The following is a 103,669-nucleotide window of genomic DNA, read 5'->3' on the forward strand; positions in this document are numbered from 1 at the left end:
GCGCGGGGGGCGGCTGCTCGGCGCGGGGGGGGGGGGGGCCCTGCGTCCCGGGGCGGGGGGGGGGGGGCCGCCCGGGTGGGGGCCCCCGCCGGGGCGCGGGATTCCACCACGCCGATCCCGCCTCCGCGTGCGGGCCGCGACGCCCCCCATCGCCGCGGCCCGCACGGCACAGCACACTTGGCTCACGCGTACTGGACGCGGATCCTCGCCCCGTCCCCGGCCACCCCGTCCCGCACGTCGACGTACGCGCACACCTGCCGGGTGAACCACAGCCCCTGCCCGGGACCCGGCTCCCCGCCCCGTGGCGGCACGAACCCGGCGAGCGGATCCGCCACGGCCCGGCACAACCGCAGCTCGCAGACGCACGACGGGGCCTCGCCCCAGGCGACGAAGTCGACGACCGGCCCGTGGGCGGCGGCCGCCGCCACGACCGCCCGCGCGAACAGTTCCGCGTCCGCGGCCGCCAGCCCCTGCTCGGCCGACCAGGCGCGCACCGACTCCGCGGCCGCCAGCCGGGTGACCGCGCGCGGCGGCGGCGACAGCGGTACCGCGTCCAGCTCACGCACCAGCACCGGTGGCTGCTCGTACACCCCGGTACCCGGGTGGGCACGGCGGGCGGCGTCCACGACGGCCGGGCCCGCCGTCCGGGTGTCGTACGCGCACAGGGCCGTGGTGGCGAACGGTGCGAAGAGGAGGTTGGCGAGGCACTCGTAGCGGATCCACTCCACGCTCTCCCGCGCCGAGCGCCCGGCCCGGCCCGCCCAGTCGGGCTCCATGAGGAGGTGGACACGGCCGCCGGGTCCCGTGTGCGCGGCGAGGTAACCGGCGCCCTGGGCGACGGCGTTGGCGGCGGTCCCGGTGTACCAGTCGGCGTGGTCGATGAAGCCGACCTCCTTGGCGTCGGCGCCGAGCCCGTCCCGCAGGGCGGCCAGCAGACCGGGGGCGGCGATCGCGACCGGCGGGGGCTCACCGGCGGCGGCGAGCCCCTCGGCGAGGAAGGGCAGCGCGGTCGCGACGAACCCGTCGTCCGAGCCGAACACGGCCATCCGGTGGTCGAAGCGCCCCTGGGCCGCGCCGGTGCGCGCGCTCGTGCTCGTGCTCATCGGGTCTCCTGTGCGTCAGCGCCGGGCGGTCACCCGGACGGTGAGCCTGGTCCTGCCGACGCTGCCGGGCCGGTGAGCGGGACCGGCGGGGCCCTGTCCGTCCGTCCACCGTCTCCCGCCGGACCGGTGAGACGCACGCGGGCGTCACGCGGGTGGGCGTACTTCGGTAGGGGCCGCCTCTGGTTGCGGGTAAAGGCGTAGACTGCGCGGCCTTTTCGCACGGCCGGTCCCCGCGGCCGGTTTTACCGTCTTGACCTGTTCATGCCATTCCTTGGACGATGAGCGACACCCGCACGGCCCCCGCACCACGCACACCCAGGCACGTCGCAGTGAACCACCCCCACCTCCCCAGGAGACTTCATGCGACTTCGCATTCGCGGCTCCGGCTCCCGCGGCCGGACCGCCGCGCTCGGCGCCCTGCTGGCCCTCGCCCTCGCGGCCCCCGTGTCGGCGACGGCCACCCACGCGTCCGCCGACAGCGCCCGCCCGGCGCCGCCCTCGGCCGACGACGTCCGGCAGTACGAGATCCACCAGAGCACCACGCCCGTGACCCGCGCGGCCATCCAGCAGACCGGCGTCACCGTGGACGAGGCCGACGAGGAGTCGGTGGTCGTCTCCGGGCGGGCCCCGCAGATCGCCGCGCTGAAACGCCTCGGTTACGACGTCACGCCCCTCGGCGCGGCCCCCGACCGGAGCACCGCGGCCGACGGGCTGCGCCTGTTCGACTTCCCGACGGCCGACTCGAAGTACCACAACTACGCCGAGGCGAACGCCGAGATCGACCAGCGGCTCGCCGCCTACCCCGCCATCATGAGCAAACGGGTGATCGGCAAGTCCTACGAGGGCCGGGACGTCGTCGCCGTCAAGGTGAGCGACAACGTGGCGACGGACGAGAACGAACCCGAGGTCCTCCTCACCTTCCACCAGCACGCGCGCGAGCACCTCACCGTGGAGATGGCGCTGTACCTGCTGCGGGAGCTGGGCGCGGGATACGGCTCCGACTCCCGGGTCACCAACCTCGTCAACAGCCGGGAGATCTGGATCGTGCCGGACCTCAACCCGGACGGCGGCGAGTACGACATCGCCACCGGCTCGTACCGGTCGTGGCGCAAGAACCGGCAGCCCAACTCCGGCTCCTCGTACGTCGGTACGGACCTGAACCGGAACTGGGACTACCGTTGGGGCTGCTGCGGCGGTTCCTCGGGCACCAAGTCCTCGGAGACCTACCGGGGCGCGTCCGCCGAGTCCGCGCCCGAGGTGAAGGTCGTCGCCGACTTCGTGCGCGGCCGGGTCGTCGGCGGGAAGCAGCAGATCAAGGCCGGCATCGACTTCCACACGTACAGCGAACTGGTGCTGTGGCCGTTCGGCTACACGACGGCCGACACCGCCACCGGGATGACCGCGGACGACGCGGCCGCGTTCAAGGCCGTGGGGCAGAAGATGGCGGCCAGCAACGGCTACACGCCGGAGCAGTCCAGCGATCTGTACATCACGGACGGGTCGATCGACGACTATCTGTGGGGCACACAGAAAATCTTCGACTTCACGTTCGAGATGTACCCGACGTCCAGTTCCGGGGGTGGGTTCTATCCGCCCGACGAGGTGATCGAACGGGAGACCTCCCGGAACCGGGACGCGGTGTTCCAGCTGCTGGAGAACGCGGACTGCATGTACCGGTCGATCGGGAAGGAAGCGCAGTACTGCGGCTAGGACCTGTCGTTCGGATCAGGCCGCAGGACAGCGACGGTGCTGATCGGCGCCGCAGGCGTGCGGGCCAGACCCCGCGCGTCTGCGGCATGAGCCACACGACAGGCCCCGGGCGACCACGGTACCGGGGCCGCCCGCCCGTGCCGGGCTACTTCTCGTCGCGGGCCTTGTCCTCGGTGCCGGTCCCGGCCTTCACCTCGGTCTTGTCCTCGGTGCCGGTCCCTGCCCCGGCCTCGGTCCTGTCCTCGGTCTCCGGGGCGTGGTCGGCTTCCTCGCCGTCCTCGAAGTACGCGTCCAGGACCGCGTCCAGGTCGTCCTCCCACTCCTTGAAGCGGGAGCGGGAGGCCGCCTCGATCTCGATGGGGTACCAGCGGCGCTCCGGGGTGTGGACGGTGATCGTGAACCGCTTCCCGAAGCGCGGTGCCTCGGTTTCGATCGCGCCGATCTCGTCCCAGCGGAACTCGCACTTCTCCTCGTCGAGGCTGAGGCGCACGCCCTGGCGGTCGGCCTCTATCCGGGCGCGCCGGTCGGAGGCCTCGAAGCGGGGACCGTCGGTGGTCTCCGCGCCGTCGGCCTCCGCCGCCACGGCCTCGTCATCGCTCGCGGCCTCGGTCACGGACGCCGGTTCGACCGTGTCCTCGACGGCCTCGGCCTCCTCCGCCTCGGCGGCCTTCGCCTCCGTGTCCGCCGGCTCGGCGGGCACGGGCGAGGTGAGCCCGGGGATGAAGGCCGGGTCGAATCCGGCGCCTTCCAGGGGCTGGCTGTTGGCTCCTATGCGCTGCTCCACAGCGGGCAGTATGGTCCAAGAACCTGTGCCGGAGACAGCCAGCCCCGACTTCGTTATCAGACGCCTACACGAAGACGCTGAGCACGGCCGCCACCGCGAAGCCGGCCACCGACAGCACCGTCTCCAGGACGGTCCAGGTCCTCAGCGTGTCCCGCTCGCTGATGCCGAAGTACTTGGCGACCATCCAGAAGCCGCCGTCGTTGACGTGCGAGGCGAAGATGGAGCCGGCCGAGACGGCCATGATGACGAGGGCGACGAAGGCCTGCGAGTGGTGACCCTCGCTCAGCAGCGGGGCGACGATGCCGGCCGTCGTCACGATCGCCACCGTCGCCGAGCCCTGCGCGACCCGCAGCACCACGGAGATCAGGTAGGAGAGGACGATCACCGGGAGGCCCACGCCGTTGAAGGTGTCGGACAGGGCCTGGGCGACCCCGCTCGCCTTCAGCACCGCGCCGAAGATCCCGCCCGCGCCGACCACCAGCAGGATGTTGCCGACCGGCTTGAGGGACGCGGTCGACACCGTCTCCAGGGACTTGCGGGACCAGCCGCGCCGGATGCCCAGCAGGTAGTAGGCGAGCACCAGGGCGAGGGTGAGGGCGACCATCGGCGTGCCGAAGAACTCGATCACCGAGCGGCCGGTGGAGGGGTCCAGGGCGATGGAGGAGAAGGTCGCGGCGAGGATCAGGACCAGCGGCGTACCGATGATGGCGAGGACCGTGCCGAGCGCGACGGGCTTCTCCTGCGGCTCGACGCCGGACGCCCGCTGCTCGGCGAGCACCGCCTGCTTGGCCTCGTCGGCGGCCTCGACCATGTCCTGCGGTACGGCGACGAAGATGCGCCTGCCGATCCAGGCCGAGTACGCCCACGCGGCCAGCACCGCCGGGATGCCGCAGACGACGCCCATGAGGATGACCCAGCCGAGGTCGACGTGGAGCAGGGCGGCGGCGGCCACCGGGCCGGGGTGCGGGGGCAGGAAGGCGTGGGTCATGGACAGACCGGCGAGCAGCGGAAGGCAGTAGAGCAGGATCGACTTGCCGCCGCGCTTGGCCGCCGCGTAGACGAGCGGGGCCAGCACGAAGATGCCGACGTCGAAGAAGACCGGGATACCGAAGATGAGTCCGGTGAGGCCCATGGCGAGCGGGGCGCGCTTCTCGCCGAAGAGGTTGAGCAGCCGGGAGGCCAGTACCTCTGCCCCGCCGCTGACTTCGAGAATCGCGCCGAGCATGGTGCCGAGGCCGATGATGATCGCGACATGGCCGAGGATGCCGCCCATGCCGGACTCGACGGTGGAGACGGCGTCCGACCGCTGGACGGTGCCGAAGAGTTCGGTGACCGACAGACCCGCCAGCAGGCCGACGGCTATGGAGACGGCGAGCAGGGCGACGAAGGGCTGCAGCCGCGCCTTGATGATCAGGAACAGGAGAAGGGCGATGCCGATGGCGGCGACGGTCAGCAGGCCGGCGGTGCCGTCGAGGAGGAGGAGCAGTCCTCCGGTGTGGGGCGGGGTGGCGGGGGCGGGGGCGGCGAGCGGTAGGGACATATGGGGGTCCTCTGCGTAAGATCATGGTGCTTTCGGGCAGGGGGGATCGCGGCACGGCACCCGGTGCGGGCGCCGTGCCGTGACAGACGTACGGCGTGCGGGTTTTGACCGCCTGTCAGCCGAGGACGGCGAGGGCGTCGATCTCGATGAGGAGGCCGGCGGGCAGACCGACGTAGACGGTCGTGCGGGCGGCGGGCGGGGCGGTGAGACCCTGCTCCTCGAAGTAGGTGTTGTAGATGCCGTTCATCTCGGCGAAGTGGTCCACGTCCGTCAGGTAGACGCGGATCATCATCACGTCGTCCCAGCAGGCGCCGCCCTCCTCCAGGATCGCCTTGACGTTGGCGAGGGTCTGGAGGGTCTGCTCGCGCAGGGCCGGACCGGCCGGGGTCGGGGGCTTGCCCTCCTCGGCGGGCAGGAAGCCGACCTGGCCGGCGACCTGGAGGATGTTGCCCTTCCGCACGCCGTGGGAGAACTTGGCGGGCGGGGTGGTGTGGGTCCGGGGGGTGAGCGCGATCTTCTCGGTCATCAGGGGGGTTCCTTAGGGGGCTTCCTTGATCGGGGTTCTGCCGGAGTACTCGCCGCTGATCGCGTCCGCCGTACGGCGCACCTGCGGGAGCAGGGTGAGGAGTTCGTCGGCGGTGACGACGACGTTGGGCGCGGAGACCGACATCGCCGCGACGACCCGGCCGTCGGCGCCGCGGATGGGGGCCGCGACGCAGTTGATGGACTCCTCGTGGCCACCGAGGTCGGTGGCCCAGCCCTGTTCGCGCACCTTGGCCAGTTCCTTGCGGAAGGCCTCCGCGTGCGGTGTCGAACGGGCCGTGTACATGGGGTAGTCGAGCTTGTCGGTGAGGGCGCGCCGCTCGGGTTCGGGCAGGTCGGCGAGGAGCAGTTTGGCGACGGCGGCGACGGTGATGGCCACCGGCTTGCCGATCCGCGAGTACATGCGCACCGGGTAGCGGCTCTCGACCTTGTCGATGTAGAGGACCTCGCCCTCCTCGAACACGGCCAGGTGCACGGTGTGCCCGCAGGACTCGTTGAGCCGGGCCAGGTGGGGGTGGGCGATCTCGCGGATGTCGAGGTTCTCCATCGCCTCCTGGGCGAGCGCGAAGAGCCGGGCGCCCAGGCGGTAGCGCTGGTCGGACTGGCGGTAGACGAGCCCGTGTTCGTGGAGGGTGCGCAGCAGCCGCAGCGCGGTCGACTTGTGCACGCCGAGGCGCTCGGCGACCCGGCCGAGGTCGGCGGGGCCCTCGGCGAGCAACGGCAGGATGCTGAGCGCCCGGTCGACGGTCTGGCTCATGGGGTGCGTACCTCCTCTTCGGCCGTGTCGGCTTCGGTCCAGCCGGGGCCGAGTCGAAGTCTCTCCCACGCGCCGGCGTCCAGGTCGGTCAGCCGGTCGGCGGTGTCGCGGGCGGGGGGCCGGGCGAGGTCGGCGGGCGTGGTCAGGACGGCGGCGGCGTAGAGGTGGCCGAGCCGCAGCGTCCGCCGCAGGGGCAGGCCCCGCAGGGTCCCGGAGAGGAACCCGGCGGCGAAGGCGTCCCCGGCGCCGACGGGGGCGACGACGTCGACGACGGGGGCGGGTTCGAAGGCGGAGGCCGGGGCGGGGGGTTCGCTCACCGGCGCCGGCAGCGCGCCCGCGCCCGACACGAAGGCCGTGGCCCCCGCCGCCCCCTGCTTCACCACCAGCACACCGGGCTCGGGCAGCAGTTCGGCAACGGCCTCCGGCCCGCCCGTCACCCCCCACGCCTCCTCCGCCTCGTCCTCTCCCACGAACACGATGTCGGCCCGGCGCGCCAGCTCCAGCAGCACATCCGGCCCGCTCCCCGAACTCCACAGTCCACGGCGGTAGTTGACGTCGAAGGACACCACCGGGCGCCCCTCGGCGGGAGCGGTCAGCTCTCGCAGCAGGTCCAGGCAGCCGCCGGACAGCGCGGCCGTGATCCCCGACAGGTGCAGGACGCGCCCCGCCCGCACCGCCGCCAGATCCACCGTCCGTGCCGACATCGCGGATGCCGCCGACCCCGCCCGGTAGTACGCGACCTCATGGGCATCCGTCGCCCGGTCCCCCGCGGTGCGGAAGTACACCCCCGTCGGACGCACCGGATCACGGTCCACACACCCGACGTCGACGCCGTAGGAGGCCACCGTCTCGACCAGGTGATCGCCGAACCCGTCCGCACCGGCCCGGCTGACCCACCGCACGGCGTGGCCGGCGGCGGCCAGCGCACACGCCACGTTGGACTCCGCGCCGCCGATCCCACGGTCGAAGGACGGCACGTCCGCGAGACGCCCCGGCCGGCTGGGCAGGAACGTCACCATGGACTCGCCGAGCGCGACGACGTCCACGGCGTGTGCGGCGTCGGCGGCGTCCGTGGCCTTCACGATGGTCGTGGCTCCTCGTCTCGGTCGCTGCGGGCTCCATTGACCCGGCGTTGGCGTGGATGTTAGACAGCGGTAAGCGATATACGCAATGGACGTTGCAGAGAATGCAACCGACTGGATCAGGGAGGCTCCGTGTCCTTCGACACCGGCACCGACGCACTCGCCCGACTCGCCGAGGAACGCGTCGACCACCGCTTCAAGGGCCTCCCGCCGGACGCCGACGGCCTGACGGTCGGCGAGCTGACCGCCCAGCGCCGCAACCTCTTCTCCGACGGCTTCGCCACGCCCGTGCTGACCCTGTCCGCAGAGCGCCTGGAGCACAATCTCGCGCTGATGGAGACGTACACCGCACGGCACGGCCTCGCCTTCGCCCCGCACGGCAAGACCTCCATGGCCCCTCAGCTCTTCCGGCGCCAGACCGAGCACGGTGCGTGGGGCATCACGCTCGCGGTCCCGCACCAGGTACGGGTGGCCCGTGCCTTCGGCACCCGGCGGATCTTCCTCGCGAACGAGCTCGTGGACGCCCCGGCGCTGCGCTGGATCGCCGCCGAGCTGGACCGCGACGCGGAGTTCCGGTTCGTCTGTTACGTCGACTCCGTACGCGGGGTGGAGCTGATGGACGCGGCGCTGAAGGGCAACGGCTCCCGTCCGGTCGACGTCGTCGTGGAGCTGGCCGCCGGGGAGGGCGCCCGGACCGGCGTCCGCGGCGAGGCCGAGTGCGCGGCGGTCGCGGACGCGGTGGCAGCCTCCGGCACGCTGCGGCTGGTCGGGGTCGCCGGGTACGAGGGCGAGGTCCCGCGGGCGGACCCCGAGCGGGTGCACGCCTATCTGCGCCGGCTCGTCGCGCTCGCCGTCGGCTTCGACGAGGCGGGACGGTTCGCCGGCACCGACGAGATCATCGTCAGCGCGGGCGGCAGCGCCTGGTTCGACGCGGTCGCCGACGTCTTCGCCGGCATCCCCGGACTCTCCCTCCCCGTACTGAAGCTGCTGCGGTCCGGTGCCTACGTCTCGCACGACGACGGCCGCTACCGGGAGGTCACCCCCTTCAACCGCGTCCCCGAGGAGGGCGCGCTGGAGCCGGCCCTCCGGCTGTGGGCGCAGATCGTCTCCCGCCCCTCCGCCGGGCAGGCCTTCGCCAACGCGGGCAAGCGGGACGCGGCCTACGACCTGGACCTCCCGTCCGCGCAGGCGATCCGCCGGGACGGCACCGAGCGACCGGCGACCGGAGTGTCGGTCACCGGCCTGTCCGACCAGCACGCCTGGCTCGCCACCGCCCCGGAGGCGGACGTCCAGGTCGGGGACTGGGTGGGCCTCGGCCTCTCGCACCCGTGCACGTCGTTCGACAAGTGGCAGCTGATCCCCGTCGTCGAGGCGGACGGCACCGTCGTCGACTACGTCCGCACGTTCTTCTAGGAGGGGTCATGGAGGATCTGGTCATCCGGGACGCCGATGTCGTCGACGGCAGCGGCGCGCCCTCCTACCGCGCGGACGTGGTCGTCGACGACGGCCGGATCACCGCCGTCGTCAAGGAGGCCGCGGCGGCGGGCTGCCAGCGCCCGCGCGCGACGCGCGAGCTGGACGCCGAGGGCCTGGTCCTCTCCCCCGGCTTCATCGACATGCACGCCCACAGCGACCTGGCCCTGCTCCGCGACCCGGACCACAGCGCCAAGGCCGCGCAGGGGGTCACCCTGGAGGTCCTGGGCCAGGACGGGCTGTCGTACGCCCCGGTCGACGACCGCACCCTCGCCGAGGTGCGCCGGGCCGTCGCCGGCTGGAACGGCCACGGCGACGACATCGACTTCGACTGGCGCTCGGTCGGCGAGTACCTGGACCGGCTGGACCGGGGCGTCGCCGTCAACGCGGCCTATCTGATCCCCCAGGGCACGGTCCGCGCGCTGGCCGTCGGCTGGGAGGACCGCGAGGCGACCCCGGCCGAGCTGGACCGGATGCGCCGGCTGGTGGCGGAGGGCATGGAACAGGGCGCGGTCGGCATGTCCTCCGGCCTCACCTACACCCCCGGCATGTACGCCGCGGACGCCGAACTGACCGAGCTGTGCCGGGTGGTGGCGTCCTACGGCGGCTACTACTGCCCGCACCACCGCTCCTACGGGGCGGGCGCCCTGGAGGCGTACGAGGAGATGGTGGCGCTGTCCGGGGAGGCGGGCTGCCCCCTGCACCTGGCCCACGCCACCATGAACTTCGGCGTGAACAAGGGGCGGGCGCCCGAGCTGCTGTCCCTGCTGGACAGGGCCCTCGCGGACGGCGCCGACATCACGCTCGACACCTACCCCTACACCCCCGGCTGCACGACCCTCGCGGCGATGCTGCCGAGCTGGGCGAACGAGGGCGGCCCGGACGCGGTCCTGGCCCGGCTGGCGGACGACGAGACGTCCGAACGCATCCGGCACCACATGGAGTCGCTCGGCTCCGACGGCTGCCACGGCGTCCCCATCGAGTGGGAGACGATCGAGATCTCCGGGGTGTCCGACCCGGCGCTGGCGGACTTCGTCGGCCGTACGGTCGAGGAGTCGGCGCGGCTGCGCGGCGAGGCCCCGTGGACGACGGCCCGCGGGCTGCTGCTGGCGGACCGGCTCGCCCCCTCGATCCTCCAGCACGTCGGCCACGAGGAGAACGTCCGCGCGATCATGCGCCACCGGATCCACACCGGCGGCTCGGACGGCATCCTCCAGGGCAGCAAGCCCCACCCCCGCGCGTACGGCACCTTCCCGCACTACCTCGGCCACTACGTACGGGAGTTGGGGGTGCTCTCCCTGGAGGAGTGCGTCGCCCACCTCACCGCCCGCCCCGCGGCCCGGCTGCGCCTGCCGGACCGCGGACTCGTCCGCGAGGGCTACCGGGCCGACCTCGTGCTCTTCGACCCGGAGACGGTCGCCGCGGGCTCGACGTTCGAGCACCCGCGCCGCCTCCCGACGGGCATCCCGCACGTCCTGATCGACGGCCGCTTCGTGATGGAGGACGGTCGGAGAACCGACGAACTCGCGGGACGTTCCGTCCGACGTGCACCCCGTTGCCTTTAGGGGCGCGGGGAACTGCGCGACCAGCCCCCGCACCCGGCACCGGCGCCCGCCACCCCTACGGCTTGGGCAGCGTGCACGCGCTCGCGCTCAGGTTCAGCACGTTCCCCGTCGTGAAGCACGCCGGGATGATGTACGTCTCCTCCGCGTAGTTGATGCCCTGCCGCACCGTGACGTTCCCGTTCGCGTCCACCTCGCACGGGTTGTCGACGGTGCACCGCCCCCCGTCCTCGTTGCCGGTGTTGTTGACGGCGACGACCTGCCCCGTGGTGGTGTCGATCACCGGCGAGCCCGAGGTCCCGCCGATCGTGTTGCACGCGGAGGTGTAACGGACCGAGTCCTTCCAGGTCCAGTCGCCCTCCTTCAGCCGGTACACGAACCCGTCGATGCTGCAGCTGTAGATCGTCTTCCAGTACCCGGAGACGACCTTGATGGCGGTGCCGGCCACGGGGTGCGTCCCGCTGACGGTCAGCGGGCTGATGCCGTAGGAGCTCCTGATCGCCGCGTACGTCGTGGTGGTGCGGTAGATCGTGACGTCCGTGTCGGTCATCGTCGAGTAGACGACCTGGTTGGCGCGGAGCGTGGCGACCTTGGTGCCGGCGGAGTTCAGCAGGCCGAAGGTACGGCTGGAGGACTGGCCGGTGATGACCTCGCCGGGCTCGGGGAAACCGGTCTCCAGGCAGTGTCCGTTGGTCAGCACCAGCGCCGGGTCGGAGTCCGCGGAGTTCGGGAAGCGGATGACCGAGCCGGAGCAGTTGCTGAGCGAGACGGTGCCGGCGAAGTTGACGGTCACCGCGGCGGCCGCCTTCGGCTGCGCGTCGGCCCTGGCCGCGGGGGCGGCGACCGCCGGGACCACGCCCATCCCGGTGATGGCCAGGGAGGCGAGCGCGGCGACGAGAGGCTTGTTCATGTGGGGGTCCCCTCTGGACGACGGGGTGACCGGAGATCTTCCGGTCACCCGCATTCTTGTCATGCACATTTTCGGCACATCAAGATGCGGGGACAACACGCAGTTTCCGGCCGGACCTGTTGGGGCCTGCTGACCGGGATGACGGTGAACCACTGCTTCTGGTCGGCTCGTCGGGCCGATCGCGCGGCGAGCGGGACGTGGCCGGAAAACGGTCCGCCGCTCAGCGGTGGTGGCCGCCGCCCCCGCCGTGCCCGTGCCCCGGCCGCCAGGTCCAGGTGCCCCGGGCCGACGGCGTGGGGGGCGCGGTCGCCGACGGCGTGACGACGCCGCCGCGGGAGACGGCGGGCGACGGCGGGGCGCTCGTGGGCGTGGGCACGCCGGCGGACGGCGAGTCGCTCACCGGCGCGACGGTCCGGGCGGCCGTCGCCCCGTCCACGACCGGGGCCGCCGGCGTCGTGGCCGCCGCGGCCGGGGCACCGCTCGGGCCCGCCCCGTCCGGCTCCCCCACCGGCGTCCCGTCCGCCGTGCGCTCGGCATCGCTCCGGTCGTCCCGCGCGCCGTCCGACGACGAGGAGGGAGCGGGTGAGGAGGCGGGGAGGACGGCGAGACCGGCGATCAGGGCGGCCACGGAAGCGGCACCCAGCGCACCCACGGCGACGGCGACCCGCTTCGAACGCCGGCCCGGCGTGTCGCGGGCGGCCCGCCGCCGGTCCGCCCGGCCCGGCCCGGGTCCTTCGGGTGCGGCGGGGGCGATCCTGGGCAGCTCGCTCGTCTCGTCGTAGGCGTTGAGCCAGCCGTGCGCGGACGCCGGATCCCTGAACTCCTCGTACGCGGGAGCCGGTTCACCCTCGGGGCGGTAGAGGTGGGAGGGCCCGGTCTCTTCGTCGGCAGGTCTCGGCATGGACGCGGATTCTAGGAGGGAAGAGGCCGATGAGACAGCTACCGGCGATAACAGGCCAAACCGTCGGCACCCGCCACGCGACTCTCCGTGTCCCACGTGGTGGAAAACACTACGCGACGAGGATTACCGCACCGTAAGCTCACCGGCATGCAGGTGATCCAGTCGACCAAGCTCGCCAACGTCTGTTACGAGATCCGGGGCCCGGTTCTCGAGGAGGCGATGCGGCTGGAGGCCGCGGGCCACCGCATCCTCAAGCTCAACACCGGCAACCCCGCCGCCTTCGGCTTCGACTGCCCGCCGGAGATCCTTGAGGACATCCTCCGCAACGTCTCCACGGCGCACGGCTACGGCGACGCGAAGGGCCTGCTGGCCGCCCGGCGCGCGGTCGTCATGCACAACCAGACCATCGGCATCGAGACCGACGTCGAGCACGTCTTCATCGGCAACGGCGTCTCCGAACTGATCGTGATGGCGATGCAGGGCCTGCTGGACGACGGCGACGAGGTCCTCGTACCGGCCCCGGACTACCCGCTGTGGACGGCGGCCGTCTCCCTCTCCGGCGGCACCGCGGTCCACTACCGCTGCGACGAGCAGTCCGACTGGATGCCCGACCTCGCCGACGTCGAACGCAAGGTCAGCGACCGCACCAAGGCCATCGTCATCATCAACCCGAACAACCCGACGGGCGCGGTGTACGACGAGGCGATGCTGCGCGGGCTGACCGACATCGCCCGCCGCCACAACCTCCTGGTCTGCTCGGACGAGATCTACGACAAGATCCTCTACGACGGCGCCACGCACACCCCGACCGCCGCGATCGCCCCGGACCTGCTCACGCTGACCTTCAACGGCATGTCCAAGGCCTACCGGGTGGCCGGTTACCGGGTCGGCTGGATGGCCGTCTCCGGCCCCCGCGCGCACGCCGACTCCTACATCGAGGGCCTGACGATCCTGGCGAACATGCGGCTGTGCGCGAACATGCCCGGCCAGCACGGGGTCGTCGCCGCGCTCAGCGGACGCCAGACGATCAACGACCTGGTACTGCCGGGCGGCCGCCTGAAGGAGCAGGTGGACACGGCGTACGAGCTGCTCACCCGGATCCCCGGCGTGACCTGCGTCCGGCCCAAGGGCGCCCTCTACCTCTTCCCGCGCCTCGACCCCCAGGTCTTCAAGATCAAGGACGACCGGCAGATGGTCCTGGACCTGCTGCGGCAGGAGAAGATCATGGTCGTCCAGGGCACCGGCTTCAACTGGCCGGAGCCGGACCACTTCCGGGTGGTGACCCTGCCGTCGGTGGGTGACCTGCGGGACGCGATCACCCGGATCGGCCGCTTCCTGGACGGCTACGGGCAGCCGTAGCCGGACCACGGACCGTGAACCGGGTCAACTTTAGACCAGATCCAAGGTAGGATGGCTTCCTGACAGCACAGGAGGCCATCTCCCATGTACGAACCGATCCGCACCAAGTCGGTGCACAGCACGATGGCCGGCCCACCCTCCGACTTCCCCCACCGGACGCGCGAGGAGGAGCTGGACATCCAGCTCGCCGGACATCTCGCGGCGCTGCTCGCCGTCACGGACGAACTGAGCGGCCTCACGCCCTCCACCGACCTCGACGCCGCCGCGACCCGGCTGGCGGAGCAGGTGACCCGGCTGCGGGGCGGACGTAAGCCGGTCCGCGCGTCGCCGGCCACCACGGGCCGGCCGGCACTCCTGCACCAGCGCGCGCACGCGCTGGCCGGCCGCGCGCTGGTGGTCGCCGCGTCCCGGGCGGACACCGCGGCCGCGATCCTCGCGGCGGAGCGCATGGACGCGCACGCGGCGGCGACCCGCCTCGCCACGACGGCCTGACCCCACCCCCCGGGACGGCCCCGGTCCGCGCGCCCCCTGAACCCCGCGCGGACCGGGTTGCCACATCTCCCCGTCCCGCCCCGCCCTTCCCGCACCTCTGATCGGCTCTCGTCCCCCCGTTGTAATCCGGGACGTCCGATTCACCCCTCGTTCACCCCCGTCGCCCAGGAACGTGGGGTTCCGCGAGCACGCTCCCCCGCGTGAGACGTATCGCGGGAATCGTCCTGGCGGTGCTGCTGATCGGTGGCGTGGTGGCTGCCGTCGTCGCAGGCCGGCAAGGGGGCGACAAGGGCACGGCAACGAAGACCGTGCGTGGTGTGATCGGTTCGGAGAAGTCGGACTTCTTCGCCGATCCCGATGTGGTGAAGGCCCTCGCCGCCAGGGGCTACACCGTGAAGACGGAGGCGTCGGGGTCCTGGGCCATGGACGGCCTGGACCTGAAGGGCTATGACTTCGCGTTCCCGTCCAGTTCGGCACCCGCCGACCAGCTGGCCGCGAAGTACCATGCCCGCCAGCCCCTCCCCAGGCCCTTCTACTCGCCCCTCGTGGTGGTGGCCCACCGCAGCGCCGCCGAGGTACTGACGGCGAACGGCCTCGCCGTGCTCGACGGCAAGGGCAGGGGCACCCTGAAGATGGCCGCCTACCTGGCCGCCGCCCGCCGCGACCGGACCTGGCAGCAGCTCAAGGGGGCCACGGCGCACGGCGAGCTGACCGGGACGCTGTACATCACCAGCACCGATCCGGAGACCTCCAACTCCGGCGCCCTCTACCTCGCCGCCACCTCCTACGTCGCCAACGGCGGCCGGGTGGTGGCCGGTGACGCCGACGTCGCGAGGACGGCACCGCTGCTGCGCAGGCTGGTCAGCGTGCAGGGCGCCCAGCAGCCCAGCAGCGACGCGGTCTTCCGGGACTTCATCAGCGGTGCCGGCAACCCGCTGGTGTGCCTGTACGAGTCACAGGTCGTCTCGCTGCTCGCCGAACAGCACGGCGCCGACGACCTGGTGGTCCTCTACCCGGACACCACGGTCAACAGCGACCACACGATCGTGCCGATGGACGACACCGGCCGGCGGCTCGGCGAACTCCTCAGCACCGATCCGACCCTGCGCAAGCTCGCCGTGAAGCACGGCTTCCGGCCCCAGGGCGACTCCGCCGAGTTCGTCACGGCCACCGCCGACCGGGCCGCGTACCTCAACCAGACACTGACCGGCGTCCGGCAGGCGCCCGTGCCCACCTCCGCGGTGCTGCACGAGATGGCCCGCCGGGCGCGCGGCTGACGGGGGGATCCTGTGAGCAACTTCGACAAGATGACGCCGAACGGCGGCCAGCACCCGCCCACGCTGAGCGGTGAGGACGTCTTCACCCTCACCCCGCCCGAGGCGGTCGCGCCGGTGCCGCGGGAGAAGGCCGGCGGACTCGTGCCCGTCGACGAGAGTGTCCGTACCGACATGGCGCACAAGGCCTCCGTGTACGTCCGGGACCTCGCCGCCCTGGACGCGCGGTCACCCGAGTTCGCCGGCAAGGTCGGCGAGATCACCGCGCTCGGCGCCGGCGAGATGCGCAGCGCCGCCTCGCAGTCCAACCGGATGCTGGAGCGGGCCGTGCGCAGCCTTCCCGGCAGGGACGGCGACGCCCAGGCCAAGGTGGCCGGTTCGCTGGTGGAACTGCGCCGGGTCGTCGAGGACCTGGACCCGCGCGACCTGCCCGCTGGCGGGGGCCGCAGGTTCCTGTCCCGGCTGCCCGGCGGCAACAAGCTCCGCGACCACGTCGCCAAGTACGCCTCCGCGCAGGGGACGTTGAACAAGATCGTGGGATCGCTGCGCGGCGGACAGGACGAACTCCGCCGCGACAACGCCGCGTTGCAGACCGAGCGGGTACGGCTCTGGGAGACCATGGGAAAGCTCCAGGAGTACGTCGTGCTCACCCAGGCCCTGGACAACGCCGTGGAGCAGCACATCGGCCGGCACCCGGACCTTCAGGAGGCCGACGCGCTCCGCGCGGACGTGCTCTTCCCGGTCCGGCAGAAGCACCAGGACCTCCTCGCCCAGCTCGCGGTGTCCGCGCAGGGCTACCTCGCGATGGACGTCGTACGGCGCAACAACGACGAGCTGATCAAGGGCGTCGAACGCGCCGCCACCACCACCGTGTCGGCGCTGCGCATCTCGGTGATGCTGGCCTCCGCGCTGGACAACCAGAAGAAGGTCATCGAACAGGTCAACGCGTTGCGCGGGACGACCGAGGACCTCATCAGGGGCAACGCCGAGATGCTGGCGGGCCAGAGCGGGGAGATCCAGCGGATCGCCGCCGACCCGGCGGTCGGCGCCGAGACGCTGCGCGCCGCCTTCCAGCAGATCTACCGCACCCTCGACGCCATCGACACCTACAAGGTGCAGGCGACCGAGGTGATGGCGAACACCGTGCAGTCCCTCACCGACGAACTCCAGTCGGCCAGTGCCTATCTGGAGCGCAGCCGCGCCAAGGGCGCGCTGGAGGGCGGCCCGGCATGAACAGACGACCTCTGCTGACCCTGCTCGCCACCGCCGCCCTGCTGACCGGGTGCACCTCCGAAGGCCACCAGGACGACGGCGCCACGGCTCCGAGACCCGGCACCCTGCGCGTCCTCGCCTCCTCCGAACTCAGCGACATGACGGCCGTCTTCGACCGGGTCAGCAAGGACACCGGGGTGACGGTCCGCCCCACCTACATGGGCACCCTGGACGCCGTCGACCTGGTCGCGAAGGGCAGCGCGGACGGGACGTACGACGCCCTGTGGCTGTCCTCCGACGACTATCTGCGGCTGCGCCCGGAGGCGGCGGAGAAGGTGGTCTCGGAGACCTCGGTCATGTCCAGCCCGGTCGCGATCGGCGTGAAGACGGCCACCGTCGCCTCCCTCGGCTGGAAGCCGGCCGACGTCACCTGGTCCCAGGTCGAACAGGCCGTGGAAACCGGCCGGCTGACCTACGGCATGACCGATCCGGCCCGTTCCAACTCCGGTTTCTCCACCCTGGTCTCGGTGGCCTCCGCGCTCTCCGGCGCCCAGTCGGCGCTCACCGACACCGACGTGGCCAAGGCTACCCCGCGGCTGAAGAGGTTCTTCCAGGGCCAGAGCCTGACGTCGGGCTCCTCCGGCTGGCTGGCCTCCGCCTACCGGCGGCGCGGCGACGTCGACGCCCTGCTCAACTACGAGTCCGTCCTCAAGGGCATCCCGGGCCTCACCGTGATCCGCCCCAGCGACGGCGTGCTCACCGCGGACTACCCGCTCTCCTCGCTCGCCGCCTCCTCGGCCGACACCCGTGAGGACGTCCGCAGGGTCTCCGAGGACCTGCGGACGACGGCCGTGCAGAAGCTCATCACGGACACCACCCACCGCCGCCCGGTGGTCGCCTCGGTGCCCCCGGCCGCCGGTCTCGACACCTCGCGCCGCCGTGAACTCCCGTTCCCGGGCAGCAGGTCGGTGGCCGACGGGCTGATCTCCGCGTACGAGAACGAACTGCGCCGGCCGTCCCGCACGGTCTACGTCCTGGACACCTCGGGCTCGATGGAGGGTGACCGTCTCGCCCGCCTGAAGAGGGCCCTCACCGACCTCACGGGCGACTTCCGCGACCGTGAGGAGGTCACCCTGATGCCGTTCGGCTCGAACGTGAAGAACGTCAGCACGCACATCGTCGACCCGGCCGACCCGGACACCGGCCTGAACGCGATCCGCGAGGACACCGACGCGCTGCGGGCCGACGGCAACACCGCCATCTACACCTCACTGGAGACGGCGTACGACAGGCTGCGCACCGGCCGGGACGCCTTCACCTCGATCGTGCTGATGACGGACGGCGAGAACACCACGGGTGCCAAGGCCGGCGCGTTCGACGACTTCTACCGCGGGCTGTCCACCGCCCGGCGGAACATCCCCGTCTTCCCGATCCTGTTCGGGGACTCCTCCCGCGCCGAACTGCAGCACGTCGCCGACCTGACCGGCGGCCGTCTCTTCGACGCCCAGCAGGGCTCCCTGGACGGCGCCTTCGAGGAGATCCGTGGCTACCAGTAGGTTCCTCGGCTACCTGGAGTCCCGCAAGAACCTCACCGGGTCGGCGGGCGGCCTCCTCGGCCTGGTCCTCACCTTCACCGGCGTGGCGGGCCCCTACTGGCCGGTGGTGGTGGCGGGCCTGTACGGCGCGGGCGCGCTGATCGCACCGCCGGAGCGGCCGCCGCTGCCGGACTTCCCGACGCCGTCCGCGCAACTGGAGGGGGTGCGGGCCGACTTCGGGAAGCTGGAGACCTATCTGTCGGAGGTCGGCCTGCCCGCTTCGGCCCAGGCCCGGCTCGGCGAACTCACCGGCCTGCTGGTCGCGTTGCTGGACCCGGGCCGGGCCGCCGAGCTGCTGGCCCAGGACCCGGAGGGCGTCCACGTGCTGTCCCGGACGGTACGGCAGGACATCCCGGAGGCGGTCGACAGCTTCGTCCGGACGAGATGGTGGACCCGCCTGACCCCGGGCCAGGAGCCCCCGGAACAGCACTTGGAGCGTCAGCTGACCGTGTTGACGGAGGAGGCCGAAGGCCTGGCAGCGGGGCTGAGGGACGCGGAAGCCAGACGCCAGGAAACGCATACCCGCTACTTGGAGGGCAGGGGCAGCTGAAAGGCCCTTGAAGGGGCGCGGGGAACCGCGCGAGCAACCCGCCCACCTGCACGCGACAACGCACCCCCCTCAGGCGAAGGCCCGCCGCCCCCGCCCCCGTCGGGGCGGACGGGAAGTGACGGGAACGGCGGGCCCAGGGCCGCACACGCCGTTGTGCGCGGCCTCGCCGGTCCACACCGCGGCCGGCCGTGACGATCGCTGGTCAGGGCACATCCCGAACCGGCCGCGGAGTCTTCAGGGGGCGGGACTCAGCCCAGGCGCTCCACCAGCGCCCGGTACTCGTCCCAGAGCTCCTTCGGCGTGTGCTCGCCGAAGGTGTTCAGGTGGTCGGGGACCAGCGCGGCCTCCTCGCGCCAGATCTCCTTGTCGACGGTGAGCAGGACGTCGAGGTCGCCGTCGGCCAGGTCGAGCCCGTTGGTGTCGAGGGACTCACGCGTGGGCAGCACGCCGATCGGCGTCTCCACCCCCTCCGCCTTGCCCTCCAGCCGCTCCACGATCCACTTCAGGACCCGGGAGTTCTCGCCGAAGCCGGGCCAGACGAACGTGCCCCGGTCGTTCTTGCGGAACCAGTTGACGTAGTAGATCTTCGGGAGCTTCGCCTGGTCCTTGTCCTTGGCGACGTCGATCCAGTGCGCCATGTAGTCGCCCATGTTGTAGCCGCAGAACGGGAGCATCGCGAACGGGTCGCGGCGCAGCTCCCCGACCTTGCCCTCGGCCGCGGCGGTCTTCTCGGAGGCCACGTTGGCGCCCAGGAACACGCCGTGGTTCCAGTCGAAGGACTCGGTCACCAGCGGGACGGCGGTGGCGCGGCGGCCACCGAAGAGGATCGCCGAGATCGGCACGCCCCGCGGGTCCTCCCACTCCGGCGCGATGATCGGGCACTGGGCGGCGGGCACGGTGAAGCGGGCGTTGGGGTGGGCGGCCGGCGTCTCGGAGGCCGGCGTCCACTCGTTGCCCTTCCAGTCCGTGAGGTGGGCCGGGAGCTCCTCCGTCATTCCCTCCCACCAGATGTCGTTGTCGTCGGTGAGCGCCACGTTGGTGAAGACCGCGTTGCCCCACAGCGTCTTCATCGCGTTGGCGTTGGTGTGCTCACCGGTGCCGGGTGCGACGCCGAAGAAGCCGGCCTCGGGGTTGATCGCGTAGAGCCGGCCGTCCTCGCCGAACCGCATCCAGGCGATGTCGTCGCCGATGGTCTCGACGCTCCAGCCGGAGACGGTGGGTTCCAGCATGGCGAGGTTGGTCTTGCCGCAGGCGCTCGGGAAGGCCGCGGCGACGTACTTGGACTCGCCCTGCGGAGGAGTGAGCTTGAGGATCAGCATGTGCTCGGCGAGCCAGCCCTCGTCCCGCGCCATCACGGAGGCGATGCGCAGGGCGTAGCACTTCTTGCCGAGCAGGGCGTTGCCGCCGTAGCCGGAGCCGTAGGACCAGATCTCGCGGGACTCGGGGAAGTGCGAGATGTACTTGGTCCGGTTGCAGGGCCAGGGGACGTCCGCCTGGCCGGGCTCCAGCGGGGCGCCGAGGGTGTGCACGGCCTTCACGAAGAAGCCCTCGTCACCGAGTTCGTCGAGGACGGCCTGGCCCATGCGCGTCATCGTGCGCATCGAGGCGGCGACGTACGCGGAATCGGTGATCTCCACGCCGAGCGCGGAGAGCGGGGAGCCGAGGGGGCCCATGCAGAACGGGACGACGTACATCGTCCGGCCCTTCATCGCGCCGCGGAACAGGCCCTTCTCGCCGGAGAAGATCTCGCGCATCTCGGCGGGAGCCTTCCAATGGTTGGTCGGGCCGGCGTCCTTCTCCTCCTCGGAGCAGATGAAGGTGCGGTCCTCGACCCGGGCGACATCGGTCGGGTCGGAGGCGGCGTAGTAGGAGTGGGGGCGCTTGACCGGGTCGAGCTTCTTGAAGGTGCCCTTCGCCACGAGCTCTTCGCACAGTCGCTCGTACTCGGCCTCGGATCCGTCACACCAGACCACACTGTCCGGCTGCGTCAGTTCGGCGATCTCGTTGACCCACGAGATCAGTTCCTGGTGCTTGGTGGGGATGCCGGTGGGAGCCGCGATGTCGCGCGCCACGATTGCTCCTAAATGAGGGATTTTTGATCTTTGTGGTCCGCTGGGGACCTTGTCGCCCCGTGGGGGCTGCGACCCGGATGCTTCGCGGTCATCGACCGTCTGGCGCTCATCCGGTGCCGACCGCACTCATTTGATCCTCCGACTCGATCACCCATCTGTCCAGAGGGAGTCACAGATGAGCGACGTGAGGAAGGCCACGGTCTCGGCGCCCACCTGCGCTTCTTTGCGTCCACATTGAGTTCGCCGCAAGGTCTTTTTGCTCGGCGACCGGAACCGGCCAGGGGGGCCGTGAGACGATGGCCACTCCTGGCCCGTCATCGGCCGAGACTGATCCGTGACTTACGGTTCCGTAGGTACGATGCGGTGCATGACTGCGCCCGTCCCCGACGCGCCCACGGACACGGCGGCCGCCGGCCGCGGCTCCACCGCGCTCTCCTCCCTGTCGCACCAGGTCAAGCCCAAGTTGCGTGGCTGGCTGCATCTGGGCATGTTCCCGGCCGTACTCATCTCGGGCCTCGTTCTCACCGCCCTCGCCGACTCACCCCGCGGCCGTGTCGCCTGCGGGATCTACGCCCTGACGGCATGTCTGCTGTTCGGCGTGAGCGCGCTGTACCACCGGGGCAACTGGAGCCCACGCATGGACGGCGTGCTGCGCAGACTCGACCACGCCAACATCTTCCTGATCATCGCGGGCACCTACACCCCCCTGACACTGCTGCTCCTGCCGGCGTCGAAGGGGCAGTGGCTGCTGTGGGGCGTCTGGGCCGCGGCGGCCGCCGGCATCGCCTTCCGGGTCTTCTGGGTCGGCGCCCCTCGCTGGCTGTACACGCCCTGCTACATAGCGATGGGCTGGGCCGCGGTCTTCTACCTGCCCGACTTCATGCGCACCGGCGGCATCGCCGTGCTGGTCCTGGTGGTCGTCGGCGGTCTTCTCTACAGCGCGGGCGGTGTGATCTACGGCATCAAGCGCCCGAACCCGTCACCGCGCTACTTCGGCTTCCACGAGGTCTTCCACTCCTTCACGCTGGCCGCGTTCGTCGTCCACTACGTGGGAATCTCCCTGGTGGCCTACCAGCACGCGTAGTCCCACCCGCCCCCTTCGAGCGGCCACGGCTCCCCAGCCGTGGCCGCTTTTCTCATGCCCCGACATCGACTCCTGATTGACAGACAATAGCTTTTGAGAGCTACTCTCATTTCATGGTTACTGTCACTCAGCTGGAAGAGACCCACCGGGATCCCCGCCGCTGGTGGGCTCTGGGCGCCCTGGTCGCGAGCATGCTGGTGCTCGGCTTCGACACGACGATCCTCAACGTGGCGCTCCCGACCATGGCCGGGGAGCTCGGCGCCACCACCAGCCGGCAGCAGTGGATGGCGGACGCCTACGTCGTCGTCTTCGCCTCGCTGATGCTCCCGGCGGGACTCCTCGGCGACCGCTTCGGCCGCCGCCGGATGCTCGTCACCGGCCTGGTGATCTTCCTCGCCGGGTCCCTGGCGGGTTCCCTCGCCGACGACGTGAGCTGGGTGATCGCCGCCCGCACGGTGATGGGCGTCGGCGCGGCACTGGTGATGCCGCTCGCCATGTCCGTGCTGCCCTCGCTGTTCGGACCGCAGGAGCGCACCAGGGCCGTCGGCATCGTCTCCGCCGCCTCGGCACTCGGCCTGCCGCTGGGCCCGGTCATCGGCGGCTTCCTGCTCAACCACTTCTGGTGGGGCTCGGTCTTCCTGATCAACGTCCCGATGGCCGCCATCGGCGTCGCCGCCTGCGTCTTCCTGCTCCCCGAGACCAGCGACCCCGCCTCCCCCAAGGTCGACGTCCTGTCCACCGCGCTCACCGCGACCGGCCTCGGCGCCCTGATCTACGCCATCATCGAGGCCCCCGACCGCGGCTGGGGCGACCCGCTGGTCCTGGCCCTGCTGACGGCCTCCGTCGCCCTCGTCGCGGGCCTGGTGGTGCGGGAACGCAGGGTCGAGCGCCCCATGCTCGACATGACCCTCCTCACCCACCGCGGCTTCCTGCTCAACACCCTCGCCGCGACTCTGGTGATGTTCGTGCTGTCCGGCCTGCTGTTCGTGCTGCCGCCCTACCTCCAGGCGGTCCTCGGCAACGACGCCTTGGGCACCGGCCTGAGGCTGCTGCCCATGATGGGCGGGCTGCTGGTCGCCGCACGGGGCGCCGAAGCGATGGTCGCCCGCTTCGGATCACGCGCCGTGATCGCCACCGGCCTGGTCGTCCTCGCCTTCGCCGCGATCCTCGGCAGCCGTACGACCGTGGACTCCGGCTACGGCTACACCGCGCTGTGGCTGTCGGTCGCGGGCCTCGGCTTCGGCTTCTCGGTGGTCCCCTCCATGGACGGCGCCCTCGCCGCCCTGCCCGCCGACCGGGCCGGCAGCGGCTCCGGACTGCTGATGACCACCCGCCAGGTCGGCGGTGCCATCGGCATCGCCCTGCTCGGCAGCCTGCTCGCGAGCACCTTCCGCGACCGTCTGAGCGTGACCGGCCTGCCCGCCGCACTCGGCCACACCGCCGGCGAGTCCGTGGTCGCCGCGCACCTGGTCGCGCGGAAGACCGGCTCGGCCCGGCTCGCCGCCTCCGCGGACGCCGCCTACGTCCACGGCATGGGCCTGGTCCTGCTGGTGTGCGGCATCGCCGCGCTGGCCACCTCGCTGCTGGCGGCCGCGTTCCTGCCCCACACCCCGCCCGACCGGCCCACCGACCAGGAAGGGAACGAGGGCACGGCCGTGGCCCCGGTCACCGCCGATGCCGGACAATGACCAGCATGACGGCACCGCACCCCTCCCTCTCCCCGGCCGACAACCCCCGGCTCGGCCTGCGCGAACGGAAGAAGATCAAGACCCGCGAGGCGATCCGCGAGGCGATGTACGCGCTGGTCGAGGACCAGGGGTACGAGGCCACGACGATCGAGCAGATCGCCGAGCGGGCCGAGGTGTCGCCGTCGACCGTCTTCCGGTACTTCCCGACCAAGGAGGACATCGTCCTCACGGACGAGTACGACCCGCTGATCCTGGAGGAACTCCGCGCCCGGCCCGCCGACGAGCCGTGGCCGGAGTCCCTGCGCCACGTGATGCACCGGGCGGTCGCCCTCGGCATGCAGGACGCCCACTCGGTCTCCCGGCTGCGCACCCGCCTGATGGTCGAGGTGCCGGCGGTGCGCTCCCGGATGATGGAGAGCATGTCGGAGACCGGCCGGCTGCTCTGCCAGGCCATCGGCGAGCGCACCGGGCGCGACCCGAAGAGCCTGGAGGTGCGGGTCTACGCGATGTCCATCGTCGGCGGGCTGATGGAGACCTCCATGTACTGGGCGGAGCAGGACCACGAGCCCGAGTTCAAGGATCTCGTCGACCGCGCCCTGAACGTCATCGAACACGGTCTGCCGCCGGAAAAACCCTGAGGTCCCAGGCGCCCGCCGTGCCATCCTGACCGGGTGAACACCGCCGAGATCCGTGTCGAAGTCGCCCCCGAGCTGGCTCTGTTCGTCCCGCACGCCCGCCGCACCGGCGCGCATCCGCTCGCCGTCGACGGCGTCTCCACCCTCGGCCATGTGATCGAGTCCCTGGGCGTCCCCCTCACCGAGGTCGGCGCACTGGAGGTGGACGGCCGGCCGGTCCCGGCCGCGCACGTCCCGGCGGCCGGCGAGTCGGTGGCCGTGCGCGCGGTCCGGCGCCCGCAGGAGGTCCCGGGCGCCCCGCTCCGCTTCCTCCTCGACGTCCACCTCGGCACCCTCGCCCGCCGGCTGCGCCTGCTGGGCGTGGATGCCGCGTACGAGTCGACGGACATCGGCGACCCGGCGCTCTCCGCTCGCTCGGCGGCCGAGAAACGGGTGCTGCTCAGCCGGGACCGGGGCCTGCTGCGCCGCCGCGAGCTGTGGGCCGGCGCCTACGTCTACAGCACCAGCCCCGACGAGCAACTCCACGACGTCCTCGACCGTTTCGCCCCCGAGCTGCGCCCCTGGACCCGCTGCACGGCCTGCAACGGCCTGCTGCGGAAGGCGACGAAGGAAGAGGTCGCGGACCAGCTGAAGGGCGGCACGCAGAAGTCGTACGACGTCTTCGCCCAGTGCGCTCGGTGCGGCCGCGCCTACTGGAAGGGCGCGCACCACCAGCAGCTGGAAGCCATCGTGGAGCGCGCCCTCGCCGAGTTCGCCTGAACCCGGCCCGGAAGAGGGTCAGTTGCGGCCCAGCGCCCGGTACTCCCAGCCGGCCGCCCGCCACTCGGCGGGATCCAGGGCGTGCCGGCCGTCCACCACCCGGCGCCGGTTCACCACGGAACCCATGACCTCCGGGTCGATCTCCCGGAACTGCGCCCATTCGGTCAGCAGCACCACCACGTCGGCGCCCGCGGCGGCCTGCAGCGCATCGGTGCCGTACGTCAGCTCCGGGTGGGCTCGGCGGGCGTTGTCCATCGCCACCGGGTCGTAGACGGTCACCTCGGCGCCGGCCCGGTGCAGCGTGGCGGCGACGTCCAGGGCCGGGGCGTCGCGGATGTCGTCCGAGTTGGGCTTGAAGGCCGCCCCGAGCGCGGCCACCTTCGTCCCCGCCAGTTCGCCGCCGACCAGCTCACGGACCAGGTCCACGGTACGGGCGCGGCGGCGCTGGTTGATCCCGTCCACCTCGCGCAGGAACGCCACCGCCTGGGCGACGTCCAGCTCCTCGGCGCGGTGGATGAACGCCCTGATGTCCTTGGGCAGGCAGCCGCCGCCGAAGCCCAGGCCCGGCTTGAGGAAGCGGCCCCCGATCCGGTCGTCGTAGGCCAGCGCCTCCGCCAGCCGGTGCACGTCGGCGCCGGTGGCCTCGCAGACCTCCGCCATGGCGTTGATGTACGAGATCTTCGTGGCCAGGAAGGAGTTGGCGGCGACCTTGACCAGTTCGGCCGTCGGCAGGTCGGCCACCACCACCGGGGTGCCCTGGGCGATGACCGGGGCGAACGCGGCGCGCAGCCGCTCCTCCGCCCACGCGGACTCGGTGCCGAACACCAGCCGGTCGGGGTGCAGGGTGTCCTCCACGGCGAAGCCCTCCCGGAGGAACTCCGGGTTCCAGGCGAGTTCGACCTCGTCGCCGGCCGGAGCGGTCGCGCGGACCAGCTCCGCCAGCCGGGCAGCGGTGCCCACCGGCACCGTGGACTTGCCGACCACCAGGGCCCGCCGGCGCAGATGCCGGGCCAGCTCGGTGACCGCGCCCTCCACATAGCTCAGGTCGGCGGCGTAGGAGCCGGGCTGCTGCGGGGTGCCCACGCAGACGAAGTGGATGTCGCCGAACTCGGCGGCCTCCGCGAGGCTGGTGGTGAAGTGCAGCCGGCCGGACTCCTGTGCCTTGACGAGGAGTTCGGGCAGTCCTGGCTCGAAGAACGGCACCTCCCCGGCTCTCAGCAGTTCGATCTTGCCGGGGTCCACGTCGACGCCGAGCACTTCGTAGCCGAGTGCCGCCATGCACACGGCGTGCGTGGCGCCCAGGTAACCGGTGCCGATGACCGTGAGGCGGGGAGCGTCGGTGCCGTCGAGAAGAGTGTCCATGATGCCTCCGAGAGGGATTCCCGAGCAGCGGGTGCGCATGCCGGGGACGCGCGTGGGTGAAAGGGGGAGACGGGGGCCTGCGCCGGCGTACGGGGCCCGGGTGCGGACCGGGCCCCTCGCCGTCAGGAGGAGCAGGCGGTGTTGGCGAGGCCCTTCGCCGCGTCGCTGACCTTGTTGTCGCAGGCGACCTTGTTGTTCTCGACGGGCGCGAGATGGAAGCCGTAGCCGGGGCCGTCGACCTGCGCGGTGTTGCCCTTGAACACGTTTCCGGTGCCCCAGCCGTCGAGGATCCGGTGGGTCTGGAAGCCGTCCTCCCGGGCGTGACGGCCGACGTTCCCCCTGATCAGCCAGTTGTTTCCCTTGACGTCGACCCAGGAGTCGTTGTGTCCCCCGCTGAGCTGGGCGCCGTCGAAGGTGTTGTCGAGGAGGGCGCCGCCGGTGGTGCCCTCCTTGATGTCGACGGACTCGGCGGTGGTGGCGCTGACGTGGTTGCCCATGATGACGTTGTCGTCGCTCTTGTCGGGCTTGCAGTCGGTGACCGTGCACCAGTTGGACTCGGCCGAGCCGACGTAGATGCCCTCGCCGAAGGTCTCCTTGCGCCTGCCGGTGTCACGGACGGTGTTGCCCGTCACCACGTTGCCGGAGCTGAAGTCGCGGAGATGGATGCCCTCGTCCCCGATGTTCTCGACGGTCAGGCCCTGGATGACGGTGCTGCGGACGTGGTCGGCCATGACCCCCTTCTGGCCGTTGCGGACCGTGAAGCCGATCAGCCGCCAGTGGCTGGCGCCGTCCAGGTGGAAGGCGTAGCCGCCGTCGACGTCACCGGCGTCGATCACCGCGCCGGGGCCGCCGCACAGGAAGATCGGCCGGCTTCCGGTGCCGGGGTTGGCGGCGGTGAACCGGTCGTCGTACACCCCGTCCCGCATCTGGATGACGTCGCCGGGCTGCGCCTCGTCCAGGGCCTGGGCGAGGGACTCGGCGTCCCCCACGGTGACCGTGGGGGCCGGGCACTTCGTCCCTCCGGTCACGGCCGGCGCGGCGGAGCCGGACGCGGTGGGCTCGGCCGTCCCCGCGTCGGACGCCGTGCCGCTCGGTTCCGGGGCGGAGGAGGCGGCACCGGCGTCGTCGGTGTCGCCGTCGTCATCGCCGGGGGTGGCCACCGGAATGGTGGGTCCCGCGTCGGGCCCGGCCCCGTACACCACGGGCGAGCCGTCGCCGACGGAGGCCGCCACGATCAGCGCCACCACCGCGACCAGCAGGGCGGCCGAGGCCACCCACAGCGGCAGGCCGCCGGAGAGCCAGATCCGGCGCACCCGCTCCGCCACCGTGGGCTGTGTTTCCGGGACTCCCGTCCCCTCGGGGGTTTCCTCGCTCATTCGCTCATCACCGGCACCTTGCGACGGCCCGCGACGTCGATCTCGTCCGGCGGCGGGGCCGGCAGCGGTGCCTTGTCGGAGTACGGGTGGACGATCCGGCCGATCCGCCCGTGCCCGCGCCGCCTGCGCCGGCCCATCACCGCCGAGAACAGGATCAGCAGCAGGATGCCGGTCCACAGCAGGGTCATCGGGCTCGCGTAGTGCTTGACCTTGACCCAGAAGGAACTGGTGTCGTACCAGGCGAAGGTCTGGTTCTCCCTGATGTCGGCGCCGCCGTGCGAGCGGCCGGCGTCCAGCGCGCTGGGGCCGACCCCGCCGATCACGTTGAAGGAGACCGTCGTGCCGTCCACGCCGCCGACCAGGCTCACTCCGTGGTTGGTCGCGTCCTGGACGGTGTTGCCGCGTATCTCGGCGGCCGAGTCACGGACGTACACGCCGGTCTCCGGGCCGTCGATGATGTTGCCGGTGACCGTGGCGTCGCTGACGCCGTCCCGTACCGAGATGCCCTGCCGGTTCTGGCCGGTGAGGCGGTTGCCGGTGATGGACACCTTGTCCGCCTCCAGGCGGGCCACGATCCCCATGTCACCGCCCTCGATGCGGTTGTTCTGCACTCCGACGTCGAACCCGCCCAGCACCTCGACGCCGTAGCGGCCGTTGTCCTTCGCCACGCTGTTGGCGACCGAGTTGGAGCCGTAGCTGTCGACGGCCTGCCCGGAGGCGGAGGGGCCGTCGGCCAGCGGCTTGCCGCTGAGGGTGTAGCCGTTGCCGCCGTTGCCCTCGGCGGTGGAGCCGCTGATCCGCACCTGCTGGGTGGCGCGGGAGAGGATGAAGCCGTCGCCGCCGTTGTCCTTGGCGACCGTGCGCTGCACCAGCGAGCTGGAGACGAAGCGGTGCAGCACCACACCGTCCTCCAGGCTGTCCCGCACGGTCGTGTCACTGATCTCGATCCCCGTGGCGCTGGAGATGAAGATCCCGAAGGCGTTGCCGGTGATGGTCGAGTGGGTGATCGACCCGGAGACGTAGGAGAGTCCGCCGGTGGAGAACCGGGCGTCGGGAGTGGTCAGTTCACCGGAGGGCATGGCGGTGACGTCTCCGCTGCTCGAGCCGTCGTCCTGGGCGTCCCCCTCCTCCCGGGCCCGCTCGCGCGCGGTCTTGCCGTGGATCTGGCCGGTTTCCTCCAGCGAGCCGGTGTTCGGCCGGTCGGTGCCGGTGAGGCTGAGCCCGCCGGTGCGGCCGCTCCAGAAGCCGAGGTCCGAGAGTTTGGTGTGGGTCATCTGGAACTGGCCGCCGATGGTGCGGACATAGGCGCGGCCGTCCCGGACGTCGGTGTCGGCCTTGTTGCCCTGCGGGTCCCAGCTGGTGATCTTCAGCGGCGCCTGGGCGGTGCCCTGGAGCGCCAGTTCGCCGCCGAAGGAGACGATGGAGACGAAGCCGGTGCGGTTGCTGGCCATCCGCAGCGTGAGGCCGCCCGGGTTGGACAGCTTCAGCTTGGCGCCGACGTTGAGGTAGATGTTCTCGGTCAGCAGGTACGAGCCGTCCTTGCGCCGTACGAAGGTCTGCGGGGCCAGCTTGAGCAGGTCGGCGATGGTGTAGGCGTTGCTGCGCTCGGTGAGCACCAGGGTGTAGCCGTTGTCGGTGTCCAGCCGGTAGGGCACGGTCCACTTGGTGCTCTGCAGGGGTGCCACCGAGGTGAACGCCCGTACCTGGTTGAGCCGGTGGTCCTCGTCGGCGACCAGCGCGGCCTGGGTCTCCGCGTCCTCGGCGGCCAGTGTCTGCTTCCTGTCGCCGTCCCCGTCGGCGTGCGCCGCGGTGGACGTGCCCAGCAGCAGCGTCGCCGCCACCGCGAAGGCGCCCACCAGCGCCGCCGCTCTGGCACCCGCCCGGCGCGGCGGGATGCCGGGGCCCGGTCTCGTGGGGGTCATGAGTCGCGCTGACATGAGGTCAGATCACCTCCGGCTGGAGAGCGGAGTGGTTCTGACCGCCGCCGGAGAGGGTCGAGGCGCTCTGGCCCTCGCCTCCGATGCTGGTGGAGCCGCGGGTGAGCCAGCCCTGCTTGTTCATGGTGACGAAGGCGTACAGCTTGATCGGCAGCGAGATCATGATGACCACGAGTGCCGTCAGCGGCAGCAGCAGGATCTCCTGCGGGTGCCTGCGCAGATGCGAGTAGCCGCGGACCGCACGGCCCAGCATCAGCCAGATCAGGGTGAGGACGATGCCGCGCGGGCTGAGGTCGAGCCGGCTCAGCAGCAGATAGCCGAGGGCCATGCCCATGGTCACCGGAGTGAGCAGGATCTGCAGCACGGTGATCTTGGTGACCAGCGGGGCCCGCCACAGCCAGCCCTTGTACAGCGCGGTCAGGTAGCACCGGTAGGAGTTGCGGCTCCACCGGACGCGCTGCTTCACGAACGCCCGGAACGACGAGGGGAACATGGAGACGGCCCGGGCCGAGGACTGGTGCACGGTCCTGTAGCCGGAGGCGAGCACCAGCCAGGTCAGCCGGCCGTCGTCGCCCGCCACGCAGCGGCGGCCGAGGAAGAACTCGTTCTCCAGGTTCTCCAGGACCGGCAGGACCGCGGCCCGCCGGTAGGCGGCCGTACGGCCCGACAGACAGGCCACGGCTCCGGCCCGGCCCATGGCCGGGACGTAGTCGTAGTAGCGGAGGTTGACCAGCCAGTCGGCTATGCGGCGCCAGACGCTGGTGGTGCGCTGGTAGACGTTCTGCTGGGTACCGACGCCACCGACCGCGGGGTCCGCGAAGGGCATCTGCACGGCGTCCAGCAGCCCCGGCTCCCAGCGGGTGTCGGAGTCCACCAGGACGAGGAGCTCGCCGGTGGCCGCGCGTATGCCGACCCCCAAGGCGGAGCGTTTGCCCCGGTGTTCGAAGGCGAGCACCCGGACCCGGGGGTCCTCCACCAGCGACAGCCGGCGCAGCACCTCGTGGTCCTCGACGTCGGGGACGATGATGATCTCGGCCGGATCCTGGGCGAGCCAGGTCTCCAGGCACTCCAGCAGGATGTCAGGGTCTTCCCGGTACGCCGGGACCACCACGGAGACACTGGTGCGGAAGTTGTTGACGACCGGCTTGGCGAACCGGGAGAGCACCGCTCGGTACAGCCAGAGCGCCCAGACGAAGAGTCCGGCCAGCCCCAGCGGCATCAGCTCTCGCCACGAAGTTTCCCCCACAGCCTCGACGATCCACGACCAGACCTGGTCGAAGAACTCGGACAATGTTTCGCTCTCCCCCCACATGACACGGCTGCCTCGGTCCGAAAAGCGACAGAACCGGGCACTGCTTCAGCGATGCTAGGAGTTCTCGGGTGAACGGGAGTCACACAAAGCACTAACTTCGCTCACGAAATCTTCACACACCACTCGTCATGGTCATGACGAGGCTGCCGGAGGGCAGGTGTGCAGGACCCCCAGTTCCCCATGTACTCCCCGACCGTGACAGCGCGTCACACACGTCACGGCGCGAGGGGGATCATATGAGGGTGATGTGAAGAGGACGAACTCTTCCGATAAATGGCATGTTTCGACGGGACGAGCGGAAAGCGCGTGCCACGGCACCGCGAGACCCGCCGGTGACGACGTCAGCCCTGCAGCGCGGCCTTCAGCAGCTCCGGGTCGGTGGTCGGGGCGTCACAGGTGAAGTGCCGGCAGACGTAGGCGGCCGGCCGGTCCCCGACGAGCGGGCGGCCGGCGAGGAGCGGGAACTCCTCGCTCCCCGGGGTTCCCACGGCCACGACCGCGCCGGGGGCCACGCCCAGCAGCGCGGCGCGGTGCAGGGCGGCCGTACGGCCGTCCCCCTGGCCGGGTCCCACGATCGCGACCTCGCGCGGGCCGTCGAGCAGCGCCTCGGCGACCGCGAGCCCCCACCCGATGAAGCGCGGCACCCGTGGCCCGAGCGTCCTGACGACGCCCAGCGCCCGTTCCGCCGCCGCGCGATGAGGCTCCGACCCGGTGTGGGCCGCGTAGCCGAGCAGCGCACCGGCGGCCGCCGTCCAGCCGGAGGGCGTGGCGTTGTCGGTCGGGTCCTGCGGCCGGCGGATGAGCTTCTCGGCGTCCGAGGCGGTGTCGTAGAGGGCACCGGTCTCCGCGTCGGCGAAGCGGTCCAGGACGTGGCCGAGCAGCAGGCCGGCGAACTCCAGCCAGACCCCCTCGCCGGTCACGGACGCGAGCGCCAGGAAGCCCTCGGCGACGTCGCCGTAGTCCTCCAGCACACCCGCGTTGGCGCCGGCCTGGCCGTCCCGGCTGGTGCGGGCGATCCGCGCGTGGTCGTCGAGATGCACCCGTACGAGGAGATCCGCGGCGCCGACGGCGGCCTCGACCAGGTCGGGCCGGTCGAAGAAGGCGCCGGTCTCGGCGAGCGCTGCGACGGCGAGCCCGTTCCAGGCGGCGACCACCTTGTCGTCCCGGCCCGGCGCCGGGCGTTCCGCGCGCTTGGCGAGCAGCCGCCGTTTGACCGACTCGACCTTCTCGGCGTCGAACACCACGTCCTGCTGCGGGAGTTGCAGCACGGACTGACCGTGCTCGAAGGTGCCCGCCTCGGTGACACCGAAGTACCGGACGGCGAGATCCGCGTCCGCGCCGAGGACGTCGTCGAGCTGCGCGGGTGTCCACACGTAGTACGCGCCCTCGACGTGCCTGCCGGTCCCGTCGTCGCTGTCGGCGTCCAGGGCGGAGGCGAAACCGCCCTCGCCGGTGCCGAGTTCACGGACCATGAAGTCGGCGGTCTCCAGCGCGACCCGGCGGGCCAGCTCGGACCCCGTCGCCCGCCACAGGTGCGCGTAGACCCGGCAGAGCAGGGCGTTGTCGTACAGCATCTTCTCGAAGTGCGGCACGACCCAGTCGCGGTCGACGGAGTACCGGGCGAAGCCGCCGCCCAGCTGGTCGTAGAGGCCGCCGCGGGCCATCCGCTCGCAGGTGTCCGCGGCCATCTGCAGGGCGCCTTCGGAACCGGTCCGGGCGTGGTGGCGCAGCAGGAACTCGACGGTCATGGACGGCGGGAACTTGGGGGCACCGCCGAACCCGCCGCGCTGCGCGTCGTACTCGCGGGTGAGCCCGAGCAGGGCCTGGCCGAGCTCCTGCTCACCGGGCGGCCGGTCGCCCTGGTGGCTGATCTCCCGCTCGGCGAGATCGTGGACGATCTTCCCGGCGACCTCGGCGACCTCGTCGCGCCGGTCCGCCCAGGCGCCCCGGACCCCCTCCAGGACCTGCCGGAAGGAGGGCATCCCGTGCCGCGGGGCGGGCGGGAAGTAGGTGCCGAAGTAGAACGGCTCGGCGTCGGGCGTGAGGAACACGGTCATGGGCCAGCCACCCTGCCCGGTGGCGGCCTGCACGGCCTCCATGTACACGGCGTCGATGTCCGGCCGCTCCTCGCGGTCCACCTTGACGGCGACGAAGTGCTCGTTCAGGAAGTCGGCGGTGGCCTGGTCCTCGAAGGACTCATGGGCCATCACATGGCACCAGTGGCACGCCGAATAGCCGACGGACAGCAGGACGGGTACGTCACGCCGTCGCGCCTCCTCGAAGGCGGCCGGCTCCCAGGGCCACCAGTCGACCGGATTGTCAGCGTGCTGAAGCAGATAAGGCGAGGTCACACCAGCCAGCCGGTTCATGCGCCCCAGCCTCTCACAGCGCCCCGCCCCACCGGCGGGTCCTGCGCGGGCGCCGTCCCGCCCGGCCTCACGGTCCGGACGGCTCGCCCTCCCGTTCCCCGACGGGGTCGGGGGCCGCGTAGAAGCGCAGGTCGACCCGGCGCGCGCCCTCGGGAACGGCGTCGTCCGGGTGGCCGTAGCGGTCGAGCAGTTCCTGGTAGGCGCGGACGAAGGCGTGCAGGTCGTCCTTGGTCATCCAGGTTCCGGTGCGCTGCACCTGGGACCAGCCCTGCGGACCCCGGTACTCCTCGTGGGCGCGGCGGTACAGCCTGCTGTCGACCTCGATCTTGAGCAGGGCGAGGTGCTCGGCCGCCGCGTACTCCTCGCCCGTCATCGTGGCCGGGTCGGGTGTGGTGTGGCGGAACGGCAGGCTCCGCCACCACCGCTCCCGCCCTCCCGACCTCTCCGGGATCTCCTCGATGAGCTTCTGCTCGGCGAGCTTGCGCAGGTGGTAGCTGGTGGTGCCGGAACTCTCGCCGAGTTCGCGGGCGAGCACGGTGGAGTTGGCCTCGCCGTGCCGGCCGAGGTAGTCGAGGATCCGGCGGCGCAGCGGATTGCCCAGTGACTTGTAGAGGGCGGTGCGTTCGAGGCCGGTCAGCTCGGCGTGTGCGCCGGGGTCGGGCGCGGCGGGCGTCCTGGGCGTGCCGTCGGTCATGCGATCACCGTAGCCCTGAGAACCCTGAGACGTCCCTGATGTCTGCCGATTTTCCTTTGCAGAACTTTCTCTGCGCTCTACGGTGGGGCATGGCGGAGCTCCCGCGAGGTCCACCCTGGGGGGCCATCGGGTCCACGGCTTCCGCCGGGCCGGAACAAGGTGAGGGGGCCGAGGTGTTGGAGGGGTCGACGGCGAGGAAGGCGCGGAGGATGAAGCGGACGAGGCGGCTGAAGAGGTGGGCACTGATCCTTCTCGGGTCGTCCGCCGTGCTGCTCGTGCCGTGGACGGTGGTGCTGGCGCTGACGCTGCCCACCAGGACCGAGGTGCACAACTGGTCGCTGGCCTGGATCGGGCTGGACGTCCTGATGGCGGCGGGCTGCGCGGCCACGGCCGTGCTGGGGTTGCGGGGTGACGCCCGGGTCCGCCTGACGGCTTCGGCGACGGCGTCGGTCGCGATCCTGGACGCATGGTTCGACGTCACGACGTCGGCGGTCGGCACGGCGCTGCTGGAGGCGCTCGGCAGCGCGGTCGCGGAGGCGGGGCTGGCCGCGGCATGCGTCTTCCTGGCGCTGTCGAAGGGCCGGCAGGGCGAACCCGCGCCCCGGTAGCCGGACGCTTCTCTCCGAGATCCGCTCTTCGGTGATCCGGCCCTCTCGCAACTTCGCCCTCTCCCAAGGACACTCATAGGCCAAGGAGTTACCGCTGGAGGGGGACGGGACATGCGGGACGCCCATCGGGCGGAAGCCGACCGGCTGCTGGTCCAGGCCGTGGAGGAGGAGGTCCGCCGCTCCGGCGGCCGCGTCGACGGACAGCTGCTGCTGTCACGGGCCCGCGGCGGCCTGGAGGCGATGGCCCAGAGCGCCGCGGAGGAGTACGACACCTACACCCACGCTCTCGACGAACGGGAGGCCGGCCGGCAGAGCTTCGGCCAGCGCTACGCCCGCGACGGCGCGGGAACTCCGCTGCTGGTGGCGGCCGTCGCCGCGGTCGCCGCCACCGTCGCCGACCTCTCCTTCGGCACCGGCGCCGGTACGGCACTCGGCGCGGGCGCGGCCGCCGGAGTGATCGGCGCGGCGGCCACGGTCGTCAAGGTCGCCGGCGCCCATCTCCCCGCCGCGCACCACCAGGCCGGCGAGGCAGGTCAGCCCGGCGGCCCCGAACAGCTGCGGCTGCAGTGGCTGACCGCGCTGGAGGTACGCGGCATCCGTCCGTTCCTCGATCAGCAGCGGGTGCTCAGCGCGTCCACGGGGCCGAAGAAGCAGGGGCCGGGGCTGCGCGGCGCGGACAAGAGCGCGGCGGCCCGCAGGCGTACGGTGCTCCAGCAGTCGTTCGGCCAGCTCCCCGACCGGGACGGCCCGTTCGCCGGCCGCCAGCCTGAGCTGGCGCGGATCCGGCAGTGGGCGCAGGCGGCGCGGGCGGCCACGGAGACCCGTCCGACGGTGGTCGTCCTGCACGGGGAGCCCGGCTCCGGGCGGACGACGCTCGCGATCCGGGCCACCCACGAGCTGAAGGACTTCTTCCGGGGTGCGGTCGTGGTGGATCTGCGCGGTGGAACCCGCGGTGAGCCGCCGCTGCCCACCCGGGACGCGCTGCTGCACCTGCTCAACCGGCTGGGCGCGCCGCGTGAACAGCTGCTGTTCCGTGAACGTTCCTCACCCGACCAGCAGGTCAAGCGGCTCAGCGAGCTGTACCACCAGCACCTGACGGGTCTGCCGGTGACCATCGTGCTGGACGACGCCTCGGACGCCGAGCAGGTGCGCACCCTGATCCCGGAGCGGTCGGACAGCCTGGTCCTGGTGACCGCCCGGGAACAGCTCGACCTGCCCGCGGACCTGCCGGCCTGGGTGCACCAGCTTCCGGTGACGGCGCTGGACGCGGCGGGTGCGGAGGAGCTGCTGGACGCGGCGGCGCAGGACACGTCGGGGCCGTACGACGCGCAGTCCGCGGAGCGGATAAGGGAGCTGTGCGGCGGCCTGCCGCTGGCCCTGCGGGTGGCGGGCTCCTCGCTGGGTTCGCGCTCACCGCTCCAGCTGGCGACGGATCTCGGCGCGTACGGCCCGGTCGAACCGGTGGAGCGGGTGCTGTGGCTGCGCTACACCGACCAGTCGGACATCGGCCGCCGCCTGTTGCGACGGCTGGCGCTGGCGGGCCGGGCCTCGCTCGGCGCGGCGGCCGCGGCCGCACTGCTGGCCACGGACGAGGCGGAGGCGACCCGTCAGCTGCTCGCGCTCGCGCGGGCCGGTCTGATCGACCATGTCCGGGGCAGCCGCTACCGGCTGCACGACCTGGTCCGGGCCTTCGCCCAGGCCCGCCTCGCCGACGAGGAGGCACCGGCCGACCGTACGGCGGCGCAGGAGCGGCTGATCGTGAACTACGGGGAACTGGCCGACTCCGTGCTGCGGCTGGTGGACGGCAACATGTCCACCCGCTCGGACCGGTTCAGCCCGCACGGCTTCACCTCGCTCGACGAGGCGCTGCGCTGGCTGGACGACGAGTCGAGCTTCATCACGGCGGCGCTGCGGCACGCCGAGGGCGTCGACCAGGCGGCCGTGCAGAGTCTGCTGGGCGCCCTGTGCGACTACTGCCTGCTGCGCGGCGACCTGTACCGGCTCGGTGAGATCAGCGAGCTGGCGCAGGCGGTGGACCAGGGACTGCTGGTGCGTTCGGTGCAGTGGCGGACCGGTATCGCGGCTCGGCACCTGGGCGAACTGGACAAGGCGCGCACCACCCTCACCTCGGTGGTGGACCTCTACATGGAGGCGCACCACGACGCCGGCGCGGCCCGTGCCCTGTGCTCCCTCGGGATCACCCTGCACCACCAGGGCAACCTCACCGAGGCGGCGGCCAAGCTCCAGGAGGCGCTGGATCTGCAGGCGGCCCCCCAGCTGGCGACCGACCGGGCCTGGACGATGCACGCGCTCGCGGCGGTGCAGCGCGACCGCGCCCGGCTGCCGGAGGCGTTGGACCTGCTCACCCGCTCGCTCGTGCTGCACCGGGAGGGCGGTTCGGTGCACGGCGAGGCCTGGGCGCACTTCCAGCTCGGTCAGCTGGCGCTGCGGATGGGCGACGTACCGCGTGCGGAGCGCGAGTTGGGGGCGGCGCTGGAGCGCTACGGCCGTACCCGCGACGCCCGCGGCGAGGCCTGGGCACTGACCCAGCTGGCGCGCACCCGGCTGGTGGACGGTGACGCGTCCCCGGCGGTGGACGCACTGCGGCAGGCGGCGGCCCGGCACCGGGAGAACGAGGACGCGCGCGGCGAGGCCTGGACGGTCTACTACCTGGGCCAGGCGCTGGAGGAGACCGGCACGCTGGACCTGGCGGTCCGTGAGCTGGAGCGCTCGCGCACGATGTTCTCCCGGATGCGGGACGTCTACGGACTGGCCTGCGCCCGCCACCACTCGGCCCGGGTCACCCGCGACCAGCGCGCGGCCCAGACCGGCTCGCTGCGCAACTCGGGTTTCGCCCGCCAGCTGCTGGTCGACGCCCGCGCCGACTTCCAGCGCATCGGCGTCGTCCACGGCGAGGCCTGGACCTGTCTGGAGCTGGCCGTCGTCGACGCCGGCAACAGCCGCACCCAGCAGGCCCTGGCCCTGTGCGACGAGGCGGTCACCCTGTTCTCGTCGTACGGCGACCGCCGCGGCGAGGACTGGGCCCGCTTCCTGCGCTGCACCCTGCTCCCCTACGCCGCACCGGGCGGTGCGGAGGTGGGCACGGCGGTCGCGCAGGAGGAACTCGCCCAGCTCTCCCGCGCCGTCCATCCGCTGCGCGACGAGAAACTGACCGAGTACGTCACCGCGTACGGCCTGCTGCTGGACCGCGGGATCACCCTGGAGTCCGGCTGGCAGGCCTGGCGCCTGGGCATGGTGCCCAGCCGGCACGCCCGTGAGGTGATGGGGGTGCCGGTGCCGGGCGGGGAGTGACCGGGTCAGCCCTTGGAGTCGGCCACCGCGGTCCCCGGGTCCGCCTTGGCGTCCGGGGCCTCCTTGAAGTCGACCTTCTGCATGTGCCTGCTCATGGACTTCATCAGGCCCCAGACCGCCAGGGCCATCACCGCGAAGACGATGAAGCCGAGGACCCCGGGGGTGACCTTGTTCTCGTCCACCTCCTTGGCGAGGGGGACGAGGTGCGTCAGTGCCAGGTTTGCGCTTGCGCTCATGTCAGGCATTGTCGCGGATGCCCGCAAAGAGGTCGTCCTCGGGGAGGGAGGTATCGACGAGCGACTTCGCGAGCTCGTACTCCTCGGTCGGCCAGACCTCCTTCTGGAGGTCCATCGGGACCTTGAACCAGCCGCCGTCGGGGTCGATCTGCGTGGCGTGCGCGATCAGTGCCTTGTCGCGGATCTCGAAGAAGTCCGCGCACGGGATGTGCGTGGTCAGGGTGCGCTCGGTGCGCTCCGTCTCGCTCCACCGCTTCAGCCAGTCCCCGTACGGCGACTCCATGCCGCGCGCCAGCAGCGCGTTGTGCAGCGCCTCGGTGCGCGGGCGGTTGAAGCCCTGGTTGTAGTAGAGCTTCTGCGCCTGGTGGACCGGGCCGAACTCGCCCTCGGGGTACTTCTCCGGGTCGGCCGCGCCCTCGAAGGCCACCATCGAGATCTTGTGGGTCATGATGTGGTCGGGGTGCGGGTAGCCGCCGTTCTCGTCGTAGGTGGTGATCACCTGCGGACGGAACGCGCGGATCCGCCGGACGAGCTCACCGGCGGCCTTGTCGACGTCCTCCAGGGCGAAGCAGCCGTCGGGAAGCGGCGGCAGCGGGTCGCCCTCGGGCAGGCCCGAGTCGACGAAGCCCAGCCAGTCCTGCTTGACGCCGAGGATCTCCCGGGCCTCGTCCATCTCCTTCTTGCGTACCTCGTGGATGTGCTCCTCGATGTACTTGTCGCCCTGCAGCTTGGGGTTGAGGATGGAGCCGCGCTCCCCGCCCGTGCAGGTCACGACCAGCACGTCCACCCCCTCGGACACGTACTTCGCCATGGTGGCCGCGCCCTTGCTCGACTCGTCGTCGGGGTGGGCGTGGACGGCCATCAGTCGCAGCTGGTCAGTCAAGACTCAATCCTCAGTAAGTCGGCGCCCCGGTGTCTTCGGGTGCGATCGGCGCTTCTATAGTGACCGAATCGGGGGGCGAATAATTCCGGGGTCCGGGTCCGGCCGGCCCCGGAAGGGTTCCTGCAGGAGGACGATCATGAGTACCGCGAGTACGCGGCTGCCCGAGGGTCGCTACGGCCGCTCCTCGGACGAGGCCGCCGACCGCAAACTCAAGATCACCGGCGCCGTCCTGGGCGCCCTGCTCCTCGCCCTGGTCGGTTATTTCGCCTACCACTATGTCGTGAAGAGCGAGATCAGCGCCCAGGTGGTCACCTTCGACGCCTCGGACAGCGCGGTCAAGGTGCATCTGGAGGTCCACAAGGACGCCGGCGCCTCCGGGTACTGCACCCTGCGTTCCCAGGCCGCGGACGGCTCCGAGGTGGGCCGGGCGGACTTCCGCTTCACCGGTTCCGCCACCGAGATCGACCGCGTGGTCACCCTGCGTACGACGGCTCGCGGCACCACGGCGGAGCTGCTCGGCTGCCACACCGGCTGACACCGGCCATGAATACGTAGAGCCTCACCTGCGTTGATGCGATTCTGATGGCTTATGTCCTCCCCCTTACGCCGTTGAATTGTTAGGCTCGTGGTTTCGCCCTTCCGTGGAGGAACATGCTTCTGGGTAGGGCGATGCTTTGTATTCCCAGTACCTACGAGGAGCACCTGTGACCCAGACCAGCGAGAACGTCACCTGGCTGACCCAGGAGGCGTACAACCAGCTCAAGGCCGAGCTGGAGTACCTGTCTGGTCCTGCGCGCACGGAGATCGCCGCCAAGATCGCGGCTGCGCGCGAGGAGGGCGACCTGCGCGAGAACGGCGGGTACCACGCGGCCAAGGAGGAGCAGGGCAAGCAGGAGCTCCGTGTGCGCCAGCTGACCCAGCTTCTGGAGAACGCGAAGGTCGGCGAGGCTCCGGCCTCCGCGGACGGCGCTGTCGCGCCCGGCATGGTGGTGACCATCGCCTTCGACGGCGACGAGGACGACACGATGACGTTCCTCCTCGCCTCGCGCGAGTACGCCAGCGCCGACGTCGAGACCTACTCGCCGCAGTCCCCGCTGGGCACCGGTGTCATCGGACACAAGGTCGGCGAGGACGCCGAGTACGAACTGCCGAACGGCAAGAAGGCCTCGGTGAAGATCCTCAAGGCCGAGCCCTACTCCGGCTGACCTCAACAGACACCTGCCCCCGGCGTCCACGGGACGCCGGGGGCCTTGTCATGGGCCGGGTCAGGCGGTGGCCGAGCGGTACTTGCGGACCGCGAGCGTCCGGAAGACCAGGATGATCGCGACCGACCAGATCAGCGAGGCCACGACCGGGTGCTGCATGGGCCAGGCGCCGGACGCGTTGAAGCCCGGCGGCAGATTGCCGAACAGCTCACGGCTGGCCTGGACGGTGGCGCTGAACGGGTTCCACTCCGCGATGTGACGCAGGAAGTCCGGCAGGTGGCCGGCGTCCACGAACGCGTTCGAGATGAACGTCAGCGGGAACAGCCAGATCAGACCGCCCGAGGTCGCCGCCTCGGGGGTGCGCACGGACAGGCCGATGAGCGCGCCGATCCAGGAGAACGCGTACCCGAGCAGCAGGAGCAGACCGAATCCGGCGAGCACCTTGCCGAGGTTCTCGTGGGTGCGCCAGCCGACGATCAGGGCGACGACCGCCAGCACGACGAGGGTGAGCGCCGTCTGCACCAGGTCCGCGATGGTCCGGCCGGTCAGCACCGCGCCGCGTGCCATGGGCAGCGACCGGAAGCGGTCGATGAGGCCCTTGTGCATGTCGTCGGCGATGCCCGCGCCCGCGCCCGCGGTGGCGAAGGTCACCGTCTGCGCGAAGATGCCCGCCATCAGGAACTCGCGGTAGGCCTGGGTGGAGGTGGACGAGCCGACCTGGATCGAGCCGCCGAACACGTAGGTGAACAGCACCACGAACATGATGGGCTGGATGAGCCCGAAGATCAGCATCTCGGGGATCCGGGACATCCGGATCAGGTTGCGTTTCGCGATCACCATCGAGTCGCGGAAGGACTGACTGACGGCGTTGCCCGGGGCGGCTACCCGCACGGTGTCGCTGACGGCGCTCACTTCACGGTCTCCTTGCGGCTGTCCTTGCGGGTGTTCTGCCGGCCCTGGTCACCGGTGTCCTCGGTCTTCTCCTCGGCCGTGTGTCCGGTCAGGGACAGGAAGACGTCGTCGAGGGTCGGGCGGCGCAGCGCGATGTCGTCGATCTCGATGCCCCGGGAGTCCAGCTCACGGATGACCTCCGCGAGCAGCTTGGCGCCGCCGGTGACGGGGACCGTGAGCTTGCGGGTGTGCTCCTCGACGGTGGTCTCGCCCTTGCCGAAGCCGCGCAGCACCTCGCCGGCGGTCTGGATGTGCTCGCGCTCGTGGACGACGACCTCGACGCGCTCGCCGCCGGTGCGGGCCTTGAGCTGGTCCGAGGTGCCCTGGGCGATGACCCGTCCGTGGTCGACGACCGCGATGTCGTGGGCGAGGTGGTCGGCCTCCTCCAGGTACTGCGTGGTCAGCAGCAGCGTCGTGCCGCCGGAGACGAGCTGCTTGATGACCTCCCACAGCTGCTGGCGGTTGCGCGGGTCGAGGCCGGTGGTGGGTTCGTCCATGAACATCACCGGCGGCGAGACGACCAGTGCGGCCGCCAGGTCGAGGCGGCGGCGCATGCCTCCGGAGTAGGTCTTGGCGGGGCGGTCCGCGGCGTCGGTGAGGTGGAACTGCTCCAGCAGCTCGACCGCGCGGGCCTTGGCCTGCTTCGCGCCCATCTGGTACAGACGGCCGACCATCTGCAGGTTCTCGCGGCCGGTCAGGTATTCGTCGACCGCCGCGAACTGTCCGGACAGGCCGATGGAGCGGCGCACCGCGTCCGGTTGCCCGACCACGTCCAGGCCCGCGACGACCGCCTTGCCGCTGTCGGGGCGCAGCAGGGTGGTCAGACAGCGGACGGTCGTCGTCTTGCCGGCGCCGTTCGGCCCGAGCAGTCCGAGGACGGTGCCTTCGGGGACATCGAGATCGACGCCGTCCAAAGCCCTTACGTCACCGAAGGTCTTCACCAGGCCTTCGGCATAGATGGCGCCTGGCATATGAGTCTCCACGTCGTCGAGGATTCTTCGAGAAAGGCTAGGTATGCGCGCTTCGGTCCGCCTATGGTTTTCGCCGACGCGACGACAGGCGGGCGCGACCGTGGCCACGCGACACACCATAACGCGATGTATCGCGTTCGTCGACAGGTTTTCTCGAACGAGTGAATGAACAGGTCCTGACCTCGCCTTCGCCCTCGGAAGCGGCCGGAGACGCGGCCCGGAGCCGCCGGAAGCAGTCCGGAGCCGTCCGGGAGCCGTCGGGAGCCGTCGGGAGCGCGGCCGTTTCTCTCAGTCGATGACCGTGTAGCCGGCCTCGCGCAGTGCCTGCCCGACCTCCGCGCAGTGCACCGGCCCCTTGGTCTCCAGCTGGAGTTCGACCTCCGCCTCCGAGAGCCCGAGCCGGGGGTCGGTCCTGACGTGGCTGATGTCCAGGACGTTGGCGTCGGCCCCCGACAGCACCCCGAGGAGCGTGGCCAGGGCGCCCGGCCGGTCGGTCAGCCGCAGCCGTACGGCCAGGTAGCGGCCCTGCGCGGACATGCCGTGCCGCAGCACCCGCTGCATCAGCACCGGATCGACGTTGCCACCGGAGAGCACCGCGACGACCGGTCCGGCGAAGGCGCCGGGCTCGGCGAGCAGGGCGGCCACCGGAGCGGCACCGGCCGGTTCCACGACCAGCTTGGCCCGCTCCAGGCAGAGCAGCAGGGCGGCGGAGAGCCGGTCCTCGCCGACCGTGCGGACCTCGTCGACCAGCTCCTCGACCAACGCGAACGGCACGTCGCCGGGCCGTCCGACCTTGATCCCGTCGGCCATCGTCACCGGGTTGTGCACCGAGACCGGCCGTCCGGCGGCCAGCGAGGGCGGATACGCGGCCGCACCCTCCGCCTGGACGCCGACGATCCGCACGTCCGGCCTGATCGCCTTCACCGCGACCGCGATCCCGGCGGCGAGCCCGCCGCCCCCGACACCGACGACGATCGTGCCGACCTCCGGGCACTGGTCCAGGATCTCCAGCCCGACCGTGCCCTGACCGGCGATGACGTCGGGGTGGTCGAAGGGGTGGATGAACACCGCGCCGGTCTCGGCCGCGTACTCCTGGGCGGCGGCCAGCGTCTCGTCGACCACCTGACCGTGCAGCCGGACCTCGGCGCCGTACTCGCGGGTCGCGCTGATCTTGGGCAGCGGGGCGCCGACGGGCATGAACACCGTGGCGTGCACACCGAGCAGCGCGGAGGCCAGGGCCACGCCCTGGGCGTGGTTGCCGGCGCTGGCCGCCACCACCCCGGCGGCGCGCTCCTCGGGCAGCAGCCCGGCGATCCGCACGTAGGCTCCGCGCAGCTTGAACGAACCGGTCCGCTGGAGGTTCTCGCACTTGAGGTGCACCGGCGAGCCGACCAGCTGGGACAGGTGACGGCTGCCCTCCATCGCGGTCACCCGCGCCACGCCCGTGAGCATCTTCTGAGCGCCGCGTACGTCGTCGAGGGTGACGGGGCGCAGGGAGTCAGCCGTGCTGTAGCTCATGACTCAAGTCTCGCAGTTCACAGGCCAGAGCCTCGGGTGTGACCAAGCTCCGAGACCGGTTTGCGCAGCGCCGGTACGGCTCGACCCCGGTCCGCGTACTCTGTCCCCCACACCAGCACTCTTCATGAAGTGAGCCCCCGGCCATGCCCACAACACCTGAAATGTCGATGGACATGACGACCGTCGGTGACACCGGCCTCCTCGACACGCTGCAGCACGAGGTGGCGGTGTTCGCCCGCCGTGCCGAACAGACCCGGCTCGGCGGCGTCGGGCAGGTGCGCAACTCCATGGACCGCGCCGCGTATCTGCTGCTCAACCGCCTCGACAAGGAAGGCCCCATGGGGGTCAAGGCGCTCGCCGCGAGCATGGGGATCGACTCCTCCACGGTCACCCGGCAGGTGGCCCCGCTGGTCGACACCGGGCTCGTCAAGCGCACCTCCCACCCCGAGGACGGGCGGGCCGTGGTGCTCCAGCTGTCCCCGCGCGGGCTGTCGCGGCTGGACGAAGTACGTTCCTCGCGGCGGCAGTTGATGGCGGAGCTGACCCAGGACTGGGAGCCGGAGGAGCGCGAGGCGTTCTGTGCGCTGCTCACGCGCTTCAACACCGCCCTGTCGGCGCGGATGTCCCTCCAGCCGGGCTCGGACGCACCTCCGGCATCCTGAACCCCGGCCGGCCCCGGCTCGCGGACCGTCCGGCACGCGTGCGTGCCGCCCGGCTCTTGACCGTGAGGGCACCCCTGGCCTCATATGAGACCGGGCCTCCGTCCTATCCGAATCCGTGTCCGGTTCCCGGACACGGGGGCCCACGCAGACGGGGAGGTACGGTGCGTGATCGGCAGGCGTTCCAGGACGCCCGCCGGGCCCGGGAGTTCGAGGCGTTCGTCGCGGGCGCGGCGGGACGGCTGCTGCATGCCGCGACGCTGCTCACCGCGGAGGCCCCGGACGCCAACCCGCGCGCGCGGCGCCTGCTGACTCTCGCGCTCGCGCACACGTACGCGTGCTGGGACGGGCTGCGCGGCGAGGACCCGTACGACCGGGCCCGCCAGCACCTGGCCCTGCGCTTCGCGAACTCCGTCTGGCACCAGTACGGCAGCCCGCTGAGCCGCGCCCGCCCGCACCCGGACAGCGCCCTCGCCGTCCTGACCCCGCAGGAACGCCTGATCGTGGTGCTCCGGCTGTACGAAGGGGTCGCCGAGGAGCAGACGGCGGCGCTGCTCGGCCTGCCCACGGACCGGGTGCACACCGTCTGCGACCGGGCCACCGCCACCCTGCTGCACCCGCCCAGGAAGGCGGCACCCCCGGTGATGGGAGCGAAGGTGGCACCGTCGTGAACCGCGTCGAACGCGAGGCAGCCGCCCGGCGGATCATGGAACAGGGGCCGCCACGGGTGCCGCCCGATCTCTACGGCGAGGTGCTGCGCCGCGGCGGCCGCCTGTTGCGCCGCCGACGGGCGGCCCGCCGCCTGCTGTGGGTGCTGCTGTGCGCGGCGGCGGTGGCCTTCACCGTCTGGGCGGCGCTGGTCCGGCCGTGGGCGCAGCCGCCGTCCACGACGACTCCGCCCGTCGTCGGCTGGTGAGCCGGTTCTAGCCGAGCGCCTGCTGGAGGTCTTCCAGCAGGTCGTCGACGTTCTCGATGCCCACGGACAGGCGCACCAGGTCGGCGGGCACCTCCAGCGCGGAACCGGCCGCCGAGGCGTGCGTCATCCGGCCCGGGTGCTCGATCAGCGACTCGACGCCGCCCAGGGACTCGCCGAGGGTGAACACCTTGGCGCGGTTGCAGACCTCGACCGCCGCCTCCTCGCCACCCGTGACCTGGAAGGAGATCATGCCGCCGAAGGCCTTCATCTGCTTGGCGGCGGTCTCGTGCCCGGGGTGCTCGGGCAGGCCCGGGTAGAGGACACGCGTCACGCGCGCGTGCCGGCTCAGCATGTCCGCGATCCTGGTGGCGTTCTCACTGTGCCGGTCCATGCGCACCGCGAGCGTCTTGGTGCCGCGCAGCACCAGCCACGAGTCGAACGGTCCGGCGACCGCGCCCATCGCGTTCTGGTGGTACGCCAGCTCCTCGCCCAGCGCCTGGTCCGACACGATCAGCGCGCCGCCGACCACGTCGGAGTGACCGCCCATGTACTTCGTCAGCGAGTGCACGACGACGTCCGCGCCGAGCGAGAGAGGCTGCTGGAGGTACGGCGTGGCGAAGGTGTTGTCGACGACGAGCCGGGCGCCCGCGTCGTGGGCGACCTGCGCGACCGCGGCGATGTCGGTGATGCCGAGCAGCGGGTTGGACGGGGTCTCCACCCAGACCGCCTTGGTCTTCGGGGTGATCGCGGCCCGCACGGCCGACGGGTCGCTGGTGTCGGCGACGGACCACTCCACGCCCCACCGGGAGACGACCTTCGCGAACAGCCGGAACGTGCCGCCGTACGCGTCGTTCGGGATGACCACGTGGTCGCCGGGGCTGAGCAGCGTGCGCAGCAGGGCGTCCTCGGCCGCCAGCCCGGACGCGAACGCGAGGCCGCGGCGGCCGCCCTCCAGCGCGGCCAGGTTCTCCTCCAGGGCGGTCCTGGTGGGGTTGGCGCTGCGGCTGTACTCGTAGCCGCCGCGCAGACCGCCGACGCCGTCCTGCTTGTAGGTCGAGACCTGGTAGATCGGCGGTACGACCGCACCGGTGAGGGGGTCCGCCGTGTTGCCCGCGTGGATGGCGAGCGTCTCGAAATGCTGACTGATGTGCCTGTCGCTCATAAGCCCCGAGCCTAGTGCTCAGGCGCCTGCTCACGCGCCCCGGAGGAGCGCGGGGCGGTACCGGTGTGTGCCTTCGCCACGTGGACGCCGCCCGTCCCCACCGCCCCGCGACCGCGTCCCGGCCCCGCGTCGTCCACAGGCCACGACCACCGGTTCGCCAATTGTCCGCGCCGTCTGGTTCGCTTGACGCATGGCGATTCTCTGGGCCCTGATGGCGCTGCTCCTGCTGAGCTTCGTGCTGCTCCCTGTCCTGCGGCGGCGGCGCGGCATGATCGAGCAGGTCCACCCGAGCCACCCGGACGCCGCCGACCCGGCGGACTACGGCTTCGTGCGCGAGGAGGACCTGGACGTCCGGATGCCCGGGCCCGACCACGACCTGCTCGACGTCCTGGACCTGGTGCAGCGCACCCACGACTACCACGCCGCGGCGCAGCTGCTGGCGGGCACGGAGATCACCGGCGAACTGCGCTGGCAGCGGGTGCAGGCCTTCGCCGGCGCGGCGGCGCTGGAGCTCCAGCAGCGGCCGGGCGGGGTCAGCGAGACACCGGGCGGCCAGTGGCTGCGGGTGTGGCGCGCCGAGCAGCCCAAGGACGCCGGCGGCGCGGCCGTGCACGCGGAGTTCCTGGTCCAGCAGGCGTGGCGGACGTCGACGCCGGGCACGGACGACTTCCGGATCATCATGGAGGAGGCCAGGGACGCCTGCGGTCAGGCGGCGCTGCTGTCCCCCGGCGACCCGGTGCCGTACGTCATCGAGCTGTCGGTGGCCCGCGGGCTGAACTACTCGCAGCCGGACTTCGAGAAGCTCTGGCTGAAGATCCTGGACCGCGCGCCCGCGCACATGGGAGCGCATCTCGCCGCCCTGCACTACTGGTGCGAGAAGTGGCACGGCTCGCGCGAGGTGGCGTACTCCTTCGCCGAGGCCGCCGCCGCACGCGCCCCGCGGGGCTCCCTGCTGGCCGCGATGCCGCTGTTCGCGGTCTTCGAGCACCTTCCCGAGGTCAACCTGGTGGCGAGCTTCTACCAGAGCGAGGTCGTCACCAAGGCCGTCCACGGCGCCCTGCACGCGGTGCACTCGGCCCGCCAGGACGACCCGATGCTCGCCCACGTCCGGCACCTGCTGATCTTCTTCCTGGTCCGCTCCGAACGCTGGGCGGAAGCCATGGGCGAGCTGATACACGTCGACGGGCACGTGGGGGCCCTGCCGTGGACGCTGTCCGCGAACCCGGCCGCCGAGTTCACCCTCTACCGCGCGCTGGCGGTGGCGGGCTACGAGGCGAACGGCGGCAGCCCGGCGACACTGCCCGGCTGAGAGGCCTCCGGCCACAGGACGGGACGCGTGCCGGCCGGGGCGCCGGTGGGACCCGCCTCGGTTCGTCACCCGGCGCCGCGGAGAGAACAATGGGACTCCCGCGCCGTGTGAGGTGGTGGCGATGCCTGCTTGGCACCTGCGTGAATACCGCGAGGACGATCTCGACCAGGCCATCGACATCTGGGACCAGAGCCGTCCGCCCGACGAGGACCAGGTGTTCGCGGTCTCCGAGGTCATGACGGCGGCCAAGGCCGGACAGCCGGCGGTCGTCGCGGTCGTCGGGGAGGAACTGGTCGGCATGGCCGTGGCGCAGGCCTACGGAAAGCGGGGGTGGATCCTCCTGGTGGCGCTCGCCTCCCGCTGGCGTGAGCGCGGGATCGGCAGCGCCCTCCTCTCCGACCTCGAGCGGCGCCTGCGGGCACTGGGCGTGCGCCACATCAGCGCGCTGCTGCCCGCCGAGGCGGCGGGCACGCAGGCTCTGCAGAACTCCGGCTACCGGTTCCGCGACGGGCTCACCTACTACGAGAAGCTCGAACCCGTCGACACCGCGAACGCGGAGGTCCTCGCGGCGCTGGGCGGCCGCATGCTGCCGGAGGGCCTCTGGAACGACATGGCCGGCATGGAGGAGGAGAAACAGGTCGTCGAGCGCCGTGTCGTGCTCCCGCTGACCGAACCGGCACTGGCGGACCTTTACGGCGTCGCCCCGCCCAAGGCGATCATCCTGTTCGGCCCGCCGGGCACCGGAAAGACGAGCTTCGCCAAGGCGGTGGCCTCACGGCTCGGCTGGCCGTTCGTGGAACTCTTCCCCTCCCGGCTCGCGGCCGACACGAGCGAGGGCCTGGCCGTGGCGTTGCGGGAGGCCTTCGCGGACCTGGCGGAGCTGGACTCGGTCCTGCTCTTCATCGACGAGGTCGAGGAGATCGCCGGCGCGCGCTCAGGAAAGGCGGTCGATCCCGGCCACGGCGTGACCAACGAGCTGCTCAAGCTCATCCCCATCTTCCGCGAGCACGACGCACGGCTGCTGGCCTGCGCCACCAACTCGATTCGCTCTCTCGACGCGGCGTTCCTGCGGCCGGGCCGCTTCGACTACGTCATCCCCATCGGCCCACCGGACGCGACCGCCCGGGCGGCGATCTGGAGCCGCTATCTCCGAGCCTCCGCCGAGACGGTGGACATCGCCCAACTCGTCCGGGCGAGCGAGCTGTTCACCCCGGCCGACATCGAATTCGCGGCCCGCAAGGGCGCACAGGCGGCATTCGAGCGCGAAGTCACCCACCGTCAGGGCCGACCGGCGACGACCGAGGACTACATGACCGCCATCGCCGACACCCGCCCGACACTCACCGCACAGGCCATCCAGGAGTTCGCGGAGGACATCGACAAGTACCGCCGCCTGTGAGCCGGACGCCCGCATCCCCGGCCCGCGGTGCGCGGCGACCGCCCTCGTCCCAGGCAACCGCCGGAACCGACGCCGAAACCCCGGTCTGCCCGGACACGGGAGACGGCGGGCACCGTCAGCCCGTTTCCCACAGGTTCACCGTCGTGTCGACGCCGCAGCCGGCGAGCATCCGTCCGTCCGGACTGAAGGCCAGACCCCGTACCGCCTTGCGGTGGCCGGTGAGATGGGCGGCCGGGGTGAGGTGCGCGGGGTCGGTGACATCCCACAGGGTCACCGCCGCGTTCTCGCATCCGGAGGCCAGCAACCGGCCGTCCGGGCTGAACACCACCGCGTACATCCGCCCCGTGTCCCCGGGACCGGCCAGAGGAAGGATGCCTGTGCCCGTCCGTACCGGGTGTGCCGGGTCGGTGATGTCCCACACCATGACGGCTCCCTTCCGCCACGACCCATAGGTGCCGGACACCACGCCCAGGTCCCCGCTGCCGGTGGCCAGCAGCCGCCCCTGAGGACTGAATCCCACCGCATGGACGGCCGGCGCCCCGCCCGCGGACAACGCCTTCGGCCATTCGCGGGCCTGTGGCCGGACGACGGCGGTTCGGACCGGGTGGGCCGGCTCGCTGACGTCCCACAGGACGCCGGTGTTCTTGTCACCGTCGGAACCCGAAGCCAGTAACCGTCCATCGGGACTGAACATCACCGACAGGACGGGACCCGACCGCCAGAGATGCCGGTGGTGGGTGACACGGGCGCACCGGCCCGGCCTTGCGAGGTCGCGGAGATCCCAGATGATCACCGTGCGGTCGCCGGCGCAGGCGATGAACCGTCCGTCCGGGCTGAAACTCACCGCGTGGACACCGCCTTGACGCCAGCCGTCTCGGAACAACCAGCCGGGGCGGTCATGGACGAGGATCGCCGACCGGGTCAGGTTCGCGAGGTCCGTGACATCCCAGAGGACCACGCTCCGGTCGGTGCTTCCGGACGCCAGCAGCCGTCCGTCCGGGCTGAACGCCACCGCGTTCACCGCTCTGCCGTGCCCGGTGAGGGTGGCGGCCCGGGTCTGGTGCGATGCGTCCGTGACATCCCAGAGGACCACGGTCCTGTCGCTGCTTCCGGACGCCAGCAGCCGTCCGTCCGGGCTGAACGCCACCGCGTTCACCGCTCTGCCGTGCCCGGTGAGGGTGGCGGCCGGCCCTCGCGGCGGAGGCGGCGACGGCGGTCCGGGGAATGCCATGGTGCAGTCTCGCGCGATCCGGCACACCCCGGAAGGCGGAGCACCGACTTCCGCCGTCCGGCCGTGCAACGGGGCCGACGAATCCGCGCGCTCCGCCCGGGGATGCGACGACGCCCTTCATCTCGCGTCACACGGGCATCAGGGATGACGTCCCCGGCCGGGCCGCTGACCACGGGTCAGGGACACAGACGGGCCAGGAGCTCCGCGCCGGCGGGGTACCCGTGCTCCCGGGGGAGAAGTCGGGTCGCTGCGTCGGGTTCGCCGTCCCTGACGAGTGCGTGGATCTCGTGGGCGAGCGGGGTCACGTCGCTGACGGACACGATCCACTCGTCCGCGTAACGCGTCGACGCCTCGCCCGAGAGCCCAAGTTGCAGTGAGCGGCAGGGCAGGGGACGCAGGTGCAGATCGCGTTCCGGATCCCACTGGACACGGGCCGGCGCATGCTTGAGGTCACGCTGCCAGGCGCCGCGGTCGGGATGCAGTCCGCGGACGTAACTCGACAGGCGGGCATGACGCAGCGCCCAGTCGAAACCGTCGCGGGTGATCTCGACGGCGAGGACGGTCTCCTGACCCTCCTTCGTGCCCCAGCCCGAGCGGTACATCATCCACAGGAAACTGGGTTTGATCCACGTCATGCGGCCAGGCTTCCACGCGGCCGGAAAACGGCCGTCCCGGATGGCGGGCAGTCCGATCTCAGGGGAGTACGCCTGGTAGACGGTGATCGTAGACGCCGTGTGGAGCGCGCGAATCCGGCGGAACGGTTCTTCCATGGCGTACAGCGTGGGCCCGGTCAGCTCGGGTGACCATCGATTTTCCTGGCGGTCGGACAGCGGACGGGAGCGGACGACGGACTGTGGGCGCGGCCCGACGTGGCTCGTGGGGTGACGGTCACTCGACGCCCAGCGGGCCGATACCGAGGTCCTCCCGCATGACGCGACGCATCTGCGCCATGGCCGCGCGCCGCCGCGCTATCAGGGACGCTTCCTCGTCGGACCCGACAGCCACGCCTCGGGCGTACGCGTCGCGCAGGGCGCGCATCCCGTGGAACGCCTCGTTTCCCGCCGTGACGACCTGCGGCGGCCCCACGAGCCAAAGGCGTTCACTTGCCGTATGGATGCCCGTCTCGCGTACGGCCTCCCGCACGGCCGACTCACGTGCCGACGCGGACATGTGATCGCCCAGGGCGACGGCCCGTATGTCCTCACCCGCGGCCTTGAGAGCGGAGACGAACACCGTGTACACCTCGCGGCGTAGTTCCAGCGCGTGTCTGGCTTCTTCCCGTTGCCACCGGTTGCGATCGGCGATCAGAGTGGCCGCGATACCGATGGCGGCACCGGCCAGTGTGGAGAGCAGGGGCATCCAGTCCATGCGCGGCAGCATTTCCGAAACGGCGGGCCGCCGCCAGCAGGTCTCCCCGCGAACGCGGGTGCGCGCCCGCCTCCCGTGCAACGCACCGGCTCACGTGCTGTCGACGGGCGTCGGCAGCAGGCCGGTCGGCGGCTCTGGGCTGAACCTCTCGCGAGCACGGCTGCGGGGGCGGATCCGGGTGCCTCAGCCCGCGCGATCGACGGGTATCGACGGGTATCGACGGGCATCGACGGGCAGGGTCCGCACATGACCAGTGGTGGCCGCGACCGCGTCGCCGACGTGCGCGGTGTCGTGGGTGCGCACCTGCCCGGCTACCGGACCGAGTCCGTGGTGCTGCTCGGCGAGGGCCTGGACAACCTGGCGTACGAGGTCAACGGTGAGCTGATCGTGCGCTTCAGCAAGGAGCCCGACCCGGTACGGCGGGCCGCCCTGGTGAGCCACGAGGCCCGCTTGCTCGCCGCCGTCGCCGACATCTCGCCGCTGCCCGTCCCCGAACCGGCGTTCGCGGTCGCGGAGCTGGGATGTCTGGCCTACCGCAAGCTCCCCGGCGTGCCGCTGTCGGACACGCCGCGGCACCTGCGATCGGCCCACGGCACGTCGATCGGCGCCCGGCTCGGTGAGTTGCTCACCGCGCTGCACGCCGTTCCGGTCGGGCGGCTGGCCGGTCTGGTGGACACGGACCTGCGGCCGCTCGCCGAGTGGCTGCAGGAAGCCAGGCAGGACTGTGTGAGGGTGGCCGGGCGGGTACCGGCGGTGCGTCGCCGGTCCGTCGAGGCGTTCTTGGACGCCGCACCACCGCACGACGGGTACAACCCGGCGTTCTCCCACAACGATCTGGGCATCGAGCACGTTCTCGTGGACCCGGTCGCGTGGACGGTGAGCGGCGTCATCGACTGGAGCGACGCGGCGATCGTCGATCCGGCCTACGACTTCGGGGTGCTCCACCGCGATCTCGGCCCCGCCGCTGCCCGCGCCGCCATCGGCAGCCGCCGAACCGACACCGGCGACCTCACGGCTCTCCACGAGCGCGCCGTCTTCTATGCCCGGTGCGGTGTCTTCGAGGACCTCGCCCACGGCATCGAGACGGGACAGGGAAAGTACGTCGACAAGAGCCTTGCCGCGATGGAATGGCTGTTCCCGCCGTAGCCGCCTCCTCCCGGCCGTGCCAGCCGTGACCACCCTGCCGCCGACCGGGCTACGCTTCCCTGTCATGCAGGGGACGCGCCTGGACACCGAGCGGATCCGGGCCGTTCGCCGGCTGATCGACCCGGTTTTCCTCGACACCCCGCTGTACCCCTGCGAGGCGCTCGCATCCACCCTCGGCTGCGCTGTGACCATCAAGCTCGAAACGGCGAACCCGGTGCGCAGCTTCAAGGGCCGCGCTACCGAGGTGGTCGCGGGCCTCCTCGCCGAACAGGGTGCGCAGGCCGTGGTGTGCGCCAGCGCGGGCAACCTCGGGCAGGCCCTGGCCTGGTCGGGCCGCGGCCGGGGGCTCGCCGTGACCGTCGTGGCGTCCCGCTCCGCGACCGTGGCCAAGCTCGATCGCATCCGGGCGTTGGGCGCCCGGCTGGAACTGGTCGACGGCGACCACGAGATGGCTCGCGAACGCGCGGCGGCCCTCGCCCGGTACGACGGCATCCGGCTGCTCGAGGACAGCCTGGACATCGAGACCTGCGAGGGTGCGGCGACCATCGGTCTTGAACTGGTCGGCTCCCCACCGTCGTTCGACACCGTTCTGATCGCTCTCGGCGGCGGGGCGCTGGCCACCGGTGTCGGGCACGTGATGAAGGCCCTGGCGCCGGAAGTCGAGGTGATCTGCGTGCAGCCGCTGGGCGCGCCCGCGATGACCCTCTCGTGGCGCGGGCGGCGCGTCGTCACCACCGACTCGGCCCGCACCATCGCCGACGGGGTCGCCGGACGGTGTCCCGTCCCGGCCGTCCTGGACGATCTCCTCCTGGTCGCCGACGACGCCGTCCTGGTCCGGGAGGAGTCGATCGTCGCCGGTATGCGGATGCTCCTGGACCACGCCGGCCTTGTCGCGGAGCCGTCGGCCGCGCTCGGCGTCGCCGCGATCCTCGAGGACCCCGCCCGCTTCGCCGGCCGACACGTCGTCACCATCGTGTGCGGCGGCAACGTCGACCCGGACGCCTACCACCGCTGGGTCGGTACGGCTCCTGTCCGCGGGTCCTGACGCGTACCCGCAGCGTCCCGCCCTGCTCCGCCGTGCGGCGGGTCCGGGGCCGGGGGCGCTGCGCCATACGTACCCGTCGCCTCACCCCCGGGGGGTAACCCAGCCGAACCGCCGGTCCGTCACACCGGCGCGGCCGCTACGCCGGATGCCCTCTCCGGGATGCGCGCCGGGGCCATCCCGACTCAGGATCCTGACCATGCGGACATCTACTCTCATACGACCCTGTCCACCGCCGGTGCGACGCGGTGGTGCACGTCATGCCATATCCGCGGCTCTGGCCTGCGGTGCCCTGCTGGCCGGCACCGCGGCGTGCGCCGGGGGCGGCGGGCACACCAGTCACGTCGGCGCCCCGGGCGTCAACAACCCGTCGTCGCCGGGCTCGACCGGCCCGGAGAAGGGGCCGCGCCTTCCCGGCGTCGGCAGCAGCATGGGGAAGCACGTACCGGCCGACGCCCGTCAGGCCGTGGTCGTCTACGGCGACGACGCGGACTCCGACGAGAGCACCGTCGTGCTCTACGAGAAGCAGGGCACTGCCTGGAAGAACAAGGGCAGTTGGCGCGCGCACAACGGCAGGCTGGGCTGGACGACCGACCACCGCCTGGACGACGAGCGCAGTCCCGTCGGCACCTTCTCCCTGACGGACGCGGGCGGGTCCCTGGAGGATCCGGGCAGCCATCTGCACTACTGGTACGACGACAACGCCTTCGCGTCCATGATCGAGGACGGCTCCGACCACGAGCACGACTTCGACTACGTCATCGCCATCGACTACAACCGGCTCAAGGGTGTCCCGCCGTTCGACTGGAGCCGTCCCCAGGGAGTGGAGAAGGGCGGCGGCATATGGCTGCACCTGGACCACGGTGACGGCACGTCCGCCTGTGTCAGCCTTCCCGAGTCCGGGATGAAGACCCTGCTCCACACCCTCGATCCGCACCTTCACCCGGTCGTGGTGATGGGGGACCGGGAGCGGCTGAAAGCCTGACGACGACCGGCCTGTACACCGGTCCGCACGCGGGGTCCGACGTCACCGCCGGGCTCCGCCCGGGCCCACCGCCCACGGCCGCGCGCGGCACCCCGCAGCCGGTCGGCTCCGAGCGCCCGGCGGCCGTCCCCGACCGGGCGTGAGCCTCTCGGCCCGCGTCTGACCCGCCCGGTCACTCCGGCGCGATCATCGACGCGAGAGTCGAGAACGCCGGGCGTTCGACGCTTCCCTTCCAGCGAGCCGACCGGGAGGGACACCACGCGACGGCCTGGTGGTCCGACGAACTCGTGGAGACCGCCTCCGCGGGTCGAGTCGGCCGAGTTCACCCTGCCCCCGCACTGTGCGCACCCACGAAGCCGGAACCGGTCCCGGGCGGACGAACCGAAGCAGCGCCGGTGGCGGCGCGGCTGACGCCGCGCGGCCGGCGTCCGGGGCGCCTCGGGCGGCTCCCTTCAGGTGATTGCCGGAGGCCTCGCGAGCCGGCCGGCCGTCGCGGGGGTACGACGTCCGAGCAGAGGCGAACCCAGAACGCCGTGAGGAGTCTGGCGATGTACGCAGCGGTCCGGCGGTACGAGGGAGTGACCGATACGGCCGAGGCCGCACGTGTCGTGAACGAGGGGTTCGTGCCGCTGCTGCGCCAGGTCTCCGGTTTCGTGGCCTACTACTGGATCGATGCCGGGGACGGAGTGATGGTGTCGACCAGCGTCTTCCAGGACCGGGCCGGTGCCGACGAATCGATCTCGAAGGCCGCCGACTTCGTACGGGACAACCTCGCGTCGTTGCTCCCCGGCCCTCCCCAGGTCGTGGCCGGCGAGGTCGTGGCTTCCGCGTGACGGCGGCCGGGGCGGCGGCCTGAGAGCACCGGTCAGTGGTTCTCGCCCCCGGCCGGGCGGCGGGCCACCTGTTTCCGCACCGTGCGCCACCGTGACCTGGTCTGCTCGACCAGCCTGTCCCACTCCTGGCGTACGTCGTGGTCGGACGGCCGGGCGCCCCGCCGGATCCGGCCGAGCTCGTCCCGTACTTCTCGTCCCAGGGCCGCCGACGCGACCAGGACGAGCATGGCCGCGAAGAGGGCGGAGACCATGGCGAAGACGGCCCCGACCACTCCGTAGCGTTCGACGGAGGAGTTGAACAGGCGCGGCATGTAGAACCTCGCGGCCGTCGAGTAGGCCACCGTCAGGACGGCACCCGCGACGGCGAAGGGGAGCAGGTCCCGCCAGCCGATCCGCCCGGCCGACAGGAGCCGGCCGCTCCAGACCAGGAAGGCGGCGGTCACCGGTACCTCGCACAGCGAGGTGACCACGCGCAGCACGCCTCCGCCAAGGGGCGCGGACAGCAACGCTGTCGCGACCGTGTAGCCGCCGAGGACGAGGATCCACCACAGGCCGTTGCGTGTGTTGCGCACGCTGAGGGGCTTGAGTTCCCAGGTCTGTTCGAAGAGCCGTTGTGCCGCTCGGGTGAAGCTCAGCACCGAGATCATCAGGAACACGGTGCCGAAGACACCCACGCTCGCCCTGGTGCCCTCGGCGGGCGAGAACAGCGAGTCGACAGCGGTGGCGCCCGCTCCGGTGAGGTGATACCGCCTGATGATCCGGCCTGCGGCGTCGTAGTGCACGGCGCCGCTCAGGACGGCGCTGCCGAGGATGGAGAGCGGGATCAGTGCCGTCAGGGCGCTGGACGCCAGGGCCATCGAGCGGTCGAAACCCACGATCCTCTGGAACCGGTTGACGACCCGCAGCGCGAAGACGGGACGCAGCCAGAACGTCAGCGTTCTGACGACCTGCTCTCGATTGATCCCCGCCGTGCTGCCCTCCGCGAAGTTCAGGACCTCTGTGGCGACCAGAGCCTAGGGGACGGTCGCCGGTCAGCCGGAGGACGACACGGGAAGCCCGCTCCTGCGGCTCTTCTCACGGCTCTATATGGCGGAAGCCAGCAGCACCAGGAGCAGCAGGACCAGCCGCAGGACCGAGACCGCCCTGGCGCCCCTGACCGTCTCCGGACGGTTCTCGCGCCGCAGCGCCGCCCACCCCGTGCCGACGAGCGACGCCAGCAGAACGACCGCCGCGCCGATGAGCGACGTGTCGGAGGGCTGGGGCAGCATCGGCCCCGGTTCCGCGGGGTCGATCTGGTTGTGGGTCGACCACACGTACAGCAGAGCGGCGGAGCCGCAGCTCACCAGGGCATCCAGCAGCAGAACGCCCCACCAGGCCCCGTCCGGGCCGAACCTTCGCTTCGCTTCCCCCGTGCCTGCCACGGGGTGGATCGTAGCGAAGGTTCGTTCCGACGAGCCGACCTGCGGTCAACCCCGGGTCAGCCGTCGGTCAGCCCTGCGCTCAGCCCTCCGTGCGGGCCGGCAGGCGCCAGCCCGGGCGCGGGAAGTGGCAGGTGTAGCCCTCCGGGTAGCGCTCCAGGTAGTCCTGGTGCTCGGGCTCGGCCTCCCAGAAGGGACCGACCGGCTCGACCTCCGTGACGACCTTGCCCGGCCAGAGTCCGGACGCGTCGACGTCCGCGATGGTGTCCTCGGCGATCCGCTTCTGCTCGTCGTCCACGTAGTAGATCGCCGAGCGGTAGCTGAGGCCGATGTCGTTGCCCTGGCGGTTCCTGGTGCTCGGGTCGTGGATCTGGAAGAAGAACTCCAGGATCGCCCGGTAGTCGGTCTTCTCGGGGTCGAAGAGGATCTCGATCGCCTCCGCGTGCGTGCCGTGGTTACGGTACGTCGCGTTCGGCACGTCACCCCCGGTGTATCCGACCCGGGTCCCGGTCACGCCGGGGAGCCGGCGGATCAGGTCCTGCATCCCCCAGAAGCATCCGCCCGCCAGCACGGCCCTCTGCGTCTGCCCAGCCATTACGGACCCTCCAATTTCTGTCAGCTCGTTCACTCGGGCTGTTCGGCCCGCCCATCACCGGCCTCCCGCGCCCACACCCCCACAACGCGCGAGGACCCCACGCGAATTCCGCGGGCGTGACCGCCGCCGCGGGGTGCCGGTCCGCCCCGCCGCCCGGGCACGGCGGGCCGCCCGGGTCCGCGCCGGGAATTGGGTTGCGCCCGCCGTGTGCCGCGGGCTGAATGGCCTCCATGGCCGACATTCATGGCTCCTACGACGAGTTGTTCGCCGCTGTGCCCACCATGCTCTCCGGACTGCTGGACGAGGGGGATGCGGGCGGTGCGGTCGCCGTCTTCGTGGACGGAGCCGCCGTGGTCGACGTGTGGGGCGGGTTCACCGACGCGGGGCGGAGTGTGCCGTGGGAGCGGGACACGATCGTCAACGTGTTCTCCGTGACCAAGACGATGACCGCCCTGTGCGCGCTCGTCCTGATCGACCGGGGTGAGCTGGATCCCGACGCGCCGGTGGCCCGGTACTGGCCGGAGTTCGCCGTGGCGGGCAAGGAGGGTGTGCTGGTACGGCATGTGCTCTCGCACACCGCCGGGCTGCCCGACTGGGAAGGGCCGACAGAGGAGCTGTACGACTGGACGACGGCCACGACACGGCTGGCCGGGCAGGCTCCGCAGTGGGAGCCCGGGACGGCGGCCGGGTACCACTCGCTGACCCAGGGGTTCCTCGTGGGTGAGGTGGTGCGCCGGATCACCGGGCGGAGCCTGGGCGAGTTCTTCGCCGCCGAGGTGGCCGGGCCGCTGGGCGCGGACTTCCACATCGGGCTGGGTGCCGAGCACGACCGGCGGGTGGCGCTCACCGTGCCGCCGCCGGGCAGGGACGAGGAGTACGCGGCCGGTGCGCGGGACAGCGACGCGACCCGCGCCGGTGTCGCCACCCTGCGCGTCCGGGACGGCAACAGCATCGCCTGGCGGCGCGCGCAGATCCCCGCGGCGAGCGGCTTCGGCAACGCCCGCTCCGTCGCCCTCGTGCAGTCCCTGCTCGCCTGCGGCGGAGCCGTCGGCGAGGTGCGGGTGCTGTCGCCGGCGGGGTGCGAACGGGCCGGCGAGGTGCAGTTCGACGGTGACGACCGCGTGCTGGGCATGCCCTCCCGGTACGGCCTGGGATACGGCCTCTTCGGCAGCGCCCTGGGCTGGGGCGGCTGGGGCGGCGCGCTGGTCTGGGTCGACCCGGACGAACGGATGACGCTCGCCTACGTGACGAACCAGATGCGTGAACCGGCGGCCGACAACCGGGCCATCGAGCTGGTCATGGCCGCGCAGGACGGGCTCAAGGGCCTGCGGGGGTGAGCACCCGGGACCGTCAGGGCGAGCGCGGGGCACCCGCGGGCGGGATCTTTCTCGTCGGCGGGGGCTGGGACGCTCCCGAGGTGTACGGGCCGTTGGTGCGGGCCGCGGGTGCGGGCGGCCGCCGTATCGGGTGCGTGATCGTCGACGAGGGGGACGGCGAGGAGCTGTTCGGGCGGTACGCGGGGATGTTGCGGGCCGCCGGAAAGTGCGTTCCGGTGCCGCTGATCGTGCCTTTCGGCGGGCGGTTCGGTCCGGAGCGGCTGGGGGACGTGGACGGGGTGCTGGTGTGCGGCGGGCTCACGCCGGCCTGTCAGGACATGTTCTCGGACTGTCTGCGTCGGCTGCCCGAGGTGCTTGCCGAGCGCGGCCTCCCCTATGCCGGGTTCTCCGCCGGAGCCGTTCTCGCGGCCCGGCGGGCCGTGGTCGGAGGCTGGCTGGTGGACGGGGTGCCGGTGTGTCCGCCGGACACCGCCGAGGACCTGGACGAGGTGGAGATCCGGCCGGGTTTCGGCCTGGTGCCGTTCGCGGTGGAGGTGCACGCGGCGCAGTGGGGCACGCTGGGCCGGCTGGTCGCGGCCGTGATGCACGGCGGGGTGCCGTACGGCGTCGCGGTCGACGAGAACACCGTGCTGACGGTGGCGGACGAGCGGGGCCTGGTCGGCGGGCGTGGGCGCGTGCATGTCGTCCGCCCGTCCGCCGGTGACGGGGCGGGTGCGGTCGTACGGTCGTACGCGCCCGGAGAGTGCGTGCCGCTGGGTCAGCCGCCGCTGCCGTAGGGGCGGGTGAGGATTTCCAGGCGGTGGCCGTTGGGGTCGTCGAAGTAGGTGCCGCGGCCGCCGTCGTTGGTGTTGATCTCGCCGGGAAGCCTGTGGTGCGGATCGGCCCAGTAGCTGAGGCCGGCGTCCTGGACGCGGGTGAAGATCTCGTCGAAGTCGTCCTCGGAGACGAGGAAGGCGTAGTGCTGCGGCGGGATGTCCCCGGGGCTCTCCATGTAGTCGAGGGTGACGCCGTTGGGCAGGGCCACCGGGACGAACGGGCCGTATTCCGGGCTGACTTCGAGACCGAGGATGTCGGCCAGGAACCTCGCCGACTCCTGCTTGTCGTGTGCCGCGACGATGGTGTGGTTCAGGTTCACGGTCATCGTGAGACCTCCTCCTGTCCAACGTACTCCCGGCCCGATTCAAGGTGCGGCTCACCCTGGCGGTCGATGGCGGTCCTGGCCGCCGGCCGGGGGGCGCGCACCCTGGTGCCTCCGCTGGAGATGCCGGTGGGTGCGCTCGCCTCCCTGGCCGGCGGCCCCTGTCTGGTTCAGATGGTCGCCGTGTCGATCACGAAACGGTAGCGGACGTCGCTGTTGACGACCCGCTCGTACGCCTCGTTGACCTGGTCCGCGTTGATCAGTTCGATCTCGGCGCCCAGCTGGTGCTCGGCGCAGAAGTCCAGCATCTCCTGGGTCTCCTGGATGCCGCCGATGCCGGAGCTGGTCAGGACGCGGCGGTTGCCGAAGACGGAGGAGAGCAGGATGTGCACCGGCTCCTCCGGGATACCGACGTTCACCATCGCGCCGTCGGTGCGCAGCAGCGACAGGTAGGCGTCGAAGTCGAGCGGCGCCGACACCGTGTTGAGGATGATGTCGAACGTGCCCTCGAGCTCCTCGAAGGTCTTCGGGTCGCTGGTCGCCCGGTAGTCGGTGGCGCCCAGCTTCAGGCCGTCGTCCTTCTTGCGCAGCGACTGGGACAGGACGGTGACCTCCGCGCCGAGGGCTGCGGCGATCTTGACGCCCATGTGTCCCAGCCCGCCGAGGCCGACGACCGCGACCTTCTTGCCGGGACCCGCGTTCCAGTGCTTGAGGGGGGAGTACGTGGTGATGCCGGCGCACAGCAGCGGGGCGGCGACGTCGAGGGGGAGGCCGTCGGGGATGCGGACGACGTAGTTCTCGTCGACGACGATCTTCTGCGAGTAGCCGCCGTAGGTCGGCTGCCCGTCCTTGCCGACGGCGTTGTACGTCCAGGTCGGGCCGCCGCCGGTGCAGTACTGCTGGAGACCGGCCTTGCAGTTGTCGCACTCACGGCAGGAGTCGACCATGCAGCCGACGCCCACCCGGTCCCCCACCGCGTACCGGGTGACACCCGGGCCGACCTCGGCGACGACGCCCGCGATCTCGTGACCGGGCACCATCGGGAAGATCGCCGTACCCCAGCCCTCGCGGGCCTGGTGGATGTCGGAGTGACAGATACCGGCGAACTCGATGTCGATGAGGACGTCGAATTCACCGACCGCGCGCCGCTCGATCGTGGTCCGCTCCAGCGGGGCCTTCGCGGCGGGCGCGGCGTAAGCAGCAACAGTGGTCATGAGGGGGGTTCTCCTAGGGTGTGGTCGTACCCGGTCGCCTTTCCCGGGCACGCATCCAGACTCCTCCACGCTACGTCCGCCACCCAGACCCCGCCTCTGCGTACGTCTGGCGTGCCTACCACTGGCGGGGTCAGGTTCGTGGGCGTACGACCGTGAATACTGGACGTATGGAAGAGCAGTCCCCGACCTCCCCCGCCTCCTCGCCCCTGGACCGGCGTGCCGAGCTCAGCGAGTTCCTGCGCACCCGGCGGGCCCGGCTGCTCCCCGGCGACGTGGGGCTGCCGGACTTCGGGCGGCACCGCAGGGTGCCGGGGCTGCGGCGCGAGGAACTGGCCCAGCTGGCCGGGGTGTCGGTGGCGTACTACACGCGCCTGGAACAGGGCAACGGGCGGAACGTGTCGGCGGAGGTGCTGGACGCGATCGCCCGGGCGCTGCGGCTCACCGACGCCGAGCACGCGCACCTCATGCACCTGGCCAAGGGCAAGCAGCACAAGAAGAAGGGGGCGGCACGGCCCCAGCAGGTACGCCCGGCGCTGGGGCAGCTGCTGGAGGCGATGGACGGCGTGCCCGCGTACATCGGGGGGCGCCGCTCGGACATCCTGGCCTGGAACGGGATGGCGGCCGCGGTCTTCGGTGACTGGTCGGAGCTGCCGGTCGCGGAGCGCAACTGGGCGCGACTGGTGTTCCTGCGGCCCGAGTACCGCGATCTCTTCGTCGAGTGGGAGCAGAAGGCGATCGACATCGTGTGTCTGCTGCGCATGGACGCGGGCTGCTTTCCCGACGACACCCGGCTGTCCGCGCTGGTCGGCGAGCTCTCGGTCAAGAGCGAGGAGTTCCGCCGGCTGTGGGCGACGCACGACGTCAAGGAGAAGAGCCACGGGCTGAAGCGGCTGCACCACCCTCTGGTGGGCGAGCTCTCCCTCAGCTACGAGTCGTTCCGGATGCCGGGCGACCCCGACCAGTCCCTGGTCACGTACCACGCGGAGCCGGGCTCGGCGTCGGCACAGGCGCTGCGGCTGCTGGCCAGCTGGGGCACGGACGCGACCCGGGTGGCCTCCGCCCCCGACCTGGGCTGACCGCCCCGCCGCGGACAAAGGGAACGGCCCGCCGGAAGCCGCGCTTCCGGCGGGCCGCTCGCTCTCAGCGGCTACGGCTCACCTGGCGTAGTACGCGTTGTAGATCGAGATCGTCGACTTGTTGCCCTTCTTGTCGGCGATCTTGGCATGGAACGAGACGGCCTTGCCCTTGGCCGGGTTCCTGACGGTGATCTTCCCGTGGCTGACCGTGAGCTTCTTCCAGGTCTTGCCGTAGTCGTACGACACGTAGACCGAGAGGGACTTCAGGTTGCGGCCGGCGGCCGCGCCCTCGACGGTGACCGGGAAGGTGACCTTCTTGCCCGCCTCGACGCGGCTGTCCGATCCCGTGTTGGCACCGAAGTGGACGGTGGACGCGGGCAGCTTGGCCGGCGGGCCGGCCGCCGACGGCTTCTTCGAGCGGAAGGTCCAGCTCGCGTCGATCCGCGTGGAGGCGGCGGCGACCTTGACCGAGCGGATGACCGAGGTGGTCAGCCGGTACTCGGCGTCGGCGGACGGCACGGTGAAGACGCCGTCACCGAACAGCGGGTCCTTGTTCGAGCCCACCTTGGTGCCGTTGCGGTACAGGGTGGTGTTCACCGACAGGAAGTCGGAGGACCCGGCATGCTTGGCGCTGTCGGAGAACAGCGGGACGACGCCGAAGATCTGGTTGCCGTCGCGGTAGAGACCGTACTGGCTGGTCAGATGCGGGCCGAAGATCGCCCTGTTGAAGGTGTTCTGGTAGCTCTTGCCCGCCTTGTACTGCTGCGGGTCGATCGAGTAGAAGGCGTCGGCGATCGGCAGGCCCTCGGCGTCATGGCCGCTGACCTGGGCGAAGTCGAAGCCCCACAGCGCTCCGTCCACGGTGGAGAGGTGGACGGTCCGGGTGCTCGGCAGCTTCTGCTCCGAGAAGACGGTCATCGCCGAGTCCTCGCCGACGATGCCCCACGCGCCGAGCGAGCCGGTCTTGCCGGAGGCGGCGGCGCCGAGGCTGTTCTTGACCGTGGCGAACTCGCCGGTCTTGAAGTGCCGGACCTTGTCGCCCTGCACCTTCTTGACCCGTGCGCTGGTGGCGACGTCGTACTCCTCGTGGTCGCCCTTGGTGAACTGACCGCTCCAGGTCTGGGTCAGACCGCTCGCGACCTCGCCGCCCAGCGGCGCGATCCGGATCTTGTCGAAGCTGTCGGAGCCGACCCCGAACCCGGCGCCCGCCGGGTCGTACACGTAGGAGACCGTCGCGAAGCCCGGCTTCGCCTGTGCGTCCGGCACGGTGATGTCCGGCGCCTTGGTGGTACGGGCGTCGACGGTGAGCGTGAGGTCCCTGGTGACGCTGACCTTCGGCTGCACCAGCCAGTCGACACCGCCGTCGAGGGTGGTGAAGTCCTTCGCGATCAGGGCGTCGAGCAGGTAGGTGCCCTTCGCCACCCGGATCGTGGCGGTGCCGGAGCTGTCGACCGGGACGACGAGGTCGCGGCCCTGGCCGAGGCCCGAGTAGCCCACCAGGTCGGTGCTGTAGACACCGCTCGGGTTTCCGTCGCGCCCGACGTGCTTGACGGTGACGCTGTACGACTGGACCTCACGCTGCACCGCGGCCGCCGTACGGACGCTCTGGCCGTCGCCGGCCGCCGTGACGTACGCCGAGTAGGCGCCGTCGAGGGTGCCACCCAGCCTGGTGTCGGCGGTGACGTCGACGGCGGCCGTGCCGCCCGCCGGGACCGTCACCTTGGCCGCGCCCAGCGTGAAGAAGCCGGCCGGGGCCGCCGCGCCCCCGGGGCCGGTGCCGCTCGCCGAGAGGCTGAGGGTGACGTCCTTGGTGCCGAGGTTGCGGTAGGTGAGCTGCTTGGTGACCGGGGTGTCGTCGGTGTGCGGCCACTGCTGCACCCCGAAGTTCACCGACGTCGTCTCGGCGATCACGGTCTGCCTGATGGCCTTGTCGACCTGGATCCGGCCCGTGCCCTGCTCGAACGGCGTGTACGGGCCGCCCTTGGCGGAGCCGGTCAGCACGGCCTTCAGCTGCTGGTAGCCCCAGTCGGGATGCTCCTGCTTCAGGATCGCGGCGGCGCCGGCGACATGCGGGGTCGCCATCGACGTACCCGAGATGGTCAGGTAACCGGGCGGGTTCTCGCCGACCTCCTGGTCGATGAGACTGCCCTTGGCCGCGGCCGCGGTGATGTCGACGCCGGGCGCGGTGACGTCCGGCTTGATGGTGCCCTCGGCGCTGGGGCCGGTGGAGGAGAAGTCGGCGAGCCTGTCGTTGCCGTCGACCGCGCCGACGGTCAGGGCGGCGTCCGCGCTGCCCGGCGAACCGACGGACTCCGGGCCCTCGTTGCCCGCGGCGATCGCGAACAGGATGCCCTTCTCGTTCGAGAGCTTGTTGACCTCGGCTTCGAGCGGGTCGATCTCGGGGGTGTCGTAGCCGCCCAGGCTGAGGTTGACGACATCGGCGCCCTGGGCCGCCGCCCACTCCATGCCGGCCAGGATGCCGGAGTCGTCGCCGGAGCCGGTGTCGTCCAGGACCTTGCCGTTGAGGATCTTCGCGCCGGGTGCGACACCGGTGTACTTGCCGTGCGACTTGGCGCCGGTGCCCGCCGCGATGGACGCGACGTGCGTGCCGTGGCCGAAGTGGTCCGAGGCGTCGGCGGCCGTGGTGAAGTTCCTGGATTCGATCACCTGGTCCTTGAGGTCCGGGTGGGTCGTGTCCACACCGGTGTCCAGGACGGCGATCTTGACGCCCTTGCCGTTGTATCCGGCCGCCCACGCCTTGGGGGCACCGATCTGCGGCACGGACCTGTCGAGGCTGGCCTTGCGAACGCCGTCGAGCCAGACGTGCGCGATGCCGGACGCGGCCCGGTCCCCGTCGGTGACCGCGTCCCACAGCCGCGGCGCATCCTTGACCGGGGTCTGCACGGCATCGGCGTCGAGCGTCCTGAGACTGTGCCGCAGGGTACCCGCGTCACGGACGTCGGCCTTGGCGGCGCCGGCGGCGCCCCGGTACCCGACGATGACCTTCAGGCCGTTGCGCTGCGCCTTGCGGGTCGCGGCCTTGTCCAACTCGGTGACGTCGAAGAGCCGCCGGTCCAGCTTGCCGGAGGCGACCAGCCGGACGGCGTCACCGGGGACGACGAGGGTGTGCCCGTCGGCCTTGCGGATCCGGAAGGGTATGTGCTCGCGCCCCTTGGCCCGTTCCAGGCCGACGACCCGGCCCTTGGCGTCGAGGGCGACCCGGTCACCGGTGATCAGGGTGACGTGGTGCCGGCCGGCGACCGACGAGGCGGCCTCGGCTGGGGCGGTGGCGCGCTGTTCCGGCTTCGCCGACGCCGGGCTGGTCATGCCCGCGGCGAGGGCGACGGCCGCTGCCGTGGCCACCGAGGCCGCGGCAGCCCTCTTCACTTGTCTGCGCAAGACTCCCCCTGGGAGACGGTGTACCGGGCGAATTCCCCGTTCACCCGGTCGGGGGCAGTCTCGTACGCGTATACGTCAACCCCCCGGAACACGGAGTATGCCGGGGGGTGATCAGTGGGCTCAATAGATGAGAGACCGGCAGGAGAAGGACCGGAGAAGTGTTACGCGCCCGGGCGGACACTGTTACCCAACTGCGCGGTTGTGCGCGGGAGTTCAGTGCTAGACACGGTCCCCCCGTGACGCACCTCACGCGCCCGCGTTCTCCTTGACGGTGATCCTGCCCTTGCGGATGGTCGCCAGGCGCGGGGCCTTCTTCGCGATCGCGGAGTCGTGGGTGACCATGATGAACGTCAGCCCGTGCTCCTTCCACATGCGCTCCAGCACCTCCATGATCTCGTCGCGCATGCTCTCGTCGAGGTTGCCGGTGGGCTCGTCGGCGAGCAGCACCTTGGGCTGCTTGACCAGGGCCCGGGCGATGGCGACGCGCTGCTGCTGGCCGCCGGACATCTCCGAGGGCAGGTGCCCGAGACGCTCGCCGAGACCGACGGAGGTCAGTGCCTCGGCGGCCCGCTCCCGGCGGTCCTTGGCCTTGACGCCGAGCGGGACGAGGGCGGTCTCGACGTTCTCCTGGGCGGTGAGCGTCGGGATCAGGTTGAACGACTGGAACACGAAACCGATGTTCTCGCTGCGGACCCGGGTCAGCTTGGTCTCGGAGAGCTTGGCCAGGTCGGTGCCGTCCAGGACGACCTCGCCGGAGGTCGGACGGTCCAGGGCGCCGATCATCTGGAGGAGGGTGGACTTGCCGCCGCCGGTGGGGCCCTGGATGACCAGGCGGTCGCCGTCCGCGATGGTGAGATCGATGCCGTCGAGGGCGCGGACGGTGTCCTTGCCCCGGGAGTAGAGCTTGGTGACGCTTCTGAGTTCGTACATGGTGTGACTCCTGAGAGGGTTCGGGGTGGGGCGGTTCTGTCGTCGGCCGCGGGCCGGTGGGGGCTGATCACGCCCGCGCGGCGGAGCCGCACATCGGCTTGGGGCCCCGCGCCCCTGAGCCGGTGACCGCCCCCGGCGCCGCGTGCGGACCGCTACTCGACGCGCCGCAGCGCGTCCGCGGGCCGGAGCCGGGACGCCCGCCAGCCGCCGAACGCGCCCGCGATCAGGCCGCCGGCCACCGCCAGCCCGACCGCCACCGCGATCGTGGTCACGCTGACCGGCGCCGTGAGGGCGACCTCCAGGGTCTTCGCGGTTGGCCGGCCGGGACCGCCGCCGAAACCGCCGCCGCCGAAACCGCCTCTGCCGCCCGCGTTGCCGCCACCGCCGCCGCCGAGGGAGGCGTCCAGGGTCGGACTGATCTCGGTGACGACGTACGCGCCGGCGAGACCGAGCGCGATGCCGAGCGCGCCGCCGACCAGGCCGTTGACCATGGCCTCACCGATGACCTGCCCGGTGACCCGGCGGGACTTCCAGCCAAGGGCCTTCAGCGTGCCGAACTCGCGGACCCGGCGGGAGACCGCCGAGGAGGTCAGCAGGCCGGCCACCAGGAACGCGGCCACGAGCACCGCGACGGACAGCCACTTGCCGACGTTGGTGGCGAGCGAGGACGCCGTGGAGAGGGAGCCGGAGACGGTGTCCGCGAGGTCGGCGGAGGTGGTGACCGTCGTACCCGTGACGTTCTTCTGGATGGTCGACTTGACGGTCGAGATCTGCTTGGAGTCGGTCGCCTTGACGTAGATCGTGGTGACCTTGTTCTTCTCGCCGGCCAGCGTCTGCGCCTGCTTCAGCGGCATGTACAGGTTGGCCGCCGCGTCACCGCTGTCGGCCGTCGCTATCCCGACGATCGTGTACTTGACCTTGTTGATGGTGACGGTCGAACCGACCTTGTACTTCTTCTCCTTGGCGTACGCCGAGTCGGCGACCAGCACCTTGGCGTCGGTCTCGGTCGCCTTGAAGGTACGGCCGCTGGTGATCTTCGACGAGGTCAGCGGGCCGATCCCGGTCTGGGTGACGTCGGTGCCGTAGACCGTGTACGAGTTGACGTCGAAGTTGGCGCCTCCACCGCGGACCTCGCCCTGCGGCGGCCCGCTGCCGCCGCCGCCCGGGAACCCGCCGCCGTTGCCGCCGGACCCCTGGTTCTGCTGGAACTGACCCCGCGTGAACTGGCCGCTGATCTTGACCACGTTGAGGTTCAGCCCGCCGACCGCGGTCGCGACGCCCTTCTGGTCGCCGACCTCGGTGACGGTGGTGGAGGGGAGGGTGGTGAAGCCCTGCACGATCACACGGTCGCTGCTCTGCGTGTCCGACGAGCCGTTGTTCTGCGCGTCGAAGTTGAAGCGGGGGCGCTGGGAGGCGCTCGTGGAGGCCGACGCGGCCTTGGTGACGGTCATGTCCGTACCCAGGCCGTACAGCGACTGGAGGACCTTGTCCTGCGCCTTCCCCATGCCGTTGGACACGGAGTTGACCACGATGACCAGTGCGATGCCCAGCGCGAGCCCGGAGGCGACGACGAGAGCCGCCTTTCTGCGGCGGCGCAGTTCGCGCCTCAGGTAGGTGAAGAACATGACCGCACCGTAGGGAGGCACCGTGATGGCTCGATAAGGCCGAAATAAGAGAAGCATGAGAAGGCTGTGCCGGGCCCGGAAACGCCGATGCCGCCCCTGGGGGCGGCATCGGTGTGCTGTGGGCGGACTGTGCGTCAGACGGCCGAACCGGCCTTCCAGGCGGCCCAGTCCATGTTCCAGCCGTTGAGGCCGTTGTCGGGGGCCACGGTCTTGTCTCCGGTGTTGGAGATGACCACCACGTCACCGACGATCGAGTGGCTGTACATCCAGTAGGCCGGCGTGCTGGTGTCGTTGGCGCCCTTGGTGTCGGAGAGGCCGACGCAGCCGTGACTGGTGTTCACGGCGCCGAAGATGGACTTGGCGCCCCAGTAGTTGCCGTGCAGGAAGGTGCCGGAGCTGGTGAGGCGGATGGCGTGCGGCACGTCCTTGATGTCGTACTCGCCCTTGCCGTCGCTGTCGGTGAAGCCCACGGTCGCGCCGTTCATGCGCGTCTCCTTGAACTTCTCGGACATCACCATGACGCCGTTGTACGTCTTGTTGTCGGGCGAACCCGCCGAGATCGGGATGGTCTTGACCGTCTTGCCGTCCTGGGTGACCTTCATCTCCTTGGTCTTGGCGTCGACGTAGGAGACCTGGTTGCGGCCGATGTGGAAGGTGACCGTCTTCTGCTGGACGCCGTAGACACCGGAGGCGCCCTGCACACCGTCGAGCGCCAGTTTCAGCGTGACGGTGGAGTTCTCCTTCCAGTAGTCCTCGGGACGGCAGTCCATGCGCTGGGTGGAGAACCAGTGGCAGGCGACCTCCTGGCCGCTGCTGGAGGTGACCGTGACGCCCTTCTGGACGGCCGCCTTGTCGGTGATCTGCTTGTCGAAGTTGATCGACACGGGCATGCCCACGCCGACGGTCGAGCCGTCCTCCGGCGTGAAGGTGCCTATGAAGCTGTTGGCGGGCGAGACCGTGGTGAAGGAGGCGTTCTCGTGGGCGACCAGACCCGCGGAGTCCTTGGCCTCGGCGGCGACCTTGTAGGTGGTGGACCGCTCCAGCTGGGCGGAGGGCTTCCAGGTCGTCTTGTCGGCGGACAGGGCGCCGGTGACCGCGGTGCCGTCGGCGGTGGTCATGGTCACGCTGGTGAGCGTGCCCTTGCTGACGGTGACGGCGGCGGAGTTGTTGATGGACGCGTTGCCGGAGCCGTCCTTGGGTGTGATCGTGATGTCGGCCTGGGACGACTTCTTCGCCGCCGCCTGGTCCGACTGGGCCTGCGAGCTCTCACCGCTGCCGGACGCCTTGTCGTCGCTGCCGGAACACGCCGTGAGCACCAGCACACCGCCGAGCAGTGCGGACGCGGCCACCAGGCCCTTGCGCCGCTTACTGTCCGTCATCACACGCTTCTCCATCGTTGCCGAGTCCGCGAACACACCGAGAGTCCCCCTCAAGAACCTTCAACGCTACGGCCGCTTCGTCCCGTTCCACATTTCCGCCAGGTGTGGGGCACACCACGTCCGACGGGGCGGCCGGTGCGGCAGGGGTCGGTCCGTGCTCTGTCCGAGACGGCGAAACCCCGGACGGCGGTTGCCGTCCGGGGTCACTGGTTCCCCGGAACGCTCAGCCGATGCCGTCCTCTTCGTCGTCGCCGCCATCATCCTCGTCGAGGTCCCACTCCGGCGAATCCGGATCGTAGGCGACCTCCTCGCTGGACCAGGAGGCCTGCTGGAGTTCGACTCCGGGCACCTCGCTGACCAGGTCGAACGGGTCGACGAGATAGGCGAGGGCCTCGGCGGTGTCTTCCGTCACAGCGGCCTCGGCGTGGGCACGCTCCTCGCCGGGCAGCTCGGGGTCCTCGGCGATCCGCTGCAGCGCGACCTTGGTGACCTCGTCGGCGTCCTCGACCTCGAGGACCAGCTCCACCCGAAGTCGCACAAAACGTGATGTCTCTGGAGTGCTCATGCCGGGAGCGTAAGGCCGAAACCTCCTGTGACTTTCCCGTGACCCGCGATTTTCACTAACATCACCTCACACGGCCAATTCGCCAGCGCCACAAGGGGATCGATATTCCGTGTCATCCGCTCGCCGCCCGTTGCTGACCGCCACCGCCGCAGGCACCCTGCTGTGCGCGCTGTGGTTCGTCCCGTCCGCCCACGCGTCGCAGGACACCCCGGCGAGAACCGGCACGTCGGAGAGTACGGCGACGCGGGTCACCCAGCAGGCCAGGGCGCTGTCCGAGGCCACCTCCGAGGCGACCGGGGACGCCACCCGGCTCGCCGACACCGGAAGCCCGGACACCACGCCGTACGTCGTCGGCGGCACCCTCTTCCTCGCCGTCGGCGCCGGGTTCGTGGTGTATTCGGTCCGCCGGGAACGGCTGGAGTTCTAAATGATTTGACCTCTCCTTGACCGGACACTCACAGTCCTCTCATGAAGAGATCATCGGGCGTGCGGATGTGCACCCTCGCCGCCGGCGGCGCACTGTCCCTCGCCCTCATCACGGGCTGCTCCGACGGGAGTTCCACGGATCCGGCCGCCGCCAAGGACTCCGCGTCCACCGTGAAGGCGCTGAACGCCGCGGAGTTGAAGCAGCGGATCCTCGCGCAGGACGAGGTGGACGGGTACAAGGTCAACGCGGTCGGCTCGGCCGCGCCGACCCGGAGCAGGATCAAGGCGAGCGACGAGAAGTGCCGCCCGCTGGCCTACGTCCTCGCCGGCCTCGCCCCGGCCGACGCTGCCACGGAGATCGGCCGCACGGTCCGGGAGGACAGGAAGGACCCGACCGACGACGCGACCTCCCTCGACGACATGGCCGACGGCAAGTTCGAGAGCGCGCTGAAGGACTCGCTGAACCTGGACATCACCTCCCTCGACCTGTCGTCCTACGACGGGGACGGCGCGCAGCAGGCCCTCAAGGCGCTCTCGGCGGCGGTCAAGGACTGTGCTACCGGCTTCACGGGCGGCTCCGCCGGTGACGAGCAGAAGGTCACGAAGCTCACCGCGGCCAAGCCCTCGGGCACCGGCGACGAGTCGGTGGCGTTCACCGCGGTCACGGACATGGACGGCGACACGGGGCCCCTGCACGCGGAGGTGGTCCGCCACGGCAACACGCTCGCCACGTACTTCACGATGAACATCGGCGCGATGATGTCCGGCAAGACCTATACGGTCCCGGCCCCGGTCATCAAGGCCCAGTCGGCGAAGCTGAAGTGAGCGCGACTCGTCGCGGCCCTTCCACAAGGGCCGCGACGAGGAACCCAGGGGCGCTGGGGGCACCCCTGGCCGAAGGCTGGGGGAGGACCTGCGCGACCGGCCCCCTCGCGCCCGCAGCCGCACCCGGCTACCGCAGCGGGCCGGTCACCTTCTCGGCCGCCGCCACCAGCGCCCCGCCCCGCACGAACTCCTCCGCCGCGGCGAGGTCGGGAGCCAGGTACCGGTCGGGGCCGGGGCCCCGCACCCCCGCGGAGCGCGCCGCCTCGATCACGGCCAGGGAGGCCGGCGCCGCCGTCAGCCCCTCGCGCAACTCGATCGCCCGGGTCGCCGCGTACAGCTCGACAGCGATGATCCGGGCCAGGTTGCCGACGGCCGTCCGCAGTTTGCGCGCCGCCGACCAGCCCATGGAGACGTGGTCCTCCTGCATCGCGGAGGACGGGATCGAGTCGGCCGACGCCGGAACGGCCAGCCGCTTCAGCTCGCTCACCAGGGCCGCCTGCGTGTACTGGGCGATCATCAGTCCCGAGTCGACGCCCGCGTCGTCCGCCAGGAACGGCGGCAGCCCGTGGCTGCGGTTCTTGTCCAGCAACCGGTCGGTCCGCCGCTCGGCGATGGACCCGAGGTCGGCGACCGCGATGGCGAGGAAGTCGAGGACGTAGGCGACCGGCGCACCGTGGAAGTTGCCGTTGGACTCGACCCGGCCTCCCCCAGTGCCGAAAGCCTGGGAGGTATCCCCAGGCAGGACGACCGGGTTGTCGACGGCCGAGGCCAGCTCCCGCCCGGCGACCAGGCGTGCGTGCGCGAGCGTGTCGCGCCCGGCCCCGGCGACCTGCGGAGCGCACCGCACCGAGTACGCGTCCTGGACGCGCGGCGCGTCGTCCTGATGGTGCCCGGTGAGCTGGGAGCCCTTGAGCACGGCGAGCATGTTGGCGGCGCTGTCGCCCTGGCCGGGGTGCGGGCGGATCGCGTGCAGCTCGGGGGCGAGGACCTTGTCCGTCCCGAGCAGCGCCTCCAGGCTCAACGCGGCCGTCACATCGGCCGACTTGTAGAGCATGTCCAGGTCGGCGAGGGCCATCACCAGCATGCCGAGCATGCCGTCGGTGCCGTTGAGGAGTGCGAGCCCCTCCTTCTCGCGCAGTTCGACGGGGGCGATCCCGTGCTCGGCGAGCAGCTCGCCGGCGGGGCGCACGACGCCGTCCGGGCCCTCCGCGTCCCCCTCGCCCATCAGCGTGAGCGCGCAGTGGGACAGCGGGGCCAGGTCGCCGGAGCAGCCGAGGGAGCCGTACTCGTGCACGACCGGGGTGATCCCGGCGTTCAGCACGTCGGCCATGGTCTGGGCGACCTCGGGACGCACACCGGTGTGTCCGGAGCAGACGGTCTTCAGCCGCAGGAACATCAGGGCCCGGACGACCTCGCGTTCCACCCGCGGCCCCATGCCCGCCGCGTGCGAGCGCACGATGTTGCGCTGCAACTGGGCCCGCAGTTCCGGGCTGATGTGCCGGGACGCGAGGGCGCCGAAGCCGGTGCTGACGCCGTAGACCGGTTCCGGCTTGGCCGCCAGCGCGTCCACGATCTCGCGGGCCGCCGCGAGCGCCGCGACCGCCTCCGCGGACAGTTCGACGCGGGCGCCGCCACGCGCCACGGCGAGGACGTCGGACGCGGTGACACCGGACGTCCCCACCACCACAGTGTGCATATCCATATTCAGGAGCGTACGCAGTGAATGCCGCTGCTGTCACTAGTGGGGTACCGGGTTGCCCCTTACTTCCGTTGGGTTCTGCGTCACAGCCCCACGGTCATGACCGCCGGCCCCGGAAGCTGCGCCGCTCGGCCCGTTCCGGCGGGGGCGCGTCGGCCAGCCGCAGGACGGGGTCGTCCGGCCCCTCCCGTCCGGCCACCACCGGCCGCTTCGCGCGGAGCGCCTTGGCACGGTACTGCGCGGCGTCGGCGAGCCGGAACAGACGGCGGGCCGAGCGCACCGGCCCGATCGGATCCGCGGTCGAGGCCACCCCGCACGCGACCCCCTCCCCCAGCTCCAACTCCCCCGCCCGGCGGCAGAGTTCACCGGCCGCCTCGACCACGTCGTCGGCCGGCGGCCCGACCGCCAGCAGACAGAACTCGTCACCGCCGAGCCGCGCGGCCAGGGCGCCCGGCAGCATCGCCCCGCACAGCGACAGGACCGAGCCGAACCGTTCGAGGAGGCGGTCGCCGACGGCGTGCCCCTGGGTGTCGTTGACCCGCTTGAGCCCGTTGAGGTCACAGACGACGAGGCTGACCACGGTGTCGTCCGCGCGGTGCCGGTCGATCGCCTCGTCGAGATGCGCGTCGACGGCACGGCGGTTGGCGAGCCCGGTGAGCGCGTCGGTGTACGCCAGCCGGCGAGCCTCCTCGAGACGCTCGGTCTGGGCCATCCCGGCGGCGACGACGGAGGCCAGGACGGTGGCGAAGTCGGCGTCGGCGCCGCCGAAGACGGCGGCCCGGACGGGACGGGCGACGTACAGCTCGCCCCAGGCCCTGCCGTGCAGCAGGATCGGCGCGACCAGGCAGCAGCCGCGGCCCCTGCGGCGCAGGGCGTCGACCCGCCGGTGCGAGTAACCGGGACGGCCGGCGGCGGGGCCCTCGGCCGTCTCCACCCAGGCGTTGGGACCGCCGCCGCCCGCCCAGCGCTCGTGGAGGAACTCGGTGATCTCCGGGAACTGGTGCACCGGGTAGGACTCCGCGTCCGGGAACTCCTCCTCGTCCGTGGCGCGCTCCCCGACGTTCACCAGGACCCGCAGCCGGCCCAGGTCGCGCTCCCACACGGAGAGCGCGGCGAAGCTGCCGTCCAGGGCCCGGCAGGCACCGGCCGCGGCGGCGTGCCAGCACTCACGTGGGGTGTGAGCGGCAGCCATGCCCTGCGCCAGCGCCACTACGGCGGCGAGCCGGTCGTCATCACCCATTACTCCAGGTTAGGGATGATTTGTTGGATCCGGGACGCGGGTGCGGCGAACAGGTGTTGCCACGGCCCGGACCGGCACGGGACGCGCCCGGGGCGGCCGTGCGCCTCACTCCCCCGGCCAGTCCGGCCTCCGCTTCTCGTTGAAGGCCGCGACACCCTCCGCGCGGTCCCCCGAGAAGGCCACCGAGCGCCAGGCCGCGTCCTCGACCTCCAGACCCGCCCGCAGGTCCAGCCCCTGCCCGAGCCGCAGCGCCCGCTTCGCCGCCCGCAGGCCGACCGGCGAGTTCGCCGCCATCCCGGCCGCCAGCGCCAGCGCCGCCTCCCGGTCCCGGCCGGTCTCCACCAGCTGGTCGACCAGGCCCAGCCGGTGCGCCTCCGGCGCCTCCACCCGGCGCGCCGAGAAGATCAGCTCGGCCGCGCGGGCCGCGCCGACCCGGCGGGGCAGCAACTGCGTGCCGCCACCGCCCGGGATCACGCCCACCGACACCTCGGGCAGGCCCACCACGGCCGTGCCGTCCGCCACGATCACATCGCAGGACAGCGCCAGCTCGAAGCCCCCGCCGAGCGCGTAGCCGTGCACGGCGGCGATCGTCGGCATCGGCAGTTCCAGCACGCCGGTGTACGCCCCGCGCGACAGCGGCCGCGCCCGGACCAGCTCCGCGTCGGTCATGGAGTTGCGCTCCTTGAGGTCGGCGCCGACGCAGAACGCCCGCTCGTGCGAGGAGGTCAGCACCACCACCCGGGCGTCCCGGTCGGCCCCCAGCGCGGCGCACGCGGCCACGATCGAGCGGGCCATGTCCGCCGACACCGCGTTCATCGCCCTGGGCCGGTCCAGCACCAGCTCCGCGACCTGGCCGTGCCGTCGTACCAGCACGAACTCCCCGAACCGCTCCTCGCTCACGACACGTCCTCCGGTTAACGCGGGTTAACAGCCTGGATCCGATCATCGCAGCCGAGTCGTGAAGAGGAAAGGGCGGCCGGCCGGTTCCGGCAGCGAGGCCCGGCAACCCGTTCGAGTGACATCACACCCAAGTCCCCCCGCACCACCCAGGGGAGCGCATAACGTGCGCTCGCCACGGCGCATCGGGGGCGCGAGCGCATCGGGGAGGAATCGTGATGACCGAGACGTCGACCCAGCCGGCGCGAGACACCGGCCTCACGGCCGCACAGCCGGTACCGGCGTCACCGGCCACCGGCACCGCCCCGGCCGGTGCGCGCCTCTTCGCCCCCCGCACCCGAGGCCGGCACCGGCGCCCGCGCCGCCGCAGGGTCCTGCTCGTCGCGGGCGGTATCGCGCTGGCCGCCGGGGCCCTGAGCCTGATCCGGGTGAGCGTCGAGCCGGGCGCCGGCGGCCCCGGCGCCGCCGAGGCCGAACCCCGGCTGGACGTGGGCCGCGGGCCGGGCCGGTCGACCCCGGCCGCCGCCATGGTCGCCACCGCCACCGCCATCCCCCGGGTGCTCCCCTCCCCGGCCCCGGTACCGGGCGGGGTGAGCACGACACCGACGGCGCCCTCCGCGCCCGCGCCCCAGCCGCCCGCGTCCCGGCCCGCCGCCCCGGGTGGTCCCGGTGGTCCGGATGCAACCACCATCCCCGAGTCCCCCAACGCGCCGGCCCCGTCGACCACCCCACGGCCGAGCCCGACACCGCCCCGGCCGGCACCCTCCGCCACCCCCACGCCGGCTCCCCGGCCCTCCGCCCCGGCGGAGCCGGGCCTCTGCGTCCCGATCATCGGCCTGTGCGTCACCCCCTAGGAGCGAGCGATGACGAGCGATGACGAGCGGTGACGGCGGTGGGGGCGGGACGGCGGCCGCGGCCGGCGGACGGGCCACGCCGCGGTCACGGGCCGGCCGGCGGTGCCTCCCGGCGCGTGAGCAGCCACGGCTCCACCACGCCCAGGCCACGTACCGGGCGCTGCCACATCGGCTGGAGCGCGAAGCGGTACGTCGGCGGTTCCTCGCCCTCCTTCTCGGCGGTGGCGGCGGCCTCGGCGGCCTCCGCCTCCGAGGCGGGCGCCTCACCGGAGCGGATCAGTTCCTCCGCGAACGCCGAGTCGACGAGCACGGCGTCCCGGGGGGCTATGGAGGTCAGCCGGGAGGCCAGGTTCACGGTCGTACCGAAGACATCGCCCATTCGGGTGGTCACGGTGCCGAAGGCCATGCCGACGCGCAGCTCCGGCATCGTCTCGTCGTGCGCCATGGTCTCCACCAGGCGCAGGGCGATGTCGGCGGCCGTGCCCGCGTCGTCGGCGGCGTACAGGACCTCGTCGCCGAGGGTCTTGATGAGCCGGCCGCCGCGGGCCGCGACCAGGTCGGCGGCGGTGGTCTCGAAGGCCTCGACCAGTTCGCCGAGCTCCTCCTCCTCCATCCGGCGGGTCAGCCGGGTGAACCCGACGAGGTCGGCGAAGCCGACGGCGAGCCGCCGGTCGACCATCTCCTCGTCGTCGGCCGACTGCACGACCCGGCCGGCCGAGGCGGCGAGCTGCCGGCGCCAGACGTAGACCAGGAACTCCTCCAGCTCGGGCAGGAGCAGCTCGACGATCGGGTACGTGACCTCGGTACGGGTCATGCCCGGCTCGGGGGGCTCGGTCAGGCCCTCCAGGAAGGAATCCATCTGCCACTCCGCCAGACGGGCGGTGGTCTGCCCGGTCGACCGGGCCACCTGCACCGCCATGGCCTCGCTGAGCAGCCCCGCCTCGACGAGACCGGCGAGCCGGCGCAGGGCCAGCACATCGGCCTCGGTGAGCGCCTTGGCCTGCCCGATGTCCGCGAAGCCCATGGCCCGCCAGAACCTCGACGCCAGTTCCATGGAGACGCCGGCGCTGCGGGCCGCCTGGAACGGGGTGTAGCGGCGCTCGGCACCGAGGATCAGGCCTTCGAGGCGCAGGGCGAGCGGGTCCTCGCCGGAGTCGGCGGCGTCCGCGCCCTCGCCGGAGCCCGTGTCGTCGACGGTCACGCCTGCTGCCCTTCCGATCTGCCGCGGTCACGTATCGACCGGCCTCAACTCTACGGCAGCTGTGCGGTAGCTCACTTCGTGAGGTGGGCCGATGTCAGGAGGTTCGGGGTGGTGAGGGGTGGTGAGGGGTGGGGCTCCGGGTGCTGGCGGGTGGAGATCGCGCGGTTCCTCCCCCGGCCCTCGGCCGGGGCACCCCCGCCGCCCCTCACGGGGCACGCCGTCGCCGCGGGCGGCGCGCACCGCCGCCACCCTCGCTCCGGCCCGCCCGCACCGGCCTCACGCCGGCCGCAGGTGCACGATGTCGCCCGCCCCCACCGGCTCCTGGACTCCCTCCTTCGTCGCGATCACCAGCCTTCCGTCGCCGTCGATCGCCACCGCCTCCCCCACCAGCGATCGGTCTCCGGGCAGTTCGGCCCGGACCGTCCGTCCCAGCGTCGCGCAGCCCGCCGCGTATGTCTCCTGGAGCCCGCTGCCCGCCGGATCGCCGCCCGCCGCGCGCCAGCGCCCGTACCAGTCCTCCAGCGACCTCAGCACGGCCCGCAGCAGCGGATCGCGGTCCGTGGTCACCGCGCCGGCCAGCGCCAGCGACCCGGCCTGCGGCACCGGCAGCTCGTCCGCGCGGAGCGTGACGTTGATGCCGACGCCGACCACGACGGCGTCCTCCCCGGCCCGCTCCGCCAGGATGCCGCCGGCCTTGCGCTCCTCGCCGCCGACGGTGACCAGGAGGTCGTTCGGCCACTTCAGCGCCAGATCGACACCGGCCACCCGCGCCAGCCCCGTCGCCACCGCCACCCCGGTCAGCAGCGGCAGCCAGCCCCAGCGGGCCACCGGTACCCCGGCCGGCTTCAGCAGCACCGAGAAGAACAGGCCCGAGCGCGCCGGCGCCGTCCACCGGCGGTCCAGGCGGCCCCGCCCGGACGTCTGCTCCTCGGCGACGAGAACAGCGCCCTCGTCCGCGTCTCCCGCGAGGAACCGCGCCACGAGATCCGAGTTGGTGGAGCCGGTGCGCTGCACGACCTCGACGTCACGGAAGAGCCCGCCGTGCCCGCCGTCCTTCACCAGGGCCCGGCGCAGTCCCGCGCCGCCGAGCGGTGGACGGTCCAGGTCGGACCAGCGATTGTTGTTCTCGTCTGCTGCATCTCGCGGCGTCATGCAAGCCACCCTAGGTGTGTTGTACGCCGCACTGCCGTTTGGTAGGCGTCCCACTACGCTACGGATGAGTAACCGTCCCCCCTTTTGAGCAGGCAGGGAGCCGCATCCCGATGTCCGAGCCGGAAGAGATCGACATTCACACGACCGCGGGGAAGCTCGCGGATCTCCAGCGCCGTGTCCATGAAGCGACACACGCCGGTTCGGAGCGCGCCGTCGAAAAGCAGCACGCCAAGGGCAAGTTGACGGCCCGTGAGCGGATCCAGCTGCTCCTCGACGAGGGCTCCTTCGTGGAGCTGGACGAGTTCACCCGCCACCGCTCCACCAACTTCGGCCTGGAGAAGAACCGCCCCTACGGCGACGGCGTCGTCACCGGATACGGCACGGTGGACGGCCGCCCGATCGCCGTCTTCTCCCAGGACTTCACGGTCTTCGGCGGCGCCCTCGGCGAGGTCTACGGGCAGAAGATCGTCAAGGTGATGGACTTCGCGCTGAAGACCGGCTGCCCGGTCATCGGCATCAACGACTCCGGCGGCGCCCGGATCCAGGAGGGGGTCGCCTCCCTCGGCGCGTACGGCGAGATCTTCCGCCGCAACACGCACGCGAGCGGGGTGATCCCGCAGATCAGTCTCGTCGTGGGGCCCTGCGCCGGCGGTGCCGTCTACTCCCCGGCCATCACCGACTTCACGGTCATGGTCGACCAGACGTCCCACATGTTCATCACCGGTCCTGACGTCATCAAGACCGTCACCGGCGAGGACGTCGGCTTCGAGGAGCTGGGCGGCGCCCGCACCCACAACTCGGTCTCCGGCGTGGCCCACCACATGGCCGGCGACGAGAAGGACGCCATCGAGTACATCAAGCAGCTGCTGTCGTACCTGCCGTCCAACAACCTCTCCGAGGCCCCGGTCTTCCCCGAGGAGGCCGACCTGTCGGTCACCGACGAGGACCGCGAGCTGGACACCCTGGTCCCGGACAGCGCGAACCAGCCGTACGACATCCACACGGTGATCGAACACGTTCTCGACGACAGTGAGTTCTTCGAGACGCAGGCGCTCTTCGCGCCGAACATCGTCACCGGCTTCGGCCGGGTCGAGGGCCACCCGGTCGGCATCGTCGCCAACCAGCCGATGCAGTTCGCCGGCTGCCTGGACATCAAGGCGAGCGAGAAGGCGGCCCGCTTCGTCCGCACCTGCGACGCCTTCAACGTCCCGGTCATCACCTTCGTCGACGTGCCCGGCTTCCTGCCCGGCGTCGGGCAGGAGCACGACGGCATCATCCGCCGCGGCGCCAAGCTGATCTACGCCTACGCCGAGGCGACGGTCCCGCTGATCACCGTCATCACCCGCAAGGCCTTCGGTGGCGCCTACGACGTGATGGGCTCCAAGCACCTGGGTGCCGACATCAACCTCGCCTGGCCGACCGCCCAGATCGCCGTCATGGGCGCCCAGGGCGCCGTCAACATCCTGCACCGCCGCACCATCGCCGAGGCCGAGGCGGGCGGCGCGGACGTCGAGGCGGTGCGCGCCCACCTGATCCAGGAGTACGAGGACCACCTCCTGAACCCCTACATCGCCGCCGAACGCGGCTACGTCGACGCGGTGATCATGCCTTCGGACACCCGCCGTCATGTCGTACGGGGCCTGCGCCAGCTGCGCACCAAGCGCGAGTCCCTGCCGCCGAAGAAGCACGGCAATATCCCCCTCTAAGGAGCCGCTGTGACGATCAAGGTCATACGGGGCAACCCGACCCCGGAGGAACTGGCCGCCGCGCTGGCGGTGGTCAGGGCGCGGGCGGCGGCCCTGGCGGCCACCCCGTCCGGTGCCCCGACGGGACGGGCCGCCTGGTCCGACCCGTCCCGCATCGCCCGGCAGCGGCTCCCCCAGCCGGGCCCGACCGCGTGGACCCGCACGTACTGGCCGGGCTGAGAACGACACCTCGGGGGACGGGGCCGCATCGATGTGCGGCCCCGCCGCGCGGGCACACGCAACTGCGAGTCCGGGCTCCGATGTGAGTACCCCTACTCAGGCGCCGGCGCCCGCGAGGCCCCACCCTGGAGAGATGCTCTGGTCGGACCCCGAAGACGAGCCGCCGAAGGATCTGCAGGACGTGCAGAACGCCCTCCGGCGGCTCGGCGTCTTCCTGGCGGTGGTCATGCTGCTGCTGATGATCGTGCTGGGCGTGAGATAGGCAGCCACTAGGCTGACGCCATGCGCAGACTCGTCCTCGCCTCCCAGTCCCCCGCCCGGCTGAATCTGCTGCAGCAGGCGGGTCTCACCCCCGAGGTGATCGTCAGCGGCGTAGACGAGGACGCCGTCACCGCCCCCACTCCGGCCGAGCTGGCCCTCGCCCTCGCGGAGGCCAAGGCCTCCGTCGTCGCCGCCCGCCCCGACGTGCAGGGCGCGATCGTGATCGGCTGCGACTCGGTGCTGGACCTCGACGGCCGGGCGCTCGGCAAGCCGGCCGACGCCGAGGAGGCCACCGCCCGCTGGAAGTCGATGCGCGGCCGGGCCGGCACGCTGCAGACCGGGCACTGCGTGTGGGACACGGCGGGCAACCGGCACGTGTCGGCGACGGCCTCCACCGTCGTCCGGTTCGGCGAGCCCTCCGACGCGGAGGTCGCCGCGTACGTCGCCTCCGGCGAACCCCTCTACGTGGCGGGCGCGTTCACCCTGGACGGGCGCAGCGCGCCGTTCATCGACGGCATCGAGGGCGACCACGGCAACGTGATCGGCATCAGCCTGCCCCTGGTGCGCCGGCTGCTCGGGGAGCTGGGCATCGGCATCACGGAGTTGTGGGCGCCGGCGGAGTGACCGGCCCGGCGGCCGGCGTGTCCTTCCTCGGTTCCGGTTCCGGCTCACCGTCCGCCGGACCGGAGCCGTCCGCGCCCCCGCCGGCGACCGCGCCGGCGTCGGCGCCCTCCGCGCGGTCGTACGTCATCAACAGCAGCACGATGAGGGCGAGGACGACCACCATGGACACGAACGCGGTCCAGCCGATCAGGCCCCACGCCACGGCGCCCAGCAGGCCGTGTACGACCGCCGCGCTGATCAGCAGGATGCGGCCGAGGCCGGCGGGCGCCCGGTTGCGTATCGCCACCAGCAGGGCCACCAGGGCGCACAGGGCGAAGTAGAGGCCGAAGACCACGGCGCCGATCTTCGCCGTCATCGACATGTTGTCGGGGTCGAGCCCGGCCAGGGACATGTCCTGACGGTCGACCACCACTCCCATGAACCAGTTGAACGCGGCGATGCCGAGTGCCTCCCCGAGGAGTACGACCGCCACGACCAAAGCCACCGGTCGGCGCACCACCGGCCCCACCCACTTTCGCTCACGACCCGCCGGGAGCCGCTGTTACTTGAAGTACGTTCAAGACATCGCGAACGCTACTAACGGGTAAACCCGGGGACAAGGGGCCGGGCGTCGGCAAAGATTCGTTGGGCCATTCGTAGGGACTCAACAAAGAAACACTGTGGGGCGCGGCACGCTCTCACAGAGACCTTGAGCACATCGCGGGGCTAGGGTTTTCCGAAGGAGTCCTGCGTACCTCGGTGCGACAAGGGCTTTCGCGGGTCCGGCGAGCCTCGCATCACGCTCCGTGTGGGCAAGCTCACCATTGGGGACGGGTCGAAGTGCCGTGTCGGCCTTCCCTAAACTCGGCTTGTTTCAAGGAGGGAGCCTCAATCGTGCGCAAGGTGCTCATCGCCAACCGTGGCGAAATCGCTGTCCGCGTGGCCCGGGCCTGCCGGGACGCAGGGATCGCGAGCGTGGCCGTCTACGCGGATCCGGACCGGGACGCTCTGCATGTCCGCGCCGCGGATGAGGCGTTCGCCCTGGGCGGTGACACCCCGGCCACCAGTTACCTGGACATCGACAAGGTCCTGAACGCGGCACGCGAGGCGGGGGCCGACGCCGTCCATCCGGGCTACGGGTTCCTCTCCGAGAACGCGGAGTTCGCCCAGGCGGTCCTGGACGCGGGTCTGACCTGGATCGGTCCGCCGCCGCAGGCCATCCGCGACCTCGGCGACAAGGTCGCCGCCCGGCACATCGCCCAGCGCGCCGGCGCCCCGCTGGTCGCCGGCACCCCGGACCCGGTCTCGGGTGCCGACGAGGTCGTGGCCTTCGCGGAGGAGCACGGCCTGCCGATCGCCATCAAGGCCGCGTTCGGCGGCGGCGGACGCGGCCTGAAGGTCGCCCGGACCCTCGAAGAGGTCCCGGAGCTGTACGACTCCGCCGTCCGTGAGGCGGTGGCCGCCTTCGGGCGCGGAGAGTGCTTCGTGGAGCGCTACCTGGACCGGCCGCGGCATGTGGAGACGCAGTGCCTGGCCGACAAGCACGGAAACGTGGTCGTCGTGTCCACGCGTGACTGCTCGCTCCAGCGCCGCCACCAGAAGCTGGTGGAGGAGGCGCCGGCGCCCTTCCTGTCCGACGCCCAGGTCGCCGAGCTGTACCGCGCCTCCAAGGCCATCCTCAAGGAGGCCGCCTACGAGGGCGCCGGCACCTGCGAGTTCCTGGTCGGCCAGGACGGCACGATCTCCTTCCTGGAGGTCAACACCCGCCTCCAGGTCGAGCACCCGGTGACCGAGGAGGTCGCCGGCATCGACCTGGTGCGCGAGATGTTCCGGATCGCCGACGGCGAGGAACTCGGCTACGGCGACCCGGAGCTGCGCGGACATTCGTTCGAGTTCCGGATCAACGGCGAGGACCCGGGCCGCAACTTCCTGCCCGCGCCCGGTTCGGTCACCGCCTTCGACGCGCCGTCCGGCCCCGGTGTCCGCCTGGACGCGGGCGTGGAGGCCGGCTCGGTCATCGGCCCCGCCTGGGACTCCCTGCTGGCCAAGCTGATCGTCACCGGCCGCACCCGCGCGGAGGCCCTGCAGCGGGCCGCCCGCGCCCTGGACGAGTTCCAGGTCGAGGGCATGGCCACCGCCATCCCCTTCCACCGCGTCGTGGTCCGGGACCCGGCGTTCGCCCCGGAGCTCACCGGCTCCACGGACCCGTTCACCGTCCACACCCGCTGGATCGAGACCGAGTTCGTCAACGAGATCAAGCCCTTCGCCGCGCCCGCCGACGCCGAGGCGGAGGAGGAGGCCGGCCGTGAGACGGTCATCGTCGAGGTCGGCGGCAAGCGTCTCGAGGTCTCCCTCCCGTCGTCCCTGGGCATGAGTCTGGCCCGTACCGGCCTCGCCGCGGGCGCCAAGCCGAAGCGCCGGGCCGCCAAGAAGTCCGGCCCGGTCGCCTCCGGTGACACCCTCGCCTCGCCGATGCAGGGCACGATCGTCAAGATCGCGGTCGAGGAGGGCCAGGAGGTCAAGGAGGGCGACCTGGTCGTCGTCCTGGAGGCCATGAAGATGGAGCAGCCACTGAACGCCCACAAGGCGGGCACCATCAAGGGCCTCGCCGCCGAGGTCGGCGCTTCCCTCACCTCCGGCGCCGTGATCTGCGAGATCAAGGACTGACGACGCCCCGACCCGCATCGCCCGGCGAACGGCACCCGCCCGTTCGCCGGGCACCGGACTTTCTGGAACGGCCCATGCGCGCCGACGCCCGCCGCAACTACGACCGGCTGCTCGCCGAGGCCCGTGCCGTCTTCGCCGAGCACGGCACCGACGCCTCGCTGGAGGACGTGGCCCGCCGGGCGGGCGTGGGCATCGGCACCCTGTACCGCCACTTCCCGAACCGGCACGCCCTGATGGGCGCGGTCTTCGAGGACGCGGTGGACGAACTGCTGTCCAGGGCCGGAGAGTTGCGGTCGGCTCCCGAACCGTGCCGGGCCCTGCTGACCTGGCTGCACGAGGTGGTCGTGCACGCGGCGGCGTACCGGGGCCTGTCGAGGGCCCTGCTGTCGGCCTCAGCGGCCTCGGACCTGGCCCGCTGCGGCACTCCGATGCGGGAGGCCGGCGCGGCCCTGCTGACCCGCGCTCAGGAGGCGGGAGCGGTACGGGCCGACGTACAGATCGCCGACCTGCTACAACTCATCCACGCCATCGCCCTGGCAGTGGAGGAGTCACCGGAAGATCCTGACCTGGTGAACCGCTTGCTGACCCTGACCCTGAAGGGACTCAAGCCGGAGCAGCCCTAGGAGTACGGGGCTGTCCCGATGTGCGGCTCCGCCGCGTAAGCGCGACCAGCCACGGCGGTCCCGCACTCGCGCGGTGACGGGACCGGCCCGGCGCCCGGACGCCGGGCGCTCACCGCCGCCGCATGTCGGCGACCCGCCCCCGCTCGGACCCGGTCGGCTGCTCCCCGTTCAGCATCGAGGCCGACCGCAGCCCCGACCCGGGCACCTGGCCCCGCCGCGGCCCCGGAAGGGATACGTCCCGACGCTGTTGATGCTGTTGCTGGCGCGCCGGGACCTGATCACCCCCCGGGTTCCCCGACGCTCCGGCCACAGCGATCTGCACCCCCTGATCGGCGAGGGCCTGGAGCTCCGTGCCGGCACGGTCGTCATGAGCCGGCGGCTCGTCGGTGACCAGGCGGGTGATGACGTCCGTCGGCACGGTCTGGAACATCGTGTCCGTACCGAGCTTGGTGTGGTCGGCGAGGACGACCACCTCCGCGGCGGCCTGCACCAGCGCCCGGTCGACGGACGCCGACAGCATGTTGGAGGTGGACAGCCCCCGCTCGGCCGTCAGGCCACTGCCCGACAGGAAGGCCTTCGACACCCGCAGCCCCTGCAGGGACTGCTCCGCTCCGGAGCCGACCAGGGCGTAGTTGGAGCCGCGCAGGGTGCCGCCGGTCATCACGACCTCGACACGGTTGGCATGGGCCAACGCCTGCGCCACCAGCAGCGAATTGGTGACGACGGTGAGTCCGGGCACCCGCGCCAGCCGGCGCGCGAGTTCCTGGGTGGTGGTACCCGCCCCGACCACGATGGCCTCGCCCTCTTCGACGAGACCCGCGGCGAGATCGGCGATGGCCGTCTTCTCGGCGGTCGCGAGATGTGACTTCTGCGGAAAGCCGGACTCCCGCGTGAACCCGCCCGGCAATACCGCACCGCCATGCCGGCGGTCGAGGAGTCCTTCTGCCTCCAGTGCGCGCACGTCCCGCCGTACGGTCACTTCTGAGGTCTGGACGACGCGGGCGAGCTCACGGAGCGATACGGCCCCGTTCGCGCGCACCATTTCGAGGATCAATTGGCGACGTTCTGCAGCGAACACGAAACTGACAGTAACCCCAACGACCGTCTGCTTTCAGCAGTTTGCGCCGAATAGCAGAAGTTGTTCGCACGGCAGGGTCGGGAGTGGTATAGGACCTACCCCGCCCGACTATGCCGTACGCATGCGCGACAACTCCCCGTGACCAGCGGGGAGTCGGATCCGGCCGTCAGAGTTCGCTGCCGATCTTCCGCGTGTGCAGCTGCCGCGCGACCTCGGCGATCGAGCCGGAAAGGGACGGGTACACGGTGAACGCGTTCGCGATCTGTTCGACCGTCAGATTGTTGTCGACGGCGATCGAGATCGGATGGATCAGCTCCGAGGCCCGCGGCGAGACCACCACGCCGCCCACCACGATCTCGGTGCCCGGCCGGCAGAACAGCTTCACGAAGCCGTCCCGGATGCCCTGCATCTTCGCGCGCGGGTTGCGCAGCAGCGGCAGCTTCACGACCCGGGCGTCGATCTTGCCCGCGTCCACGTCCGCCTGGGTGTACCCGACCGTCGCGATCTCCGGATCGGTGAAGACGTTGGACGAGACGGTCTTCAGGTTCAGCGGGGCCACCGCGTCGCCGAGGAAGTGGTACATCGCGATCCGCCCCTGCATGGCGGCCACCGACGCCAGGGCGAAGACGCCCGTGACGTCACCGGCCGCGTACACCCCCGGGGCCGTCGTCCGCGACACCTTGTCGGTCCAGATGTGCCCGGAGTCGCGCAGTTTGACGCCCGCACCCTCCAGCCCCAGGCCGGCGCTGTTGGGAATCGCGCCGACGGCCATCAGACAGTGCGAACCGGTGATGACCCGGCCGTCCGCGAGCGTCACCTCGACCCGGTCCCCGACCCGCTTGGCGGCGGCGGCGCGCGAGCGCGCCATGACGTTCATGCCACGGCGGCGGAAGACGTCCTCCAGGACGGCGGCCGCGTCCGGGTCCTCACCCGGCAGCACGCGGTCCCGGGAGGACACCAGCGTCACCTTGGACCCCAGCGCCTGGTACGCGCCGGCGAACTCGGCACCGGTCACACCCGACCCGACCACGATGAGCTCCTCGGGCAGCTCGGTGAGGTCGTAGACCTGGGTCCAGTTCAGGATGCGCTCGCCGTCCGGCTGTGCGTCCGGCAGCTCACGGGGGTGGCCACCGGTCGCGATCAGCACGGCGTCCGCGGTGAGGGTCTCCTCGCTGCCGTCCGCGGCCGCGACCACGACCTTCCGCGACCCGTCCAGGGCCTGCATGCCCTCCAGCCGGCCGCGCCCGCGCACGACCCGGGCACCTGCCCGCGTCACCGACGCCGTGATGTCGTGCGACTGCGCCAGCGCGAGCCGCTTCACCCGCCGGTTGACCTTCCCCAGGTCGACGCCGACCACTCGGGCCGCCTGCTCCAGCGGCGGGGTGTCGTCGGCGACGATGATCCCCAGCTCCTCGTACGAGGAGTCGAAGTTGGTCATCACCTCGGCCGTGGCGATGAGGGTCTTCGACGGCACGCAGTCGGTCAGCACCGACGCTCCGCCCAGACCGTCGCAGTCGACGACGGTCACCTCCGCGCCGAGCTGCGCGGCCGCCAGCGCCGCTTCATATCCGCCGGGTCCGCCACCGATGATCACGATCCGAGTCACGTACTCCATTGTCCCGCACCCCCGGAGGTGCTATCGCCCCGGGGCGCCGCCCGGTGCCTCGAGGGGCTGGAGAGGCACCCGGGACCACTGCCGTACCCTCTCTCCATGTCGTCGCTCTACGCCGCGTACGCCGGCAATCTCGACGCACGGCTGATGTCCCGCCGCGCCCCGCACTCCCCCCTCCGCGCCACCGGCTGGCTGAACGGATGGCGGCTGACCTTCGGCGGCGAGCAGATGGGCTGGGAGGGCGCACTGGCGACGATCGTCGAGGACCCCCTGTCGCAGGTCTTCGTCGGCCTCTACGACCTGGCGGCGATGGACGAGGAGTCCATGGACCGCTGGGAGGGCGTCGGCATGGGCATCTACCGCCGGGCCCGGGTGCGCGTGCACACCCTGGAGGGCGAGGAGAGCGCCTGGCTCTACGTCCTCAACGGCTACGAGGGCGGCCTTCCCTCGGCCCGCTACCTCGGCGAGATCGCCGACGCGGCGGAGTCGGCGGGCGCCCCGCACGACTACGTCATGGAACTGCGCAAGCGCCCCTGCTGAGGAGCCCCCAACCCTCACAGACCGCCCACAGCCGTTACAAAAGTTACCTGCGTCACACCACTCGTTGGAAACGACAAGACAACGATCGCCATCCCGTGAGCTCCCTCATCTACGCGCGTAGGCCCAGACCGGCTACTCTCATCCGCGTGAACGCATCTCTTCTTCCGGACGACATCCAGGGCGACCCCCATGCCGCAGCCGGGGCGGCCGCCGCGCGCCTGCGCGAACTCACGGGCGCCGAGACCCACGACGTCGCCCTCGTGATGGGCTCCGGCTGGGCTCCGGCCGTCGACGCCCTCGGGGCCCCCGACGCCGAGTTCCAGGTCACCGAGCTGCCCGGCTTCCCGCCGCCGGCCGTGGAAGGGCACGGCGGCAAGATCCGCTCGTACTCCTTCGGTGACAAGCGCGCGCTGGTCTTCCTGGGCCGCACGCACTACTACGAGGGCCGCGGCGTCGCCGCCGTCGCACACGGCGTGCGCACCGCCGTCGCCTCCGGCTGCAAGACGATCGTCCTCACCAACGGCTGCGGCGGCCTGCGCGAGGGCATGCGGCCCGGCCAGCCGGTCCTCATCAGCGACCACATCAACCTCACGGCCACCTCCCCGATCGCCGGCGCGAACTTCGTGGACCTGACGGACCTCTACTCGCCCCGCCTGCGCGCCCTGTGCAAGGAGATCGACCCCACCCTCGAAGAGGGCGTCTACGCGCAGTTCCCCGGCCCGCACTACGAGACCCCGGCCGAGATCCGCATGGCCCGCGTCATCGGCGCGGACCTGGTGGGCATGTCCACGGTCCTCGAGGCGATCGCGGCCCGCGAGGCGGGCGCCGAGGTCCTCGGCATCTCCCTGGTGACCAACCTCGCCGCGGGCATGACCGGCGAACCCCTCAACCACGAGGAGGTCCTCCAGGCCGGCCGCGACTCGGCGGCCCAGATGGGCGAGCTGCTGGCGCAGGTGCTGGGCCGGCTGTAACCCCCGTCACGGCGGACGTCCGCGGGCCCGTCGTGACCGTTCGCCCAGTTCCCCGCGCCCCAAGGCCGGCGCGCTCGCCCACGGCGGGAAGGGGCCGGGGCGGGGAGTCCCCGCCCGCAGCGTCCGGCGTTCGGCACCCCGTACGGCACGAGACAGCACCACCGGTCCGAGGACGGAGACTCCGCGCCCCGGACCCGATTCACCACCGCCCGCAGGCGCCACGCGCACCCCCACCGAAGCAGCACCGGCGCCGCAGGCACACCACGAGAGGTTGGACGACGACCGTGCACGACGATCTCATCGCCCGGGCCAGGACCTGGCTGGCCGAGGACCCCGACCCGGACACCCGCGACGAGCTCGCCGAGCTCATCGGCGCGGGTGACGTCACCGAACTGTCGGCCCGCTTCAGCGGCACCCTCCAGTTCGGGACCGCGGGCCTGCGCGGCGAACTCGGCGCGGGCCCCATGCGCATGAACCGCTCCGTCGTCATCCGGGCCGCCGCCGGCCTCGCCGCGTACCTGAAGGCCCACGGCCGGGGCACCGGAACCGTCGTCGTCGGCTACGACGCCCGCCACAAGTCCGCCGACTTCGCCCGCGACACCGCGGCCGTCATGACGGGCGCCGGCCTGCACGCCGTCGTACTCCCCCGCCCCCTGCCCACCCCGGTCCTGGCGTTCGCCGTACGGCACCTGGGCGCGGTCGCCGGCGTGGAGGTCACCGCCAGCCACAACCCGCCCCGCGACAACGGCTACAAGGTCTACCTCGGCGACGGCTCCCAGATCGTCCCGCCCGCCGACGCGGAGATCGCCGCCGAGATCGAGGCGATCACGACCCTCCACGACGTCCCCCGCCCCGACACCGGCTGGGAAACCCTCGACGACACCGTCCTGGAGGCCTACCTGGCCCGTACGGACGCCGTCCTGGCCCCCGGCTCCCCGCGCACCGCGCGAACCGTCTACACCGCCATGCACGGCGTCGGCAAGGACACCCTCCTCGCCGCCTTCGCCCGGGCCGGCTTCCCGGCACCGGTCCTGGTCGCCGAGCAGGCCGAACCGGACCCGGACTTCCCGACCGTCGCCTTCCCCAACCCGGAGGAACCCGGCGCGATGGACCTGTCCTTCGCGCAGGCCCGCGCCACCGACCCGGACCTGATCATCGCCAACGACCCGGACGCCGACCGCTGCGCCGCGGCCGTCAAGGACGACGGCGAGTGGCGCATGCTCCGCGGTGACGAGGTCGGCTCGCTCCTCGCCGCCCACCTGGTCCGGCGCGGCGCCACCGGCGTCTTCGCCGAGTCGATCGTCTCCTCCTCCCTCCTCGGCCGGATCGCCGAGAAGGCGGGGCTGCCGTACGAGGAGACCCTCACCGGTTTCAAGTGGATCGCCCGCGTCGACGGCCTGCGCTACGGCTACGAGGAGGCCCTCGGCTACTGCGTCGACCCCGACGGCGTCCGCGACAAGGACGGCATCACCGCCGCGCTCCTGCTCACCGAGCTGGCCTCGGTCCTCAAGGAGGAGGGCCGCACCCTCCTCGACCTCCTCGACGACCTCGCCGTCGAGCACGGTCTGCACGCCACCGACCAGCTCTCGGTCCGCGTCGAGGACCTCTCCGTCATCGCCGACGCCATGCGCAGGCTCCGTGAGCAGCCCCCGACCGCACTCGCCGGGCTCCCCGTCACCGGAGCGGAGGACCTGACCCGGGGCACGGACCGGCTGCCGCCCACCGACGGCCTGCGCTACACGCTCACCGGCGCCCGGGTCGTGGTCCGCCCCAGCGGCACCGAGCCCAAGCTGAAGTGCTACCTGGAGGTGGTCGTCCCGGTGGCGGCCCGCGACGCCCTCCCGGCGGCCCGCGCCGAGGCGGCCCGGACCCTGGCCGCGATCAAGCGGGACCTGTCCGAGGCGGCCGGCATCTGACCCGGGGGGCGCCCCCCGGGGCGCCCCCCGGCCCCCTTCATCGGCTCGGGCACGGATCCGTAGCACCCCATCGGGTGATTTCCCGGCGGTAGTTGACCCGGGTTCCACGTCCTGCCGCGGCGGCCGGGAAACGGTGGTCGGGTAACGCCCGCCACCGCCGTACCGGAGTCTGGAGCCGCCGCCGTGTCCTCGACCGCCCCCGACACCGCCCCCAGCGGACACATCCCGGGCTCCCGACGACCCCTTCTCCCCACCGCCGCCACCCCGCGCCACGCGCTGCGCCGGGCGGCGCCGGCCCTCGCCGCGTATCTCGGCGTACGGCTCACCGGGCTGCTGTTCCTCGTCGTGTGGGCGCACCGCCGCCACCACGGGGTGTGGCCGATGCTGGCGGCGCAGTGGGACTCCCGCTGGTATCTCGGGATCGCCGACCACGGCTACACGCACACCCTCGGGACCGCCTTCGACCACAACAACCTGGCGTTCTTCCCGCTGTACCCGCTGCTGGTCAAGGCCGTGGCCGTGCTGACCCCGGGCACCCGGGCCAGTACCGGCCTCGGCCTCGCCTGGCTGGCGTCGCTGGTCGCGGCCTGGGGCGTGTTCGCGGTGGGCGACCGGCTGGCCGGGCGGCGGGCCGGGGTGCTGCTCACCGTGTTGTGGGCGGCCTACCCGGTGGGTCTGGTGGAGTGGATGGGCTACACCGAGTCGCTGTTCACGGCGTTCGCCGCGTGGGCGCTGTACGCGGTGCTGGACGAGCGCTGGCTGTGGGCGGCGGCCGGCTCGGTACTGGCCGGGCTGACCAGGCCGACCGGCATCGCGGTGGCCGCCGCCGTCTCGGTCACCGCGCTGCTCGCCCTGCGCACCCGCTTCTCGGTCCGCGCCCTGACGGCGGCCCTGGTGGCCCCCCTGGGCTGGTGCGCGTACGTCGGCTGGGTGGGCGTCCGGCTCGGCCGCTGGGACGGCTACTTCGCCGTCCAGCGGATGTGGCACAACGAGCTGGACGGCGGCGCGGAGACCGTGCACTGGCTACGGCACCTGTTCGGACAGGTTCCCCGGCCGGAACTGTTCCTGGTGGTGGTGAGCCTGACGGTCCTCGCGTCGGTGGTCCTGTTCGGGCTCGCGGTGGCGGACCGTCAGCCGCTGCCGCTGCTGGTGTTCGGCGCGGTCCTGCTGGTGATCGTGGTGGCCAGCGGGGGCGTCTACTTCCCGCGGGCCCGTTTCCTCCTGCCCGGTTTCCCGCTGCTGCTGCCCGTCGCCGGGTACCTCGCCCGCGCGTCACGGCGGTTGCGGGTGCTCGCGCTGACCGTGGCGGTCGCGGGGTCCGCGTACTGCGGCGCGTACATGCTGCTGGTGTGGCCGAGCGCGCCGTGATCGACGGGAGGTCGGGCCGCCGCCCGCGTCCCGGACACCTACGGCCGCAGGGGTGACCGCGCGCCGGGACCGCGAAGGGATGTGCTCCGCGCCCTCTCGGAGGCGTCCGCCCTCCGCGGGCATCCGCCCCTCGGGCGTTCCGCCGCCCCGGCACCTCGGCGGAACACGGTCGCCGCGCACGGGCCCGGCACGGGGTCCGGTTCCTCCACCCGGCCTGATGCGGTGCCGGGCCCCCGGGCGCGCGGCAGGCGACGACAGCCACCCCCGTCCTGCCCGGAGCGGCCGTTCACGTGGTCCGCGGCGCGCGGGTTTCAGGGGGTGTGGAACATCTGGTCGGTGGGGCCGTGTTCGACGATCACGACGGTCACCTCGTCGGTCGGCTCGTGGACGGTCTCCTCGATGCGGCGGGTGGAGGCCGGGTCCAGGGCGGAGCAGGGCTCGTCCATCAGCAGGACCCGGGGGCGGACCGCGACTACCGCTGGTCCCGCGCCGGCACGGCCACGACCGCCGCCGCGGTCTGTCCGGCCGGCCACCTCGACGTCCGCCGACCCCGCCCCGCCCGAATCCCTGAAACGACGGTGCCGGGCCTCCCGCCACCCGGGAGGCCCGGCACCGTGCGTGCCGGCAGGCCCGGTCAGCCCGTCGCCAGCAGGATCGCCAGGAGCACGGCTCCGGCGATCGCCGGGGCGGCCACCTCGTACGCCCAGCGGACCGTGATCGCGCCCTGCGCGGACTCGGCCTCGCCTCGGTTCTCCAGCATCTCCCGCAGGTCGTCCATGACCTTGTCGGTCTCCGCGCGCACCGGGCCGTCCGCCTCCTCCGGGGGCCGCAGGCCGCCGAAGCCGGTGCCCGTGGCGAAGCCGCCGAGGCCGCCGCGGGCGCCGAACCCGCCGCCCTCGGCCCCGGTGCGTCCGCGCCGCGCGTCCGACGCCGCCTTGGCCTGCCGGCGCGCCGCCTTCTTCCGGCCGCGCAGGGACACCGGGATGGCCCACAGCTGGTACTTCGCGCCGTCCTTGGTCACGATCTCGTTCGAGAACCCGGAGCGCAGGCCGGCGACCTCCCCCCACGGGATCGTGACCAGCCGGAACGGGTTGCGCACCCGCAGCCGGTCCTGTCCCGCGAACACGACCGGGCGCAGGGTGAAGGCGACCACCAGCGGCACGATAAGGATCATCGCGGCGAGCGCGAGCCACGGGGTGCGGCCGTGCCCCCGCGACAGCGCGTCGATGCCGAGCCAGCCGATGATGACGAGCAGGAGTACTCCGCCGATCAGCGCCTGCGGCGATCGATAGGCGTGGTCCTTGACGAGGGGCGAGGTCATGCCGCCGATTGTGCCTCAGGCGTGCGCCGGGCGGCCGAGTGGTGTGCGGCGTCACGCGGTGAGAGGCGGACCGTCACGCCGTGAGAGGCGGGTTCGCCGGGCGCCGCGGGCCGTACGGGCCGGTCACGCGGTCCCCGAGCCACCAGAGGGGGCGGCCCCCCGGCCGTTCCTGAGAAGAACCGTTCCGTCGGGGTGTACAGCCGCTACGCGCGTAGATATGCTCGTCTGGTGACCATGCCCACCACCGCACCCCACGCACTTGCTGACGTCACCGCGTCCGACAGCACGCTGCGCCGCTTCCTCCACGGGCTGCCCGGCGTCGACGCGGTCGGCCTGGAGGCGCGTGCCGCCTCGCTAGGCACCCGTTCCATCAAGACCACCGCGAAGGCGTACGCCATCGACCTCGCCATCTCGATGGTCGACCTGACGACGCTGGAAGGCGCGGACACCCCGGGCAAGGTCCGGGCGCTCGGCGCCAAGGCGGTCCATCCCGACCCGACGGACCGCGCGACCCCGGCCACGGCCGCTGTCTGCGTCTACCCCGACATGGTGGCCGCCGCCAAGCAGGCCGTCGCCGGTTCGTCCGTCAAGGTCGCCTCGGTCGCCACCGCCTTCCCGGCCGGCCGCGCGGCGCTGCCGGTCAAGCTCGCCGACGTGCGCGACGCCGTGGCCGCCGGTGCCGACGAGATCGACATGGTCATCGACCGCGGGGCGTTCCTCGCCGGGAACTACGGCAAGGTGTACGAGGAGATCGTCGCCGTGAAGGAGGCCTCGGGCGCCGCCCGGCTCAAGGTCATCTTCGAGACCGGCGAGCTGTCGACGTACGACAACATCCGCCGGGCCTCCTGGCTGGGCATGCTCGCGGGCGCCGACTTCATCAAGACCTCCACCGGCAAGGTCGCGGTGAACGCGACCCCGGCGAACACCCTTCTCATGCTGGAGGCCGTGCGCGACTTCCGCGCGCAGACCGGCGTCCAGATCGGCGTCAAGCCCGCGGGCGGCATCCGGACCAGCAAGGACGCGATCAAGTTCCTCGTCCTGGTGAACGAGACGGCGGGCGCCGACTGGCTGGACAACCACTGGTTCCGCTTCGGTGCCTCCTCACTCCTGAACGACCTGCTGATGCAGCGTCAGAAGCTGGCCACCGGCCGCTACTCCGGCCCCGACTACGTGACGGTGGACTGACCGACCATGGCCAAGGAAAAGATGACCACCGCATTCGAGTACGCACCGGCGCCCGAGTCCCGCTCCGTCGTCGACATCGCGCCCTCCTACGGCCTCTTCATCGACGGCGAGTTCACCGACGCCGCCGACGGCAAGGTCTTCAAGACGGTCAGCCCGTCCACCGAGGAGGTCCTCTCCGAGGTCGCCCGGGCCGGCGCCGAGGACGTCGACCGCGCCGTCAAGGCCGCCCGCAAGGCCTTCGAGAAGTGGTCCGCGCTGCCGGGCTCCGAGCGCGCCAAGTACCTCTTCCGCATCGCGCGCATCATCCAGGAGCGCAGCCGCGAGCTGGCCGTCCTGGAGACGCTGGACAACGGCAAGCCCATCAAGGAGACGCGCGACGCCGACCTCCCCCTGGTCGCCGCGCACTTCTTCTACTACGCGGGCTGGGCGGACAAGCTCGGCCACGCGGGCTACGGCGCCGACCCGCGCCCCCTGGGCGTCGCCGGCCAGGTCATCCCCTGGAACTTCCCGCTGCTGATGCTGGCCTGGAAGATCGCCCCGGCACTGGCCACCGGCAACACGGTCGTCCTCAAGCCGGCGGAGACCACGCCGCTGTCGGCCCTCTTCTTCGCGGACATCTGCCGCCAGGCGGGCCTGCCCAGGGGCGTCGTCAACATCCTGCCCGGCTACGGCGACGCGGGCGCCGCGCTCGTCGCCCACCCGGACGTGAACAAGGTCGCCTTCACCGGCTCCACCGCCGTCGGCAAGGAGATCGCGCGCACGGTCGCGGGCAGCCGCAAGAAGCTCACCCTCGAACTGGGCGGCAAGGGCGCGAACATCGTCTTCGACGACGCCCCGATCGACCAGGCCGTCGAGGGCATCGTCAACGGGATCTTCTTCAACCAGGGCCAGGTCTGCTGCGCGGGCTCCCGGCTCCTCGTCCAGGAGTCGGTCCACGACGAGCTGCTCGACTCCCTCAAGCGCCGTCTGTCCACGCTCCGTCTCGGAGACCCGCTGGACAAGAACACCGACATCGGCGCGATCAACTCCGCGGAACAGCTCGCACGGATCACCTCCCTCGTCGAGCAGGGCGAGGCGGAGGGCGCCGAGCGCTGGTCCCCGGCCTGTGAGATCCCCTCCGCCGGCTACTGGTTCGCCCCGACGCTCTTCACGAACGTCACCCAGGCGCACACCGTCGCCCGCGACGAGATCTTCGGCCCGGTCCTGTCGGTCCTGACCTTCCGCACGCCCGACGAGGCCGTGGCGAAGGCCAACAACACGCCGTACGGGCTGTCCGCCGGCATCTGGACCGAGAAGGGCTCGCGGATCCTCGCCGTCGCCAACAGGCTGCGCGCGGGCGTGATCTGGTCCAACACGTTCAACAAGTTCGACCCGACCTCGCCGTTCGGCGGTTACAAGGAGTCGGGCTTCGGTCGCGAGGGCGGCCGCCACGGCCTGGAGGCATACCTCGATGTCTGATCGCCTGTCTGTCTTCAAGACCTACAAGCTGTACGTCGGCGGGAAGTTCCCGCGTTCCGAGAGCGGCCGGGTGTACGAGGTGACGGACTCGAAGGGCAACTGGCTGGCCAACGCGCCGCAGTCGAGCCGCAAGGACGCCCGGGACGCGGTCGTGGCCGCGCGCAAGGCGTTCGGCGGCTGGTCCGGGGCCACGGCCTACAACCGCGGCCAGGTCCTCTACCGCGTCGCGGAGATGCTGGAGGGCCGCCGGGACCAGTTCGTGCGCGAGGTCGCGGACGCCGAGGGCCTCGGCAAGTCCAAGGCCGCCGCGGTCGTGGACGCCGCCGTCGACCGCTGGGTCTGGTACGCGGGCTGGACCGACAAGATCGCCCAGGTGGCCGGCGGCGGCAACCCGGTCGCGGGCCCCTTCTTCAACCTCTCCTCCCCCGAACCGACCGGCGTGGTGACCGTCCTGGCCCCGCAGGAGTCGTCGTTCCTGGGCCTGGTGTCCGTGGTCGCGCCCGTGATCGCCACCGGCAACACGGCGGTCGTGGTCGCGAGCGAGAAGGCGCCGCTGCCGGCCCTCTCGCTGGCCGAGGTGCTCGCCACCTCCGACGTCCCCGGCGGAGTGGTCAACATCCTCTCCGGCCGTACGGCGGAGATCGCGGCGCCCCTCGCCGCCCACCAGGACGTCAACGCGATCGACCTCGCGGGCGCCGACGAGTCGCTGGCGAAGGAGCTGGAGATCGCGGCGGCCGACAACCTGAAGCGCGTCCTGCGTCCACAGCCTGTGGACGACTGGACGGCGGCGCCCGGGACGGACCGCATGACGGCCTTCCTGGAGACGAAGACCGTCTGGCACCCGACGGGGGCGCTGGGCGCGTCAGGGTCTTCCTACTGATCCGTCTCCGTGCGCGGGGAACTGCGGGCCGCCCGAGGCTGGTCCCGCAGTTCCTCCCGGCATTCGGCCGGGGCTGCCCCCGGCGCCCCGCACGGGGCGCTCAGCTCCCCGCGTTGCCGAGCATCTGTCCCACCGCCGGCAGCGACCCGACCGACGAGGCCTGCGCCACCGGCCCCGTCAGCATCTTCGACGACACCGGCCGGAAGTCGGCCACCTTCGTCCCCACCCCGTTGTCCAGCGGGTCGACACCCGTACCCGCCAGCGGGTTGGGCTTCAGCCCCGCCACCGGCCCCGTGACGTACGGCAGTACGGCCCCCAGCGCCTGCACACCCGACTTCGGGTCGAGGTGGCCGAGGGAGGTGGGCCGGGTGTGCACCCGGGGGTCCACGACGTGCTGGGTGTCCGCGGCGGCCGTCGCGGCGCCCGCGCCGAGCGCGGCTGAGGCCGCGGCGAGTGCGACCAGGGCGCGCTGAGCGGTCGGATACGGGGAGGACGCGGTACGGGCCATCGCTGGTGCCACCTTCGAGTGCTCAGGGTAAGCGGACAGGCACTCAGGGTAGTTGAGGTGTGAGTCACGCTCCAAAGGCGACCCGCGGGGTCGGCAGCGGGCCCCCCATACGTCAAACTGGTGTTCCGTGAGCCTTCATCTCCCGCCCTCCGCCCGTGTCGTGCTGCTGTGCGGCCCCTCCGGCTCGGGCAAGTCCCTCGTCGCCGCCCGCTCCGGACTGCCCGTGCTGCGCCTCGACGACTTCTACAAGGACGGCGACGACCCGACGCTGCCGCTGGTGGCGGGGAGTTCGGACATCGACTGGGACCACCCGCAGTCCTGGGACGCGGAGATCGCGGTCGAGGCCATCGCCCGGCTCTGCGCCACGGGGTCGACGCCGGTACCGGTGTACGACATCTCGCTGAGCGCCCGTACCGGCGAGGAACCACTGCACATCGGCCGTACCCCGCTGTTCATCGCGGAGGGCGTCTTCGCCGCCGAGATAGTGGAGCGCTGCCGCGAGCGGGGGCTGCTGGCCGACGCGCTCTGCCTGAACCGGGGCCCGATGCGGACCTTCCGGCGGCGCTTCCTGCGCGATCTGAAGGAGGGCCGCAAGTCGGTGCCGTTCCTGCTGCGCCGCGGCTGGCGGCTGATGCGCGCGGAGCGGACGATCGTGGCCCGCCAGGTGTCGCTGGGCGCGCACCCGTGCGACCGGGACGAGGCGCTGGGCCGGCTGGCGGCGGCCGCGGTGGGCCGGCAGAGCCGGGACCGGGCGTCGGCCTGACCCCCGTACCCGCGGACGGGGCAGCACGGCGGACGTGACGGAAAAGCGGGACTGGACGGACCCCCCGGCCCTCCAGTCCCGCTCCCGCCGGCCCCGCCGAACACCCCCGAGTCCCCCGTGGCGGAGCTCCCCCGTGCTTTCCCCCGCGAGTCCCCCCGGACTCGCTTCCCCCATGGGCCCTGACTCGCAGTCCCCCGTGAGTCCCCCCAGGCCCTCCCCGTCGGGATCCCCCCGGATCCCCTTACCTTCAGGCGACGAGCTCCCCGAAGGCGTTCTCCTCGTCACGGCCGAAGCTGAGGACCTCGTCCTCGCGCAGCCGGCGGAGCGACCGCCAGATGCTGGACTTCACCGTGCCGACACTGATGTCGAGGATCTCCGCGATCTCCGGGTCCGTGCGGCCCTCGTAGTAGCGCAGGACCAGCATGGTGCGCTGGAGTTCGGGCAGCCGGGCCAGCGCCTGCCACAGGACCGCGCGCAGCTCGGTGCCGCTCATCGCGTCCGTGTCGCCGGGCGTCTCCGGCAGTTCCTCGGTCGGGTACTCGTTGAGCTTGCGGCGCCGCCAGGCGCTGATGTGCAGGTTCGTCATCGTCCGCCGCAGGTAACCGCCCACGGCCGCCTTGTCGCTGATCCGTTCCCACGCCCGGTACGTCGAGAACAGCGCGCTCTGCAGCAGGTCCTCGGCCTCGTAGCGGTCACCGGTCAGGTGGTAGGCGGTCGCGTACAGGGAAGCGCGGCGCTCCTGGACGTAGGCGGTGAACTCCGCCTCGGTCAGCGAGCGCTGCTCCCCCGTGTCCTCCCCGTGTGCGGATCCCCCGTGCGCTTCCCCCGCGCAGCCGTCGACCACCGTCATGTAGGCGGTGTGCTGACGCCCGGTGCCGCGAGCGCACCCCCGCCCGCTCACGGCACCGGACTTCTCGGAACCCCGGTTCACGTCGTGCAGACGCGTGATCACTGCGCTGGTGCTGTGACCGATCAGCGTGTTCATCTCGCGCCCCCCGTCGTGGACTTCCGGTAGTTCGGCTTGCCCAGGCTCCGCGCCACCCGCTCGCTTGCCTGTGCCGAGAACTCTGCCGGGCCACCTTCACGGCCGTATCCGCCGACTGTCACAGACCTGTCACAGGGATCCGGCACAGAGCGTCCACACACGATGCACAGGTGGTGGCGGTGACGAGGTTCGCGGGCGGCTACGAGCCGCACAGGTCGTACGACAGGCCTCTCATGGGCCAGAATGAGCCCGTGCCTTCCCTGTTGCTGATCGAGGACGACGACGCCATCCGTACGGCCCTGGAGCTCTCTCTGACGCGCCAGGGGCACCGGGTGGCCACCGCTGCGACCGGTGAGGACGGTCTGAAGCTGTTGCGCGAGCAGCGGCCCGATCTGATCGTCCTCGACGTGATGCTGCCCGGCATCGACGGGTTCGAGGTGTGCCGGCGGATCCGGCGCACGGACCAGTTGCCGATCATTCTGCTGACCGCGCGCAGCGACGACATCGACGTGGTGGTCGGGCTGGAGTCCGGGGCCGACGACTATGTCGTCAAACCCGTCCAGGGCCGGGTGCTCGACGCCCGGATCCGGGCCGTGCTGCGTCGCGGGGAGCGGGAGTCCACCGACTCGGCGACCTTCGGCAACGTCGTCATCGACCGGTCCGCGATGACCGTGACGAAGAACGGCGAGGACCTCCAGCTGACCCCGACCGAGCTGCGGCTGCTGCTCGAACTGAGCCGGCGGCCGGGGCAGGCGCTGTCCCGGCAGCAGTTGCTGCGGCTGGTCTGGGAGCACGACTACCTCGGTGACTCCCGGCTCGTGGACGCCTGTGTGCAGCGGCTGCGTGCCAAGGTGGAGGACGTGCCCTCCTCGCCGACCCTGATCCGTACCGTCCGTGGTGTCGGCTACCGCCTGGACGCCCCTCAGTGACGGACCGGCAAGGGGGCTTCCGCGGCTGGGCCGCGGATCGCAGGGGGGCCATGTCCAGGCTGCGTTTCACCAGTCTGCGGCTGCGGCTCGTCGTGGTCTTCGGGCTCGTCGCGCTGACCGCGGCCGTGTCCGCGTCCGGCATCGCGTACTGGCTGAACCGCGAGGCCGTGCTCACCCGCACCCAGGACGCGGTGCTGCGCGACTTCCAGCAGGAGATGCAGAACCGGGCGGGCGCGCTGCCCGTCCATCCCACCCAGGACGAACTCCAGCGCACGGCCGGTCAGATGGCCGGCAGCAGCCAGCGGTTCAGCGTGTTACTGGTCGGACAGGACCCGGACGGCAAGACGGTGTACGGCAGTTCGGACGGGCTGAGCGCGTTCGCGCTCGACGACGTGCCCCGGTCCCTGCGCACCGCCGTCGACAAGCAGCAGAAGCTGACCGACTCCAACAAGTCGGCCTACCACCTGTACTGGCAGCGGGTCGTCGACCACGGCACGCCGTACCTGGTGGCCGGGACCCGGCTGATCGGCGGCGGGCCGACCGGCTACATGATGAAGTCCCTGGAGCCGGAGGCGAAGGACCTCAACTCGCTGGCGTGGTCGCTGGGCATCGCCACCGGGCTGGCGCTCATCGGCTCGGCCCTGCTCGCGCAGGCCGCCGCGACGACCGTGCTGAAGCCGGTGCACCGACTGGGCGTCGCCGCGCGGCGGCTCGGCGAGGGCAGGCTGGACACCCGGCTGCGGGTGTCGGGGACGGACGAACTCGCCGACCTGTCACGGACGTTCAACGACGCGGCCGAGGCGCTGGAGAAACGGGTCGACGACATGGCCGCGCGGGACGACGCCTCGCGCCGCTTCGTCGCCGACATGAGCCATGAACTGCGGACGCCGCTCACCGCGATCACCGCCGTGACCGAGATCCTGGAGGAGGAGCTGGAGGCGGAGTCAGGGTCGATGGACCCGATGATCGAGCCCGCCGTCCGGCTGGTCGTCAGCGAGACGCGCCGCCTCAACGACCTCGTCGAGAACCTGATGGAGGTCACCCGCTTCGACGCCGGTACGGCCCGGCTGGTCCTCGACGACGTCGACATCGCCGACCAGATCACCGCCTGCATCGACGCACGGGCCTGGCTGGACGCGGTGGAGCTGGACGCCGAGCGCGGCATCCACGCCCGCCTCGACCCGCGCCGCCTCGACGTGATCCTCGCCAACCTGATCGGCAACGCGCTCAAGCACGGCGGTTCGCCGGTACGCGTGTCGGTGCGCATGGACCAGCAGGAGGGCGGCGAGCTGGTGGTCGCCGTGCGCGACCACGGACCCGGTATCCCCGAGGACGTCCTGCCCCACGTCTTCGACCGGTTCTACAAGGCGAGCGCCTCCCGGCCGCGCTCCGAGGGCAGCGGCCTGGGCCTGTCCATCGCGACGGAGAACGCCCGGATCCACGGCGGCTCGATCACCGCGGCCAACTCGCCCGAGGGCGGCGCGGTGTTCACCCTGCGGCTGCCCAGGGACGCCTCGACGCTGACCGCGGAGAGCCAGGACGCCGGGGAGAAGGACGCCTGATGCACGGACGAAGACTTCTGGCCCTCGCCGGGCTGGCGCTCGCGCTCTGCGGGTGCGGGATCCGGGCCACCGAGGTGCCGACCGACTTCGGCGGGGCGCCCTCGCGGGTGCCGTGCTCGATGACCCAGCCGGACCTGTCGGCCCAGCCCGAGCAGGGGGTGCCGGTGCAGGTGTTCCTGCTGTGCGGCTCCGCGCTGGTGACCGTGGACCGGGCGGTACGCGTCCCGGAGGGCACGGCGGACGCGCAGCGGCGGGTGATCGTCGCCCAGGGGCTGCTCGACCAGCTCGCGGAGACGCCCACGGCCGCCGAGAAGTCGGCGGGCTACACGACGTACGTGCGCGGCGGGATGTCGGTCGTGGGGCCCCGGCCCGGGGATCCGGAGGACACGCTGCGGCTGAGCACGTCGCCGGCCCGGCTGACGTCGTACGCGCTGGGCCAGATCGTGTGCACGCTCTCCGACTCGGCCGCGGCCGAGGGCGATGGTTCGGTGATCCTGGGCGGGCCGGGGCGGGAGCCGCTGCTGCGGTACGAGTGCACGGACGCGGTACGGAACTCTCCGAGCGGGAACCGGCCGCCCTCCGGGGAGGTTTCTTCCGGGTGAGGGGCGCTTCGGCGCCTCGTGGGGGCCGGGGAGCGTGGTGCGGCGGGTGCGGGCCGGAAGTGGTTGCCCGCGCCTCTGACGGGGCTCTCCGCTCAGCCGTGTGGGGAAAGCCTCACCCCCTCGCATCCGGAACCGTTCGCGTGCGCCGGGGCGTCTTGTGGGGCGTGCAGCGTCAAGGCTCCATCGGCGGCAGCGCCGCGATCCGCGTCCGTGTGGCAGGGGGTGTCCTCCTTGTCGCCCATCTCGCGTTCGTCGCCTGGCTGATGCTGCGGCCACTGGACGTGCCGTGGGTGATGCCCGCCAACCTGCACCCGTTCGCCGGGATCCGCGCCGATCTGGCACTGGGCCCGCTCGAGGCCGCCCACCGGATCGGTGAGGGCCTCGCGCTGCTCGCCCCGCTGGGTGTGCTGCTCCCGCTGGTCCACGGCCGGCTCCGTGTCTCGCCGCTCGCCTCCCTGATCCGTACCGCCGCCACGGGCGCCCTGATCTCGCTCGGCATCGCCCTGCTGCAGACCGGGGTGCCCGGACGGGTGGTGGACGTCGACTCGGTCCTCCTGAACACGGCCGGCGTGCTCGTCGCGCATCTGGCGGTGGTTCCGGCGGCCCGCTCCCGGCTCCGTCGGCGAGGTGGGCGGCGCCGGCCGGCGGCCCTCCCCCAGGAGGACCCGGCTCAGGGTCGTACCCCGACGATTCCCAGGGTCGGGATCGCCCCGTAGAGCGACGCTTCGACCTGGTTCGTCTCCGTACCGTTGAGGGCAGACGAGGAGCCGCACGGGCCGCCTCGAACCGGTCGCGCAGCGCACCGGGGACTCACGAAGGAGACGCGGATGTCCAGCCTCGCCCGCCCCACCCACGGCCGCATGATCGGCGGAGTGTGCGCCGCGCTGGCCCGCCGCTTCGGCACCTCCGCGACGACGATGCGAGTGATCTTCCTGCTGTCGTGCCTGCTGCCGGGCCCGCAGTTCCTGCTCTACATCGCGCTGTGGATCCTCCTCCCCTCGGAGGAGAAGGCCACCGCCTGGTGACACCTCGGGTCGGCAACGCCGTCGGGGCGCACCGGATGACTCCGGTGC

Annotated in this window: 97 protein-coding genes; 51 read left to right on the plus strand and 46 right to left on the minus strand. The window is 71.7% G+C overall.

Features of this window, described 5'->3' with window-relative positions; all coding sequences use genetic code 11:
* Positions 1-182: 182 nt before the first annotated feature.
* Positions 183-1,103: an MEDS domain-containing protein gene (locus ACFXI4_RS28155; RefSeq protein WP_384996055.1), complete on the minus strand. Its 921-nt coding sequence runs from the start codon at positions 1,101-1,103 to the stop codon at positions 183-185.
* A 360-nt stretch (positions 1,104-1,463) separates the two neighbouring features.
* Here ACFXI4_RS28155 and ACFXI4_RS28160 point away from each other — a divergent pair, with 360 nt between their 5' ends.
* A complete protein-coding gene (locus ACFXI4_RS28160) occupies positions 1,464-2,813 on the plus strand; it encodes a M14 family metallopeptidase (RefSeq protein WP_384996058.1) in 1,350 nt (449 codons plus the stop codon).
* 145 nt (positions 2,814-2,958) lie between these two features.
* Here ACFXI4_RS28160 and ACFXI4_RS28165 read toward each other — a convergent pair whose 3' ends face one another.
* The 5 genes from ACFXI4_RS28165 to ACFXI4_RS28185 form a co-directional block, all read right to left on the minus strand.
* A complete protein-coding gene (locus ACFXI4_RS28165) occupies positions 2,959-3,597 on the minus strand; it encodes a hypothetical protein (RefSeq protein ID WP_384996061.1) in 639 nt (212 codons plus the stop codon).
* A 64-nt stretch (positions 3,598-3,661) separates the two neighbouring features.
* Positions 3,662-5,137 (minus strand): gluconate:H+ symporter, encoded by a 1,476-nt coding sequence (locus ACFXI4_RS28170; RefSeq protein WP_362723517.1) that lies wholly within the window; start codon positions 5,135-5,137, stop codon positions 3,662-3,664.
* A 115-nt stretch (positions 5,138-5,252) separates the two neighbouring features.
* Entirely contained in the window at positions 5,253-5,663 is a 411-nt protein-coding gene (locus ACFXI4_RS28175) for a RidA family protein (RefSeq protein ID WP_362723514.1), read from the minus strand.
* Between the two features lie 12 nt (positions 5,664-5,675).
* A complete protein-coding gene (locus tag ACFXI4_RS28180; RefSeq protein ID WP_384996065.1) occupies positions 5,676-6,437 on the minus strand; it encodes an IclR family transcriptional regulator in 762 nt (253 codons plus the stop codon).
* On the minus strand, positions 6,434-7,456 hold the full coding sequence (locus tag ACFXI4_RS28185; RefSeq protein WP_384996274.1) for a sugar kinase: 1,023 nt from the start codon (positions 7,454-7,456) through the stop codon (positions 6,434-6,436). The genes ACFXI4_RS28180 and ACFXI4_RS28185 overlap by 4 nt, the downstream gene beginning before the upstream one ends.
* A 195-nt stretch (positions 7,457-7,651) precedes the next feature.
* On the opposite strand from ACFXI4_RS28185, the gene ACFXI4_RS28190 reads away from it, so the two are divergent.
* Together ACFXI4_RS28190 and ACFXI4_RS28195 are read left to right on the plus strand one after the other, a co-directional pair.
* Complete coding sequence (locus tag ACFXI4_RS28190; RefSeq protein ID WP_384996067.1) at positions 7,652-8,932, plus strand: amino acid deaminase; 1,281 nt, start codon at positions 7,652-7,654, stop codon at positions 8,930-8,932.
* A gap of 8 nt (positions 8,933-8,940) precedes the next feature.
* Positions 8,941-10,557, plus strand: a complete 1,617-nt coding sequence (locus ACFXI4_RS28195) for an amidohydrolase family protein (RefSeq protein ID WP_384996070.1) — start codon at positions 8,941-8,943, stop codon at positions 10,555-10,557.
* 55 nt (positions 10,558-10,612) lie between these two features.
* On the opposite strand, the gene ACFXI4_RS28200 is transcribed toward ACFXI4_RS28195, so the two are convergent.
* The gene (locus tag ACFXI4_RS28200; protein WP_384996073.1) at positions 10,613-11,464 is read right to left on the minus strand and encodes a trypsin-like serine peptidase; all 852 of its coding nucleotides are present in this window, start codon (positions 11,462-11,464) and stop codon (positions 10,613-10,615) included.
* Positions 11,465-11,684: 220 nt separating this feature from the next.
* Complete coding sequence (locus tag ACFXI4_RS28205; protein WP_384996076.1) at positions 11,685-12,365, minus strand: hypothetical protein; 681 nt, start codon at positions 12,363-12,365, stop codon at positions 11,685-11,687.
* Between the two features lie 147 nt (positions 12,366-12,512).
* On the opposite strand from ACFXI4_RS28205, the gene ACFXI4_RS28210 reads away from it, so the two are divergent.
* The 6 genes from ACFXI4_RS28210 to ACFXI4_RS28235 all read left to right on the plus strand — a co-directional run bounded on the left by ACFXI4_RS28210 (position 12,513) and on the right by ACFXI4_RS28235 (position 18,847).
* Entirely contained in the window at positions 12,513-13,724 is a 1,212-nt protein-coding gene (locus ACFXI4_RS28210) for a pyridoxal phosphate-dependent aminotransferase (RefSeq protein WP_384996079.1), read from the plus strand.
* 84 nt (positions 13,725-13,808) lie between these two features.
* Complete coding sequence (locus ACFXI4_RS28215) at positions 13,809-14,216, plus strand: hypothetical protein (RefSeq protein WP_384996082.1); 408 nt, start codon at positions 13,809-13,811, stop codon at positions 14,214-14,216.
* Positions 14,217-14,416: 200 nt separating this feature from the next.
* Positions 14,417-15,493, plus strand: coding sequence for a hypothetical protein (locus ACFXI4_RS28220; protein ID WP_384996084.1), 1,077 nt, complete (start codon positions 14,417-14,419; stop codon positions 15,491-15,493).
* A 30-nt stretch (positions 15,494-15,523) separates the two neighbouring features.
* Positions 15,524-16,723: a toxic anion resistance protein gene (locus ACFXI4_RS28225; protein ID WP_384996277.1), complete on the plus strand. Its 1,200-nt coding sequence runs from the start codon at positions 15,524-15,526 to the stop codon at positions 16,721-16,723.
* On the plus strand, positions 16,720-18,258 hold the full coding sequence (locus tag ACFXI4_RS28230) for a VWA domain-containing protein (RefSeq protein WP_384996087.1): 1,539 nt from the start codon (positions 16,720-16,722) through the stop codon (positions 18,256-18,258). The genes ACFXI4_RS28225 and ACFXI4_RS28230 overlap by 4 nt, the downstream gene beginning before the upstream one ends.
* Complete coding sequence (locus tag ACFXI4_RS28235; RefSeq protein ID WP_384996090.1) at positions 18,245-18,847, plus strand: hypothetical protein; 603 nt, start codon at positions 18,245-18,247, stop codon at positions 18,845-18,847. Before ACFXI4_RS28230 ends, ACFXI4_RS28235 begins: the two co-directional genes overlap by 14 nt.
* 248 nt (positions 18,848-19,095) lie before the next feature.
* On the opposite strand, the gene ACFXI4_RS28240 is transcribed toward ACFXI4_RS28235, so the two are convergent.
* Positions 19,096-20,919: a phosphoenolpyruvate carboxykinase (GTP) gene (locus ACFXI4_RS28240; RefSeq protein WP_384996093.1), complete on the minus strand. Its 1,824-nt coding sequence runs from the start codon at positions 20,917-20,919 to the stop codon at positions 19,096-19,098.
* A gap of 367 nt (positions 20,920-21,286) precedes the next feature.
* Here ACFXI4_RS28240 and ACFXI4_RS28245 point away from each other — a divergent pair, with 367 nt between their 5' ends.
* The 4 genes from ACFXI4_RS28245 to ACFXI4_RS28260 all read left to right on the plus strand — a co-directional run bounded on the left by ACFXI4_RS28245 (position 21,287) and on the right by ACFXI4_RS28260 (position 25,085).
* Complete coding sequence (locus ACFXI4_RS28245; protein WP_362714397.1) at positions 21,287-22,003, plus strand: hemolysin III family protein; 717 nt, start codon at positions 21,287-21,289, stop codon at positions 22,001-22,003.
* 113 nt (positions 22,004-22,116) lie between these two features.
* Positions 22,117-23,691 (plus strand): MFS transporter, encoded by a 1,575-nt coding sequence (locus ACFXI4_RS28250; protein WP_384996096.1) that lies wholly within the window; start codon positions 22,117-22,119, stop codon positions 23,689-23,691.
* The gene (locus ACFXI4_RS28255; protein ID WP_362714401.1) at positions 23,688-24,329 is read left to right on the plus strand and encodes a TetR family transcriptional regulator; all 642 of its coding nucleotides are present in this window, start codon (positions 23,688-23,690) and stop codon (positions 24,327-24,329) included. The genes ACFXI4_RS28250 and ACFXI4_RS28255 overlap by 4 nt, the downstream gene beginning before the upstream one ends.
* Before the next feature lie 33 nt (positions 24,330-24,362).
* A complete protein-coding gene (locus tag ACFXI4_RS28260) occupies positions 24,363-25,085 on the plus strand; it encodes a Mut7-C RNAse domain-containing protein (RefSeq protein ID WP_384996099.1) in 723 nt (240 codons plus the stop codon).
* Between the two features lie 18 nt (positions 25,086-25,103).
* Here the strand turns inward: ACFXI4_RS28260 and ACFXI4_RS28265 are convergent, their stop codons facing one another.
* The 6 genes from ACFXI4_RS28265 to ACFXI4_RS28290 all read right to left on the minus strand — a co-directional run bounded on the left by ACFXI4_RS28265 (position 25,104) and on the right by ACFXI4_RS28290 (position 34,135).
* A complete protein-coding gene (locus ACFXI4_RS28265; protein ID WP_384996102.1) occupies positions 25,104-26,447 on the minus strand; it encodes a UDP-glucose dehydrogenase family protein in 1,344 nt (447 codons plus the stop codon).
* 122 nt (positions 26,448-26,569) lie between these two features.
* Positions 26,570-27,823, minus strand: coding sequence for a nitrous oxide reductase family maturation protein NosD (locus ACFXI4_RS28270; protein ID WP_384996104.1), 1,254 nt, complete (start codon positions 27,821-27,823; stop codon positions 26,570-26,572).
* Complete coding sequence (locus tag ACFXI4_RS28275; protein WP_384996107.1) at positions 27,820-29,760, minus strand: right-handed parallel beta-helix repeat-containing protein; 1,941 nt, start codon at positions 29,758-29,760, stop codon at positions 27,820-27,822. Before ACFXI4_RS28275 ends, ACFXI4_RS28270 begins: the two co-directional genes overlap by 4 nt.
* A gap of 4 nt (positions 29,761-29,764) precedes the next feature.
* Positions 29,765-31,051 (minus strand): glycosyltransferase family 2 protein, encoded by a 1,287-nt coding sequence (locus ACFXI4_RS28280; RefSeq protein WP_384996110.1) that lies wholly within the window; start codon positions 31,049-31,051, stop codon positions 29,765-29,767.
* 362 nt (positions 31,052-31,413) lie between these two features.
* Positions 31,414-33,441 carry a thioredoxin domain-containing protein gene (locus ACFXI4_RS28285; protein ID WP_384996113.1) on the minus strand — a complete coding sequence of 676 codons (2,028 nt, stop codon included), beginning with the start codon at positions 33,439-33,441 and terminating at the stop codon, positions 31,414-31,416.
* A 67-nt stretch (positions 33,442-33,508) separates the two neighbouring features.
* Positions 33,509-34,135: an ArsR/SmtB family transcription factor gene (locus ACFXI4_RS28290; RefSeq protein ID WP_384996115.1), complete on the minus strand. Its 627-nt coding sequence runs from the start codon at positions 34,133-34,135 to the stop codon at positions 33,509-33,511.
* A 209-nt stretch (positions 34,136-34,344) separates the two neighbouring features.
* Between ACFXI4_RS28290 and ACFXI4_RS28295 the strand changes: the two genes are divergently transcribed.
* On the plus strand, positions 34,345-34,743 hold the full coding sequence (locus ACFXI4_RS28295) for a hypothetical protein (protein ID WP_384996118.1): 399 nt from the start codon (positions 34,345-34,347) through the stop codon (positions 34,741-34,743).
* 111 nt (positions 34,744-34,854) lie between these two features.
* Entirely contained in the window at positions 34,855-38,055 is a 3,201-nt protein-coding gene (locus ACFXI4_RS28300; RefSeq protein ID WP_384996121.1) for a tetratricopeptide repeat protein, read from the plus strand.
* 5 nt (positions 38,056-38,060) lie between these two features.
* Here the strand turns inward: ACFXI4_RS28300 and ACFXI4_RS28305 are convergent, their stop codons facing one another.
* Entirely contained in the window at positions 38,061-38,300 is a 240-nt protein-coding gene (locus tag ACFXI4_RS28305) for a hypothetical protein (protein WP_384996124.1), read from the minus strand.
* Positions 38,293-39,174: a mycothiol conjugate amidase Mca gene (gene mca, locus ACFXI4_RS28310; protein ID WP_362714274.1), complete on the minus strand. Its 882-nt coding sequence runs from the start codon at positions 39,172-39,174 to the stop codon at positions 38,293-38,295. Before mca ends, ACFXI4_RS28305 begins: the two co-directional genes overlap by 8 nt.
* Positions 39,175-39,310: 136 nt before the next feature.
* Here mca and ACFXI4_RS28315 point away from each other — a divergent pair, with 136 nt between their 5' ends.
* Together ACFXI4_RS28315 and greA are read left to right on the plus strand one after the other, a co-directional pair.
* A complete protein-coding gene (locus ACFXI4_RS28315; protein ID WP_384996127.1) occupies positions 39,311-39,709 on the plus strand; it encodes a DUF4307 domain-containing protein in 399 nt (132 codons plus the stop codon).
* Positions 39,710-39,878: 169 nt separating this feature from the next.
* Positions 39,879-40,379, plus strand: a complete 501-nt coding sequence (gene greA, locus ACFXI4_RS28320; RefSeq protein WP_362714278.1) for a transcription elongation factor GreA — start codon at positions 39,879-39,881, stop codon at positions 40,377-40,379.
* Positions 40,380-40,439: 60 nt separating this feature from the next.
* Here greA and ACFXI4_RS28325 read toward each other — a convergent pair whose 3' ends face one another.
* The 3 genes from ACFXI4_RS28325 to ilvA form a co-directional block, all read right to left on the minus strand.
* A complete protein-coding gene (locus tag ACFXI4_RS28325; RefSeq protein WP_384996280.1) occupies positions 40,440-41,219 on the minus strand; it encodes an ABC transporter permease in 780 nt (259 codons plus the stop codon).
* Between the two features lie 68 nt (positions 41,220-41,287).
* Positions 41,288-42,301 carry an ATP-binding cassette domain-containing protein gene (locus ACFXI4_RS28330; RefSeq protein ID WP_384996131.1) on the minus strand — a complete coding sequence of 338 codons (1,014 nt, stop codon included), beginning with the start codon at positions 42,299-42,301 and terminating at the stop codon, positions 41,288-41,290.
* 288 nt (positions 42,302-42,589) lie between these two features.
* Positions 42,590-43,819, minus strand: a complete 1,230-nt coding sequence (ilvA, locus tag ACFXI4_RS28335) for a threonine ammonia-lyase (protein WP_384996134.1) — start codon at positions 43,817-43,819, stop codon at positions 42,590-42,592.
* A gap of 167 nt (positions 43,820-43,986) precedes the next feature.
* Here ilvA and ACFXI4_RS28340 point away from each other — a divergent pair, with 167 nt between their 5' ends.
* From ACFXI4_RS28340 to ACFXI4_RS28350, 3 genes are all read left to right on the plus strand, one after another.
* Complete coding sequence (locus ACFXI4_RS28340; protein WP_384996282.1) at positions 43,987-44,481, plus strand: MarR family winged helix-turn-helix transcriptional regulator; 495 nt, start codon at positions 43,987-43,989, stop codon at positions 44,479-44,481.
* A 161-nt stretch (positions 44,482-44,642) separates the two neighbouring features.
* The gene (locus tag ACFXI4_RS28345) at positions 44,643-45,149 is read left to right on the plus strand and encodes a sigma factor-like helix-turn-helix DNA-binding protein (RefSeq protein ID WP_384996136.1); all 507 of its coding nucleotides are present in this window, start codon (positions 44,643-44,645) and stop codon (positions 45,147-45,149) included.
* Positions 45,146-45,394, plus strand: a complete 249-nt coding sequence (locus ACFXI4_RS28350) for a hypothetical protein (protein ID WP_384996139.1) — start codon at positions 45,146-45,148, stop codon at positions 45,392-45,394. The genes ACFXI4_RS28345 and ACFXI4_RS28350 overlap by 4 nt, the downstream gene beginning before the upstream one ends.
* A gap of 7 nt (positions 45,395-45,401) precedes the next feature.
* Here ACFXI4_RS28350 and ACFXI4_RS28355 read toward each other — a convergent pair whose 3' ends face one another.
* A complete protein-coding gene (locus ACFXI4_RS28355) occupies positions 45,402-46,556 on the minus strand; it encodes a cystathionine gamma-synthase (protein ID WP_362714291.1) in 1,155 nt (384 codons plus the stop codon).
* A gap of 190 nt (positions 46,557-46,746) precedes the next feature.
* Between ACFXI4_RS28355 and ACFXI4_RS28360 the strand changes: the two genes are divergently transcribed.
* Both ACFXI4_RS28360 and ACFXI4_RS28365 read left to right on the plus strand, forming a co-directional pair.
* On the plus strand, positions 46,747-47,865 hold the full coding sequence (locus ACFXI4_RS28360) for a hypothetical protein (protein WP_384996142.1): 1,119 nt from the start codon (positions 46,747-46,749) through the stop codon (positions 47,863-47,865).
* Positions 47,866-47,986: 121 nt separating this feature from the next.
* Positions 47,987-49,264: an ATP-binding protein gene (locus ACFXI4_RS28365; protein ID WP_384996145.1), complete on the plus strand. Its 1,278-nt coding sequence runs from the start codon at positions 47,987-47,989 to the stop codon at positions 49,262-49,264.
* 115 nt (positions 49,265-49,379) lie between these two features.
* Here the strand turns inward: ACFXI4_RS28365 and ACFXI4_RS28370 are convergent, their stop codons facing one another.
* From ACFXI4_RS28370 to ACFXI4_RS28380, 3 genes are all read right to left on the minus strand, one after another.
* Positions 49,380-50,495, minus strand: a complete 1,116-nt coding sequence (locus ACFXI4_RS28370; RefSeq protein ID WP_384996147.1) for a WD40 repeat domain-containing protein — start codon at positions 50,493-50,495, stop codon at positions 49,380-49,382.
* 176 nt (positions 50,496-50,671) lie between these two features.
* Positions 50,672-51,265: a DUF4291 domain-containing protein gene (locus ACFXI4_RS28375; RefSeq protein WP_384996150.1), complete on the minus strand. Its 594-nt coding sequence runs from the start codon at positions 51,263-51,265 to the stop codon at positions 50,672-50,674.
* A gap of 118 nt (positions 51,266-51,383) precedes the next feature.
* Entirely contained in the window at positions 51,384-51,863 is a 480-nt protein-coding gene (locus tag ACFXI4_RS28380) for a hypothetical protein (protein ID WP_384996153.1), read from the minus strand.
* A gap of 246 nt (positions 51,864-52,109) precedes the next feature.
* On the opposite strand from ACFXI4_RS28380, the gene ACFXI4_RS28385 reads away from it, so the two are divergent.
* The 4 genes from ACFXI4_RS28385 to ACFXI4_RS28400 all read left to right on the plus strand — a co-directional run bounded on the left by ACFXI4_RS28385 (position 52,110) and on the right by ACFXI4_RS28400 (position 55,869).
* Complete coding sequence (locus ACFXI4_RS28385; RefSeq protein WP_384996155.1) at positions 52,110-53,009, plus strand: phosphotransferase family protein; 900 nt, start codon at positions 52,110-52,112, stop codon at positions 53,007-53,009.
* Between the two features lie 64 nt (positions 53,010-53,073).
* Complete coding sequence (locus ACFXI4_RS28390; RefSeq protein ID WP_384996158.1) at positions 53,074-54,054, plus strand: threonine/serine dehydratase; 981 nt, start codon at positions 53,074-53,076, stop codon at positions 54,052-54,054.
* A 235-nt stretch (positions 54,055-54,289) separates the two neighbouring features.
* Positions 54,290-55,036, plus strand: coding sequence for a hypothetical protein (locus ACFXI4_RS28395; RefSeq protein WP_384996161.1), 747 nt, complete (start codon positions 54,290-54,292; stop codon positions 55,034-55,036).
* Between the two features lie 548 nt (positions 55,037-55,584).
* On the plus strand, positions 55,585-55,869 hold the full coding sequence (locus ACFXI4_RS28400) for a hypothetical protein (protein WP_384996164.1): 285 nt from the start codon (positions 55,585-55,587) through the stop codon (positions 55,867-55,869).
* A gap of 32 nt (positions 55,870-55,901) precedes the next feature.
* Here ACFXI4_RS28400 and ACFXI4_RS28405 read toward each other — a convergent pair whose 3' ends face one another.
* The 3 genes from ACFXI4_RS28405 to msrA form a co-directional block, all read right to left on the minus strand.
* Entirely contained in the window at positions 55,902-56,744 is an 843-nt protein-coding gene (locus ACFXI4_RS28405) for a hypothetical protein (RefSeq protein WP_384996167.1), read from the minus strand.
* Between the two features lie 207 nt (positions 56,745-56,951).
* Complete coding sequence (locus ACFXI4_RS28410; RefSeq protein WP_384996170.1) at positions 56,952-57,290, minus strand: hypothetical protein; 339 nt, start codon at positions 57,288-57,290, stop codon at positions 56,952-56,954.
* 79 nt (positions 57,291-57,369) lie between these two features.
* On the minus strand, positions 57,370-57,882 hold the full coding sequence (gene msrA / locus ACFXI4_RS28415) for a peptide-methionine (S)-S-oxide reductase MsrA (protein ID WP_362714315.1): 513 nt from the start codon (positions 57,880-57,882) through the stop codon (positions 57,370-57,372).
* A gap of 230 nt (positions 57,883-58,112) precedes the next feature.
* Here msrA and ACFXI4_RS28420 point away from each other — a divergent pair, with 230 nt between their 5' ends.
* Both ACFXI4_RS28420 and ACFXI4_RS28425 read left to right on the plus strand, forming a co-directional pair.
* The gene (locus ACFXI4_RS28420) at positions 58,113-59,219 is read left to right on the plus strand and encodes a serine hydrolase domain-containing protein (RefSeq protein WP_384996173.1); all 1,107 of its coding nucleotides are present in this window, start codon (positions 58,113-58,115) and stop codon (positions 59,217-59,219) included.
* The gene (locus ACFXI4_RS28425) at positions 59,216-59,995 is read left to right on the plus strand and encodes a hypothetical protein (protein ID WP_384996176.1); all 780 of its coding nucleotides are present in this window, start codon (positions 59,216-59,218) and stop codon (positions 59,993-59,995) included. Before ACFXI4_RS28420 ends, ACFXI4_RS28425 begins: the two co-directional genes overlap by 4 nt.
* On the opposite strand, the gene ACFXI4_RS28430 is transcribed toward ACFXI4_RS28425, so the two are convergent.
* Both ACFXI4_RS28430 and ACFXI4_RS28435 read right to left on the minus strand, forming a co-directional pair.
* Complete coding sequence (locus ACFXI4_RS28430) at positions 59,977-60,360, minus strand: VOC family protein (RefSeq protein WP_384996178.1); 384 nt, start codon at positions 60,358-60,360, stop codon at positions 59,977-59,979. The genes ACFXI4_RS28425 and ACFXI4_RS28430 overlap by 19 nt on opposite strands.
* A 167-nt stretch (positions 60,361-60,527) precedes the next feature.
* Positions 60,528-61,571, minus strand: coding sequence for an NAD(P)-dependent alcohol dehydrogenase (locus ACFXI4_RS28435; RefSeq protein WP_384996180.1), 1,044 nt, complete (start codon positions 61,569-61,571; stop codon positions 60,528-60,530).
* 167 nt (positions 61,572-61,738) lie between these two features.
* Here ACFXI4_RS28435 and ACFXI4_RS28440 point away from each other — a divergent pair, with 167 nt between their 5' ends.
* Complete coding sequence (locus ACFXI4_RS28440) at positions 61,739-62,647, plus strand: helix-turn-helix domain-containing protein (RefSeq protein WP_384996183.1); 909 nt, start codon at positions 61,739-61,741, stop codon at positions 62,645-62,647.
* Positions 62,648-62,725: 78 nt separating this feature from the next.
* Here ACFXI4_RS28440 and ACFXI4_RS28445 read toward each other — a convergent pair whose 3' ends face one another.
* The 5 genes from ACFXI4_RS28445 to ACFXI4_RS28465 form a co-directional block, all read right to left on the minus strand.
* Entirely contained in the window at positions 62,726-66,034 is a 3,309-nt protein-coding gene (locus ACFXI4_RS28445) for a S8 family serine peptidase (protein WP_384996186.1), read from the minus strand.
* Between the two features lie 258 nt (positions 66,035-66,292).
* Positions 66,293-66,976 carry an ABC transporter ATP-binding protein gene (locus tag ACFXI4_RS28450; RefSeq protein WP_384996189.1) on the minus strand — a complete coding sequence of 228 codons (684 nt, stop codon included), beginning with the start codon at positions 66,974-66,976 and terminating at the stop codon, positions 66,293-66,295.
* A 152-nt stretch (positions 66,977-67,128) separates the two neighbouring features.
* Positions 67,129-68,601 (minus strand): ABC transporter permease, encoded by a 1,473-nt coding sequence (locus ACFXI4_RS28455; RefSeq protein WP_384996192.1) that lies wholly within the window; start codon positions 68,599-68,601, stop codon positions 67,129-67,131.
* A gap of 134 nt (positions 68,602-68,735) precedes the next feature.
* Positions 68,736-69,980 carry an Ig-like domain-containing protein gene (locus ACFXI4_RS28460; RefSeq protein ID WP_384996195.1) on the minus strand — a complete coding sequence of 415 codons (1,245 nt, stop codon included), beginning with the start codon at positions 69,978-69,980 and terminating at the stop codon, positions 68,736-68,738.
* Positions 69,981-70,203: 223 nt separating this feature from the next.
* Complete coding sequence (locus ACFXI4_RS28465; protein ID WP_362727724.1) at positions 70,204-70,545, minus strand: hypothetical protein; 342 nt, start codon at positions 70,543-70,545, stop codon at positions 70,204-70,206.
* A gap of 109 nt (positions 70,546-70,654) precedes the next feature.
* On the opposite strand from ACFXI4_RS28465, the gene ACFXI4_RS28470 reads away from it, so the two are divergent.
* Both ACFXI4_RS28470 and ACFXI4_RS28475 read left to right on the plus strand, forming a co-directional pair.
* Positions 70,655-70,972 carry an LAETG motif-containing sortase-dependent surface protein gene (locus tag ACFXI4_RS28470; protein ID WP_362727726.1) on the plus strand — a complete coding sequence of 106 codons (318 nt, stop codon included), beginning with the start codon at positions 70,655-70,657 and terminating at the stop codon, positions 70,970-70,972.
* Positions 70,973-71,013: 41 nt separating this feature from the next.
* Entirely contained in the window at positions 71,014-71,796 is a 783-nt protein-coding gene (locus ACFXI4_RS28475) for a hypothetical protein (protein ID WP_384996200.1), read from the plus strand.
* Between the two features lie 127 nt (positions 71,797-71,923).
* On the opposite strand, the gene hutH is transcribed toward ACFXI4_RS28475, so the two are convergent.
* From hutH to ACFXI4_RS28490, 3 genes are all read right to left on the minus strand, one after another.
* Entirely contained in the window at positions 71,924-73,492 is a 1,569-nt protein-coding gene (hutH, locus tag ACFXI4_RS28480; RefSeq protein WP_384996284.1) for a histidine ammonia-lyase, read from the minus strand.
* Positions 73,493-73,592: 100 nt separating this feature from the next.
* Positions 73,593-74,735 carry a diguanylate cyclase domain-containing protein gene (locus tag ACFXI4_RS28485; RefSeq protein ID WP_384996202.1) on the minus strand — a complete coding sequence of 381 codons (1,143 nt, stop codon included), beginning with the start codon at positions 74,733-74,735 and terminating at the stop codon, positions 73,593-73,595.
* Between the two features lie 105 nt (positions 74,736-74,840).
* Positions 74,841-75,635 (minus strand): enoyl-CoA hydratase/isomerase family protein, encoded by a 795-nt coding sequence (locus ACFXI4_RS28490; protein ID WP_384996205.1) that lies wholly within the window; start codon positions 75,633-75,635, stop codon positions 74,841-74,843.
* 215 nt (positions 75,636-75,850) lie between these two features.
* On the opposite strand from ACFXI4_RS28490, the gene ACFXI4_RS28495 reads away from it, so the two are divergent.
* On the plus strand, positions 75,851-76,486 hold the full coding sequence (locus ACFXI4_RS28495; protein WP_384996207.1) for a hypothetical protein: 636 nt from the start codon (positions 75,851-75,853) through the stop codon (positions 76,484-76,486).
* Between the two features lie 85 nt (positions 76,487-76,571).
* On the opposite strand, the gene ACFXI4_RS28500 is transcribed toward ACFXI4_RS28495, so the two are convergent.
* A complete protein-coding gene (locus ACFXI4_RS28500) occupies positions 76,572-77,687 on the minus strand; it encodes an adenylate/guanylate cyclase domain-containing protein (RefSeq protein WP_384996208.1) in 1,116 nt (371 codons plus the stop codon).
* Positions 77,688-77,963: 276 nt separating this feature from the next.
* A complete protein-coding gene (locus ACFXI4_RS28505; RefSeq protein WP_384996210.1) occupies positions 77,964-78,839 on the minus strand; it encodes a biotin--[acetyl-CoA-carboxylase] ligase in 876 nt (291 codons plus the stop codon).
* 110 nt (positions 78,840-78,949) lie between these two features.
* Here ACFXI4_RS28505 and ACFXI4_RS28510 point away from each other — a divergent pair, with 110 nt between their 5' ends.
* From ACFXI4_RS28510 to ACFXI4_RS28525, 4 genes are all read left to right on the plus strand, one after another.
* Positions 78,950-80,545 carry an acyl-CoA carboxylase subunit beta gene (locus ACFXI4_RS28510; RefSeq protein WP_384996212.1) on the plus strand — a complete coding sequence of 532 codons (1,596 nt, stop codon included), beginning with the start codon at positions 78,950-78,952 and terminating at the stop codon, positions 80,543-80,545.
* Positions 80,546-80,554: 9 nt separating this feature from the next.
* Positions 80,555-80,764: an acyl-CoA carboxylase epsilon subunit gene (locus tag ACFXI4_RS28515; RefSeq protein WP_384996215.1), complete on the plus strand. Its 210-nt coding sequence runs from the start codon at positions 80,555-80,557 to the stop codon at positions 80,762-80,764.
* A 133-nt stretch (positions 80,765-80,897) separates the two neighbouring features.
* Positions 80,898-81,026 carry a morphogenic membrane protein MmpB gene (gene mmpB, locus ACFXI4_RS28520; RefSeq protein ID WP_384996217.1) on the plus strand — a complete coding sequence of 43 codons (129 nt, stop codon included), beginning with the start codon at positions 80,898-80,900 and terminating at the stop codon, positions 81,024-81,026.
* A gap of 20 nt (positions 81,027-81,046) precedes the next feature.
* The gene (locus ACFXI4_RS28525) at positions 81,047-81,649 is read left to right on the plus strand and encodes a nucleoside triphosphate pyrophosphatase (RefSeq protein WP_362727231.1); all 603 of its coding nucleotides are present in this window, start codon (positions 81,047-81,049) and stop codon (positions 81,647-81,649) included.
* Here ACFXI4_RS28525 and ACFXI4_RS28530 read toward each other — a convergent pair.
* The gene (locus ACFXI4_RS28530; protein ID WP_362727229.1) at positions 81,621-82,148 is read right to left on the minus strand and encodes a hypothetical protein; all 528 of its coding nucleotides are present in this window, start codon (positions 82,146-82,148) and stop codon (positions 81,621-81,623) included. The two genes, ACFXI4_RS28525 and ACFXI4_RS28530, sit on opposite strands and share 29 nt — an antisense overlap.
* A 374-nt stretch (positions 82,149-82,522) precedes the next feature.
* On the opposite strand from ACFXI4_RS28530, the gene ACFXI4_RS28535 reads away from it, so the two are divergent.
* Complete coding sequence (locus ACFXI4_RS28535) at positions 82,523-84,295, plus strand: acetyl/propionyl/methylcrotonyl-CoA carboxylase subunit alpha (protein ID WP_384996221.1); 1,773 nt, start codon at positions 82,523-82,525, stop codon at positions 84,293-84,295.
* 74 nt (positions 84,296-84,369) lie between these two features.
* Positions 84,370-84,918, plus strand: a complete 549-nt coding sequence (locus ACFXI4_RS28540; protein WP_384996223.1) for a TetR/AcrR family transcriptional regulator — start codon at positions 84,370-84,372, stop codon at positions 84,916-84,918.
* Positions 84,919-85,027: 109 nt separating this feature from the next.
* Here the strand turns inward: ACFXI4_RS28540 and ACFXI4_RS28545 are convergent, their stop codons facing one another.
* Both ACFXI4_RS28545 and ACFXI4_RS28550 read right to left on the minus strand, forming a co-directional pair.
* Positions 85,028-85,960 (minus strand): DeoR/GlpR family DNA-binding transcription regulator, encoded by a 933-nt coding sequence (locus ACFXI4_RS28545; RefSeq protein ID WP_384996287.1) that lies wholly within the window; start codon positions 85,958-85,960, stop codon positions 85,028-85,030.
* A gap of 202 nt (positions 85,961-86,162) precedes the next feature.
* Positions 86,163-87,611 (minus strand): NAD(P)H-quinone dehydrogenase, encoded by a 1,449-nt coding sequence (locus ACFXI4_RS28550; protein WP_384996226.1) that lies wholly within the window; start codon positions 87,609-87,611, stop codon positions 86,163-86,165.
* Positions 87,612-87,707: 96 nt separating this feature from the next.
* On the opposite strand from ACFXI4_RS28550, the gene ACFXI4_RS28555 reads away from it, so the two are divergent.
* The 4 genes from ACFXI4_RS28555 to ACFXI4_RS28570 all read left to right on the plus strand — a co-directional run bounded on the left by ACFXI4_RS28555 (position 87,708) and on the right by ACFXI4_RS28570 (position 92,403).
* Positions 87,708-88,148: a gamma-glutamylcyclotransferase gene (locus tag ACFXI4_RS28555; RefSeq protein ID WP_362721301.1), complete on the plus strand. Its 441-nt coding sequence runs from the start codon at positions 87,708-87,710 to the stop codon at positions 88,146-88,148.
* Between the two features lie 146 nt (positions 88,149-88,294).
* Positions 88,295-89,119 carry a purine-nucleoside phosphorylase gene (locus ACFXI4_RS28560; protein ID WP_384996229.1) on the plus strand — a complete coding sequence of 275 codons (825 nt, stop codon included), beginning with the start codon at positions 88,295-88,297 and terminating at the stop codon, positions 89,117-89,119.
* 284 nt (positions 89,120-89,403) lie between these two features.
* Positions 89,404-91,035: a phospho-sugar mutase gene (locus ACFXI4_RS28565; RefSeq protein ID WP_384996231.1), complete on the plus strand. Its 1,632-nt coding sequence runs from the start codon at positions 89,404-89,406 to the stop codon at positions 91,033-91,035.
* Positions 91,036-91,218: 183 nt separating this feature from the next.
* Positions 91,219-92,403: a hypothetical protein gene (locus tag ACFXI4_RS28570; protein ID WP_384996234.1), complete on the plus strand. Its 1,185-nt coding sequence runs from the start codon at positions 91,219-91,221 to the stop codon at positions 92,401-92,403.
* Positions 92,404-92,714: 311 nt separating this feature from the next.
* Here the strand turns inward: ACFXI4_RS28570 and ACFXI4_RS28575 are convergent, their stop codons facing one another.
* Positions 92,715-92,849, minus strand: coding sequence for a hypothetical protein (locus ACFXI4_RS28575; protein WP_384996237.1), 135 nt, complete (start codon positions 92,847-92,849; stop codon positions 92,715-92,717).
* A 188-nt stretch (positions 92,850-93,037) separates the two neighbouring features.
* Positions 93,038-93,724, minus strand: a complete 687-nt coding sequence (locus ACFXI4_RS28580) for a PH domain-containing protein (RefSeq protein WP_384996239.1) — start codon at positions 93,722-93,724, stop codon at positions 93,038-93,040.
* 228 nt (positions 93,725-93,952) lie between these two features.
* Here ACFXI4_RS28580 and deoC point away from each other — a divergent pair, with 228 nt between their 5' ends.
* The 3 genes from deoC to ACFXI4_RS28595 are packed head-to-tail and all read left to right on the plus strand — an operon-like array spanning position 93,953 to position 97,247.
* Positions 93,953-94,909, plus strand: a complete 957-nt coding sequence (gene deoC, locus ACFXI4_RS28585; protein ID WP_384996242.1) for a deoxyribose-phosphate aldolase — start codon at positions 93,953-93,955, stop codon at positions 94,907-94,909.
* Positions 94,910-94,930: 21 nt separating this feature from the next.
* Positions 94,931-96,367 carry an aldehyde dehydrogenase family protein gene (locus ACFXI4_RS28590; protein WP_384996244.1) on the plus strand — a complete coding sequence of 479 codons (1,437 nt, stop codon included), beginning with the start codon at positions 94,931-94,933 and terminating at the stop codon, positions 96,365-96,367.
* Positions 96,360-97,247 (plus strand): aldehyde dehydrogenase family protein, encoded by an 888-nt coding sequence (locus ACFXI4_RS28595; RefSeq protein WP_384996246.1) that lies wholly within the window; start codon positions 96,360-96,362, stop codon positions 97,245-97,247. Before ACFXI4_RS28590 ends, ACFXI4_RS28595 begins: the two co-directional genes overlap by 8 nt.
* 100 nt (positions 97,248-97,347) lie before the next feature.
* Here ACFXI4_RS28595 and ACFXI4_RS28600 read toward each other — a convergent pair whose 3' ends face one another.
* A complete protein-coding gene (locus ACFXI4_RS28600; RefSeq protein WP_384996248.1) occupies positions 97,348-97,755 on the minus strand; it encodes a hypothetical protein in 408 nt (135 codons plus the stop codon).
* 127 nt (positions 97,756-97,882) lie between these two features.
* On the opposite strand from ACFXI4_RS28600, the gene ACFXI4_RS28605 reads away from it, so the two are divergent.
* The gene (locus ACFXI4_RS28605) at positions 97,883-98,518 is read left to right on the plus strand and encodes a uridine kinase (protein WP_384996250.1); all 636 of its coding nucleotides are present in this window, start codon (positions 97,883-97,885) and stop codon (positions 98,516-98,518) included.
* Positions 98,519-98,765: 247 nt separating this feature from the next.
* Here the strand turns inward: ACFXI4_RS28605 and ACFXI4_RS28610 are convergent, their stop codons facing one another.
* Positions 98,766-99,503 carry a SigE family RNA polymerase sigma factor gene (locus ACFXI4_RS28610; RefSeq protein ID WP_384996253.1) on the minus strand — a complete coding sequence of 246 codons (738 nt, stop codon included), beginning with the start codon at positions 99,501-99,503 and terminating at the stop codon, positions 98,766-98,768.
* Positions 99,504-99,754: 251 nt separating this feature from the next.
* Here ACFXI4_RS28610 and afsQ1 point away from each other — a divergent pair, with 251 nt between their 5' ends.
* From afsQ1 to ACFXI4_RS28635, 5 genes are all read left to right on the plus strand, one after another.
* Positions 99,755-100,432 (plus strand): two-component system response regulator AfsQ1, encoded by a 678-nt coding sequence (gene afsQ1 / locus ACFXI4_RS28615; protein ID WP_177232965.1) that lies wholly within the window; start codon positions 99,755-99,757, stop codon positions 100,430-100,432.
* 50 nt (positions 100,433-100,482) lie between these two features.
* Positions 100,483-101,994 carry an ATP-binding protein gene (locus tag ACFXI4_RS28620; RefSeq protein ID WP_384996257.1) on the plus strand — a complete coding sequence of 504 codons (1,512 nt, stop codon included), beginning with the start codon at positions 100,483-100,485 and terminating at the stop codon, positions 101,992-101,994.
* Positions 101,994-102,596, plus strand: coding sequence for a hypothetical protein (locus tag ACFXI4_RS28625; protein WP_384996259.1), 603 nt, complete (start codon positions 101,994-101,996; stop codon positions 102,594-102,596). The genes ACFXI4_RS28620 and ACFXI4_RS28625 overlap by 1 nt, the downstream gene beginning before the upstream one ends.
* A 164-nt stretch (positions 102,597-102,760) precedes the next feature.
* The gene (locus ACFXI4_RS28630; RefSeq protein ID WP_384996262.1) at positions 102,761-103,312 is read left to right on the plus strand and encodes a VanZ family protein; all 552 of its coding nucleotides are present in this window, start codon (positions 102,761-102,763) and stop codon (positions 103,310-103,312) included.
* A 111-nt stretch (positions 103,313-103,423) separates the two neighbouring features.
* Complete coding sequence (locus ACFXI4_RS28635) at positions 103,424-103,621, plus strand: PspC domain-containing protein (protein ID WP_089099209.1); 198 nt, start codon at positions 103,424-103,426, stop codon at positions 103,619-103,621.
* Positions 103,622-103,669 lie beyond the last annotated feature (48 nt).

This window comes from Streptomyces sp. NPDC059224, from assembly GCF_042754285.1.
In the GTDB taxonomy this organism is placed as follows: domain Bacteria; phylum Actinomycetota; class Actinomycetes; order Streptomycetales; family Streptomycetaceae; genus Streptomyces.

Coding starts and splice junctions, on each gene's coding strand:
- ACFXI4_RS28590 (WP_384996244.1), top strand. CDS start 94,931: ATGACCACCGCATTCGAGTACGCACCGGCGCCCGAGTCCCGCTCCGTC.
- ACFXI4_RS28545 (WP_384996287.1), bottom strand. CDS start 85,960: ATGGTGCGCGCGAACGGGGCCGTATCGCTCCGTGAGCTCGCCCGCGTC.
- msrA (WP_362714315.1), bottom strand. CDS start 57,882: ATGGCTGGGCAGACGCAGAGGGCCGTGCTGGCGGGCGGATGCTTCTGG.
- ACFXI4_RS28250 (WP_384996096.1), top strand. CDS start 22,117: ATGGTTACTGTCACTCAGCTGGAAGAGACCCACCGGGATCCCCGCCGC.
- ACFXI4_RS28475 (WP_384996200.1), top strand. CDS start 71,014: ATGAAGAGATCATCGGGCGTGCGGATGTGCACCCTCGCCGCCGGCGGC.
- ACFXI4_RS28225 (WP_384996277.1), top strand. CDS start 15,524: ATGACGCCGAACGGCGGCCAGCACCCGCCCACGCTGAGCGGTGAGGAC.
- ACFXI4_RS28540 (WP_384996223.1), top strand. CDS start 84,370: ATGCGCGCCGACGCCCGCCGCAACTACGACCGGCTGCTCGCCGAGGCC.
- ACFXI4_RS28325 (WP_384996280.1), bottom strand. CDS start 41,219: ATGGTGATCGCGAAACGCAACCTGATCCGGATGTCCCGGATCCCCGAG.
- ACFXI4_RS28460 (WP_384996195.1), bottom strand. CDS start 69,980: ATGACGGACAGTAAGCGGCGCAAGGGCCTGGTGGCCGCGTCCGCACTG.
- ACFXI4_RS28265 (WP_384996102.1), bottom strand. CDS start 26,447: ATGGACACTCTTCTCGACGGCACCGACGCTCCCCGCCTCACGGTCATC.
- ACFXI4_RS28625 (WP_384996259.1), top strand. CDS start 101,994: ATGCACGGACGAAGACTTCTGGCCCTCGCCGGGCTGGCGCTCGCGCTC.
- ACFXI4_RS28300 (WP_384996121.1), top strand. CDS start 34,855: ATGCGGGACGCCCATCGGGCGGAAGCCGACCGGCTGCTGGTCCAGGCC.
- ACFXI4_RS28610 (WP_384996253.1), bottom strand. CDS start 99,503: ATGAACACGCTGATCGGTCACAGCACCAGCGCAGTGATCACGCGTCTG.
- ACFXI4_RS28245 (WP_362714397.1), top strand. CDS start 21,287: ATGACTGCGCCCGTCCCCGACGCGCCCACGGACACGGCGGCCGCCGGC.
- ACFXI4_RS28430 (WP_384996178.1), bottom strand. CDS start 60,360: ATGACCGTGAACCTGAACCACACCATCGTCGCGGCACACGACAAGCAG.
- ACFXI4_RS28380 (WP_384996153.1), bottom strand. CDS start 51,863: ATGGACTGGATGCCCCTGCTCTCCACACTGGCCGGTGCCGCCATCGGT.
- ACFXI4_RS28465 (WP_362727724.1), bottom strand. CDS start 70,545: ATGAGCACTCCAGAGACATCACGTTTTGTGCGACTTCGGGTGGAGCTG.
- ACFXI4_RS28355 (WP_362714291.1), bottom strand. CDS start 46,556: ATGAGCGACAGGCACATCAGTCAGCATTTCGAGACGCTCGCCATCCAC.
- ACFXI4_RS28420 (WP_384996173.1), top strand. CDS start 58,113: ATGGCCGACATTCATGGCTCCTACGACGAGTTGTTCGCCGCTGTGCCC.
- ACFXI4_RS28580 (WP_384996239.1), bottom strand. CDS start 93,724: ATGACCTCGCCCCTCGTCAAGGACCACGCCTATCGATCGCCGCAGGCG.
- ACFXI4_RS28435 (WP_384996180.1), bottom strand. CDS start 61,571: ATGACCACTGTTGCTGCTTACGCCGCGCCCGCCGCGAAGGCCCCGCTG.
- ACFXI4_RS28195 (WP_384996070.1), top strand. CDS start 8,941: ATGGAGGATCTGGTCATCCGGGACGCCGATGTCGTCGACGGCAGCGGC.
- mmpB (WP_384996217.1), top strand. CDS start 80,898: ATGCTCTGGTCGGACCCCGAAGACGAGCCGCCGAAGGATCTGCAGGAC.
- ACFXI4_RS28495 (WP_384996207.1), top strand. CDS start 75,851: ATGACCGAGACGTCGACCCAGCCGGCGCGAGACACCGGCCTCACGGCC.
- ilvA (WP_384996134.1), bottom strand. CDS start 43,819: ATGAGCTACAGCACGGCTGACTCCCTGCGCCCCGTCACCCTCGACGAC.
- ACFXI4_RS28485 (WP_384996202.1), bottom strand. CDS start 74,735: ATGGGTGATGACGACCGGCTCGCCGCCGTAGTGGCGCTGGCGCAGGGC.
- ACFXI4_RS28270 (WP_384996104.1), bottom strand. CDS start 27,823: ATGAGCGAGGAAACCCCCGAGGGGACGGGAGTCCCGGAAACACAGCCC.
- ACFXI4_RS28230 (WP_384996087.1), top strand. CDS start 16,720: ATGAACAGACGACCTCTGCTGACCCTGCTCGCCACCGCCGCCCTGCTG.
- ACFXI4_RS28455 (WP_384996192.1), bottom strand. CDS start 68,601: ATGTTCTTCACCTACCTGAGGCGCGAACTGCGCCGCCGCAGAAAGGCG.
- ACFXI4_RS28305 (WP_384996124.1), bottom strand. CDS start 38,300: ATGCCTGACATGAGCGCAAGCGCAAACCTGGCACTGACGCACCTCGTC.
- ACFXI4_RS28200 (WP_384996073.1), bottom strand. CDS start 11,464: ATGAACAAGCCTCTCGTCGCCGCGCTCGCCTCCCTGGCCATCACCGGG.
- ACFXI4_RS28575 (WP_384996237.1), bottom strand. CDS start 92,849: ATGGACGAGCCCTGCTCCGCCCTGGACCCGGCCTCCACCCGCCGCATC.
- ACFXI4_RS28170 (WP_362723517.1), bottom strand. CDS start 5,137: ATGTCCCTACCGCTCGCCGCCCCCGCCCCCGCCACCCCGCCCCACACC.
- ACFXI4_RS28450 (WP_384996189.1), bottom strand. CDS start 66,976: ATGTACGAACTCAGAAGCGTCACCAAGCTCTACTCCCGGGGCAAGGAC.
- ACFXI4_RS28255 (WP_362714401.1), top strand. CDS start 23,688: ATGACCAGCATGACGGCACCGCACCCCTCCCTCTCCCCGGCCGACAAC.
- ACFXI4_RS28315 (WP_384996127.1), top strand. CDS start 39,311: ATGAGTACCGCGAGTACGCGGCTGCCCGAGGGTCGCTACGGCCGCTCC.
- ACFXI4_RS28210 (WP_384996079.1), top strand. CDS start 12,513: ATGCAGGTGATCCAGTCGACCAAGCTCGCCAACGTCTGTTACGAGATC.
- ACFXI4_RS28440 (WP_384996183.1), top strand. CDS start 61,739: ATGGAAGAGCAGTCCCCGACCTCCCCCGCCTCCTCGCCCCTGGACCGG.
- ACFXI4_RS28505 (WP_384996210.1), bottom strand. CDS start 78,839: ATGACGCCGCGAGATGCAGCAGACGAGAACAACAATCGCTGGTCCGAC.
- ACFXI4_RS28400 (WP_384996164.1), top strand. CDS start 55,585: ATGTACGCAGCGGTCCGGCGGTACGAGGGAGTGACCGATACGGCCGAG.
- ACFXI4_RS28550 (WP_384996226.1), bottom strand. CDS start 87,611: ATGGAGTACGTGACTCGGATCGTGATCATCGGTGGCGGACCCGGCGGA.
- ACFXI4_RS28275 (WP_384996107.1), bottom strand. CDS start 29,760: ATGTCAGCGCGACTCATGACCCCCACGAGACCGGGCCCCGGCATCCCG.
- ACFXI4_RS28340 (WP_384996282.1), top strand. CDS start 43,987: ATGGACATGACGACCGTCGGTGACACCGGCCTCCTCGACACGCTGCAG.
- ACFXI4_RS28180 (WP_384996065.1), bottom strand. CDS start 6,437: ATGAGCCAGACCGTCGACCGGGCGCTCAGCATCCTGCCGTTGCTCGCC.
- ACFXI4_RS28510 (WP_384996212.1), top strand. CDS start 78,950: ATGTCCGAGCCGGAAGAGATCGACATTCACACGACCGCGGGGAAGCTC.
- ACFXI4_RS28155 (WP_384996055.1), bottom strand. CDS start 1,103: ATGAGCACGAGCACGAGCGCGCGCACCGGCGCGGCCCAGGGGCGCTTC.
- ACFXI4_RS28390 (WP_384996158.1), top strand. CDS start 53,074: ATGCAGGGGACGCGCCTGGACACCGAGCGGATCCGGGCCGTTCGCCGG.
- ACFXI4_RS28160 (WP_384996058.1), top strand. CDS start 1,464: ATGCGACTTCGCATTCGCGGCTCCGGCTCCCGCGGCCGGACCGCCGCG.
- ACFXI4_RS28215 (WP_384996082.1), top strand. CDS start 13,809: ATGTACGAACCGATCCGCACCAAGTCGGTGCACAGCACGATGGCCGGC.
- ACFXI4_RS28385 (WP_384996155.1), top strand. CDS start 52,110: ATGACCAGTGGTGGCCGCGACCGCGTCGCCGACGTGCGCGGTGTCGTG.
- ACFXI4_RS28290 (WP_384996115.1), bottom strand. CDS start 34,135: ATGACCGACGGCACGCCCAGGACGCCCGCCGCGCCCGACCCCGGCGCA.
- hutH (WP_384996284.1), bottom strand. CDS start 73,492: ATGCACACTGTGGTGGTGGGGACGTCCGGTGTCACCGCGTCCGACGTC.
- ACFXI4_RS28330 (WP_384996131.1), bottom strand. CDS start 42,301: ATGCCAGGCGCCATCTATGCCGAAGGCCTGGTGAAGACCTTCGGTGAC.
- ACFXI4_RS28525 (WP_362727231.1), top strand. CDS start 81,047: ATGCGCAGACTCGTCCTCGCCTCCCAGTCCCCCGCCCGGCTGAATCTG.
- ACFXI4_RS28620 (WP_384996257.1), top strand. CDS start 100,483: ATGTCCAGGCTGCGTTTCACCAGTCTGCGGCTGCGGCTCGTCGTGGTC.
- ACFXI4_RS28285 (WP_384996113.1), bottom strand. CDS start 33,441: ATGAACCGGCTGGCTGGTGTGACCTCGCCTTATCTGCTTCAGCACGCT.
- ACFXI4_RS28360 (WP_384996142.1), top strand. CDS start 46,747: ATGGCGATTCTCTGGGCCCTGATGGCGCTGCTCCTGCTGAGCTTCGTG.
- ACFXI4_RS28555 (WP_362721301.1), top strand. CDS start 87,708: ATGTCGTCGCTCTACGCCGCGTACGCCGGCAATCTCGACGCACGGCTG.
- ACFXI4_RS28600 (WP_384996248.1), bottom strand. CDS start 97,755: ATGGCCCGTACCGCGTCCTCCCCGTATCCGACCGCTCAGCGCGCCCTG.
- ACFXI4_RS28295 (WP_384996118.1), top strand. CDS start 34,345: ATGAAGCGGACGAGGCGGCTGAAGAGGTGGGCACTGATCCTTCTCGGG.
- ACFXI4_RS28175 (WP_362723514.1), bottom strand. CDS start 5,663: ATGACCGAGAAGATCGCGCTCACCCCCCGGACCCACACCACCCCGCCC.
- ACFXI4_RS28375 (WP_384996150.1), bottom strand. CDS start 51,265: ATGGAAGAACCGTTCCGCCGGATTCGCGCGCTCCACACGGCGTCTACG.
- ACFXI4_RS28185 (WP_384996274.1), bottom strand. CDS start 7,456: ATGGTGACGTTCCTGCCCAGCCGGCCGGGGCGTCTCGCGGACGTGCCG.
- ACFXI4_RS28595 (WP_384996246.1), top strand. CDS start 96,360: ATGTCTGATCGCCTGTCTGTCTTCAAGACCTACAAGCTGTACGTCGGC.
- ACFXI4_RS28365 (WP_384996145.1), top strand. CDS start 47,987: ATGCCTGCTTGGCACCTGCGTGAATACCGCGAGGACGATCTCGACCAG.
- ACFXI4_RS28205 (WP_384996076.1), bottom strand. CDS start 12,365: ATGCCGAGACCTGCCGACGAAGAGACCGGGCCCTCCCACCTCTACCGC.
- ACFXI4_RS28370 (WP_384996147.1), bottom strand. CDS start 50,495: ATGGCATTCCCCGGACCGCCGTCGCCGCCTCCGCCGCGAGGGCCGGCC.
- ACFXI4_RS28635 (WP_089099209.1), top strand. CDS start 103,424: ATGTCCAGCCTCGCCCGCCCCACCCACGGCCGCATGATCGGCGGAGTG.